This is a genomic window from Streptomyces sp. NPDC091271, assembly GCF_044757505.1.
GTDB lineage: Bacteria > Actinomycetota > Actinomycetes > Streptomycetales > Streptomycetaceae > Streptomyces.
This window is the reverse complement of the sequence record NZ_JBIVVD010000006.1, coordinates 419,792-532,604: the sequence shown is the minus strand read 5'-3', so window position 1 is coordinate 532,604 and position 112,813 is coordinate 419,792. Positions and strand designations below refer to the sequence as shown.

The window sequence follows — 112,813 nt, the reverse complement described above, 5'->3', positions numbered from 1 at the left end:
CAGTGGGCGGATGTCGCGCCGCGTCCGGTCCGCCTGGACCAGCTGGTGACCACCAAGGGCCAGCTGGACCTCGAGACCCTGCTCGCCGAGGACTCCACGTTCTACGGCGACCTGTTCGCCCACGTCGTGAAGTGGCAGGGCGACCTCTACCTCGAGGACGGGCTGCACCGCGCCGTGCGCGCCGCTCTGCAGCAGCGCCAGGTGCTCCACGCCCGCGTGCTCGAAATGGGCTGAGCCCGCCACTCCCACCCATGGCGCATTTCGGGCCTTTCGGGTGCTTTTATGCTCGTACGGGTGCCATAGGTTGATCGTTTAGTAGGCATCATCACCAGGTCGCACTACGCTGCGCCCATGAGCATGCTCACCCCTCCCGGCATGGGCGGAAAGTACCGCATCACGGGTAACACGTACCCCCGCATGCGCCGCCCCCGCCATCGCCGCAAGCTGGTCCTTTCGGTGACCGCCGCCGTGGTGGCCCTCGGCCTCGCCGGCTGGGGCACGCTCCAGGTCATCGACGTCTTCACCGGTGGCGACGGACAGGCCAACGCCGCCGACCGGCCGAAGGCCTGCCCCTCCCCGAGCGCCTCGACGCCCGCGAAGGTGCTCCCGAAGCCGGCCGCCATCAAGGTCAACATCTACAACGCGACGCCCCGCAGCGGACTGGCCAAGGCCGCCGCCGACGAGCTCAAGAAGCGCGGCTTCGCCATCGGCAAGGTGGACAACGCACCGGCCGCGTACGACAAGAAGGTTCCCGGCACCGGAATGCTGCTCGGCGGCCCGAAGGCCATGAACGGCTCGTTCCCGGTGCTCGCCACACAGTTGCCGGGGGCCGCGCAGAAGACCGACACCCGCAAGACGGCGGACATCGATCTGATCATCGGCACGAAGTTCAAGGCGTTCAGCACGCCCGCGGCGGCGGCGACGGCCCTCACGGCCCTCACCGCGCCCGCCCCGGCGCCCTCCCCCTGCTGAGGCGTCCGGCTCCGGACCGGCCGTCCGGAACCGGGCGGGTCAGCCCGCGGTGCCGTACATCCGGTCCCCGGCGTCGCCGAGGCCGGGCACGATGTAGCCGTGCTCGTTGAGCCGCTCGTCGACCGAGGCCGTGACCACGGTGACCGGCGTGCCGGCCAGCTCGCGCTCCATCACCTCGACGCCCTCGGGCGCCGCGAGCAGCACGACGGCGGTGACGTCGTCCGCACCGCGCTTGATGAGCTCCCGGATGGCCGCGACGAGCGTGCCGCCGGTGGCCAGCATCGGGTCCAGGACATAGACCTGACGGCCGGAGAGGTCCTCGGGCATCCGCGTGGCGTACGTCTCCGCCTGGAGCGTCTCCTCGTTGCGGATCATGCCCAGGAAGCCGACCTCGGCCGTCGGGAGCAGGCGCACCATGCCGTCCAGCATGCCGAGACCGGCGCGCAGGATCGGGACGACCAGAGGGCGCGGATGCGACAGCTTCACACCGGTCGTGGGCGTCACCGGGGTCTCGATGTCGACCTGCTCGGTCCGCACATCCCTGGTGGCCTCGTACGCGAGGAGGGTGACCAGCTCGTCGGCGAGCCGCCGGAAGGTCGGGGAGTCGGTGCGCTTGTCGCGCAGCGTGGTGAGTTTGTGCGCCACCAGCGGGTGGTCGACGACGTGGATCCGCATGCCGTCAACAGTAACCGGGCCCCGGACGGGCTCCCGCCGGTCCGCGCTGGCATCAAGCACCTGTTCGGGGGGAAGGTGGGGGCATACGGACCCAGGCTTGGGGTGGTGTGTCGATTGCCCGACGGGGAGCAGTGGAATCAGCGGCAGGCCGGACGCGACGCGCGCGACCTGCCCGACGCGCAGGAGAACGTGCCGGACGCGCAGGAGAGTGACGCGGCACGCCGGAGGCGCAGGGCGCAGTTCCTCCGCGAGCTCCACGAGGCGAAACAGCTCCGCGACCGGGTCCAGCCGCGCCGCGCCCGTGCGGCCCGTATGCGCCAACAGATGCGGATGCGTACGTTCCGCTGGTGAGGACGGTCGCCGGAGCGGCCGGACCGCACCCACAGGAGCCACGGGAGCACCGCCGGCGGACGCGCACTCGGAACAACTGATGGCCGACGCAACGGTCGAAGAGGTCTCGCATCGCGCTCGTTTCTGCCACGATGCCGATTGGGCGGGGCCCAGAGCAGCCGGATGACCGTCTGCCCTCCCGTCGGACCGATTCACCTATGACCAGTGGGAGAGTCACGGTGTACTTCGCCGCACTGCTCGCGCGCACCGAAGACGGGTGGGAAGCGAGCGATACAGAGCTCGACGATGTGGAAACCCTGTCCGACCTGACGGATCTGGCCCGTGAGGCCTCGGTGGACGAGGACACGGTCCTCGTCTACATCGAGCAGGAGGACGCCTGGTTCGGCGTCGTCCGGGTGGACGGTGAGGAGGACCCCCGTATCTACATCTCGGACGCGTCCGCCGCCGCCCGCTCCTCGTACGGGGAGATCCTGCTCACCGATGAACTGCTCGGCCGTGAACCGGGGGCCGAGGACGAGATCGCCGCACTCGAGGAGCTCGTCGACCTCGACGGTACGGAGGACGGCGAGCCGGACGACCCCCTGTCCGACGCCGACGGCACCGGCAGCGCCGTCACCGAACCCGACCTGGACCAGGAGGACCCCGACGCCGTACCGGCGGGTCCGCTCGGCGATCTCGGAATCCTCGCCGACCTGGGCCTGTCCGAGAAGGATCTGCTGACCCTGCGCACCGACGCGCTGGCCGAGATCGCCGACGCGCTGGGAGCGTCCGACGTCCTGGAGGCCGTCCGTTAGGGTCCGCGGGTGAACGCACCACCACCCACCCCCTCCTCACCGCCTCCCCCCGATCCCGTGAGGGGTCCGTGGCAGGCATCCATGCGCCAAGCCCTGGACGAGGCCGCGCAGGCGGCGTCGGCCGGCGATGTGCCGGTCGGCGCCGTTCTCCTGGGTCCGGACGGCGCCCTGCTCGCCACCGGCCACAACGAGCGCGAGGCGGCCGTCGACCCGACGGCGCACGCCGAGGTGCTCGCCCTGCGCCGGGGCGCCACCGCTCTCGGCTCCTGGCGGCTCACCGGCTGCACGCTGGTCGTCACCCTGGAGCCCTGCACGATGTGCGCGGGCGCGCTCGTCCAGTCCCGCATCGCCCGCGTGGTCTACGGGGCGCGGGACGAGAAGGCCGGCGCCGTGGGTTCGCTCTGGGACGTCGTACGCGACCGCAGGCTCAACCACCGCCCCGAGGTGATCCACGGTGTCCTGGAGGACCGCTGCGCGGACCTGCTGACAGCGTTCTTCCGGGAGCGCTGAGGCCGCCTCCCGGGCGCTCCGGCCCGTCGCCCGGGAATCGGATTTCGAACCAGGCCCCGGCATGGTCTAAGCTCTCTCTCGGTAGCGTGTCCGAGCGGCCGAAGGAGCTCGCCTCGAAAGCGAGTGTGGGGAAACTCACCGAGGGTTCAAATCCCTCCGCTACCGCAGGTAGATGAAGGGACCGGCCCGTCTGGGTCGGTCCCTTCACTGCGTTCCGTGCCGGTCGGCCGCGTCAGCCGGCCCGTCGTGTCCTGACTCCGCCGGTCTCGAAGTCGTAGATGTTCTGGTTGACGCGGAGGCCGTCGACCGCGCCGATCCACATGTGGTCGCGCCCCTTGCCCACCGCGGCCGTGTGGATGGTCGCTCCCGCGCCGCCGTCGTCGAGCGCGTCCTTCAGCTCCTCGAGGGAACACTCCGCGGCCTGGTTGCAGGCGGGGACCTCGTTGCCCGTGAGGTACCAGTAGCCGGTCGAGGTGGCGTCGATGAAGCCGCTCCACCGGTTCGTCACCGGGGCGGCCTCCGGCACCCACACCATCGTGGAGTAGTTGTCGTTCGGGAGCGCGGCCAGGTTCGGATCGATCTCGAACCTGATGTTCGGCATGTTCTCGGGGCCTCCGTAGGACACGTTCTCCCCGGTCTGGAAGACGTGGAAGCCGGCCCTCCGCAAGCCCTGCACCGGATCGCCGAAGAAGTCGACCTCGTTGCCGAAGTCGATCTTCTCGCTGGAGGGGGTCAGAGAGGTGGAATCGTCCGCCACCTCGATCCCCAGGCTGCCCCGTCCGTAGGGCGGACTGGCGGAGGGGCCCGTCACACCGAACGAGCCGAACGGGCCGTTCCGCAGATCGGCGACGGGGGAGCCGATCGTGTTGCGGGTGATCACGCCCCAGTGATCCGAGCCGCGCTCGCGGTCCCCGCCGTTCCCGTCCGCGACAGCGGATGCTCCCGAGAGGGTCGAGGCGACGATCGCGGCCAGTGCTGTGACCGTGAGGGCTTTCCTCCGGGTCACGCCAAAGCGAGTGCTCACACTCACTCCTTCTGAGTAGTTGAAGGGCACCCGGCGTGTGCCGGATGCCCGACCGACGCGACGCACACCACCGGCAAGTAACCCTCGGTGGCGGCGTAATCACCATATGTAGGCATATTCATCTCTTACGCAACGCACGATCCGCGTCGCCCCCTGCCCTCCGCCCGGCTCCGGGGCCGTGGAGGCGGCGAACGCCCTTGCCCCATCGGGGGAACGGGCCTGGCACCCGGGCGCCCATTCGGGGCCGACCGGCAACCGGGCGGGCGGGAGCCCTTACTCGGCACATCGACGGGGCTCCGGAATCACTCCGCAAATAATTTTGCAGGATGTGCATCTTTGCCTACTATGCACGTTGTGCCGAAGACGACGACATCCGGACCCGGGCTGCGGGAGCGCAAGAAGCAGGCCACGCGCAGGGCCATCGCCGAGGCTGCCGTGCGACTCGCCGCGGAGCACGGCGTCGAGAACGTCACCGTCGAGGCCATCAGCGAGGCCGCCGGCGTCTCACCCAGGACGTTCTTCAACTACTTCCCCAGCCACGACGACGCGTTCGTCCTGGTCGACGACGAGGTGGGTGAGCGCATCAGGGAGTCCGTGCGCCGCGCCCCCGCCGAAAGGCCCCCGCTCGACGTCGTACGCGACGCCCTCGTCGCCGAACTCGACGGGTTCGAGGCCAGCCAGGAGCTGTGGGCCCTCCAGTCCAAGGTGCTCCAGCGGTCGCCCCACCTCATCCACCGCGGCCTGAAGGCCCACGTGGCGGAGGAGAAGGCCCTCGCCGCCGCCATCGCGGACTGGCTCGACGCCACCCGCGGCGGCGCGGGCGGGCCGCCCGGGCCCACCGTCTTCCCCCGGCTCCTCGCAGCCGTCACCCAGACCGCCTTGCGCGTCGCCATCGAGGACTGGTGCGACCACCCCGGCGAGACCGTCTTGGCCGAGATCTTCCAGGACGTCTTCGCCCAGCTGGCGCAGGGCCTCCCCCGTCCCTCGGCGTAGCCCCGCACGCCGCGGCCGAAGTCCCGCGCACCACCGACCTGTTCTGCTCAAGTACCGAAGAAGGACACCGTGACCGCAACCGAGGCGCCTGAGCAGGCGCCCACCTCCATGACCAACAAGCAGATACTGCAGGCGATGTCCGGCCTGATGGCGGGCATGTTCGTCGCCATCCTCGCGGGCACGGTCGTCGCCAACGCCCTGCCTCGGATCATCGCCGACCTCGGTGCGAGCCAGTCCTCGTACACCTGGGTCGTGACCTCCGAGCTGCTCGCCATGACGGCCACCGTGCCGCTGTGGGGCAAGCTCGCCGACCTGTTCAACCAGAAGCTGCTGCTCCAGCTCTCGCTCGGCCTGTTCGTGGTCGGCTCCCTGGTGGCCGGCTTCTCGCAGGACGTCGTCACCCTGATCATCAGCCGCGTCATCCAGGGCATCGGCGCCGGTGGTCTGACGGCGCTGGCCCAGATCGTCATGGCCGCCGTCATCCCGCCGCGCCGGCTCGGCAAGTACGCGGGCATCTTCGGCGCGGTCTTCGCCGTGGGCACGGTCGCGGGCCCGCTGATCGGCGGGGTCCTCGTGGACACCTCGTGGCTCGGCTGGCGCTGGTGCTTCTTCATCGGTGTGCCGTTCGCACTGGCCGGGATCGTGCTGCTCCAGCGCACCCTGAAGCTGCCGACCGTACGCCGCAAGGTCCGCATCGACTGGCTGGGCGCCTTCCTGATCGTGGCCGGCGTCTGCGCGCTGCTGATCTGGACGTCCCTCGCGGGCAACAGCTTCGACTGGGCGTCCTGGCAGACGGCCGCGCTGGTGATCACCGGCGTGGTGCTCCTGGTGGCGGCGGTCTTCGTAGAGCGGAGGGCCGCGGAGCCGGTCATCCCGCTGGACATCTTCCGCAACCGCACGGTGTCACTCACGACCCTGGCGAGCTTCTTCGTCGGTGTCGCGATGTTCGCCGGGACCGTCTTCCTGTCCCAGTACTTCCAGATCTCGCTGGGCAAGTCCCCGACCGTGGCGGGGCTCATGAGCCTCCCGATGATCGGTGGTCTGCTGGTCTCCTCGACCGTCGCCGGACAGATCATCTCCGCGACCGGCAAGTGGAAGATCTACCTCGTCTCGGGCTCCGTCGTCATGATGGCCGGCCTCGGACTGCTCTCGACCATCGACGCCGACACGCACTTCGGCCTGCTCAGCCTCTACATGGCGCTCATGGGAATCGGCGTCGGCATGCTGATGCAGAACCTCGTGCTCGCCGCGCAGAACGACGTGCCCGCGCACGAACTGGGCGCCGCGACCTCCGTGCTCTCCTTCTTCCGCAGCCTCGGCGGCACCATCGGCACCAGCGTGCTCGGCGCGATCCTCGCCAACCGGGTGGCCGGCGAGATGACCAAGGGCCTCGCGGACAGCGGGCTCCCCGCGACCGGCGGCGGACACAGCAGCGCCGTGCCCGACATGACCACGCTGCCCGAGCCGATCAAGCAGATCGTCGAGCACGCGTACGGCGTCGCGACCGGTGACCTCTTCCTCATCGCCACCCCGTTCGCCTTCCTCGCCCTGCTCTCGGTGCTCTTCATCAAGGAGAAGCCCCTCAAGACGACGAGCGGTATGGAACGCCTCGCCGCCGAGGAGGCCGCCGCGACCACCGTCCCGGCTCCCCGGGACGGTGCGGACTCCGGCGTCCAGGACACCGCCCCCGGCTCGGTCGGTCTGAAGAAGGACTGACCTCTACGGCGGACGACACGAAGGGCCCGGCGCGATGCGCCGGGCCCTTCGGGCGTCAGGTCGGGGGAAGCGGCATCGGGGGGACAAGCCGCTTCCCCCGGTGAGAACGGGGACCGTAGGCCCTCGCCGCGGTCGGGGGGAAGTCACGCGGTGGGGACCTCGTGGAGGTCCCGTTCCTCGGCCCGCGCATTCCTGCAGGTGCTGCGGGCCCACACCCCATCCTCCTCCCTGCCGTAAGCCGCGCCCGCCGACAAAGGGCCCGAATCGACGGGTCCTTCGACCCTAAAAGCCTCATCAGTGATCGGAAACGGCCAGCGGATTCGCCCGGACGTGCGGCTAGACTCACGCGACTGCACAGGTGATCGAAGGGGAGGGGCGGGACTGTGGTGCAAGCGAGGAAGATCGCGCTCTACATGATTGTGGTCTTCGTGCTGTACACGATCATCACCTCTCCCGAGCGGAGCGCCGACCTCGTTCAAATAGGGTTCGAGGGCATTTCCAGCGCCGCGCAGAGCGTCGGAGACTTCATGTCCGAGCTCGTGAAGTAGGAGAGCCACCATGATCCGCCACCTGGTCCTGTTCAAGCTGAACGACGGCGTCGAGCGGGACGACCCGCGGGTCGTCGCCGGTGCGGAGGCCTTCCGGGAGCTCGGCGGGAAGATCCCCGAGCTGCAGTTCTGGGAGTGCGCCTGGAACATCACCGACCGGCCGATCGCGTACGACTTCGCCATCAATTCGGCGGTCGCTGACGAGGACGCACTCAAGCGGTACGTCGAGCACCCCGAGCACCAGGCCGCGGCCGGCCAGTGGCGCGCTTTCGCCACTTGGGTGATCGCCGACTACCCCTTCTGACCCTTTCGGATCTCCGGTCCCGCCGGCCCCTCCCCTACAGGAGAGGGGCTTTTCGGCATGTTTAAACCAAAACACCCTCAACACGACTCTATGCGGTGCTTGCACACAGTGGACATGTCTTGTGATGCTATGACCGCTTTTGACGGATGAGTTGACCGTAGTTGACCGCAAAGGGGTGGCGACACCGTGCCGGCCAGTACAGCGCCTCAAGTCCCGCCCCAGAACGTCCAGACGGACGACATCCAGACCGAGACCCCCGACCCCACCACACCCGCGAGAACCCGGGGCGCGGACACCAGAGCGCTGACCCAGGTGCTGTTCGGGCGGCTCAAGGACCTCGAACCCGGCACCCCGGAGCACCACAGGGTGCGCACCGCGCTGATCGAGGCGAACCTGCCTCTGGTGCGGTACGCGGCGGCCCGCTTCCGCAGCCGCAACGAGCCGATGGAGGACGTCGTCCAGGTCGGCACCATCGGCCTGATCAACGCCATCGACCGCTTCGACCCGGAACGCGGCGTCCAGTTCCCCACGTTCGCCATGCCCACCGTGGTCGGCGAGATCAAGCGCTACTTCAGGGACAACGTGCGGACCGTGCACGTGCCCCGGCGACTGCACGAGCTCTGGGTCCAGGTCACCGGCGCGACGGAGGACCTGACGACCGCTCACGGCCGCTCACCGACCACCGCCGAGATCGCCGAGCACCTGAAGATCTCCGAGGACGAGGTCCTCGCCTGCATCGAGGCGGGCCGCTCCTACCACGCGACCTCACTGGAGGCCGCCCAGGAAGGTGACGGGCTGCCCGGGCTCCTGGACCGCCTCGGCTACGAGGACCCGGCGCTGGCCGGGGTCGAACACCGCGACCTGGTCCGGCACCTGCTCGTCCAGCTGCCCGAGCGCGAACAACGGATCCTGCTGCTGCGCTACTACAACAACCTGACGCAGTCACAGATCAGCGCCGAACTGGGAGTCTCCCAGATGCATGTGTCAAGGCTTCTGGCCAGAAGTTTCGCCCGACTGCGATCCGCAAACAGGATCGAAGCGTAACCGGAACGGGTAGACCCCTGGAGGGCCGTATCCGGGGGCGTAAAAGCCGCACACCCCCTGTTTCCTGCGCAGTTTCGGCGCTGACTTGTCGACAAGTCACTACAGCGTGTTGCCGACATGTGACATTCTGCTGGAACCGCGTTTGCCGCAGCCCTACCTCCGGTATTCAGGTGGAGGCTGCGTTCCTCCGATGGTCGTGGCCACCGCGACCGTCCGCGACCTCAAGGGGGTGGCATGTCCGCAGAACAGGGCAGCTCGAAGGTGCTCACGCTCACGAAGAGCGTGCCGGCACCAGCCGTGCTCACCAGCTCGCCGGAAGCCATCGACACCCGCACCCTGTCCCGCTCCCTGTTCCTGCGGCTAGCCGCGCTGGGTCCCGCCTCGGGCCCCGACGGAACCGACAGCCCTGAGCGGGCCTATGTGCGGGACACACTCATCGAGCTCAACCTCCCGCTCGTGCGGTACGCGGCGGCACGGTTCCGGAGCCGTAACGAACCCATGGAGGACATCGTCCAGGTCGGGACGATCGGCCTGATCAAGGCGATCGACCGCTTCGACTGCGAACGGGGCGTGGAATTCCCCACATTCGCGATGCCGACCGTCGTGGGGGAGATCAAGCGCTTCTTCCGCGACACCTCGTGGTCGGTGCGGGTGCCGCGCCGGCTCCAGGAGCTGCGGCTCGCCCTCACCAAGACCAGCGACGAGCTCGCCCAGAAGCTCGACCGCTCGCCGACGGTGCCGGAGCTGGCCAAGGCGCTCGGGGTCTCCGAGGAGGACGTGGTCGACGGCCTGGCCGTGGGCAACGCCTACACGGCCTCCTCCCTGGACTCACCGTCACCCGAGGACGACGGCGGCGAGGGCTCGCTGGCGGACCGCCTCGGATACGAGGACGCGGCGCTGGAGGGCGTCGAGTACCGCGAGTCCCTGAAGCCGCTGCTGGCCAAGCTCGCCCCGCGCGAGCGGCAGATCATCATGCTGCGCTTCTTCGCCAACATGACCCAGTCGCAGATCGGCGAGGAGGTCGGCATCTCGCAGATGCACGTCTCCCGGCTGCTGACCCGGACGCTCACCCAGCTCAGGGAGGGGCTCATCGCCGACTGACCCCTGACGGGTCCGTACGGAGCGGCTCACCGGCCGCCGGGGCACCACGCACGCCGCCCCGGCGGCCTCGCCGTGTCCGGGCCTCCCGCGCCGCGGGCATCTCGGACGTTCCCCGGGCCGCACCGGCAACGCAGACGCTCCCGCGCCGACGTGCGGAGCGGGAGCGGTGCGGAAGGACGGCGGGGACGCCTGGCCGGCGCATGGGCCCCGGAGAGGGGCGACGGGCCGGATGAAGGGGACGGGTGGTCAGCCGAGCGCGAGCCAGGCGACCGCGCCGAGGACGACGATGACCGCGACGACGGCCACGATCACCCCGGTCTTCGAGCCGGACGAGGTCGCTGCGGGCTGCGGCCCGCGCTGCGGCTCGCCCTCGTCGACGAAGGCGCGGAACATCTGCGTGCTGCCCGCCGGGTCGTGAGTGCCCTCGGGGCCCGGCTGCGGGGCGTGCGGGTTGTGTGCCATGGCCCAGGACCCTAGCGAACGCAGGCCTTCCGCCCAACCCCCGGGTCCACGGGGGACGATGCTCTCCCTCCGTCCACACGACCCCTTCACCCGTCCGCCGGAGCGCTCCGCACCGCCTCCACGCGCCCCCTCCCGGCCCCGGGGCAGTGACGAGGGACACATCCGGCGCGGCCCACCCCCTGTGCGCTGCACGCTTGACCGGGCCCCTACGCAGCCTTTTGCGTTCCTTTACTTCTGCAAGGCCCATTTCGTTTGCCTGCGGCAACCAACTGCTTCTATCGTTGCCCTAAGCAACAAGATGTTCCCGCAAGACGCCTGGAGGGCCGGTGGCAGCACGGAGCCAGTACGAAGAACTGGCCCGGCAGCTCAGCGCCGTAGGAGCCGTCAAGCGGGGCGTCGCCCGCATCCTGCCCGCGGAGTGTCCCGGTGGCGCGGCCGCCGTGCTGACACTGCTGGCCCAGTACGGCGAGATGCGGATCTCCCGGCTTGCCGAGCTCCTGGCCGTGAACATGTCGGTGACCAGCCGACATGTGACTCACACGGTGGAGAACGGCTGGGTCGAACGGTTTCCGGACCCGGCGGACAAGCGGTCCCGCATCCTGCGGCTGACCCCCGCGGGCGACGAACTGATCGACGAGCTGGGCCGGCGGACAACTGAGATGTTCGCCCACAACCTCATCGACTGGTCCGACGAAGAGGTCGGTCAGCTGAACACGTTGTTGTCCCGGCTGCGCGACAGCTTCTCCTGCCGCGGCTCCGGAGGGTGCGCCCCCGGACGGCACAGCGGCGACTGCCGCACCGGGCACTCCGACGATTCGCATACCCGTACACCCGTGTAACAGAAGCAAAGACAAGGAATTCAATGGCTACGACCACACCACCCGGTGTGCGGGGCGGCCACGCCAAGCACGGGGCTGCAGAAGCCCCCGCTGGCACGCCGATGACACACCGGCAGATCATGGAAGCGCTGACCGGGCTGCTGCTCGGCATGTTCGTCGCGATTCTGTCGTCGACGGTCGTTTCCAACGCCCTGCCCGAGATCATCTCCGACCTCGGTGGCGGCCAGAGCGCCTACACCTGGGTCGTGACGGCCTCGCTGCTGGCCATGACGGCCACCACCCCGCTGTGGGGCAAGCTCGCGGACCTGTTCAGCAAGAAGCTGCTGGTCCAGATCGCCCTGCTCATCTACGTGGGCGGCTCCATAGTCGCCGGTCTGTCGACCAGCAGCGGCATGCTCATCACCTGCCGCGTGGTGCAGGGCATCGGCGTCGGCGGTCTCTCCGCCCTCGCCCAGATCGTGATGGCCGCGATGATCTCCCCGCGCGAGCGTGGGCGCTACAGCGGCTACCTCGGCGCGGTCTTCGCCGTCGCCACCGTCGGTGGCCCGCTCCTCGGCGGTGTCATCACCGACACCAGCTGGATGGGCTGGCGCTGGTGCTTCTACGTGGGTGTGCCGTTCGCGGTCATCGCCCTGATCGTGCTCCAGAAGACCCTGAAGCTCCCCGTGATCAAGCGCGAGGGCGTCAAGATCGACTGGTCCGGCGCGTTCTTCATCAGCGCCGCGGTCTCGCTGCTGCTGCTCTGGGTGACCTTCGCGGGCGACAAGTACGACTGGGTCTCCTGGCAGACCTGGACGATGCTGGGCGGCACCGTCGTCCTCATCGCGCTGTTCCTGTTCATCGAGTCCAAGGCCCGCGAGCCGATCATCCCGCTGCGCCTCTTCCGTAACCGCACCATCACGCTGGCCTCCGCGGCCTCGCTGTTCGTCGGTATCGGGATGTTCGCGGGCACCGTCTTCTTCAGCCAGTACTTCCAGCTGGCACGGGACAAGTCGCCGACGATGTCCGGTGTCATGACGATCCCGATGATCGCCGGGCTCTTCCTCTCCTCGACCCTGTCGGGCCAGATCATCACCAAGACCGGCCGCTGGAAGGCCTGGCTGGTCACCGGTGGCTTCCTGCTCACCGCGGGTCTCGGGCTGCTGGGCACCATCCGGTACGACACCGAGTACTGGCAGATCGCGATCTTCATGTTCGTCATGGGTCTCGGCATCGGCATGATGATGCAGAACCTGGTGCTCGCCACGCAGAACCAGGTGGCCCCCGCCGACCTGGGCGCGGCCAGCTCCGTCGTGACGTTCTTCCGTTCCCTCGGTGGTGCGATCGGCGTCTCGGCGCTGGGTGCCGTCCTGGGCAACCGCGTCACCCACTACGTCAAGGACGGCCTCGCCGACCTCGGCCCCGAGGGCGCCGCACTGGGCCACGGCGGAACCGGCGGCGGGGGCATCCCCGACCTGGACGCGCTCCCCGCCCCGCTCCGTACGGTCATGGAGGTCGCCTACGGCCACGGTGTCGCCGACGTCTTCCTGTTCGCCGCGCCCGCCGCGCTGGTCGCCTTCCTCCTGACCCTCTTCATCAAGGAGGTCGCCCTGAAGACCAGGGCGGGCAACGACACCCCCGCCGACGGGGCCGCCGCGACGGAGTCCGTCGAGACCCCCACCACCGACACCAAGCTGATCGCCGAGGGAACGGCCGGGGGCACCTCGGTCGACGTTCTGGAGGAGACGGCTGCCACGAAGGAGCTGACCATTCAGGGAACGCCCGTACGCGGTGTGGTGCGGGGCGCCGAGGGCGCACCCGTGGCCCGTGCCGCCGTCACACTGATCTCGCTGGGCGGCCGGCAGCTGGGGCGCTCCGTCGCCCAGGCCGACGGCGGCTACGTCCTGGACGCTCCGGCCTCCGGCTCGTACGTCCTGATCGCCTCCGCCGACGGCTTCCAGCCGCAGGCCTCCACCGTGGTCGTCGGCGAGGAGCCGCTGGCCTACGACATCCTGCTCGCCGGGACGAGCGGTCTCTCCGGGACCGTACGGACCGCCGAGGGCGGTACCCCGGTCAACGGCGCCATGGTCGTCGTCACCGACGTGCGCGGCGACGTGCTGGCCACGGGCATCTCGGGCGACGCGGGTGAGTTCACCTTCGGTGAGCTGATCCCCGGCTCGGTGACCGTCGCCGTCACGGCCGCGGGCTTCCGTCCGCTGGCCCTGCCGGTGGAGGTCGGTGGCCAGGGTGTCACCCGGGTCGACGTGGCCCTGCGGTCCGGCGCGCTGGTGCGAGGTGTCGTCAAGGCCGGCTCCCGCCGGGCACCGCTGAACGACGCCCGGGTCACGCTGGTCGACGCGGCCGGCAACGTGGTCGCCACCTCGACGACCGGGGAGGACGGCGTGTACGCCTTCACCGACCTGGACGCCGGTGAGTACTCCGTGATCGCGACCGGCTACCCGCCGGTGGCGGGCTCGCTGACCGTGAGCGGCAGCGGAGTCGACGGTCACGACATCGAGCTCGCCCACCCGGGCGAGTAAGAAGGAAAGATCCGCAAAGACCCCTGGCGGGACAGCACTTCGAGCGGAGAGGCTGTGGCCGCCGGTGGAAATGGGCCCCGTGGCGGGAACGGCAGGCAGGGGACGGCCTGCTGATCCCGCCCCGGGGCCCGACTCATTGAGTCGCTGCTTCACGAGTGATTTGAGCAAGGAGAGAACACGGGATGGGACTTCGCGCACAGGTACGTACGCGGGACGGCTGGGCGGTCCAGCACGCGGTCGTGACGGTGACCGACATGACGGGCACCCAGGTGCTCCGGGCCGCCGCCGACGAGAACGGGGCCGTCCGCACCGACGATCTCCTCCAGGCAGGCGCGTACACGGTGATCGTCACGGCGGTGGGTTACGCCCCCGCCGCGTCCACCGCGCTCGTCACGGCCAGCGGCCGCGTCGAGGCCGGCACCGTGGTGCTGGCCCGGCAGGGCGGCGTGGAACTGCCGCCTCCGGGCATCTGGTCCCTGGACCCGGTGCACTCCTCGGTGGCCGCGGTCGCACAGCACCTGGGGATCTCCAGCGTGCACGGCCGGTTCACCGAGTTCGGCGGCCGTATCGAGATCAGCGAGAACGTCCAGAACTCCCGGGTGGAGGCCTTCATCGCCTCCAGCAGCATCGACACGGGCAACGCCATGCGGGACAAGCACCTGCGTTCGGCGGACTTCCTGGACGTGGAGACGTTCCCGGAGCTCACCTACCGCTCCCGTGCGCTGACCCCGGCCGGGCCCGACCGCTGGACGGTCCACGGTCTGCTCACGATGCACGGCATCGCGCGCGACGTGGACCTCGACCTCAGCTACCTGGGCACCGGGCCCGACCCGTGGGGCGGGGTGCGGGCGGCCTTCCACGCCACGGCGGAGCTGCGCCGCGACGACTTCGCCATGAACTACAACCAGGTGCTGCAGGCGGGCATCTCCGCGATCGGCACGACCCTGCGCGTGGAGCTCGACATCCAGGCGGTCCAGGGTGACTCCCTCCCGGGATAAGACGGCCCGAAGGCCCTAGGGTTGGCCGTATGGCACCCAACATCGCGACCAACACCGCCGTGGAACTCGAGGAACTGCTGGACTTCGTGCGGCCCCGGCACCGGGCGATCCTGCTGACCACCCGGTCCGACGGCCGCCCCCAGGGCTCCCCGCTCACCTGCGGCGTGGACGACGCGGGGCGGATCGTCGTCTCGACCTACCCCGAACGGGCCAAGACCCGTAACGCCAAGCGGGACGAGCGGGTCAGCGTGATCGTCCTGTCGGACGAGTGGAACGGACCCTGGGTCCAGGTCGACGGCTCGGCCGAGGTGATCGACTCACCGGAATCGGTCGAGCCCCTCGTCGAGTACTTCCGCAACATCTCCGGCGAGCATCCGGACTGGGACGAGTACCGGGCGGCGATGATCAAGCAGGGGAAGTCCATCATCCGGATCACTCCGGAGCGCTGGAGCCCGGTCGCCACCGGCGGCTTCCCCGCACACCTGGCCGGCGGCGGCTGACCGATGCCCCCGCCCCACCCGGACCCGCTCGCGCGGGCACGGCTGCTGACCTCCCCGTCCGTCGGACCGGCCGTGGTCCGTGAGCTGGAACGGATCACCGGCCGGCCGGCCGTGCCGGTGTACGCCACCGCGCCCGACGTCCCCTTCGTGTACGTGGGGGACGTGCTGCCCGAGGCGCTGCGGGTCCCCGGCCTGTTGTGGTTCCACAGCGTCAACGCCGGTACGGACGCGCTGCTCGCCGCCGGGCCCTGGCCCGAAGGGGCCCTGCTGACACGGACGGTGGGACGGATGGGCGAGCGGATCGCCCAGTACACGCTGGCCTGGGTGCTCGCCGAGTGCCAGTCCGTCCCGGAGCACACCGCGCAGCACTCCAGGTCCGAGTGGCGCCGCCTCCCGTCCGAGCTCGCCGCCGGGCGGACCGCCGTCATCCACGGCACCGGTCGCATCGGCTCCGCCGTCGCCGGCCTGCTGCGCGCCTGCTCCGTACGCACGGTGGGCGTGGGCCGCACCCCCCGAGCCGCCCCCGCGGGCTTCGACCGGGTGGTCCTGGCCGGCTCGGAGGAGGAGACGGCGGCGCTCGCGGAGGCCAGGTGGGTGGTGTCGGCCCTGCCCCTGACCGATGCCACCGAGCGCTTCTTCGACGCCGCCAGGTTCACCGCGATGCGGGGCGCCACCTTCGTCAACGTGGGCCGGGGCGCGACGGTCGACATGGCGGCGCTGGAGGCCGCGCTGCACGGCGGGGAGGTCGGCCGCGCCGTACTCGACGTGCTGCCCGACGAGCCCGCGGCTCCCGGCGACCGCGCCTGGCGGCTGCCGCGCACGGTGATCACGTCGCACTCGGCCGGCATCACGGCCGACGAGGACGTCGTCGCCGACTTCGGGACCTGCTGGCAGGCGGTCGCCGAGGGGCGCACACCGGCCCTGGCCGTGGACACCCGCCGCGGCTACTGAGGGCCGGGCCCGTCCTACGGGTGGCGGGCCGCCCGTTCGCACGTCGCCTCGATGCCCGCGATCAGGAGGTCCAGCGCGAACGTGAAGTCCCGCTCGCGCATCTCCTCCACCGTCGCCCCGCCACGCGCGTCCATGAGGTTCTCCGAGGGCCGCATCGCCTGGTGGATCTCCGGGTCCGCGCGGATCGTTCCCATCGCCCGCTCGAAGTACTCGTCCTGAGTGAGTCCCGCCTCCACCGTGCGCTGCACGAAGTGCCCCTCGGTGGTGCCGAATCCGTAGACGAACTGGAAGACGGCCGCCATCGCGCCCGTCCGCCGCTCCAGGGGCAGCCCGGTGGCCCGGACGACGTCCTGGACGGCGTACGAGAACAGCATCGAGTGCGGGCCGATGTTCAGGAAGCTGCCGATGAGGGCCGACACCCAGGGGTGCCGGACGAACATCCTCCGGTAGCTGGTGGCCAGTTCACGCAGGCGGTCGCGCCAGTCGATGTCCTCCGCCGTGGCCGGGATCTCGCCGAAGACGGTGTCCAGGGCGAGTTCCAGCAGGTCGTCCTTGGTGTCGACGTACCAGTAGAGGGACATCGCCGTGACGTCGAGCTCGGCGGCGAGGCGCCGCATGGAGAACTTCGCGAGGCCGTCGGCGTCCAGCAGCCGGACGCTCGCCGCCGTGATCCTGTCCCGGTCGAGGCCGGCCGGCTGATCCGCCTTGCGGGTGCGCGACGGTGTCCGCCGGTCCAGCCACACACTGACCCTGGAAGGGTTCTTCACACGGTCTGCCGCGGACCCCATGGCGCACACTCCTCGTCTCGCGGTGGCTCTCCTGCGTACCGGCGCCCCCGTCCGATGCTATGCCCGTCACCTGGGGTTCTCAGTCGGCCTCCGTACGCTCCGCCCGCCTCAGCAGGACCGCGGCCACCAGACCACCGGCCAGGACCGCCGCCGCTCCGACCAGTTGGCTGGTCTCCAGGCCCGAGGCGAAGGCGTCCGTGATGCGCTCGCGGTCCTTTGCCCCGTCGGCTGCGGCGAGCGCCGCGGGCAGTGAGGCCGCCCCGGCGACACCCGGTACGAGCGCGGCGAAGCGGGAGTTGAGCACGGCTCCGAGCACGGCGACCCCGAGCCCGTTGCCGAACTCGGCGAGCGTGCCGTTCACCCCGGCGCCCACGCCCGCCTTCTCCGGCGGGATGGCGCTCATGATCGCGTTGGCCATCGCGGGCATGGCAAGCGCGACTCCCGCCCCCATCACGAGCAGGCCGAGCAGCATGCCGCCGTAGTCCCGCCCGCCCAGCAGCGCGATCGCCCCGAGCCCGGCGGCCAGCAGACTCATCCCCGCGGCGATGACGGCGGGCGTGCCCAGCTTCCCCACGAGCCGGGCGCCGAGGCCGGTGAGGTTGAGCGCGACGACGGTGAGGGCGAGCGGAGCCGTCCGCAGTCCGGCCTCCAGCGGCTCGTAGCCGAGGACGAACTGCAGGTGCTGGGTCAGCAGGAAGAGTGAACCCGTCATCCCGAAGGCGACGAGGATCGCGCCCGCGACCGCGCCGGTGAACCTCTGGTTGCGGAAGAAGCGCATGTCCAGCATCGGGTGCGGGACATGGAGCTCCCACAGGACGAATCCGGTGAGGACGGCGGCCCCGGCGAAGGCGGTCAGCAGGACCGGGCCGGAGCCCCAGCCGTGCTCCGGGCCGGAGATGATCGCGTACACGACGGAGGCCATGCCGAGGGTGGAGAGCACCGCCCCGACCAGGTCCGGGCGGTCACCGTGGGGGTTCCTCGACTCGGGGACGAGCCGGACGGCCGCGACGAGGCCGATGACCGCCACGGGGATGTTGATCAGGAAGATCGCGCCCCACCAGAAGTGGTCGAGCATCGCCCCGCCGATCAGCGGACCGGCGGCGAAGCCCAGCGAGCTGACGGTGGACCAGATGCCGATCGCCTTGACGCGCTCGGTGTCGTCGAAGATCTGCACCACGACGGCGAGGGTGGTCGTCATCAGCAGCGCGCCTCCGACGCCCATCCCGGCGCGGGCGGCGATCAGCTGTCCGGAGGACTGCGCGAGCCCTGCGGCCAGCGAGCCGACGCCGAAGAGCGCGAGCCCGGCGACCAGCATCTTCTTGCGGCCGTAGCGGTCGGCGGCGCTGCCCGCGGTGAGGACGAGCCCCGACTGGACGAGCGCGTAGGCGTTGATCATCCACTGCACGTCGGCGGTGGAGGCGTGCAGATCCGCGGTGAGCGAGGGGATCGCGACGTTCAGGACGGTGTTGTCGAGCAGCACGGTGAGCTGGGCGAGGCAGATGACCCCGAGGATCACCCAGCGCCGCGCGTGGCCGCTCCGGGGGGTGAGGTCGTTCTGCTCGGCGGCGGTCGCCGTCATGCGGGCTCCTGGTTCCGGTGCACTTGTACGGTGTATGGGAGGTGCTCCTGTACACCGTATGGCATTCCCTCTACGGCGTACAACACTTAGATGTACAGCCTCCGGATCCGCACCGGTCACGCCACAGGGCGGTGGCCCCGGAGCCTGTGCTCCGGGCCCACCGCCCTGTTACCGGGGTCTCAGCTCTTCGGCTGGGTGAGGTCGTAGAAGGTCGCGCTCCCCGCGGTGACCTCCTCGAAGTTCTCCTCCACCCACGTCGAGATCTGGGAGGAGGCACCTTCGCCGCCGCCCATTCCGCCGCCACCCGTGCCACCCGAGATCAGGTAGTGGATTCTGCCGTCCTCCACGTACTGCTTGAACTGGGCGAGCGTCGGGGACGGGTCGCTGCCGTTGAAGCCGCCGATCGCCATCACCGGGTCACCGGTGGCGAGCTGGTAGCTCGCGGCGTTCTGCGACCCGATGGCCGCGGCGGTCCAGGTGTAGGCGTCGGCGTTCTGCTTCAGGAGCGTCTTGGCCTCGGAGTCGACGGTGGCGCCGTTGAGCAGACCGCCCATGCCTCCGCCGCCTTCACCCATGCCGCCGCCGGGCATCCCGCCCTGCTGACCGCCGGGAGCCTGGCCCTGCTTGCCCTGGCCCTGGCCGGGAGTGGAGCCCCCGGGCATGCCGCCTGCCGGCACGTTGCCGGGAGCCTGTCCGCCCTGCGCGTTGCCCTGCGCCTGGCCCCCCGGCTGTGTGCCCTGGCCGGGGGGTTGCATGCCGCCGCCCTCGCCACCACCGGGACCGCCGCCCCGGCCGCCACCGGGACCGCCCATGCTCGCGCCCGCCGGACCCGCCGTGACGATCGAGCCCTGGTGCCCGGTGCCGAGCGTGCTGATGGTGTACGCCGTCGGCCCGGCCAGCGACGCCGCCAGACCCAGACCCGCCACGCCCAGCACGAGCGTCCGGCCGAGCCGCGCGGCGAACAGCAGCCCAACGGCGCCCACGAGACCACCGATCAGGACGGCCCAGCGCAGCCACGGAAAGTAGTCCGGGGTACGCCCCAGCAGGACGTACGCCCAGACGGCCGTCGCCGCGACGGTCACGCCGAGCGCGGAGCCCGCCCACCACTTGCTCCGTTCCTCCCAGAGGACCGTGGCGCCCATGCCGGTCAGCGCAGCGATGTAGGGCGCCAGGGCCACCGTGTAGTACTGGTGGAAGATGCCGGCCATGAAGCTGAAGACGAAGGCCGTCATCAGCAGCGAGCCGCCCCAGGCGAGGAAGGCCGCACGGGCCGTGTCGGTCCGCTTCGCCCGCCAGGTCAGCCAGACACCCGCGGCCAGCAGGATCAGCGCGGCGGGCAGCAGCCAGGAGATCTGGCCGCCGATCTCGGAGTTGAACATGCGGCCGATGCCGGTCTCGCCCCAGCCGCCGCCCTGGCCGCCACCGCCGCCGCCACCGCCGACGCTGCCGGTTTCCTCGCCGTTGATACGGCCGAGTCCGTTGTAGCCGAAGGTGAGTTCGAGGAAGGAGTTGTTCTGCGAGCCGCCGATGTACGGGCGTGAGGAGGCGGGCCACAGCTCGACGATCGCCACCCACCAACCGCCGGACACGATCGTCGCCAGCGCCGCCAGGCCGAGCTGCCCGAACCGCTTCCGGACGGACACCGGCGCGAACACCGCGTACAGCACGGCGAGCGGCGGCAGGATCAGGAAGGCCTGCAGCGTCTTCGACAGGAACGCGAGACCCACCGCGACGCCCGCCCAGACCAGCCACTTCGTCCGGCCGCCCTCCATCGCGCGCAGCACGCAGTAGACGGTGACGGTCATCAGGAGCGCGAGCAGCGCGTCCGGGTTGTTGAAGCGGAACATCAGCGCGGCGACCGGCGTCAGCGCGAAGACGACCATGGTGATCAGCCCGGCGGCGGCGCTGAAGCGGCGGCGCACGGCCCCGTAGAGGACACCGGCCGTGGCGACGGCCATCAGCACCTGGGGCGCGAGGATCGCCCAGGAGCTCAGGCCGAAGATCCGGACCGAGAGGGCCATCGGCCAGAGCGTGGCCGGGGGCTTGTCGACGGTGATCGCGTTCGCCGAGTCCAGCGAGCCGAAGAAGAAGGCCTTCCAGCTCTGGCTGCCGGCCTGCACGGCCGCGGAGTAGAAGGAGTTGGCGTAGCCGGACGCACTCAGATTCCACAGGTACGCGAGCGCGACGACCAGCAGCACTCCGAGGAAGGCGGGCCTCGCCCAGCGCGGGTCCTCGGGCCTGCCCCGGAGGATGCGCCGTGACAGCGGCTCCCGCCTGCCCGCGGCGTGCGTGGGCGCCCCTGGGGTGTCGGGCGGGACCTGGAGGCGGTCGGAGTGGGTGGCGGCGGTCATCGGGCGTTCCTCAGTTCGTGTGCGGCACCCTGGCGGGCGTCCTGGTGGTCGGTGCGCCGGTCGGGGAAGACCCAGGCACGGAAGAGCAGAAACCGCAGCACCGTTGCCGCGAGGTTGGCCGCGATCAGCACGGCGAGTTCCGTGCCGTGCGACGCCGATCCGGACGCCGTCCCCAGGGCGGCGAGGGAACCGCTGGTGAGGGCGAGCCCGATCGCGAAGACGACGAGTCCCTGCGCCTGGTGGCGCACGGCACCGCCCCGGCCGCGTACGCCGAAGGTGAGTCTCCGGTTCGCCGCCGTGTTGGCGACGGCGGACACCAGAAGGGCGGCCGCGTTGGCGAACTGCGGGCCGACTCCCAGCCGGAAGAGGGAGTACAGGACGAGGTAGACCAGGGTGGACAGCGCGCCCACGACGCAGAACCCGACCAGTTGCCTGGCGAGTCCGCGCGGGACCCCCGGCACGGCCCGGTCGCGCGGGTCGTCCCCGAAGGGCCGCGCCAGGCGGTCCAGCGGAAGAGCCCCGGTGGCCAGGGCCCGGCCCACCCGCCAGACCCCCTTGAGGTCGTCGGTCGCGGTCCTCACGATGTGCACGGTGGAGTCCGGGTCGTCGACCCAGTCGACCGGCACCTCGTGGATGCGCAGCCCGGCCCGCTCGGCGAGGACCAGCATCTCGGTGTCGAAGAACCATCCGGTGTCCTCGACCATCGGCAGCAGCCGCTGCGCGACCTCGCGCCGTATGGCCTTGAAGCCGCACTGGGCGTCGCTGAACCTGGCGGCCAGCGAGGAGCGCAGGATGAGGTTGTAGGCCCGCGAGATGAACTCACGCTTCGATCCCCGCACCACCCGCGAACTGCGGGCGAGGCGCGAGCCGATGGCCAGGTCGGAGTGGCCGGAGATCAGCGGGGCGACCAGCGGGAGCAGGGCGTTGAGGTCGGTCGAGAGGTCGACGTCCATGTAGGCGAGGACAGGGGAGTCCGAGTGGGACCAGACGGTCCGCAGCGCCCGGCCCCGGCCCTTCTCCTCCAGCCGGCACGACCGCACCTCGGGGATGAGGGCCGCGAGCCGGGCCGCCACCTCGGGCGTACGGTCGGTGCTCGCGTTGTCCGCCACGGTGATCCGGAATCCGTAGGGGAACGTCCGCGCCAGATGGTCGTGGAGGCGCAGCACGCACGTTTCGAGGTCCTTCTCCTCGTTGTACACGGGGATCACCACGTCGAGTACGGGAGCGCCGACCGCCGCGGCCAGGAGGTGTTCCCGGGCCGGCAGGGTGCTCCACGGAGTGTCGGTTCGCATGACACAGACACTCGCCAACCGCGCTGTCACATCCGTGTGCTGAGCCTGTGGTCCGTCTGTGAGTGCGCCACGGGGGCGCCGACCGTGCTGTTTTCCCAGGTCACAGCCTCGCCGCCGGACCCGTCCGGCCGGGGCGCAGAGTCATGGGCGGAGCCGTCCGCGCCTCCCCCGTACACCGCGTCGGCCGGCAGATGGACCGCGAACACCGTGTCGCCCGGCACCGACCGCACCTCGGCCAGCCCGCCGTGCGCGGCGACGACGGCCTGCACGATGGCGAGGCCGAGACCCGTCGACCCGGCGTGCCGGGAGCGCGAGGCGTCACCCCGCGCGAACCGTTCGAAGACACGCGGCTGCAACTCGGGTGGGATGCCGGGCCCGTTGTCCTGGACCTCCAAGGTCACCCAGGGCAGCTCCCTGCGCGCCTGCCGCAGGCGGACCGTGACCGTGGTCCCCGGCGGTGTGTGCGTGCGCGCGTTCGCGAGCAGATTGACCAGCACCTGCTGGATCCTCGTCGGGTCGGCCGAGACCGTCGTGGGCACCTCGGGCAGGTCGAGCCGCCAGTGGTGGGTGGCTCCGGAGGAGCCGCCGGGGGCCCGGTCCGCGACGCGGGCGTCGCTCACCGCGTCGATGACGAGCGGCGAGAGATCGGTGCTCTCGTACGAGAGCGGCCGTCCGGCGTCGAGACGTGCCAGGAGCAGCAGGTCCTCGACCATGCCCGTCATCCGTTCCGCCTCGGACTCGATCCGCCCCAGGGCGTGCCGGGTGTCGGGCCCGGTGCTCTCCCTCCCGCGGCGCGTCAGTTCGGCGTACCCGCGGATCGAGGCGAGCGGTGTCCGCAGCTCGTGACTGGCGTCCGCGACGAACTGACGTACCCGCGTCTCGCTCTTCTGCCGGGCCTCCAGGGCCGAACCGACGTGCCCCAGCGTCCTGTTGAGGGCCGCGCCGACCTGACCCACCTCGGTGCGCGGATCGGCCTCGGTGTCCGGTACCCGTTCGAGGAGGGCGACCTCGCCGCTGTGCAGCGGGAGTTCGGAGACCCGGGTCGCCGTGGCGGCCACCCTGCGCAGCGGGCGCAGGGCGACACCGACCATCGCGGCACCAGCGATACCGGCGGCGATGAGCCCGGCACAGGTGACACAGACCTCGACGACGATCAAGGTGTTGACGGCCTTGTCCACCTCGGCCGTGGGGATGCCGACCACGACGGACGCGCCGGCGCCCGACGGGACGACCTGCACGCGGTAGCCTCCCAGCCCGGGAAGCTCGACGTCATGGGCTCGGCCGTCCGGGGCCACGTCGGCGGCTTCGAGGGCGTCCTCCTGCGCGTCGGTCAGCTCCTCGGCGCTCTCCCGGGCGTCCGGACCCTTGATCACCTTCGAGGCGGTGACGGAACCGCCGGAGACCACGGCACCGAACGTGTCGGGCGTACCCCTGCCGATGAAGGCCAGCGGCTCCTCGTCGCTCGTGGGGCCGCCCCGGTCGATCTTGCCGCTGCCCGGCGGAGGCTGCTGGGCCACTCGGGCGATGTCGCGCAGCTGGCCGTCCAGCTTCCCGGCCATGTAGCTCTGGAAGGCGATCGCGGTGACCGAACCGATCACGGCGGCGACCACCGCGATGAGCGTCACCGCGTACACGACGAGACGGGTGCGGAGCGTCCAGGGGCGGCGCGTGCTCTTCCCGCTCACGGAGTCAGTCACCCGGCTTGATGAGGTATCCAGCCCCGCGCCGGGTATGGATCATCGACGTGCGCCCCGCGTCGATCTTCTTGCGCAGGTACGAGATGTACAGCTCGACGACGTTGGCCTGGCCGCCGAAGTCGTAGTTCCAGACCCGGTCGAGGATCTGTGCCTTGCTCAGCACCCGGCGCGGATTGCGCATCAGGAAGCGCAGCAGCTCGAACTCGGTCGCCGTGAGATGGATCGAGTCGTCGCCCCGGCTCACCTCGTGGCTGTCCTCGTCCAGCACCAGGTCACCCACGACGAGCGTCGAATCACTGCGGGCCGAGGCCGTACCGGAGCGGCGGATCAGCCCACGCAGCCGTGCCACGACCTCCTCCAGGCTGAACGGCTTGGTGACGTAGTCGTCGCCTCCCGCCGTGAGGCCCGCGATCCGGTCCTCCACCGAGTCCCGCGCGGTCAGGAACAGCACGGGCACATCGGAGAGTTCGCGCCGCAGCCGGCCGAGCACCGCCAGCCCGTCCATGTCGGGGAGCATCACATCGAGGATCACCGCGTCGGGGCGGAAGTCGCGCGCCGTGCGGACGGCACCCGCACCGTCCCCGGCGCTGCGCACCTCCCACCCCTCGTAACGCAGGGCCATGGAGAGCAGCTCGGCGAGCGGGGCCTCGTCGTCCACGACCAGCACGCGGATGGGATTGCGGTCGGGCCTGAGCAGTTCTGTACGCCCCTGGGGCGAGGTCGTCGTCATGGCTCAAGCCTGTGAGACGGCCGTGAGAGAGACCTTTCGCCTACCTGTGATTTCCCTGAGAAACGCGCCGGCCGCCGCCCGGCCCTACCGGAACAGCTCGCTCGCGTTCCCGTGGCAGACCGCCCGCAGCCAGGCGTCGCCCAGCCCCAGCCGCTCCAGGGCGTGCAGCTGGTGCGCGTACGGGTACGGGATGTTCGGGAAGTCCGTGCCGAGCAGGATCCGGTCCCCCAGATCGGCGAGACGCCCGCGCTCCGAAGGCGGGAACGGCGTGAAGTCCTCGGTGAAGTCCGTGAACGCCATGGTCGTGTCGAGCCGCACCCCGGGGTACGCCGCCGCCAGCGCCATGAACTCCGCGTACTCGGGCATCCCCATGTGCGCCACCACCAGCTTCAGCCGGGGGTGGCGGGACAGCAGACGGCCGATCGGCCCGGGGCCCGTGTACGCGCCGGGCGCCGGCCCGGAGCCGCAGTGCGTCACCACCGGGATCCCGGCCTCGGCCAGCAGCCCCCACACGGGCTCCAGCAGCGGATCGTTCGGATCGTAGGCCCCGACCTGGAGGTGCGACTTGAAGACGCGTGCCCCCGCCTCGACCGCCTCGCGCACGTAGACCCCCGCGCCCTCCTCCGGGAAGAACGTGGCGGTGTGCAGGCAGTCCGGCACCCGCGCGGCGAAGTCCGCCGCCCAGCCGTTCAGCCAGGACGCCATGCCGGCCTTGTGCGGGTAGAGCATCGAGGTGAACCGGAGCACTCCGAACGAGCGCAGCAGCGCGAGGCGTTCGTCCTCGTCCCGCCGGTAGGTGATCGGCCACTCCAGCCCGGTCAGCGGGCCCGCCGAGTCGAAGTAGGCCCACACCTTGCTGAGCACCCGCTCCGGCATGAAGTGCGTGTGGACGTCGATGATCCCGGGCAGCCCGAGCCGCTGCCAGAACCGCACGACATCCTCACGGTCACGGTCGTCGTCGCTCATCCGCCCCACCTGCCTCGACACGTCACCGGGAACGATCTCCGGCGACGATCTCAGAACAGCCCGTCCTGCACGCCACCGCCCCCCAGGGCCACGGTCGGCACGCCGGTACCCGCCCGCGCGTCTGCGCCCACCAGGTCCCAGCCGGTGACGAGCCGCGTGTCCAGCACGACGATCCCCTCGTCCACCGTCTCCAGGTGCAGATCGGGTCCGGCCGCGGCCACCAGCCTGCCGGCCACCACCCCGTCGTCCACCAGCCCGGTCACCACGCGCGCCGCCGCCCCCGCGCCGTCGAGCCCGAACGCCCCGGCGTGGTCCACGGCCACGAACGGCAGCCGCTCCAGCGCCTCCGGCCAGCCGGCGCCCTCCAGGGCGGCGGCCCGCCCGTACAACTCCTCGATCTCGGCGGCCCGTTCCGCCGCCGCAGGCAGCTCGCCCCGCACCGCACGCTTGCGCGCGTACGGGATCCGGTCGGGCACCCCGAGCGCCGAGCGCAGCAGCTCCTCCGTACGCCGGGCGGCCATCAGCGGCCCGCGCCCCAGCCAGCTGAACACCACGGCCCCCTGCTCCCGCAGCCGCGCGGCGTCCCGCGACTCCCCCGTGATCCCGACCTTGACCATGCCCGGCCCGAACCAGGCCAGATAGACGCGGTACGTGCGCGGGTCGTCGGCGATCGTGTCGGCGGCCACCGAGTGCGCCCGGTCCAGCCGTGCGCACTCCGCGCACCGCGCCCCCGTGCTCCGTACGGGCACCACGGCCCCGACCGGACACGGGTTGCCGCGCGCCCCCACGCAGTGCCGCTCCCCCTCGGCCCGGAACGCGAGCTCCTTCCCGTACGCCAGGACGCTCTCCCGCCCCCGCCCGGACCCGTCACTCCGCGCCCACCCGAGCACGGGCTCGCCGTGGGGCCAGCGCAGGCCGGTGCACCGCCAGCCGCTCATGCCACGCCCTCTCCACCCGCACCCAGGGTGTGGACGGACGCGCGGAAGGCCTCGGCGGACCCAAACGCCCGGGCGAGGCCGGCGCCATCGCCCGGCGAGGCCGCGAGGTGGTGGGCCACCAGGTCCGGCAGACCGGACGCAAGAGGACCGGACAGAAGAGGCGCGCCCTCGATGCGTGGGGCCATGTCGGTCTCCTCAGGACGGCCGGCGTCGACCGGGAGACCCTAACGGACAGAGCTTCCGACGGAGGCCGCGCCGGCACGTCCGGCAGCCGCTCGTGCGCCCCCTCGGCAGGGACGCCCCTCGACGCATACGGCTGCTGCCCGACCGGCATCGGTCCTTACGCCCGCCCAGAGCGGTTGCGGCGCTAGGATCCGAGCCATGGCTCTGACCGTGGACGACGTGGACCGGTTCGAGGCCTTCATGCCCCGCCTCGAAGCCATCGCCTACCGCCTCCTCGGCTCCGCGAGCGACGCCGAGGACGCCGTGCAGGACACGTTCCTGCGCTGGCAGGCCGCCGACACGGACCGCATCGAGGTCCCCGAGGCCTGGCTGACGAAGGTCCTCACCAACCTGTGCCTCAACCAGCTCACCTCGGCCCGCGCCCGGCGCGAGACCTACGTGGGCCAGTGGCTGCCGGAGCCTCTGCTCCCGGGGGACCCGATGCTCGGCCCCGCCGACACCGCCGAGCAGCGCGAATCCGTCTCGTACGCCGTCCTCGCCCTCATGGAGCGTCTCTCCCCCAACGAGCGGGTGGTGTACGTGCTGCGGGAGGCCTTCGGCTACCCGCACCGGAAGATCGCGGAGATCCTCGACATCACCGAGTCCGCCGCACAGCAGATCCTCCACCGCGCCAGGAAGCACGTCGCGGAGGGCAAGGCCCGCACCGAGGTCGACGAGGCCGCCGCCCGGCGGATCGTCGAGGAGTTCATCGAGGCCGCCACCAGTGGCCGTACCGAGCCGCTCGTACGGCTGCTCACCGCGGACGCCGTCTCGATCGGTGACGGCGGCGGAAAGGTGCCGGCCCGCACCAAGCCGTTCGAGGGCGCTGTCGCGGTCGCGAAGTTCCTGCGGGGCCTGTTCAAGCCCGGCAAGGCCAAGCGCGCCATCACGGGTGGCTCACCCGGGGTCTACGTCACGACCGCCAACAACGGCCCCGCCCTCGTCGCGGTCGTGGACGGCCGGGTCATCGGCGTCATGTGCCTGGAGATCACCTCCGAGGGCATCGCGGCGATCCGTGCCCAGGCCAACCCCGACAAGCTCGAACGCGCGACCCAGCGGTGGGCGGCCTCCGACCACGGAGAACCCCTGCTCAACCTCTACTGATCCCGGTGTGACCTGCTTCACACCGTGGTCCTGTCAGGAAACGGCGGGCTGCCCGGTTCAAGGGGCAGACCCGCGCGAGACAGGAGCAGGGAAATGAAGCAGCGCATCATCGTTCTCGGAGCCGGATACACCGGAGCCGTCGCCGCCGGCCGCCTCGCCAGGCGACTGCGCCGCGAGGACGTCGCCATCACCCTCGTCACCGCCGAGCCCGACTTCGTCGAGCGCGTCCGGATGCACCAGCTGGCGGTCGGCCAGGAGCTCAGGCCCCGGCCCTTCAGCGAGATGTTCGCGGGCACCGGCGTCGAGCTGAAGCTCGCGAAGGTCACCGGTGTCGACGTCGACCGGGGGACCGTGGCCGTCGTCGACGCGAACGGCGCCGAGGAGCTGGAGTACGACAGCCTCGTGTACGCCCTCGGCAGCGGCTGGAACACCCAAGGCGTCCCCGGCACGGCCGAGCACGCCCACGAGATCGCCGGCCGCCCCGGGGCGCTCCGGCTGCGTGAGCGCCTGGCCGGCCTCGACGCCGGACAGTCCGTGGTCGTCATCGGAGGCGGCCTCACCGGCCTGGAGGCCGCGACCGAGATCGCCGAGGCCCGCCCGGACCTCGACGTCGCGCTCGCCGCCAGGGGCGGGCTCGGCGACACGCTCTCACCCAAGGGCCGGCAGCACCTGCGGAAGGTCTTCGACAAGCTCGGCATCACGGTGCACGAGCACACCGCCGTCACCGGCGTCGAGGCCGACCGCGTCACCACCGCCGACGGCACGTCCGTCCCGGCCGCGGTCACCGTGTGGACCGCCGGCTTCGCGGTCCACCCGATCGCGCAGGCCTCCGCCCTGAAGGTCTCCGACACGGGCCAGATCGTGGTCGACGGAGCCATGCGCTCGGTCTCGCACCCGGACGTGTACGCCATCGGGGACGCGGCCCTGGTGAAGGGCCCCGGCGACAACCCACTGCGGATGTCGTGCGCCTCGGGCGTCCCCACGGCGTGGCAGGCCGCCGACACGATCGCCGCACGCCTCACCGGCGGGAAGCTCCCGAACACGACCCCCCGCTACTTCAACCAGTGCATCTCCCTGGGCCGCAGGGAAGGCCTGATCCAGTACGTCACCGCCGACGACCGGGCGGTCCGGGCGGCCCTCACCGGCCGGCTCGCCGCGTTCTACAAGGAGCTGGTCTGCAAGGGCGCGGCCTGGGGCGTCGCCAACCCGACCCTCGGACTGCCGACCCGGCGCCGCCCCGTGGTGCGGACCGGGGCCAGGGCAGCGGCGCCCGTCACGGAATCGGCCTGACCCGCTCGGAGCCGCCGTCGGGACGAAGGGGCAGGGTGCCCTCAGGATTTTCCTCAGGGCACCCGGCCTGCTGCCACTGCGCGCACCCCGGTGAACTCGTACAACAGCACCTCGTCCACGAGCCGGTTCGTGTACAGACGGCGGGTGTCCCTCTCGCCGAGGTTCTCCAGGGCCGCGAGCACCAGACCCGGGTCCGTCGCGGCGGCCGACCGTAACTGGACGACCTCCCCACGCGTCAGCCCGTCAACACCGTCCGCCGGTCCGTCGCCACTCACCGACCCCACGCCGCCGGCCGACTCCACCGACTCGGCCGACGACTCCCGCACATCGGCCACGGCACGCCGGAACACCTCCGGCGGCTCTGCGCCCCCGTGCCCCCTCGGCACCTCCCGGTCACGTGCCAGGGCCACGGTGATCCAGGCCGCCGGGCGGACCGGCCGCCACCCGACGGCCGAGCCGCAGAGCTCAGCCGCGATGTCCCGGGCATCAAGGCCCCGGTCGATGAGCGGGCGCAGCGCGAAAGCGAGGCGGCGCAGCCCCTCGTGCTGGGTCCAGTCGACGAGCGGACGCACCCGTCGGGCGACGGCGATGTCACGGGCCACCTGGAGCGGAGACCGCCGCCGCCCATGGCCGGACATCGCGCGCCCGCGCGAGGTGTAGTTCGACTTCCCACTCACATCAGCTGTGCGTACGTCGTGGTGGGGCCCGGAAGAATGGGGCTCACACCCGCCTGAACTGCGCTTTCCCGCAGGCGAGTTATCCACAGGCCGAGGCCTCTCCTGTGCGGCTCCCACCGCGCGGTCCCGGCCCGCATCCGTCACGCCGCACACCCGCGCCCCGTATCCGCCACCCTCCAGACGATGGCCCATCGCCGAGTCGTACACGGCCGGGATCGTCGCGGCGTAGATCGTCGCCATGCCCGCGTACCGGCGACCGGACAGGTGCAGGTTCCGCTTGGTCCCGTGCCGCTGCCACACCAGTGCGCCCAGCTCCCGCAACACCCGGACGTGCCGCTTCACCGTCGCCACCGACACCCCGCATCGGTCAGCGGTGCCTTCCAGGTCGTACAGCACGAAGCCCAGCAGGTAGTCCATCCGCCCGGCCAGATCGCGCGCGACGGCCAGCGTCGTCGCCCCGGCACGTCGGTGCAGCCCGGCCTCCACGAGCCACACCACCGCCCGCAGCCACGCACCCGGCCGGGCGCGCCGGGAGGCCGTCGCATCGAGCTCTTGGAGGAGGCGGGGGACGGGGACCCATTCCGGATCCGGGCATGACGGAGAAGCGCAGCACGAAGCCGCGCCGGTGGGGTGGCGCATCACAGTCCGTGAGGTGAGGGGCGGCCGGCGGGGCCGCAGGGATTACGGGAGCGGGGCCGTCAGGGGCGGCTCGCGGGCATGGGAGTGGTCACCACGCGGGCACTGGCTGTCCTACGATCGAAACGCGAATCCTTCTCTTCACATGGGTGGATTCCGGATCGGCGGGGTGATGACCCGCTGGTCACACGGCCGGGCGGTGGTCTCCACACCGCCCGGCCGTTCACTACTCAGCCGGAGCCTCGGTGCTCTTCTTGGGGCGGTTCTTCCCGGACCCGGAGTAGCCCCGCTCGATGTCCTGCACGGTTCCGATCGAGACCCCCAGGCTTTCGGCGATCTCTCGGTACGTCACCTTCTGCGACCGCAGGTGCAGCACGATCCTCCGGCGGTGCTCCTTCAACCGCTTGGTGCGCTCGGTCTGATCTCTGAGCAGGCGGCTGATGATCTGCGCCTTCTCTAGCGAGTCCTCCATCGACTCGATGGCGTCCAGGCCATCGAAGACACGTTGCACCTCCTCCCTCTCGGCCAGCCTTTCGCCTTCTGTCTCGGCCATCCCGTTCCTTCGAATCGGGCGTGCCGCTTGACTTGCATTATGGGGCTCCCATAAATTGGCCGTCAAGTGGCGTCGCCACCCAGCAACAGAAAGGCCCCGGCCCGGAGTTCGTACCTCCATATGGCCGGGGCCAGTCAGAACCCTGAGTTCACCAGGAGACCGACCATGCGCCATCCTTCCACCCCGGACTCCCCGCCCGACAGGCGGCTCGTCGCGCTGCCGCCGATCGCGGAGCTGTCCGCACAGCAGCAGCGGGGCGTGCACTGCGTGTTCTGCGGCACGACCCTGCGCACCGGGGCGGTGCGCGACCTGGGCCCGCAACTGCTCGAGGCGCACGGATCGGTGGTCCGCTGGTTTCCTCGCAGCTGTCCGTCCTGCCCGAAGGAAACAGACACGGCACTGAGCTGCGACCGCTGCGGCAAGCCGATCGCCGCCGGAGAGGGAGAGCGCGTAGTGATCCACGGCGCATCGGGGGCGGGCGGCGCGGTCACCGTTCACAAGGCGTCCTGCGGTTCTCCCGCCTCCGCCCGGAACGGGAGGCGCTGAACCGGCCCGCGCCTGGGACTCCTGAGCGGGTTCCGGGCGCGCCGATGTCAGAGAGTGGTGCCGTGGTTGCTGTACTTCGCCACTGGGCGGTCCGGGGATGTCGAGAACGTGCCCCCCCGCCCCGTCCCAGGGACATGAGCGGCCACCACCGGCCGCACGAGGAAGCAGGGAGAGGCCAGCATGGCGATTCAGCGGATGGACAACGTCGGCATCGTCGTCGAGGACATGGATGCCGCCATCGCGTTCTTCGTGGAGCTCGGTATGGAGCTGGAGGGCAGGGCGGAGGTCGAGGGCCCGGTCGCAGATCAATGCACCGGACTCGACGGCGTGCACTGTGACATCGCGATGGTCCGGACCCCGGACGGCAACAGCAGGCTCGAGCTGTCGAAGTACCGCAGCCCCGCGGCGATCAGCACCGAGCCGCGCGACAAGCCGCACAACATCCTGGGCACGCACCGCGTCATGTTCGCCGTCGACGACCTGGAGGACACCGTGGCCCGCCTGCGCCCCCACGGCGCCGAACTCGTCGGCGAGATCGCCCGGTTCGAGGACAGCTATCTGCTCTGCTACCTCCGCGGCCCGGAGGGCATCATCGTCGGACTGGCCGAGCAACTGCACTGAGAAGGTGGAGCCGGCTGCGTACGGGCAACGCGAGAGGCCCCCGGGATTTCTCCTGGGGGCCTCTGGCCTGCTGTGCACTCGGCAGGATTCGAACCTGCAACCTTCTGATCCGTAGTCAGATGCTCTATCCGTTAAGCTACGAGTGCTTGTCCTCGGCCTGAGCCTCGGTCCCGCTTCCCGGGCTTTTTTTCTGCCCCGTCGGCGTTGCGAGAACAACATTACATGACCTGCGCCGTGACGCGAAATCCATTAGCCATACCGCCTCTGAGCTGCGGAAACGATCTTCTGAAGCAGGTTTCCACGGCCCGGGTACGACCGAAGCCCCACGCCTGGGGCGTGGGGCTTCGGGTTCCTGCGGAGGCGGAGGGATTTGAACCCTCGATGGGCTTTAAGACCCAAACCGCATTAGCAGTGCGGCGCCATAGACCGGACTAGGCGACGCCTCCAGCACACCCCGCGCGAGCGCGAGTGGTGCGTGCAGATGATGACACAGTCGAGCGCGCTGTCACCAATCGCCGCCCACGGTACTAGGCAGGTGGGCGGCGAGGCAAAGCGCCCTGCGGCGGGAGTTCCGGACCGGCGTTCCAGCCGCGCGCCCGACCCGGGAGTCTCCGCCGTGCGACCGGTCGGGTGTTCGAGCGGGTGCGGCTGTTCCGGTCGGCCCCCCATGAGTTGCGCAACGTGCGGGCGTAAGGAGCGTTAGAGAGGACGAGGGCTCCGCCCTCCGTCCGTCACCCCCGTGTGCCCGGCGCGCGCCTCCACCCGGCGCGCGTACCGGAGCAGGCAGGCGCGCTCCTGGGCGCGCCAGAACAACAGGAGCCCCGCATGCTGCGCCGTCTCACCCTCACCGCCGTCGCGTCCCTCGCCGTGCTGTCCGCCGCCGCGCCCGCCGCCACAGCGGTGTCCCCCCTTGTACCGCTCCCTCCGCTCCCCGTACTCCAGGGAGACTGGCCGACGGCGCAGGACACGGGGACCCGGCTCACCGTGACCGTCTCGGAGTCCGGCAACCCGGCTGCCGACGGAGTCTTCGAGCTGGAGTGCGGCCCGGCGGGCGGCAGCCACCCGGAGGCGCAGCGCGCCTGCGACCTGCTGGACGAGGCCGCCGAGTCGGGGGACAACCCCTTCGTGGCCACGGACCGCAACGCCATGTGCACCCAGCAGGCCGGCGGGCCGGCCGCCGCCCGAGTGCAGGGAACCTGGCAGGGCGAGGACGTCGACGCGCGCTTCACCCGGGCCAACGGCTGCGAGATCTCGCGCTGGAACAACCTCGTGCCGGTGCTCCCCTCCGCGAGGTAGCCGGTTCGGCGGGGCGTGCGCCGGGGACTTCGGCCGGGCCTGACGGCGCACACCGGGGCGCGCGCAGGCCGCCCCGGAAGCCTTGCAGGCCCCGTTCCGGGGGCGTTCCGGGCAGCCTCCAGGCGCACCCCGGAACGCATAGGCGCACGTCAGAGGGGGCGCTCGTCGTCACACCCTGGGCCACCGGCGTACACCGTGTGCACAGAACCTTGGTGAGAGCTCCCCCTCATCCGCCGCCCGCCACGCGCTCCCTGCCTTTAGACTCCTCCAGTGACAGCCTGAGGCCCGAGGGGCAGGATGGGGCCCGCTGTCGGCAAGGTGCGGTATTCAGGGAGGAAGCGTCTCGTGAGCAGCAGGCCATCCCGAGGCGCTGCTCGCCTCGCAGCCATACTCGACGCCCTCCCGGACGGGCTCCTGCTCGTCAACTGCAACGGCACGGTCGTCAACGCCAACACCATCGCCCTCGAAATGTTCGAGACCCCGGGCACCGCGCTCGTGGGCCGCGGACTGCTCGATCTGCTTCCGGAGTTCGACTCCAGGCTGATCCCGGGGTCGATGCGCAGGCCGGACGCTGCGGACGAGCAGGGCAGGACCAAGCCGACGCGGATGATCGCGCGCCGGACCGACGGCACCGAATATCCGGTCGAGGTCACCAGCGCCTCCCTGGACAGCGGCCAGGCCGGCTACAACGACATCCACTCCAGCTACACCGGCGACGAGCTCCTCATGCTCGTCGTGCGGGACCTCTCCGGCACCGTCGACACCGAGGCCGAGCTGGCCCGTTCGCAGCGCCAGACCGAGATGATCCTGCGGGCCGCCTCCGAGGGCGTCGTCGGCACGGACACGGACGGCCGGGTCGTCCTGGTCAACCCCGCCGCAGCCCAGATCCTCGGCTTCCGGGCCAGCGACCTCGGCGGCAAGGAGCTCCACCCGCTGATCCTGCACTCGCGCGCGGAGGGCGGCCCGTTCCCGTACGAGGAGTCGCCGCTCGCCGACACCCTGCGGTCCGGTCGCAAGCACCGCGTACGCGGGCAGGTGCTCTGGTCCAAGAGCGGCGGCCAGGTCCCGGTGGATCTGACGACCGCCCCCGTGCGCGACGGGGACCAGCTGGTCGGCGCCGTGATGACGTTCACCGACCGCAGGCCCTACGAGGAACTGTCTCAGCAGCACACCGACGAGGTCACCGGCCTGACCGACCGCCACGCGGCCGAGATCGCCCGGCTCACCGAGAGCCACCGGGCCGAGATCGCCGAGCTCACCGAACGGCACACGGCGGAGTCCGCCGACCGGACCGAGCGGTACGCCTCCGAGCTGGAGGAGCAGGCGGAGCGTCTCACCGGGCTCGAGGCGCGGCACACGCAGCTGACCGCCGTGCTGGGCGAGTCCCTGCGGGGTCCGCTGGAGGAGCTGCGCGGCGAGCTCTCGGCCCTCGCCGCCGACCCGGCCGGCCAGCTCTGGCCCGAGGCCAACCAGATCCTGCACCACCTCGCCGCGGGCTACGCGCGCATGACGACGCTCGTCGACAACGTGCTGAGCTACCAGCGCCTGGACACCGGTGCCGAGGAGCTCGTCAAGCAGACCGTGCTGCTCGACGCCGTGGTGACCGCGGGCATCGACGGCGCCGTCGAGCTGATCGGTCCCGGACGCGCCCAGTTCGCGGTGCACGCCCCGCCGATCGAGGCCGAGGTCGACGCGGGCCGGCTGGTCACGGCGCTCGCCCATCTCGTCGCCGACGTGGCCGGTGTCGACTCGACCGGCAAGGCCCGGCCGGTGCCGGGCGGCGGCTACGTCGACTCGACCGTCGTCGTGGCCGCGGCGCAGCGCGGTGAGGTCGTACGGATCGAGGTGCGCGGGCCGTTCGCCGGGGGCGACCCGGTGCACGTGCCGATCGTGCGCGGGATCGTGCGCGCGCACGGCGGTGTGCTCCAGACGCACGAGATGGCCGGGATGAGCGGCAGCGCGTACGTCCTCGAGGTGCCGCTCGGCACGGGCGCCGGGACCGTCGTGCCCGAGCCGCTCCCGGTGCCCGAGCCGGCCGCCGTACCGGAACCGGGCCCGGAGCCCGCCCCGGAGCCCGCCCCGCAGGGCGGTCGGCGCCGGGCGCGCAGGGCGTCGACGGACGCGTTCCTGGACAGCCCCGTGGACGCGGGTCCGGCCGGTGCGGAGTCCGGAGACACCGCGGCCGCGGAGCCGACCGGCCGGCGCAGGGCCCGCCGTGAGTCCCCGGCCCCGCAGGAGCAGCAGCGGGAACAGGACCTGACCCCGCATCGGCTGAACGAGGGCTCCGGTCGCAGGCGCGGCCGTCCCAGCCCCGCGGAGACGGTTGGGGAGCCCCGGCAGGCGCTGGCGCTGCCCGCAGCGGCCTCCGCCCCCTCGGAGGGGTCCGTGGTCACGGCGGCCGAGGGGGCGCAGGGCGGTGGCGGCCGCCCGCAGCGGGGGCAGACGGTGCCGCCCCAGGGAGTGCCGCAGAACGCCGCCGGGCGCCAGGGCGGCGGCCGGGCGGCGCTGCCCGCGCTCGCCTCACCCGAGGCCCCCGCACAGCAGGACCGCTCGCGGCCGGAACAGCCGGCGCAGCAGCCCGGAGGGCGACGGGCCCGCCGGGCTCTCGCCGCGGCGCAGGAACGCGCCGCCGCGGCCGAACCCTCGGGGCCGCGTACCGCGTTCGCCCTGCCGCCCGCCGCGGCGGACCGGATCCCGCCGGTGGCTCCGGGCTCGCCGGTCGTGGCACCGCCTTCCGCCGCCCCGGCCTCGCCCGCCCCGCAGCCGGTCCCGGCCGGTGCTCAGCCGGTCCCTGCCGGTGCTCAGCCGCTCCCGGCCGGGGAGGGCCCGCTGCCCGAGCGCCACGACGCCGTACAGAACACCCCGGACGCGGACCACACCCCGCCGCAGCCGCACCCCGTCCCGTCCGGCCGCCGGAGGGCACGGCCGTCCGAGGCGCCGGAGACGCAGGCCCGGCCGGGCCATCCCGTTCCCGGGCAGCCGCTGCCCGCCGTTCCTCCGCAGCCCGACTGGGAGCAGAGCGGCGCCTCCGTGCAGGGCCCGGTCGCATCGGCGCACGAGGACGACGTGAACCCGCACGGGGACGAGTCCTGGGCGGGCTCCGGCAGCACCACCCACACCACGGGCACCGTCGCCGCCCCGGCCGTCCCCGCGCCGGAACCCGCGCCCGAGCCGGAGCCGCATCCGGCCGACGGTGATGCGCACGCCCCCGTACCGGACGCGCGGCGCCAGCCGCTGCCCGCCGAGGCGCCCATGCCGGGATCCTCGGACTCGACCCAGGGCCGCGCCTTCAGCGTGCGGACGCTGGGGCAGGGCGTGCCCTTCGCGCAGCACCTCGCGCACCAGCAGAACCAGACGCTCGGCGGGGCGGGGCGGCGCCGTAAGCTCGCCGCCCCGCCGGAGGCGGAGCGGCCTGCCCTGCCCGCCGTGGCTCCCGTACCGCCTCAGCCCGCCCCTGCCCCCGTGCCGCCACCGCCCGCCGGCGCACAGGGCAGCACCGTGCAGGGCTCCGGCTCCGGCCGGCTGCTGTCCACCCCGGCGTCCGAGGGGCGCTCGTACGCGATAGGGGCCCCCGACGCGGGTGCGGAGGGGCCGGAGCCGCTGGACGGCCCCGGTGGCGCCGTCGAGGTGGCGAACCGCCCGCAACCGCAGCCCGTCGACGACGAACTGCCCCCGGAGCCGCTGGACAACCCGCGGCGGCTGCTCGTCTGGCCCGCCCCGGACGTCTCCACCCAGCAGGCCCTCAGCGACCGCGGCTACCGCCCGGTGATCGTGCACTCCCGCGAGGAGGTGGACGCCCAGATCGCGGCGTTCCCCGCGGCGCTGTTCGTCGACCCGCTGACCGGCCCGATCACCCGTACGGCGCTGCAGTCGCTGCGTCAGGCGGCTGTCGCGGCGGAGGTCCCGGTGCTGGTGACGGCCGGTCTGGGACAGGCGACCAGGGAAGCGGCGTACGGTGCCGACCCGGCCGTCCTCCTCAAGGCGCTCGCCCCGCGCGACAGCGACCAGCACCCGCCGAGGGTCCTGGTGATCGAGGAGCACGAGGAGATCGCGCTGGCGCTGACGGAGACGCTGGAGCGGCGCGGCATGCAGGTCGCCCGGGCGTCGGGCGACAGCGAGGCGGTCGACATCGCCACCCGGATGCGGCCGAATCTGGTGGTGATGGACCTGATGCAGGTACGCCGCCGGCGCGCCGGGATCATCGACTGGCTCCGCGCGAACGGCTCGCTGAACCACACCCCGCTGGTCGTCTACACCTCGGCCGGTATGGAGGAGGCGGACCTGCCGCGGCTCGCCTCCGGTGAGACGGTGCTGTTCCTCGCCGAGCGCTCCACCAGCGACGAGGTGCAGTCCAGGATCGTGGATCTGCTGGCGAAGATAGGGACGAACTGACGCCCGGAGGTCATCGGGCGCGTACGACGAGCACGGTTACGACGAGGGCGGTACGGGAAGATCCGTACCGCCCTCGTCGTACGCCGTGTTCCGGGCGGTCGGCCCGGATCAGAGCTGCGTGATGTCCAGCTCGCCGGCCGCGTACTGCCTTCGGATCACCTTCTTGTCGAACTTGCCCACGCTCGTCTTCGGCACCGCCGGGACGATCGTCCAGCGCTCGGGCAGCTGCCACTTGGCGACGGACTGGGCGAGGAAGGTCCTGAGCTCCGCGTAGTCGACGGTGGCACCCTCCTTGAGGACGACGGTCGCGAGGGGACGCTCGCCCCACTTCTCGTCGGGGACGGCGACGACCGCGGCCTCGGCCACATCCGGGTGCGCCATGATCGCGTTCTCCAGGTCGACGCTGGAGATCCACTCCCCGCCCGACTTGATGACGTCCTTGGCCCGGTCGGTCAGCGTGAGGTAGCCCTCGTCGCTGATCACGCCGACGTCTCCGGTCTTCAGCCAGCCGTCCTCGCTGAACTTGTCCTCGGGGCGCAGTTCCCCGCCGTCCGTGCCGCCGTAGTACGCGGCGGCGATCCAGGGACCGCGGACCTCCAGCTCACCCGCGGACTCCCCGTCCCACGGCAGGTGTTCCCCGCCGGGACCGGTCAGCCGCGCCTCGACTCCGGCCGGGAACCGGCCCTGGGTGATGCGGTACGGCCACTCCTGCTCGTCGGTCAGGCCGGCGGGCGGGTTGGACATGGTCCCGAGCGGCGAGGTCTCCGTCATGCCCCAGGCGTGGCAGAGGCGGACGCCGAGCTTGTCGTACGCCTCCATCAGGGAAGGCGGACACGCGGCGCCGCCGATGGTGACGCGGGCCATGGAGGAGAGGTCGCGCGGCTTGGCGGTGACCTCGGCCAGCAGCCCCTGCCAGATGGTGGGGACGGCCGCCGCGTGCGACGGACGCTCCTGCTCGATCATCTCGGCGAGCGGAGCCGGCTGCAGGAAGCGGTCGGGCATGAGCATGTTGACGCCGGTCATGAACGTCGCGTGCGGCAGCCCCCAGGCGTTCACGTGGAACTGCGGCACGACGACGAGCGTCGTGTCCTTGTCGGTCAGTCCCATCGACTCGGCCATGTTGATCTGCATGGAATGCAGATAGATGGAGCGGTGGGAGTAGACGACGCCCTTGGGGTCCCCCGTGGTGCCGGAGGTGTAGCACATGGCGGCGGCCTGGCGCTCGTCGAGCTCCGGCCAGTCGTAGGAGGTCGGACGGCCGGCGATCAGCTCCTCGTACTCGTGCACCCGGGGCGTGGCGCCGTCGAGCGCGGAGCGGTCGCCGGGCCCGGACACCACCACGTGCTCGATGGAGGGCAGGTGGGGGAGCAGCGGTGCGAGCAGCGGCAGCAGCGAGCCGTTGACGAGGACGACCTTGTCGTCGGCGTGCTCGACGACCCAGATCAGCTGCTCTGCGGGGAGCCGCAGGTTGAGTGTGTGCAGCACGGCGCCCATCGAGGGGATCGCCAGATACGCCTCGACATGCTCGGCGTTGTTCCACATCAGCGTCGCGACGCGCTGGTCGCCGTCGACGCCCAGCTCGTCGCGGAGGGCGTGCGCCAGTTGCGCGGCACGCCTGCCGATCTCGGCGAAACTCCGCCGGTGCGGCTCCGGGTCACCGGTCCAGGTCGTCACCTGCGACTTCCCGTGGATGGTCATCCCATGGGTCAGGATGCGGGTCACAGTCAGCGGTACGTCCTGCATGGTGCTCAGCACGGCGTCCTCCCGGTGGGCGCTACGCGGCGGTAAGGGTGCGCTGATTCTGCTCACATACCACGCGGTATGTCACTACTTCCGGGAGTACGAATCGGTGTCGGCCCGCAGAGACGGGCGCGCGAGGGCCTCGCGAAGGGCCCGGTCACCGGCGTGGGCCCCTCGGTCAGCGGACCGGGCTGAGCTCCGGATCCTCACGGAGCTTCCCGAGCGCCCGCGACACGGCACTCTTGACCGTACCGACGGACACGCCGAGCACCTCGGCCGTCTGGACCTCGCTGAGGTCCTCGTAGTACCTCAGCACGACCATGGCGCGCTGACGGTCCGGCAGCTTGAGCACGGCACGCCACATCGCGTCGTGCAGCGACTGCTGCTCGGCGGGGTCCGGCGCGGGCGCGGCCTCCTTCTCGGGCAGCTCCTCGCAGGCGAACTCGTCGACCTTGCGCTTGCGCCACTGCGAGGTCCGGGTGTTCACCAGGGCGCGGCGGACGTATCCGTCGAGGGCCCGGTGGTCCTCGATCCGCTCCCAGGCGACGTACGTCTTGGTGAGGGCGGTCTGCAGCAGGTCCTCGGCATCGCTCGGGTTCGCGGTGAGGGAGCGTGCGGTGCGCAGCAGCACGGGGCCCCTGGCCCGCACGTACGACGAGAACGACGGATAGCGGCGGTGTCCGGCGGAGGCGGCGACCGCCCTGGAGGCCCCGGTGCAGACTGGCGTGGTCATGACTCCACGCTAGGAGCGGACGCGGTCGAGGGGATCGGCCCCAGGTCCCGAAGCCACGTCCGCCTCAGGTTGTAGGGGCCGGGCGGGCTCCACCTCCTGAAGGTGGAGGGCGGCTTCACCCGCGTCAGGGTCCTCACCCCCCGGGGCGGGCCCCTGCGGCGCAGGCGGCCCGTGCGGCGTCGCCGCCGCACGGGCCGCCCGGGCTCAGTTCGCCCAGAGCGGCGGGAAGATCACATAGAAGTTGTACGTGGACTGGTCGATGTACGTGAAGGGCGACCCACTCACCTGGACCGTGTTGTTGTGGTTGGAGGCACCGGTGCCTACGGCCTGCTGCTGCGAGGTGGACGAGTTGCCGGAGTTGTCGCCACCGACACCGCCCGACCCGATGGTCGCCACCCCCGCGTTCGATCCGTCGCTCGCGAACGCACCGTTGTCCGCTGCGGCGACCCCTCCGAACAGGGCGACGGCCATAGGCACGGCGGCGACGGCGGCGAGGGCGCGAGCAGTGCGGATACGTGCCATGTCAATTTCCTCCAGGAACCGAAAACGCGGCTGTTCCGAAGCGGCCGGCCGACCACTCCGATGCTGTTCACGACGTCGCGGAGCAGAACTGCCCACCGCGCCCCCGGCGAACCGCCCCCGGCCCACGATTCCCCCGCACGTATGACGAACGCCCGGTAAACCTCCCGCACCAGGGCGAGCGTTCCGCCCGGAGCGCACCGCCCCCTCTTCCCTTCTTCGAACGGTTGTACGAAAATGGCTTCATGGCCACCACCGACCGGCAGACCGCCACCCTGGCCCTGGCCCACGCGCTCTCCGCCGCCGAGCGTGGGCTACCCGTCTTCCCGCTGTCCGCCACCAAGCTCCCCGCACTGCGCTCACCGCACCGCGACGAGGACCCTCCCGTGCACTGCCGGGGCGCCTGCGGGCTGCCCGGACACGGAGTGCACGACGCCACCACCGACCCGGCCACCGTCCGCGCCCTCTTCGCCGCGGCGCCCAGGGCCACCGGCTACGGCATCGCCTGCGGGCGGGCGCCGCACCGGCTCATCGGCATCGACCTCGACATCGACACCACCCACGGAAACCACTCCGTCGCCGCGCTCCAGCAGCTGGCCCTCCAGCACCTGTTCACCCTCCCGGCCACCGTCACGGTGCTCACGCCCAGCGGCGGCCGGCACCTCTGGCTGACGGGCCCGTCCGGCGTCTCCGTACCCAACTCCGCCGGCCGCCTCGCTCCCGGCATCGACGTACGCGGAGCGGGCGGTTACCTGGTCGGCCCGGGCTCGGTCACGACCCACGGCAGATACCGGCTCGCCCCCGGCACGGCCCACCTCGCCCCCGCCCCCTGCCCCCGCGCCCTCCTGCGCCTGCTCACACCCCCGCCGCGCCCCCACCACACGACCGGCCGGACCTCACCCGCCCGCCAGGGGCAGGGCCTGGTCCAGTTCGTACGCGCCGCGCACGAGGGCCAGCGCAACACCCGGCTGTTCTGGGCGGCCTGCCGCGCGTACGAACACGGCTTCGGCGACGACCTCGCGGACGCCCTCACCGACGCGGCGATCGGCACCGGCCTCACCGAACAGGAGGCCCGCGCCGCGATCGCCTCGGCCGCACGCCTGACCACCCCTCGGCGGAGCCTCTGATGGTTCTGCGTCACCCCCGGGGAAACGCCTCGGCGGGACGGGCCCCTCGCATACGGCCGGCGACCACCCGCCGTGCGACGGGCCCCGCTCCGAGAAGGAGCCAGGCGGGCGTCGTCGCCGGTCACGTCAGCTGACTCACCATGAACACGGCCCCCGGCCGACGCACTTGAGCTCTTCCGGTCGTCGCGGCGCCCGAGCCGGGAAGCAGCCGGAGCGAGCAGTGGACGGGCCGCGCGCATGAGAAGGGCCCCTGACCGATTCGCCTGGTCAGGGGCCTCTCGCCTGCGGTGGGTGTGGGATTTGAACCCACGGTGACTCGCGCCACGACGGTTTTCAAGACCGTTCCCTTAGGCCGCTCGGGCAACCCACCCCGCGTCGTCGCCGGTCCCGGTGGCCCGGAGCCGGCTCGATGCGTGGAACAGCCTAGCCGGTCAGCTGTCGCCCTTGCGCTCGCCCAGGGTGAGTTCGGCCGTGGACGTCTTGCCGTCGCGCTTGTAGGTGAGCGTGACCTTGTCGCCCGGCTGGTGGGTCCAGATCTCGCCGATCAGCGTCGGGCCGCTCTCGACCGCCGTGTCGTTGAACTTGGTGATCACATCGCCGGCCTTCAGACCCGCCTGGGCCGCCGGGCCGTCCGGGGTGACGGCGGGGGTGCCGCCCGCGCCCTCGTCCGAGATGACGGCGCCCCCGGTCTTCTCCTCCATCGTCACCGTCGCGCCGATCACCGGGTAGACCGGCTGGCCCGTCTTGATCAGCTGTTCGGCGACGTTCTTGGCCTGGTTGACCGGGATGGCGAAGCCGAGCCCGATGGAGCCCGCCTGGGACTGGCCGACGCCGCCGCCGCTGGTGGACTGGATGGCCGAGTTGATGCCGATGACCGCGCCACCCGCGTCCAGGAGCGGCCCGCCCGAGTTCCCCGGGTTGATCGAGGCGTCCGTCTGAAGGGCGCTCATGTACGAGTTCTTGTTGCTGGAACCGTCACCGGAGGCGACCGGGCGGTTCTTCGCGCTGATGATGCCCGTGGTGACGGTGTTGGAGAGGCCGAAGGGCGCGCCGATCGCGATGGTGGAATCGCCCACCGCGACCTTGTCGGAGTCCCCCAGGGCGAGCGGGGTCAGTCCGTCCGGGGCGTTCTTCAGCTTGAGCACGGCCACGTCGTAGCCCTGGGCCCGGCCGACGACCTCCGCGTCGTACTTCTTGCCGTTGGAGAACGTCGCGGTCAGCTGGCCGCTGTCCGCCGCGGAGGCCACCACGTGGTTGTTCGTGAGGATGTGGCCCTCCTTGTCGTACACGAAGCCGGTGCCCGTGCCGCCCTCGCCGTCGCCGGACTGCGCGTCGATGGTGACCACGCTGGGCAGCGCGCCCGCCGCGACGCCCGCGACCGTCCCCGCGTCGCGCTTGAAGTCCTTCGGACTGTTGGAGGCGGCGACCGTGGTCGAGCCGGAGGAGGAGCTGGAGTCGTTGCTGTCCGCGGCCCAGTAACCGAGAGCTCCGCCGACGCCCCCGGCGACCAGCGCGGCCACCGCCACGGCGGCGACCAGGCCGCTCGCACGGCGCTTGCGCGGGCGCTCGGGCTCCGAGGTCTCCGGGGCTCCCCAGGCCGGGGGGCTGCCGCCGTCGGCGTACGAGGGGATGGCGGGAGGGGGCGGCGGCCAGGCGGCCGAGCCGGCCGGAGGCTGCTGCGGTGACGGCGGCGCGTACGGGTGCTGCTCGTGCCCGGCGGCGGGCGCCTCGGCGCCTCCCTGGTGCGTCACGGCCGGAATATGGGCCGTCGGCGCGTCCGAAGGAGCGGCAGGCGGGGCCTCCGGGGCGGGCGGACCGCCCTGCGGGGTGCCCTCAGGAGCGGCGGCCGGCACGGGAGGTGCGGACGGAACAGACGGTACGGACGGAACCGTGTTGCCCTCGTTGCCCTCGTTCTCGGTGCTCACAGCTCTTTACTCCTCGGTTCCACTCGGCATTCGGCAAGAGATCCGCTGTGCACGTGTCTGCAGTCAGCTTTTCCCACAGCACGTCAGGCCACTGTAAGCAGGACCTGTGCATCCGCACACCAATCTTTACATCAGGCAAAACGGTCCTACACAACAAGGTGTCAGCACCTGACGCGTCTCGGTGACACCATGACGCGGTGACCCACGCACGCCTACCCTCACGACAGCCTCCCATCCAGGTGATCGCCCACCGCGGCGCCTCGGACGACGCCCCTGAGCACACCCTGGCCGCGTACCGGAAGGCCGTCGAGGACGGAGCGGACGCTCTGGAGTGCGATGTCCGTCTCACCGCGGACGGGCAGCTCGTCTGTGTGCACGACCGCAGGGTGAACCGCACGTCGAACGGCCGGGGTGCAGTCTCCGCCCTGGAACTGGCCGATCTCGCCGCCCTCGACTTCGGCTCCTGGAAGGACCACGAGGAGTCCCCGGACTGGGACCCGGTGCCGGGTGAGCTCACGTCCGTACTCACCCTGGAACGTCTCCTCGAGCTGGCCCATGACGTCCGGGCGTCCGGGCGTCCGCTCCAGCTGGCCATCGAGACCAAGCACCCCACGCGCTGGGCCGGGCAGGTCGAGGAGCGGCTGCTCCATCTGCTCAAGCGGTTCGGCCTGGACGCCCCGCCGGCGGACGGGCCGGCCCCGGTACGCGTCATGAGCTTCTCCGCGCGGTCCCTGTACCGCATCCGGGCCGCGGCCCCCACCCTGCCCACCGTCTTCCTGATGCAGTTCGTCTCACCGAGGCTGCGCGACGGGCGGCTCCCCGCGGGAGCCCGGATCGCCGGCCCGGGGATGCGGATCGTACGCAATCACCCCGGGTACATCGAACGGCTGCACAGGGCGGGGCACCGGGTGCACGTGTGGACCGTGAACGAGCCGGAGGACGTCGAGCTCTGCGTGCGCCTGGGGGTGGAGGCAATCATCACGAACCGCCCGAAACAGGTTCTTTCGCAACTTGGCCGCTCTTAACATCAGTTACGGGGGGTGCACCGGCGCATTCGCTCCGCAATCGATCGTTACGAGTGCATCACTGACAGGGCTTTGGCCGGTTTCCGGCGCAGCCCAGGGGGGCATCCAATCCGTGGCGTGGGGCAAAGGAGGTCTCGGGGGTGGCGTTTGTGGTGGCACAGGAAGTGCCCGCGTCGTCGAGCATGGCCGTACCCCATGGCCCTGCGGGCGTGGGGCAGGCGAGGCACTGTATGCGCGAGCAACTGCGCAGCAACGGGGTCTCGGACACCGTGGTCGACGACGCTGTACTGATCCTTTCCGAACTCCTCAGCAACGCCTGCCGGCACGGCAGGCCGCTGGGGCAGCACTCAGAGGTGGGGGACGGCGACATCCGCGCCGCTTGGCGCGTGGAGAGAACGGGTGACCTGACCGTCGAGGTCACGGACGGCGGCGGGCCGACCAGGCCGGTCCCGGCCACACCGTCGGTCACCGCGCGCGGTGGACGCGGGCTCAACATCATCAGCGCCCTCGCCCAGGAGTGGGGCGTACGGGACGACACGGTCGGTGAGGTCACCGTCTGGGCGCTCGTCTCCGCGGGCCCCGGCACGAGCGGCTTCACGACGGCGGCTCCGGGCCCCGGGAGGCCCGCACGCCGCGAACGGTCCGGTCTGGACGGTCTGGACGGACTGGGCGCGATGAGTGGATTCGGTTCGCTCGACGGGCTGGAACTCGCCGACGTACTCGAAGCCTTCGACGACGCAGGCTGAGAGCGGTCCGGCGCGCGGCACGGCGGACGGGCCGCGAGGGTGCCACGGCGGGTGTGCCCCGGTAATCACAGGGACGGCTAGGCTCGCGCCCGAGACCGCACTGTCGCAATCGGGAGAACGCCCACCATGGCCAAGAAGCGCCCTCAGTCCAAGGCCGGGAAGCCGCAGCTCAAGGACGGTGAAATCCCGGTCGTAGGGGCCCGTGAGCCCTGCCCGTGCGGTTCGGGCCGCCGTTACAAGGCGTGTCACGGCCGCGCCGCCGCCCACGCCGTGACCGAGCTGGTCCAGCGCCCCTTCGAGGGAATCTCCGGCGAGTGCGACTGGATCGCTCTGCGCGAGCTGGTCCCGGCCGCCACCGTCGAGCTGACGCTGAAGGGCGGGCTTCCCGAGGGCGTACCGTCCGTGTCGCTCGCTACCGTGCTGCCGATGGCCTGGCCGGCGCTGCGCCGCGACGACGGCTCCGTCCTTCTCGCCCTGCAGAACGACACCTCGTCCGGCGACCTCAGCCGCGATCTCGCGGACACCCTGCAGCGTGCACTGGAGGCCGAGCCCGGTTCCCCGGTCACCGCCCGCCGGGTGCCTGCCGACGGCCCGCGCCTGCAGGACGTCCTCGACCCCGACGCCGCGTTCGAGCCGGTCGTCCACTCCGGATTCGAATTCTGGGTCCCGGACGCCTCGAACGCCACGGCGGAGGTGTCGGCATCGCTGGAGCGTGCCAACGCCGCCGCCATCCCCACCACCCGGCTCTCCGGCGTGGACGCGGCCTACTGGTGCGAGACTCCGGAGAAGAACCACCTGCGCTGGGTCATGCCGCACTCCGAGGAGCAGCTCCTCGACGCCCTCGCCCGGCTGCACGCGGCGGGCCAGTCCTCGCTCGGGGAAGAGACCCGTCTGGTGGGCTCGTTCCGTGCGCACGGGCTCATGGTCCCGGTCTGGGACCTGCCGAGCGCGATGGGGGCCGAGGAGTGCGAGAAGCCCGCGGCCCGGTTCGCGGAGCGGCTCGCCGGGGCGCTCGCCTCGGACGCTCCACTGACGGCCGATGAGCGCCGCGCACGCGGGGGGCTCACCAACCGCCAAGTGACGCTCAGCTGACAGTGACGAGAGCGGGGACGCGGCGGTGACTCCCGTCACAACTCCCCGTACCCGTCGGTAAATCGGTGTCCGAATAGGCGAGATCGAATTTGCTAACGGCAGATCTCTTGTTACGGTTCTGGAAGTCCGGTCGCTGGTGCATCCCCCGTCGCCAGCGGCCGGGCGTCTTCGTTTCCAGGCCCGGACGGCCGGGGCGCACGCCGGAGCACTCGGCTCATCGGCAGCCTGCGGCGACTACCTGGCACCCACCCGCATCCTGTCCCTGCGGAGCGGCCCCCTCCACAGGCCCGCGCCCGTCAACTCCTGTGTACGGGGCCGGGCCCGGCGCAATGCCGGAGCGGCGCGCGCCCCAGGGCCACTGGCGCACCGGGCGTTCGCTTTCGGACAGAAAATCCACGATGCCGCCGGGTACCGGGAAAGAACCCACGGCACCTGGGAAACATTCACACCGGCACCACCGCGCGCACCGTTTCCGCAATCTGCGAAAAGACCGCCAGAAAGCCTGCGGGCACCGGCTTTTGCCCGGATGCAATTACATCATCCTTGTGCGGGCCGCCCGTCGGACCACGGAAACCGGGCGGCCCCACACCCCTGAACGAGTGAGCCGCCCGCTGTTCCCGCGTCAGTCGGTCAACCGCCGCCCGCTCAGTAGGCGAGCCGGCTCCCGCCGTCCGGAGCACTGTTGCTCGCCTCGACGAGCGCGTCCAGGACGGATTCCACATCCGGGAGCCACGGCGCGGCGTTCCCGGCCTCCGGCGCGCGCTCCCAGCGCACCTGCCCCGCGCCCACCTCGGACGGGGGCAGGATGAGATAGCCGCCCTCCCCGTGGAACCGCAGGGAACTGGGCACCCGGTCCTTGGCGTGCAGCAGTTCGCCGAGCCGTTCCAGGGTGTAGGGCTCGACCAGCAGCGACCACCTGGTGGGTGTCGCCACCACAGGACCGAGCCGCAGCCCCATGCCGTCGAGCGCGGTCAGGGCCCGGGCGCCGGCGACGGCCGGCAGGCTCAGCGCGCAGGGCGCCTGGCCGCCGGTGGCCAGGACGACGGGTGCGGTGGGCCTGTTGGTCCACCACCAGCGCACCATGCGCGCGTCGGTGGTCGCCGCGAGCAGGCCCGGGTCGAAGGGGTGTGCGCCTGGTACGGCGCACTCGGGGTCGGGACAGGCGCAGCCGCGGCCGCGTTCACCGCGTACGGCTCCCGTCGCCAGCCCTGCTCCGGGGAGCACGGGCCACTTCCGGACGGTGGCACAGGTCAGCGCCGCGTCGAGCTGGGCGGAACTTTCCTTGCGCCGGGGCCGGTGCCTGCGTCGCCTTCCGAGGATCTCGCGCATGAGCGCTCGTTCCTTTCCGTTGAACGCCGAGGTCCACATCACACCACGTGCTCGTTACACCACGTGTGCGTCTCTTCGCTGTGCGTGCTTGCTCATCGGGTCTGCGGTACGGACGTTTCAGTCGGTGCCGAGCGTGAGCCGAGCCGAGCAGAGTGGAACCGAACAGAATGGAGCTGAGCCGAGTCGAACCGAGTTGAACCGAGCCGAGTCCAGTCAAAACATCGCGCGGTCGGCGTGCGCAACGCGCGTGCCGTCCCTTGTGCAATCCCGCCACTCGGGGCGGTGGGCGGGCGGCCGTCACCTGTAAGGACGCCCGGGCTCGCTGTCGGGTTCCGGGGCGGTCACAACTGCCCCCGGCCATCCACGATTACGTACCCCGCATGACCGGGATGACGCTCCCTCCGGCATTTCACCCCGAGGGCTCTCCCTGTCGAGCACGCCCAGTCGATCGCAAAAAACCGCCCGGGGGTGCATTTTTCGGCCAAGTTGGTTGCCACACGGACACCATAAATACCGTAAGGACAATGCTGGACATCACCTCAGTTGTGCGTGTACATGTGGGTGCGTGTACATGTGGTTGCACCGATAGCGGCGCAGAACGACATGGGGGTTTGCGATGCTATTCGACACAACGCACCAGTCGGAAAGCCGATTGCCATGAGCGCCCCCCACCCCTCGAAAGTGGCTGGAATCGATCCCATGGTTCCTGTTTCAACGCACACTGCCGCGCCCACGGAAGACATGCCCGCCGCGCCGGGAGCCTTCATCCAGGACCGGCTGGCCGGCTGGGTCTCCGACCTCACCACGCTGCACGAACTCACCGAACGGCTGGCCGGGACCAGCACCCTGGACGCCGCTCTCCATGAGCTCCTGGCCGCCGGGGCGGCACTCGTCGGCGCAGGCCGGGGGCTTCTCGTCCTCGAACCCGCCGACGGCCGCGGGCCGTCCCGCACGATCGGCCTCGGCCTCGCCCACGCCGACCTGGGACACATCGAGACGGTGCCCCGCAGCGCCACCGCGTACGGCCGCTTCCTCGACGGCCTCCCGGATACCGACACCCCCCTGGCCAGCCCCGACATCCTCGGCGACACCGGCCTCGACCCCCGCTGCCGCGAGGTCGCCGCCCGGCTCGGCTACGCCGCCAGCTACGCACAGCCCCTCGCGACCGAAACCGCCGGCCGGCTCGGCGCGGCGGTCTGGCTGTACGACGAACCGGCGGAACCACTGGAACGCCAGTGCCATCTCGTCGGGGTGTACGCCCGCTACGCCGCGGAACACCTCGCCCGCCTCCTCGAACTCGAACGCGCCAGGGCGGATGCCGCAGTCGTCACCGAGGAGCTCCTCCCCAGCAGGCTGCCCCGGGTCCCCGGAGTACGGCTGGCCGCCCGCCGCCGTGCAGGCCCCGCGGGCGGCGGCGACTGGTACGACGCACTGCCTCTCCCGGACAACGCCCTCGGCCTGGCCGTCGGCTCGGTCGGCGGAACCGGGCCTGCCTCCCTGGCCGCCATGGGCCGGCTCCGCGCCGGCCTGCGGGCCTACGCCGTGATGGAGGGCGAGGACCCCGTCGCCGTACTCTCCGACCTCGAACTGCTGCTGCGGCTCACCGAACCGGCCTCCGCGGCGACGGCCCTCTACGCGTACTGCGAACCCGACCTGCGCACGATCGTGTTCGCCGGCGCCGGACACACCCCGCCGCTGGTGACCGGCGAGCGGCGCACCGAATTCATGGAGACGACCCTCTCCGCACCGCTGGGAATGCTGTCCTGCTGGGAGGCGCCGAGCGTGGAGTTCACGCCCCGGGCCGGCGAAACCGTGCTGTTCTACACCGACGCGCTGCTGCGCCGCACCGGTGACACCAGGGACCGGGCGTTCGCACGGCTGCACTCGGCGGCGGCCGGCGTGCCGAAGGTCCTGCGCCAGGATCCCGGAGCCGTCGCGGACCACATCCTGCGGACCGTCCTGCCCGGCGGCACGGACCGGAGCGACGGCGCCGAGGACGTCGCCCTGCTGGCCGCACGCTTCGACTGAGACCCCGGCCGCCGGACCCCTGAGGGCCGCCGGGGGCGGCTCCGGACGTGTAAGAGGTCTTCCGGCACTGGGCCCCCTTCCGTACGCCCGTACGATGGAGAGGGCCCAGTGTCGTACAAGGAGGACAAAACGTGTCTGAGGAGCTCGCCCCGGAGACCCCGGAAACAGCAGAAGCAGAGCCGATCAAGCAGCGGAAGAACGGCCTGTACCCGGGCATCTCCGATGAGCTCGCCGAGAACATGAAGTCCGGCTGGGCCGACACGGAGCTGCACGGCCTGGAGCCGATCGCCCAGGCCTCGCACACCGCCGCCCGCCGCGCCGCGCTCTCCGCGCGCTTCCCCGGCGAGCGGCTCGTCGTTCCCGCGGGCAACCTGAAGACCCGCTCCAACGACACCGAGTACGCCTTCCGGGCCTCCACCGAGTACGCGTACCTCACCGGTGACCTGACCCAGGACGGCGTCCTGGTCCTCGAACCCTCCGAGGGCGGGCACGAGGCGACGGTCTACCTGCTTCCCCGCTCCGACCGGGAGAACGGCGAGTTCTGGCTCGACGGCCAGGGTGAGCTCTGGGTCGGCCGCCGCAACTCCCTCACCGAGGCCGAGCAGCTGCTCGGCATCCCGGCGAAGGACGTCCGCGAGCTACCGGCCGCGCTGGCCGAGGCCACCGGCCCGGTGCGCAACGTCCGCGGGCACGACGCGGGCATCGAGGCCGCCCTCACCGACAAGGTCACCGCGGAGCGCGACGAAGAACTGCGCGTCTTCCTCTCGGAGGCCCGTGTGGTCAAGGACGCCTTCGAGATCGCCGAGCTGCAGAAGGCCTGCGACGCCACGGCGCGCGGTTTCGAGGACGTCGTCAAGGTCCTCGACAAGGCCGAGGCGACGAGCGAGCGCTACATCGAGGGCACCTTCTTCCTGCGCGCCCGCGTCGACGGCAACGACATCGGCTACGGCTCGATCTGCGCCGCCGGCCCGCACGCCACCACGCTGCACTGGGTCCGCAACGACGGCGCGGTCCGCTCGGGCGAGCTCCTGCTGCTCGACGCGGGCGTGGAGACCAACGAGCTCTACACCGCAGACGTGACCCGGACGCTGCCCGTCAACGGCACGTTCTCGCCGCTGCAGCGGAAGATCTACGACGCGGTGTACGAGGCCCAGGAGGCGGGCATCGCGGCCGTGAAGCCCGGCGCCGCCTTCCGCGACTTCCACGACGCCGCGCAGCAGGTCCTCGCCCGGAAACTGGTCGAGTGGGGCCTGCTGGGTGACCTGTCCGCGGAGAAGGTCCTGGAGCTGGGCCTCCAGCGCCGCTGGACGCTCCACGGCACCGGGCACATGCTCGGCATGGACGTGCACGACTGCGCCGTCGCGCGCACGGAGTCCTACGTCAACGGCACCCTGGAGCCCGGCGTCTGCCTCACGGTCGAGCCCGGACTGTACTTCCAGGCCGACGACCTGACCGTGCCCGAGGAGTACCGCGGGATCGGCGTCCGGATCGAGGACGACATCCTCGTGACCGAGGACGGCAACCGGAACCTGTCGGCCTCGCTGCCGCGCCGGGCCGACGAGGTCGAGGCATGGATGGCCCGGCTCAAGGGCTGACACGGCCGGCGCGGAGGTCCGCGTCCCGTGTGACGGAGGGCGCGCTGCTCAGGACACCATGAGCAGCGCGCCCTCCCGCCATTTCAGGACCTTGTCGAAGCTCACCACCGCGCCGTGACCCGGCCGGTTGCCGAAGTGGACGTGATCGGCGAGCTCCTCGATCAGGCAGAGCCCGCGCCCGCTCTCGGCCGTGACCGGGGGGTGCACCGCGGTGCGCGCGTACGAGGGGTCGCCCGTCGGCCGGGAGGCGGGCGACTGTGCGGCGGTGCGAAGCGTGCGCCGTGAGGGGAAACCGGGCCCCGAGTCGGCGACTTCGATACGGCACTTCTCGCCGTCCAGATACGCGGTGACCCGGTACTGCCCGCAGGCGCGTCCGGGCTGCCCACCGCCGAGGGCGGCCGGACCCGCGTCTCCGGCCTCAGCCGCGTCCCGTAGACCGCCGCCGTGCTCGACGGCGTTCGCACAGGCTTCGCTGAGCGCGACGGAGAGGTCGTAGGAGATGTCGGGATCCACCCCCGCGGTCTCCATGGTGCCGAGCAGAAAACGACGGGCGAGCGGAACGCTCGCAGCTTCGCGCCGCAAATGGAGTGACCACCACATGCTCATGCTCCAGCCTCCTGGCTGCGGCTCGACATACCGATACGTATTGCCGCGATCGGTGCTTCGTAAGCACGGATCGGCCACCAGGGCGCTCATTCGGCGGATGCGGAAATTCCGTCCACCGGTGTATGCCCGGCCCGGACCACCGCCTCGGAGAGACCACGAACCACCCATGAACAGGTGCAACACCCCCTGATCACTCCCTGATGGGGACGGATGCCGACCTTCCGGACCTGCCGTACGGAGACGGGGGGCTCAGTGGGATGATGACCCGGCCATGTCTATGCCTGTCGCACGCGCCGGAGCCGGTATGCGGCTTTTGAGGACCGCGGTGTTCACCGCGGTCTGCGTCGTGCTCGCAGCCGCCGGACACGGCTTCGCCGCAGGCGTGGGGGTGCCCGGCTGGAGTCTGCTGGCAGGCTTCGCCGGAGTCTTCGCCGTCGCGACGGCGCTCGCCGGACGTGAGCGGACCCTTCTCTCGATCACCGCCGCCCTCGCGGCCGGGCAGATCGCCCTGCACATCGTCTTCGGCCTCGGGCGGCACGCGCCGGCCGCAGCGGCGGGGTCCGGGGACGACTCGCTGATCCGTTTCGCCGCGGGGCTGGTGTGCGGCGCCGGACCGGCCCAGCTGAGCGCCGGCGAGGCCCACCGCATCGTGACCACCGCGGGACTGGACCCCGCGACCGTCGCCCAGGGGCACACACACCTGGCGTCCGGAGCGGCAGCCGCCCCGGATGCCGCTCCGACGCTCCTGGACACCGTGATGTCCGGCCTGCCCAGCCTCCCCATGCTCCTTGGGCACCTGCTCGCCGCACTCGCCACCGGCTGGCTGCTGCGCCGCGGCGAGATCGCTCTCTTCCGGCTGGCCAGGCTCTCGGCGCACGGCGGCCGACAGCTCGCGGCCGCGGCCAGGCTGCGCGCACTGCGGGCCGCGATGGCACTCGTACGCGCACTGCGTGCGGGACTCCCCGGCCGGCCCACGACCGGGCCGCGCCCTCTCCGCAGCGCCGTCGACGCTCCCGCGCCGGCCACCGGGGACCCCCTGCAGCACATGGTGATCAGGCGCGGGCCGCCGCCCGTATACGTACGCGCAGCCTGACGCGACCCCCTCGGCCGGGACTCCGGTGAAGAGGTGGTCGTGATGCCGTCGCGCCTCCGCGCGCCGGACCACCTTTTCCTCATGACCTGTGGAGTGATCCCTGCCATGAACGTTTCCCGCATCGCCTTCGCCGGCGGCGTCGCCGCGTCCACCGTCCTGCTGCTCGCCGGCACCGCCTCCGCGCACGTGAGCGTGCAGCCGCAGGGCGAGGCCGCCAAGGGCGGTTACGCCACCGTCAACTTCAAGGTCCCCAACGAGCGCGACAACGCCTCCACCGTCAAGCTCGAGGTCAACTTCCCGACGGACCACCCGCTGGCGTCCGTCAGCCCGCAGCCGGTGGCCGGCTGGAAGATCGAGGTCACCAAGAGCAAGCTGGCCAAGCCGCTCGAGGTGCACGGCAAGAAGATCAACGAGGCGGTCTCCAAGGTCACCTGGACCGCGGACGACAGCGGTATCGAGCCCGGCTTCTTCCAGCAGTTCCCGCTCTCGGTCGGGCAGCTCCCCGAGGACGCCGACCAGCTCGTCTTCAAGGCGCTCCAGACGTACAGCAACAAGGAAGTCGTCCGCTGGATCGAGGAGCCCACCGAGGGCGGCGAAGAGCCCGAGAGCCCTGCTCCCGTCCTCGCGCTGACCGCCCCGGCGGCCGACGCCCACGGCGCCACCGCCGCCGATGACAAGAGCGGCGAGACGGAGAAGGCGAAGGAGACGACCGCGTCGTCAGACGACGCCTCCTCGTCGGGCACCGACAGCACCGCCCGCGTCCTGGGCATCGTCGGCATCGTCGTCGGCGTCGCGGGCGTCGCCTTCGGCGTCCTCGCCGGCCGCCGCCGCAGCGCCTGATCCCCGTCTGCCCCACCACCCGTATTCACAGATCAGGAATCAGCTCTCCATGCACAGCAAGAAGACGGTGCTGGCCGCGGCGTTCGCCGCCGCGGCCGCACTGACCCTGTCGGCCTGCGGCAGCGGAGGGGACTCGGCGGACAATTCCGTCGCCGACGTCTCCTCCTCGGCCGGGTCCGAGCCCGCGACCGTGCTCGATCAGCCGTTCACCAAGCCCGACCTCGTACTCACCGACACCCATGGCAAGAAGTACGACCTGCGCGAGAAGACCAAGGGCAAGCCGACTCTCATCTACTTCGGCTACACCAACTGCCCCGACGTGTGCCCGCTGACCATGAGCAACATCGCCGTCGCCAAGCGGGCCCTGCCCAAGGCCGAACAGGACAAGCTCCAGGTCGTCTTCGTCACGACGGACCCCGAGCGTGACACCCCGGCATCCCTGGGCAGCTGGCTCAAGGCTCAGGACCCCGACTTCACCGGGCTCACCGGCGACTTCCCGGCCATCCAGGCGGGAGCGCGGCAGATCGGCATCGGCATCGACCCGCCGAAGAAGGAGAAGGACGGCACGGTCGTCTCGATGCACGGCGCCCAGGTCATCGCGTTCTCCCCGAAGACCGACAAGGGGTACGTCCTCTACAGCGAGGACACCACGGCCGAGGACTACACCGAGGACCTCCCGGAGCTCGTCAAGGGGGAGACCCCGTGAAGCGCCGCACGGCCGCCGCCGGCGCACTGGCCCTCACCACCGGGCTCGCGCTGACGGCGTGTTCCTCCGACAGCGTGCCGCGGCTGGAGGTGACCGGTGCCTTCATGCCACAGCCCGTCAGCGACATGGCGGCCGGTTTCCTCCTCGTGAAGAACAGCGGCGACGCCACCGACCGGCTCACCTCGGTGACGAGTTCCCTCTCGGACCACGTCTCCATCCACGAGACGAAGAACCGGACGATGCGGATGGTCACGTCGTTCGAAGTGCCCGCCGGCGGCGAGCTCGATCTCGAACGCGGTGGGAACCACATCATGTTCACGGAGCTGAAGCAGCAGCCCAAGCGCGGAGAAACAGTCTCCGTGGAACTGCACTTCGAGAAGGCCGACCCCATCAAGGTCGACATCCCCGTGCGGGAGACCACCTACAACCCGAAGAAGCAGTGAGGTACTGACACCCCATGACGGCTACCGCCCCGCCCCTCGGGCCCTCCCCGATACGACGGCCGCTCGCCGCGGCCGCGCTCCTCGCCATGCTGATCAGCCTGCTGCTCGGCCTGGTGCTGGCCGGCGCGAGCCCCGCGTCGGCGCACGCCGCTCTCACGGGGAGCGACCCGCAGGACGGGGCGGTGGTCGCCACCGCGCCCGAGGACGTCACACTCACGTTCTCCGAGCAGATCGCCATGGACGACGACTCGATCCGGGTCCTCGACCCGAACGGCGAGCGCGCCGACGAGGGCGCGCCCCGGGATCTGACGAGTGGCGGCGCCGTGCGGTACGCCGTCCAGCTCCACAGCGGTCTGCCCGACGGCACATACACCGTGGCCTGGCAGGCGGTCTCCGCGGACAGCCATCCGGTCTCGGGAGCCTTCACCTTCTCCGTCGGCGCCCCCTCGGAGACCACCGTGGCGCTGCCCTCGGGCGGAGCCGGCGGCGGTCTCGTGGGTGCGCTCTACGGCATCGCACGCTACGCCGCGTACGCCGGGTTCATCCTGCTCGCGGGCGGATCGGCCTTCGTGCTCGCCTGCTGGCAGCGCGGGGCGGGCGCGCGCCCGCTGCAGCGGCTCGTCGTACGCGGCTGGATCACACTCACCGCGGCCACCCTGGCCATGCTGCTCCTGCGCAATCCGTACACCGGCTCCGGCAAGCTCGCGGACGCCTTCGACCTCGACGGCCTCCAGTCCGTCCTCGACACCAAGCCGGGGGCCGCGCTGGTATCCCGGCTGCTGCTCCTGGGCGCCTCCGCGCTCTTCATCGCCGTCCTCTTCGGTGCGTACGCCAAGCGCGAGGACGAGAAGGAGAAGCAGGACCTCACCTTCGGACTCGCGACGGGCGGCGCGGTCATCGCCATCGGGATCGCCGGCACGTGGGCCCTGGCCGAGCACGCCTCGACCGGGATCCAGCCGGGCATCGCCATGCCGGTCGACGTGCTGCACCTCCTCGCCGTCGCCGCCTGGCTGGGCGGACTCACCGCGCTGCTGGTCGCCCTGTACCGGACACCGGACATCACGAGCGGCGCCGTACGCCGGTTCTCGCGCGTGGCGTTCGGCAGCGTGATCGTCCTCGCCGCGACCGGGCTCTACCAGTCCTGGCGTCAGGTCGGATCGTGGTCCGCGCTGACCGGCACCCGCTACGGGCAGCTGCTGCTCGTGAAGGTGGCACTCGTCGCCGTGCTTCTCGGAGTCGCGTGGATATCGCGGCGTTGGACGGGGCGGCTGACCGAGCGCACCGCATCCGTGTCCGCCATCGACGACACCGCTGCGGCCGCTGCTTCGGAATCGTCGGAACCCGTCGCCACGTCCGACGAAGAGGTCGACCCGGAGCGCGCCGCCCAGCTCTCCCGGCAGCGGGCCGCTCTGACGGCGACGAAGGAGAAGCGCGCACGCGACGCCGATCCGGACCGCTCCGGGCTGCGGCGTTCCGTCATGGTGGAGACGGGCATCGCCGTGGTGCTGCTGGTCGTCACGACGATCCTCACGTCCACCGAGCCCGGCCGCACCGAGGAGGAGGCCGCGCGAGGCAACACCACGACGGCTCCGGCGCCGGTCACCGGTGGGCAGCTGAACCTGAGCCTGCCCTTCGACACCGGCGGCCAGAACGGCAAGGGGACGGTGCGCCTGGACCTCTCGCCCGGCGGGACCGGCTCGAACAGCGTCCACCTCTGGGTCGACACGCCCGACGGACGCCCGCTGGACGTCCCCGAGGTGAAGCTCGCCTTCACCCTGGAGTCCAAGGACATCGGCCCGCTTCCGGTCGTCCCCGACCGCCTCACCGAGGGGCACTGGACCGCGAGCGGGGTGCAGATCCCGATGGCGGGCGACTGGAAGGTCGCCGTGACGGTACGCACCTCGGACATCGACCAGACCACCATCGACAAGAACGTGAAGATCGGCTGAGCAGGGTGAGCAAGAAGAAGGACGACCCCACGGAGAACGGCGCCTCCGCCCGCCGCGACGCATCCGGTTCCGGCGGCGCGAGCGTCGTCTCCCGGCGCCGGCTGATCGGCGGCGCGGGCGCGGCCGGCGCGGCGGGCCTTGTCCTGGGCGCGGCCGGCGGTGCGGGCGGCTATGCGGCGACGCGAGGGGATGCGCCGGCACCGCTGACCACGGTCGGCTCGACCCAGGCGATGTTTCACGGGGAACATCAAGCGGGGATCACCACTCCGCTTCAGGCCCGCGGGCACCTGGTCGCCTTCGATCTGACACCCGGCGCGGGGCGCAAGGAGGCAGCCGCCCTGATGCGCCGCTGGTCGGCCGTGGCGGAACGCCTGATGGCCGGCGAGCCGGCGGATGACGGCCGGGCCCACGACACCGGGGTGTCCCTGGACGCCGGGCCGTCCTCCCTGACCGTCACCTTCGGATTCGGACGGACCTTCTTCACCCGCACGGGCCTGACCGACCGCCGGCCCGCTGCCCTGGATCCGCTGCCGGCCTTCTCCTCCGACCACCTCGACGCCAAGCGGTCGGACGGCGACCTCTGGGTGCAGATCGGCGCCGACGACGGGCTCGTCGCCTTCCACGCGCTGCGCGCCCTTCAGAAGGAGGCCGGCTCGACGGCCCGGGTGCGCTGGCAGATGAACGGCTTCAACCGCACCCCGGGCGCCACGGAGCGTCCGATGACCACGCGCAATCTGATGGGCCAGGTCGACGGCACCAACAACCCGAAACCGGCCGAGAGCGACTTCGAGAAGCGGATCTTCGTGCCGTCCGGTGGCGCGTCGGCGTACGCCTGGATGGCAGGCGGCTCGTACGCCGTCGTCCGGCGGATCAGGATGCTCCTGGACGACTGGGAGGAGCTCACGGTCAAGCGTCAGGAACAGGTCATCGGGCGGCGCAAGGCGGACGGTGCCCCGCTCAGCGGCGGCTCGGAGGACACCGAGATGGACCTGGACAAGGCGGGGGCGGACGGCAAGCTGCTGATCCCCGACAACGCACACGCCCGGATCTCCTCCCCCGAGAAGAACGGGGGCGCCGCGATGCTGCGCCGCCCGTTCTCGTACCACGACGGCATCTCCGACGACGGCACCCCGGACGCCGGTCTGCTCTTCATCTGCTGGCAGGCCGATCCGTTCAAGGGGTTCATTCCGGTCCAGCGCAAGCTCGACCGGGGAGACGCGCTCTCACCGTTCATCCGGCACGAGGCGAGCGGTCTCTTCGCCGTACCCGGGGGCGCCGCGTCCGGGGAGTACGTGGGGCAGCGGCTGCTGGAGGCGTGAGGCGCGCGGCCGCACGCCCGTAGTACGGGGCCGGGCCCACGGCGCCGTACGCCGCCGGCGCGAGGCGCACGGCGCCGTCCGGCGGCCCATTAGGGTGACCGTATGTCAGCCACGCGCTACGCCTACCTCGGCCCCGAAGGCACCTTCACCGAGGTGGCCCTCCGTACGCTCCCCGAAGCCGCCACCCGCGAACTCGTCCCGATGGTCTCGGTGCCGGCGGCACTGGACGCGGTGCGGAACGGGGAGGCGGCGGCGGCACTCGTCCCCATCGAGAACTCCGTGGAGGGCGGGATCAGCGCGACCCTCGACGAGCTGACCACGGGCGATCCGCTGATGATCTACCGCGAAGTGCTGCTCTCCATCACGTTCGCGCTGCTGGTGCGCCCCGGGACGAAGCTGTCGGACATCAAGACCGTCAGCGCCCACCCGGCCGCGCAGCCCCAGGTACGCAACTGGATGGCGGCCCATCTGCCCGACGCGGTGTGGGAGTCGTCGGCCTCGAACGCGGACGCTGCCCGGCTGGTTCAGGAGGGTCGCTACGACGCCGCCTTCGCCGGTGAGTTCGCCGCGGCCACCTACGGCCTGGAACCGCTGGTGACCGAGATCCACGACGCGGAGAACGCCCAGACCCGCTTCGTCCTGGTGGGGCGCCCCGCGAGGCCGTCCGCGCCCACGGGAGCCGACAAGACCTCCGTGGTCATCTGGCTCGGCGACGACCGTCCGGGCGCCCTCCTGGAACTGCTCCAGGAGTTCACCGTCCGAGGCGTCAACCTGATGCTGATCCAGTCCCGGCCCACCGGGGAAGGCATCGGGAACTACTGCTTCGCCGTGGATGCCGAGGGGCACATCGCGGACCGGCGCGTCGGCGAGGCGCTGATGGGGCTGAAGCGGATCTGCCCGAAGGTCCGGTTCCTGGGTTCGTATCCGCGCGCGGGGGTGACGCCCGAAGAGGTGAGCCCTCTGCGGATCGGGACGTCGGACACCGATTTCACCGAGGCCTCCGACTGGTTGGCCCGCAGCCAGGACGGCCGCGTCTGAAGCCTGTGGGAAGGGGCCGGCCCGAACCCTGCCGGTCCTACCTGCAGATTTTCATTTCACGCAGGAAGTTATCCACAGGCCACCCCTCCAACCTGGGGACAAGTCGACACCGCAATACGACATGGTCGACAAATCGCCCCAGCGCCCCGGGATCACCCATGGGGTCACAGCTCCCCCCGTGTCCCTCCAATTCCGTTGATCAACTCATTGGAACGAGGAATACCCACCCGAATGAGTGCACGGATGAGGTTTGAGTTGCAGATCCCTGTCCCGTCATGCCGCTTTCGGAACGATCTCTTCCGGCATCCACAGATCTTCTTCACAGCCTGTGGATAACTAATTGGATCGACAGGGACCTGTGGACAACACGCCCGCCCGTCGCCCCCAACTCACCGCCCAGGCACCGGTGATGCGTCAAGCGGCAGGATGCCTTGTTCCCTTTGCGTGGCAATGCGTCCCTTTTATTGACGACCCCACCCCGCTGTCGGCCCATGACTCCCCCAGGATTATTGATTCCGGCAATTCGGGCAAAGCGCCACGCTCGTCGATATCGGTTCGAGCGGCGGATCCCCGCACCGGTAGCCTTGAGGGGTGATTGACCTTCGCCTGCTCCGTGAGGACCCCGACCGTGTTCGCGCCTCCCAGCGCGCCCGTGGAGAGGACGTCGCGCTCGTCGACGCCCTGCTCTCCGCCGACGAGCTGCGCAGGTCGTCCGGCATCCGCTTCGACGAACTCCGCTCCGAGCAGAAGGCGCTCGGGAAGCTGATCCCCAAGGCCACCCCCGAGGAGCGTGCAGAGCTCCTCAAGAAGGCCGATCAGCTGAAGTCCGAGGTGAAGGCGGCCGACGCCGCACAGGACGAGGCCGACGCCGAGGCCAAGCGGCTGCTCCTGCTGCTCGGCAACATCGTCCACGAGGACGTACCGGTCGGCGGCGAGGAGGACTTCGTCGTCCTGGAGACGCACGGCACGATCCGTGACTTCGGCGCCGAGGGCTTCGAGCCCAAGGACCACCTGGAGCTCGGCGAGGCGCTGGGCGCCATCGACATGGAGCGCGGCGCCAAGGTGTCCGGATCGCGCTTCTACTACCTGACCGGCATCGGCGCGCTGCTCGAGCTGGCCCTGGTCAACGCGGCGATCGCCCAGGCCACCGAGGCCGGCTTCGTCCCCATGCTGACCCCCGCGCTGGTCCGCCCGCGCGCCATGGAGGGCACGGGCTTCCTCGGCCAGGCCGCGGAGAACGTGTACCACCTGGAGAAGGACGACTACTACCTGGTCGGCACGTCGGAGGTCCCCCTCGCGGCGTACCACATGGACGAGATCCTCGACGCCGACAAGCTGCCGCTGCGGTACGCGGGCTTCTCGCCCTGCTTCCGCCGTGAGGCGGGCACGTACGGCAAGGACACCCGGGGCATCTTCCGCGTCCACCAGTTCGACAAGGTCGAGATGTTCTCGTACGTCGACCCGGCGGACGCCGAGGCGGAGCACCGCAGGCTCCTGGACTGGGAGAAGCAGTGGCTCACCGGTCTCGAGCTGCCGTTCCAGGTGATCGACGTCGCGACCGGTGACCTCGGGTCCTCGGCCTCGCGGAAGTTCGACTGCGAGGCGTGGATCCCGACCCAGGGCAAGTACCGCGAACTGACCTCCGCGTCCAACTGCGACGGCTTCCAGGCCCGCCGGCTCTCCGTCCGTATGCGCGACGGGAAGAAGGTCCAGCCGCTGGCCACGCTGAACGGCACGCTCTGCGCCGTACCGCGCACGATCGTGGCGCTCCTGGAGAACCACCAGCTGCCCGACGGTTCGGTGCGTGTGCCGGAGGCCCTCCGTCCGTACCTGGGCGGGCGCGAGCTTCTGGAGCCGGTCTCCAAGTGACCTTCGCGTACAAGCTCGTAGCGACCGATCTCGACGGCACCCTGCTGCGCGACGACCACACGGTCTCCGACCGCACCCGGGAGGCGCTGGCCGCGGTGACCGCGGCCGGCGCCGCGCACATCGTCGTCACCGGACGCGCGGTGCCGTGGACCCGGCACATCCTGGACGACCTGGGTTACAAGGGCCTGGCGGTGTGCGGTCAGGGCGCGCAGGTCTACCACGCGGGCGAGCACAAGCTACTGACCTCCCTCACCCTTGACCGGCAGCTCGCGGGGCTCGCGCTGTCCAAGATCGAGGCGGAGGTCGGCCCGCTGGCGCTCGCGGCGAGCCGTGACGGACTCGAGGGCGAGGTGCTGGTCGGGCCCGGTTATCAGGTACAGGAGGGGCCGCTGCCCGCCGTCTTCATGGCCGACCCCGCCGAGATGTGGACCGCTCCGCTGAACAAGGTCTACATACAGCACCCCGAGCTCGACGACGACGCGCTGGCACAAGCCGCCCGGCAGGCCGTCGGCAGCCTGGTGAACGTCGTCATGGCGGGCCCGGGGGTCGTGGAGATCCTGCCCCTGGGGCTGAGCAAGGCGACCGGTCTCTCGCTCGCCGCCCGCCGTCTGGGGCTCAAGGCGGCGGACACCGTGGCGTTCGGTGACATGCCGAACGACATCCCCATGTTCGGCTGGGCGCAGCACGGTGTGGCCATGGCCAACGCGCACGACGACCTGAAGGCCGTGGCGCACGAGATCACCGCGTCGAACGAGCACGACGGCATCGCGGTGGTGCTGGAGGAGCTGCTCCGGACGACCACGCGCGCGTAGCTTCGAACTCCAGGGCCCCGGTCTGCGGGCCCCGGTCTGCGGGCGCCGGTCTGCGTGCTTCCGTCTTCCAGCTCCGGCGGAGGATGCGCGGATCGAACGCGCGCGGGGGTCACGCCCCGACGACGGCTTAGCAAGCCGCTGCCTTACCACTCGGCCAATCCTCCGGGGGGTGGCCGCGCGCGACGCGCAGCGGGGGCCACCCGGGGGTCCTGCTGCGGGCGCCCGCGGGCAGCTGATGAAGCTACCGCGGTGCCGGCTGCGGACCGCCCTGTCGGGAACACGACGGACTCGGACTCCTGGTCATCGCCGCGCTCCTCTCCCGGTCCTCATGGACGGCGCCTCCCCGCGCCGTCCCCCTCACTGTGCCGGAGACCGGGGCCCGGGGGCCACCCGTTTTCCGGTGGCCCCCGGACGTACGTCAGCCGCTCGTGCGGCGGCCCAGATCCCTCAGCCGGTGCGCGAGGTCGTCCATGCGGGCGTCGAGGCGGATGACGTCGTGCGAAACGTCGGTGAGCCGGATGCTGATGGCACCGACGACCTGATGCGTGACATCGAGCTTCCGGTCCAGGGAGTCGAGCCGCTGCGACATCCGGCCCAGCACCGGCCCGAGCTCCTGGAGCGCGCTTCCCACGTCGGCGAGGCAGCCCTCGATGCGGGTGACGCGCCGGTCGAGCGAGGCGTAGGAGGCCTTGAGGTCCTCCTCCACGTCGAGCAGGTGAGTCCGGATGCTGCGCGCGATGTCGCTGTCGCGAAGAAGCATGGCGATGTCGAGCACGGTCCTGCGGGTGTACAGCGTGAGCTGCGTGGCCGCCTGTGGATAACTCTCCGCCCCCTCACCACCCCATAGGGACACGATGTCCCTATGGAAGATGCGCAGCTCAGCGCCGCGCAGCAGCGTGAGGCCGTTCTCCTCCACCTCGGCACGATGGCGTTGGGTCAGCTTCTTGACGACCTCTGTGGACACTTCGAAATAGCGAGCCACGTCCTCTGTGCGAAGGTGAATTCCATCAGGGAGCATGACAAGGCTCTTGACCTTGTCGAGGACTTCGACGCGCCCCATCTGCTCGACCCGGAGGGCTTGGGATTCGAGCAGGGCGACCTCTGTGGGCATCGGTGTGCCTCTCGTGCGTGGGAACGGCAAGGAGAGCCCTGTCCCCGGGCTGCGAGGGCGGAGGTCGCTCACGGTTGCCACTCACTCGATGACCGGCCGGGTGGGCGCTCGCCTCACCGCTGCCGGCATTCCTCGAATTCACGAAAGCTCGACGCCACAGATTCCAGTTGCCTCCACGCACCCAGTACAACGAGCCGACAACCGTACAGTCACGCGACCCGACCGCCCCGCACACGGAACAACCCCCGCCCGGTGGGCGGGGGTTGCAGGGCATGCGTGGTGGCCGGTCTCACTCCTCGCCGGCGAGCTTCAGCGCCCGCAGCTTCTGACCCGCGTACCACGTGGCCACGACCGTCACGCCGACCAGCAGGACGGTCGCCAGCGGCAGGCCGACGTCCGAGGTGACCGCGCCCTCCCCGGCGACCTTCTCGGCGACCGAGAGGGACCACTGCTGCACGCTGAGCGTCCTGGCCCCCGGCACCAGGCTGCCGAAGAGCGCCTCCCACACCAGCGCGTACACGAGGCCGAAGACGACCGCGTGCCGGCTGACCGTGCCGAGCAGCAGGAAGAGCGCGCTGTACGCGATCGAGGCGACCAGCGCCGCGATCGTGTAGGCCACGGCGATCTGCCCCCCGTTGCCGTTGAGGATCAACCCCGCGACGAACGTGGGCAGCGCGGAGAACAGCATCGTCACGGCGACGGCGACGATCAGCTTCGTGAAGACGATCGTGGGCCGCTTCACGGGCTTGGCGAGCAGATAGACGATCGAGCCGTCGTCGATCTCCGGCCCGATGGCACCGGTACCCGCGATGACACCGATGAGGGGGACCATCGTGGCGATGGCGAATCCGCCCAGCACCCCGGAGGCCACACCGTCATCGGCACCGGCGAACGCCCGTACCGCCACGGCGATGGCCACCAGCAGGACCGGGAGGACGAACAGGATGGCGGCCCGGCGCCGGCCGAGCAGGGCCCGGTAGGTGAGCCGGGCGACTGTGGGGTCGTACATGACGCTTCACAGCTCCTTTCAGGCCACTACTCAGGCCGCTACGAGATAGGAAAAGACCGATTCGAGGGACTCGTCGGACGGGGAGACGGTGAGCAGCCGGATGCCGTGTTCGCGCGCGACCTTCGGCAGCAGCGTCGTGAACCGCCCGAAGTCGACCGCCTGGATGCGCAGGGCCTTCTCCGTGACGTCGACCTCGATCCCCGCCGTCGAGGGGTCCGCGATGAGCGCGGCCGCGAGGGCGCGGTCGTCACTGGACCGGACGAGATAGCGGTGCGGCCGGTCCGTCATCAGCCGACGGATCTTCCGGAAGTCGCCCGACGCCGCGTGGCGGCCGGCCACGATCACCTCGATGTGCGAGGCGAGCTGCTCGACCTCCTCGAGGATGTGGGAGGAGAAGAGCACCGTGCGGCCCTCCGCTCCCATACGGCGCAGCAGCTCCATGAGCTGCATCCGCTGGCGCGGGTCCATGCCGTTGAACGGCTCGTCGAGGAGCAGCACCGAGGGGTCGTGGACCAGCGCGGACGCCATCTTCACGCGCTGGCGCATGCCCTTGCTGTACGTCGAGATCTTGCGGTCCTGCGCGTACTCCATCTCGACCGTGGCCAGCGCCTTGTGCGCGGCCGCGTCGCCCAGCCCGTGCAGCTCGGCGTTGGCGACGACGAACTCGCGGCCGGTCAGGAAGTCGTACATGCCCTCCCGCTCCGGCACGATCCCGATCGCCTTGTAGACCGCCTCGTTGCGCCAGATCTGTGTGCCGTCGAGCGTGACCTTGCCGGTCGACGGCGCGAGGAACCCGGCCATCATGTTGATCAGGGTGGACTTCCCGGCTCCGTTGGGCCCGAGCAGCCCGGTGACTCCGGGCCCCACGGTCATGCTCACGTCGTTGACGGCGACCACGTTGCCGAACCAGCGGGAGGTGTGGTCGATCTCGATGGTGGTCACAGGCCGACCCTCCGGTAGCGGCGCATCAGTACGGCGTACGAGCCGGCGACGAGCGCGAGAACAACGATCAGATAGACCACACCGGCGGCGGCTCCGGGTCCTTCACCGCCGGGGAAGGCGGAGGAGGCGCCGAGGAACGCGGTCTGCACCCCGTCGATCAGCGTGATGGGCGAGAACAGCCCGAGCCAGGTGATGGCACCGGCCGAACCCGTCTCCCAGGCGATCGCCTGGACCGTGGAGACCGCACCGTAGGTGATGGTCAGTACGGCGATCACGGCGGCGACCCCGAAGCCCCTGCGCGGCGTAAGCGCGGCGACCACCAGTCCGAGCCCGGCGAACAGCACGGAGAGCAGTGCCACCGAGACCATCCCCTGCCCGAATCCCTTGGCCTGGTCGGCGAAGTCGAACTTGGCCAGCAGCGAGCCCACGAACAGGATGACGAGGGGCAGACCGGTGAGGATCAGCAGGGCCGACGTCATGGCCGCGAACTTGGCGACCACGTAGTCGACGCGTTCGATCGGCCGCGAGAAGTACAACGGCACGCTCTTGAAGCGCAGGTCCCTCGACACCGACTGCGGCGCCTGGGAGGCGATGAAGAGTCCGATCACGGCCTGCAGGTAGATCGCGAAGTCCGTGTACCTGATGGGGAGTTTCGTCATGCCGGGCGTGGCGATGGCGACCGCGACAAGGATCAGAGCCACCAGGCACATCACCCCGCACAGAAGCATCGGCAGCACCTTGGACTTGGCGGACCTGCCCAGTCCGAACGAGCCCCGCAGGGACTGCGAGTACAGCGATCGGCGGGCATAGCCCCGGCCGAGCCGTGCGCCGTCGTAGGAGCGGTATCCGATGTTGTGGATCCGGGAGGTGTCGCTCCCGGCCGCGGTCCCGGTCTCAGTGCTCATCGCGACCGCTCCCCTTCTGCTGTCCGGCACCCGCTGTCGCGGCCACGGCCGCCCGCGGTGCCTCTTCGGTACGGAAGACCTCCGCGATGTGGTGGCGCCGCTGTTCCATCCGGATGAGACCCAGCCCGAGGCCGGCGACACTGTCGCGGACCACGTCGTACGTCTCCTCGCCCGTCGCCTCCACCAGGAGGATGTGTCCTGCGCCCGGCAGCCCTTCGGCGTCCAGGCCGTCGTGCCCGACGAGCTTGATCCCGGCCCCGGTGAGGGCGCGGCGCAGCGCGTCCGTACCGTCCGGGTGGGTGTCGCTGTCGGTGACCTCGACGGCCAGCGTCGTGGTCGTCTGGGTGAAGTCGCTGGTGGAGCTGGAGCGCAGCAGCGCGCCGCCATCGATGACGACGACGTGGTCGCAGGTCCTCTCGAGCTCTCCGAGGAGGTGCGAGGTGACCAGCACCGAGATGCCGAAGTCGGTGTGGACACGGCGGATCAGACCGAGCATCTCGTCCCGGCCGACGGGGTCCAGGCCGTTGGTCGGCTCGTCGAGAAGGACCAGCTTCGGGTCGTGGACCAGCGCCTGGGCCAGCTTCACCCGCTGCTTCATACCGGTCGAGTAGCCGCCGATGGGGCGGTAGCGCTCCTCGTACAGCCCGACGTGGCGCAGGGTGTCCGCGGTGCGTTCACGTGCCGCGGTGGGCGGCAGCCCGGACATCCGCGCCATGTGGACGACGAATTCGGTCGCCGAGACATCGGGGGGCAGGCAGTCGTGCTCGGGCATGTATCCGACCCGCTCCCGGATGGCGGCGCCCTCGGTGGCGACGTCGAGCCCGAGCACCGCGGCCCGGCCTTCGGTGGCGGGGGACAGACCCAGCAGGATCTTGATCAGTGTGGACTTGCCGGCCCCGTTGGAACCCACCAGGCCGGTTACACCCGGTCCGATGTCCAAGGAGAGCCGGTCAAGCGCGGTCACCCTCGGGAACCGCTTGCTCAGGCTTTCGGTTGCGATCACAGTCACGTCATCGACGGTAGTGGCGCCGGCCACAGGAGTCGTCAGACCAGGCGGCTGGATCCGCGTCAGACTCCAGGCGTACGGACCCGTAAGGGGCCCGTACGCGAGGACCCCCGGGCCGGGTCGTCCACACGGTGTCGTCCACAGGTTCGGGGCATCCCTTGACGGGGCCGTCCGCCGGTTGCCACATTCAGCGGTGTCACGTTACGGGCGCGTACCGCAACGCCGGCACTGGACGAGGAGGCGGCGTGGATCTGCGAGGCGCGCGTGAGCGCTGGGTGCGTACGGGCGGGATCGAGCTGTGTGTGGCTGAGCTGGGCGATCCCGCGCTGCCGACGATCGTGCTGGTGCACGGCTATCCGGACAGCAAGGAGGTCTGGTCCGAGGTCGCGGGGCGGCTGGCGGAGCGGTGGCACGTGGTGCTCTACGACGTGCGGGGCCACGGCAGGTCGACGGCGCCCGAACCTCTGCGCGGCGGCTTCACGCTGGAGAAGCTGACCGACGACTTCCTGGCCGTCGTGGATGCCGTCAGCCCGGACCGGCCGGTCCATGTCGTCGGCCACGACTGGGGTTCGGTCCAGTCCTGGGAATTCGCCACGGTGGAGCGGACCAAGGGCCGTATCGCCTCGTTCACCTCGATGTCCGGCCCTTCTCTCGACCACTTCGGGCACTGGATCAAGCGGCGGATGTCCCACCCGTACCCGCGCGGGCTCGGGCAGTTGCTCGGCCAGGGCGCCAAGTCCTGGTACGTGTACGCGCTGCACACACCGGTCCTGCCCGAGATGGCCTGGCGCGGGACGCTGGGCAGGCAGTGGCCGCGAATTCTGCAGCGGATGGAGAAGGTGCCCGCGGACGGCTATCCGACTGCGTCGCTCCCACGGGACGCGGCGCACGGGGCCTGGCTCTACCGTGACAACATCCGGGCCCGCCTGCGCCGGCCGCGCCCTGACGCGTACGCACATGTGCCGGTGCAGCTGATCACGCCGACCGGGGACGCCTTCCTCTCGCCGTCGCTCTACGACGAACTGGACTCCTGGGTACCCCGGTTGGTACGGCGCACCCTGCCGGCGAAGCACTGGGTACCGCGCACCAGGCCGGATCAGCTGGCCTCCTGGATCAGCGATTTCGTCGGCGTGGAGTCCGGCGGGGAGTCCGGCGGGGAGTCCGGCGGGGAGTCCGGCGGGGAACCCGGCGGGGAACCCGGCGGCCAGGTCACTCCCACTGGGTCCGGCGCTCCGAGGACGACGGCCACGGGAGCCCATGCCGACCGGTTCGGAGGGCAGTTGGTCCTGGTGACAGGCGCCGCCTCGGGGATCGGGCGCGCCACAGCCCTGTCCTTCGCCGCGGCGGGGGCGCGGGTGGTCGCCGTGGACCGGGACGCGGAGGGCGTCGCGCGGACAGCGGAGAAGGCCCGGTTGACCGGCGCGGCCGCCGCCTGGGGCGAGGTGGTGGATGTCGGGGACGAGCAGGCGATGGAGAAGCTCGCTGAGAAGGTGGCGTCCGAACTCGGCGTCGTGGACGTCCTGGTGAACAACGCGGGCATCGGGCTGTCAGGTTCCTTCCTCGACACGACGAGCGATGACTGGAGGAGGGTTCTCGACGTCAATCTGTGGGGAGTCATCCACGGCTGCCGGATCTTCGGCCGTCAGATGGCCGACCGAGGGCAGGGCGGCCACATCGTCAACGTCGCGTCGGCAGCGGCCTATCAGCCGTCGCGCGCACTGCCCGCGTACAGCACGTCCAAAGCGGCGGTGCTGATGCTCAGCGAGTGCTTGCGCGCCGAACTGGCCGAGCGGTCGATCGGCGTCAGCGCCATCTGTCCGGGAATCGTGGACACCGGCATCACCGGTACCGCACGCTTCGCGGGAGCCGACGAGGCCGAGGAGGCGCGGCTCCGGAAGCGGACGGCTCGGCTGTACTCGATCCGCAACTACCCTGCGGAGAAAGTGGCTCAGGCAATTCTCGGGGCCGTGGTGCACAACCGGGCCGTGGTGCCGGTGACGCCTGAGGCACGCGGCGCACGGCTGCTGTCACGATTCAGCCCTCGCCTACTGCGAGGCGTTGCCCGGATGAAGCCACCCTTGTAGTCCTGGCAGGCGGTTCGGGTTGCGAGCGCCGCAACGCCCGTGCGCAGCACGACGGTTCTGCCGATGCCCGGCCTGCTCGCACCAACTCCACTGCGCTGTAGGGAACTTGACCATACTGCCTGTCATGGACGGCAGTTACGGCGCACTCAGCGCCCGACCATCACCAAAGGGCGTAACGCAAACCATACTTGGCCAAATGCCGCATACGGAAGGCCACTTGTCCACAGAACTGCCAAAACCCCTGTGGATAACTCGAGTTGGCTGTGGATCAAACCTGTTCACACCCATGAGTGCTGCGAACGCCGGGTGAAATCGAGGTGCGCCGGAAGAAGGGGCGCGGGCACTCTGTCGGGATGGACGAACGACGCACCGTCAAGGTGTCCAAGTACCTGTCGAAGCATCTGCGGCATGAGCCGGACCGGATCGGAATCAGTCTTGATCCCAACGGCTGGGTGGCTGTGGACGAGCTGCTGCGGGCCTGCGCCGAGCACGGCGTCACGATCACCCGGGAGGACCTCGACCACGTCGTCGCGGTCAATGACAAGCAGCGGTTCACCGTGGACGGCGATCGCATCCGCGCGAACCAGGGCCACTCCGTCACCGTCGACCTGGGCCTGCCCCCGGCCGAACCACCCGCGTACCTCTACCACGGCACAGTGGCACGGACGCTCGACGCCATCCGTACCGAAGGGCTCCGGCCCATGAACCGCCACCACGTCCATCTGTCGCCCGACCGCGAGACGGCGGTCCGTGTCGGCGCCCGGCGCGGCACCCCGGTCGTCCTCGCCGTGGACGCCGGCGCCATGCACCGCGCGGGCCACCTCTTCCACGTCAGCGCCAACGGGGTCTGGCTCACCGACTCCGTACCGCCGGGCTACCTGCGCATGCGTGAATAACGCCTCCGGGCTCAGCGCTCAGCGCTCCATGCCGCCGAGGCCCGCATGCAGATCGCCGAGATTCATGACGGGCTGCAGAGCGATCTTGGAACCCGCGTGGAACAAGGGCTCCATGAGCGGCGGCATCTGGGCGGAGTCCTGCATGTCGAAGACCATCAGGCAGGTGCGCTGACCGTTCTGGATGGTGAAGTACGCCGCTTCGGGCTTGAGCTGCTCGACGACCTCCTCGATGACCTTCGGCATGGTTCCGTCGGATACCGAGCGGTTAGCGGTCTCGGTGTCCATCTGCGCGGTGAGCAGCATCCTCATGACGACTCATTCCTTCCGGCGAACCGCACCCGGTGCCGTGCACACGCGCGGGCAGGCCGACTGCGGGTTCCCCTCCAGCGTCGCCCCCACCCCGGAGCCCGGCAACCACAGCCACCCGCCCGTGGCAGCGTTCCTCCCGCGCACCGTCCAGCTCCGGGCCGATCAGGCCAGTTGCCCCAGTGCCTCGGTGGCGATCATCTCGAAGACCTCCATGTCCGCGGCGAAGTCGGAGTCCGGGATCGGCCAGTGGAGCACGATCTCGGTGAAGCCCAGCGCCTGGTAGCGGCCGGCGAAGTCGACGAAGGCGCCGAGAGACTCAAGCGGACGGCTGCGGTCCGGGGTGAACCCGGTGAGCAGCACCTTGTCCAGCCCGCCCACGTCCCTGCCGATGCCGGCACATGCCGCGCCGAGCTTGTCGATCTGGCCGCGGACGGCTTCCACCGACTGTTCCGGAGTGCCCTCCTCGTACAGCTTCGGGTCACCCGTGGTCACCCACGCCTGCCCGTACCGCGCGGCAAGCTTCAAACCGCGCGGGCCGGTTGCGGCGACGGCGAAGGGGAGCCGGGGGCGCTGGACGCAGCCCGGGATGTTGCGGGCCTCGTCGGCGGAGTAGTGCGTGCCCTGCTCGCTCACGGCGTCCTCGGTGAGCAACCGGTCGAGCAGCGGCACGAACTCCCCGAACCGGTCCGCCCGCTCCTTCGGCGTCCACGCCTCCTGCCCCAGGGCGGTCGCGTCGAAGCCGTTGCCGCCTGCCCCGATGCCGAGCGTGATCCGGCCGCCGGAGATGTCGTCGAGCGAGATCAGCTCCTTGGCCAGCGTCACCGGATGCCTGAAATTCGGCGACGTGACGAGGGTGCCCAGGCGCAGCCGCTCGGTCGCCGTGGCCGCGGCGGTGAGAGTGGGGAGGGCCCCGAACCACGGGCCGTCGCGGAAGGCGCGCCAGGACAGGTGGTCGTAGGTGTAGGCAGCGTGGAAGCCGAGCTCCTCGGCCCGGCGCCAGGTCTTCTGGCCTTCGGCCCAGCGGTGGATAGGCAGGATGACAGTGCTCAGACGCATGCCGTGACCTTAATGCGTGTGGGCGGGCGCATTGCCTTGTGGCGGTCAGCCGAGCCGACGGACGTCGCGCACGAGCGCGTACGACCTTGACCCGACGGCGGCCGAGGCCGAGCAGGCCCTACGCGCCCTCGACCTCGAGCAGTACGAGACCGACGTCCGCCGCCGCCTGGAACTGGGCATGACCGACGCGGCCGAGACGATGGTCCGTAGCTGTCCGCCGGTCTCATCGATGCCGTCCTTCCCGTTGACGCCGGACGGCATCGACGCCTGTGACCCAGGTCTCAGTGCAGCCGTGCAGCAGATGAGGCGGTGTTCACGTCGAGGAGAGGTGACAGGAAGGGAGGAGCGTATGGAGACGGACTTTCAGGCTTTCGTCGCCGCGAGGTCGACCGCGCTGTTCCGGGGCGCCTTCGTCCTGACGGGCGACCGTGAGGCAGCGGAGGACCTGGTCCAGGAGACCCTGGAGCGGGCCTGCCGCAAATGGCGCACCATCGCGGGGAAGGACGCTCCGGACCTCTATGTGCGGCGGATCATGGTGAACCTGGCCAACGACCGCTGGCGCAGGTTCCGCCGTCTGGGCATGACCTCCGATCCGGAAAGCGGCGACAAAGCCGCCCCGGGAGACGAGTTCGGGCAGGTGGACAACCGGGACCAGTTGGTGCGCGCCCTGCAACAACTGCCCATGCGGATGCGCACGGTCGTGGTGCTGCGGTACTTCCACGACCTCTCCGACACCGAGATCGCAGCCGACATGAACATATCGCCCAGCACGGTGCGCTCCCAGCTTGCTCGGGGGATCGAGAAGCTCAGAGGTCAGATCCCCGTACTCTCCGCCCCTTCGCCACGGCAGCACACGGAAGGAATCCGATGAGCTCGTACGGCGACGCATGGCCTTCCGGCTGCACACCTTTCGAAGAGGAACTGATGAACGCCATGAACCGATTCGCGAACTCCGCCGAGGCCCCCGACTTCGACGCGCCCCAGATCCTGCGCCGCACCCGGCGCAGGCGCACGATCGGCATCGCCGCCGTCGCCGCCGCCCTCATCGCGGCGGGCGGGGGCACCGCCCTGGCCACCTCGGTCGCCGGCAGCAGCAGCTCGACCCCGGCGGCTGCCGGCGCGGCCACCGACAGCGACACCACCACCATGCTGTACCTCTTCCCCAACGGCCAGAGCGTCCCCATCGACTTCGCGGGCTGGAGCCTGGACGAGGCCACGGCGTACATGCAGAAGACGCAGACAAAGCTCGGCACCGTCACCAAGAAGGCCGTCAAGAGCTGCAAGCCGGGCTCGGTGCTCGGCGTGTCCCCGCACGCCCCGAAGACCGTCAAGAAGGGCGACACGGTCGACTTCACCGTCTGCGCCGGCTGACCAGGTCCTGAGCTGATACGACGCCCGCCCCTGCGTCGATCAGGGGCGGGCGCCCGTCACAGCATCACAGCAGACCAGACCCCCGCTCCGCCCAGGAGCGCCTCCCTGGAGGGGCGGGAGGCATCCCGCCCCTCCTCGGTACGAGCCCCTCGCGGCGAGCCCTGGGCATATGTCAAAGTCATGTTCCGCAGTTCAAGGACTCGCGCACTCAGATGTGCGCCCCTCTGCACGCCCGTGCGACTCCGTACGGGAGAATGGGCGGGTGACCTCAGCTACCGACTCGCCTCTGCCTGCCGTGACCCGGCTGATCGCCACCGATCTGGACGGCACTCTCCTACGCGACGACAAGACCCTGTCGGACCGTACGACCGCCGCCCTGGCAGCCGCCGAAGAGGCGGGGATCGAGGTCTTCTTCGTCACCGGAAGGCCGGCCCGCTGGATGGACGTCGTCAGCCCGTACGTGCAGGGCCACGGCATGGCCATCTGCGCGAACGGGGCCGCTGTCGCCGATCTCCACGACGGCCAGCTGATCAAGGTCTACCCCCTGGACCGCGAGATCGCCCTGACCGTGGTCGACATCCTGCGCGAGGCGGCACCCGGGGTCTCGTTCGCCGTCGAACTGGCCACCGGCATCCACTACGAGCCCGCCTACCCCCCGTTCCACATGGACCCGGGCGCCACGGTCGCGATCGCGGAGAAGCTGCTCCACGAGGAGGTTCCGGGCACCGGTACGCCGGTTCTGAAGATCCTCGCCCACCACCCCGAGATGGCCCCGGACGCCTTCCTCGCGCTGGCCCGTGAACTCGCGGGGGAGCGGGCCTCGTTCACCCGGTCCAGCCCCACCGCGCTGCTGGAGATCAGCGGTCTCGGGGTCTCCAAGGCCGCCACGCTCGCCGCATACTGTGCCGAGCGCGGTATCGCTCCGGCCGAAGTGGTCGCCTTCGGGGACATGCCGAACGACGTGGAGATGCTGAGCTGGGCCGGCGCCTCGTTCGCCATGGGCAACGCCCACCCTGCCGCCGTGGCTGCCGCGTCCGGTGTGACGCTCACGAACGACGAGGACGGTGTCGCGGTCGTCATCGAGCGGATCCTCGCCGCTCACTGAGCCCGTCGGCCGAGACGCCTGAGACTGCGGAGACGGCTGGGGCGGTTGGGGCGGCTGGGACGACTGGGACGACTGGGACGACTGTCAGAGCGGGACCTGCCAGGTGACCGTCGTGCCGCTGTCGCCCTCCCCGGCCCCCGGGGCGAACCAGCTCGCGCCGCCCAGGGACTCGGCGCGCCGTGCGAGATTACGCAGGCCGCTGCGCCGGCCGCCTTCCGGGATCCCCACCCCGTCGTCGGCGACCGTCAGCCGTACCGCGTCCCGCCCGTCCGGCAGCACCGCCGTCGCGTCCACCCTCACCTCGACGCGCGAGGCCCGCGCATGACGGAAGGTGTTGGACAGGGCCTCCCGCAGAGCAGCGATGAGGTTCTTGCCGGCGAGCTCCCCCACCAGCGAGTCGACGGGTCCCAGGAAACGGTGTGAGGGCATGAAGCCCAGGGGCACGGCGGCCATGTTGATCTCCCGCAGGACTCGGGTCCGCAGCCCCGACGGCGCCTCGGCGGGTTCCTGTTGCAGCGCGAAGATGGCGGTACGGATCTCCTGGATGGTCACATCCAGTTCGTCCACGGCCCGCCCGATGCCGGCCTGCACCGCGGGCACCGGTGAGCGCCGCTGAGCACCCTCCAGCATGATCCCAGTGGCGAACAGGCGCTGGATGACCAGGTCATGGAGGTCCCGGGCGATCCTGTCCCTGTCCTCGTAGACGGCGAGCCTCTCCCGGTCCCGCTGGGCCTCGGACAGCTTCAGAGCGAGTGCGGCCTGCGCGGCGAAGTGAGTGGCCAGCGTCCGCTCCGCACGGGTGAAGGGCCGGCCGCCCCGGACCCGCGGGATGGAGAGCGCCCCCAGCACCCGCCCACCGCTGCGCAGGGGGAGCAGCATGTGCGGGCCGAACCGATCGGCCAGTCTGGTCGTCATGCGGGGATCGGTCGCCGAATCGTCCAGGAACACCTCCTCGCCCCGCAGGAGCGCCGCCACCACAGGGCTCTGCGGCGGGATGATCACCCCGAGGGAAGCGGACGGCTTGTCCCCGGCGACGGCGACGATCTCCAGCCCTCCCCCCGCGGCCGGAAGCAGCACGATGCCGACCACGGCGTCGGCGAGACGCCGCGCCTGTTCGGCGACGACAGCGAGTGCCTCGTCGGCGTCCCCGGCCGAGAGCAGGGCGGTGGTGACGGCCACCGAGCCGTCGATCCACTGTTCGCGCTGTCGTGCGGCGTCGTACGTCCGCGCGTGGCCGATGGCGATCCCCGCCTCCGTGGCCAGCACGCGCAGCATGTGCAGTTCGTCGTCGCCGAACGCCTCCCCGCCGCGCTTCTCCATCACGTACAGGTTGCCGAAGATCTTGCCCTGGACCCGGATCGGGACTCCGAGGAACGTACGCATCTTCGGGTGGCCGGCCGGGAAGCCGGCGAAGCGGGGGTCCCCCTCCAGATCCTCCAGGCGAATCGGCACGCCCTCCTCGATCAGCGCGCCCAGCAGACCCGTATGCCCGTCGGGCGGCCGGCCGATAGCCCGGGCGACCTCCTTCGGCACCCCGTGGGTGATGAAGTCGCAGAGGCTTTCACCCGGCCTTTCGACGACGCCGATGGCGGCATAGCGGGCGTGGGCGAGTTCGGCGGCGGTCTCGCAGATGCGCTCCAGCGTGGAGTGGAGCTCGAGGCCCGTGCCGACGGACCTCGTCGCCTCCAGCAGCTGCGGAACACGAGCGGTCAGCTCCGCGGAGAGCCCTCTCAGGCTGCCGGTGTTCTGCTGCGCGGCTCCCGGCGGGTCATTCGGATCCTGCTCGGCCATGACCTGAGCCTAATAAGCACCGAATGGTCCGGAAAGTCGGCGTCGGCACCCGCTCGCCGCCCTCAGGAACGTACCGGCCCCCTCGCCGCCCTCAGACCCGTACCGGAAGCGGTCGCGTCCGCTCCGGCTCCGTACGCACCGACGCCTGTTCACGTTCGAGCATCCGGAGGAGCGGGCCGTCCTGCGCGGCCAGAGCGGCGTACGGCCCCCGCTGCACCACCCGCCCCCCGTCCAGCACGAGGACCTCGTCCACCGCGTCGAGCCCGGCCAGCCGATGGGTGATCAGCACGGTCGTACGCCCTTCGGTGGCAGCCAGCAGATCCGCGGTCAGCGCGTCCGCCGTCGCCAGGTCCAGGTGCTCGGCGGGCTCGTCGAGCACGAGTACGGGGAAGTCGGCGAGGAGCGCACGGGCCAGCGCCAGCCGCTGCCGCTGGCCGCCCGAGAGCCGGGCCCCGTGCTCGCCCACCAGCGTGTCGAGGCCGTCGGGCAGCGACCGGACCCAGTCCAGCAGCCGCGCCGCGGCGAGAGCCTCCCGCAGCCGTTGGTCCGTCGCGTCCGTGCGGGCGAGCCGCAGGTTCTCGCGGATGGAGCTGTCGAACACGTGGGCATCCTGGGCGCACAGTCCGACGAAGGCCCGGACCGTGTCGCCGTCCAGCGCGGACGCCTCGACGCCACCGAGGCGGTACGTCCCCTCCCGGGCGTCCAGGAACCGGAGCAGGACCTGGGCGAGCGTGGTCTTTCCCGAACCTGACGGTCCCACGACGGCGACCCGCTTGCCGGGGTGGAGCGTCAGGTCGACGGAGTGCAGCGCATCGCGCTCCGCGCCCTCGTACCGGGCCGACAGCCCTCGTACGTCGAGCGGGAAGGGCGAGGCGGGCGCCTCGGCGGGGTCCGCCGGCTCCTCGACCGGGACGGGAGCGTCCAGTACCTCGTAGACCCGCTCCGCACTCCGCTCGACCCGTTGGCGGTACTGCACCGCGAGCGGAAGTCCCGTCACGGCCTCGAACGCCGCCAGGGGCGTGAGGACGACCACGGCCAGTTCCACCCCGGCCAGCCGGCCGTCCGCCACGGCGGGCAGCGCGACGATCGCAGCGCCCACCACGGTGAGCCCGCAGAGCAGGGCGGAGAGGCCCCCGCCCAGCGCGGTCGCGCTCGCCGCGCGTGCGGCGATCCGCGTCAGGACGCTGTCCGCCGCACGCACCTGCTCCCTACGGGCGGGCAGCGCACCCGCGACGGTCAGTTCGGCCGTCCCGCCGAGGAGATCGGCGACCCGGACGGCCAGCGCCGCCCTGGCAGGCGCCAGTTGACGCTCCGCCCGCCGGGCGCACGCGCCGCTCAGCCACGGGACGCCCACGCCCGCGAGGAGCAGCCCGGCGGCCAGCACGGCCCCCGCCTCCGGCAGCAGCCAGCCGGTGAAGGCGACAGCCCCCGTCCCGACCAGCAGCGCGGTCGCCGCGGGCAGCAGCCAGCGCAGCCAGTAGTCCTGCAACGCGTCCACGTCGGAGACCAGCCGGGACAGCAGGTCACCCCGCCGCGTGGCCCGGAGACCGGCGGGCGCGATGCGTTCGAGCCCGCGGTACACCGCCACCCTGAGCTCGGCGAGCATCCTGAGCACGGCGTCGTGGGACACCAGCCGCTCCGCGTAGCGGAAGACGGCCCGGCCCATGCCGAAGGCCCGGGTCGCGGTCACCGCGACCATCAGATACAGCACCGGGGGCTGCTCGGAGGCGCGCGAGATCAACCATCCCGAGACGGCCATGAGGCCGACCGACGACCCCACGGCGAGGCTGCCCAGCAGCAGTGCAAGCCCCAGCTTCCCGTGCTGGGAACCCGCGGCCTCCCGCACCCGCGCCAGCACACGGCCCCCGGTCCGGGGGGCGGTGTCCCTGAGCAGCGCGGGCTCCCCCGCACCCAGGCGCTCGCCTCCGTCCGGCCGGCCCGGAGTGCGCTCGGCCTCGTCGGGCCCGCCCGAGGCGGCCGGAAGACCGGAAGCCTGCGGCTCCACCCCGAACTCCCCCGGTTCCAGCGCCACCACCCGGTCCGCGACCGTCAGCAGAGCCGGCCGGTGCACGACCAACAGCACCGTGCGTCCCGCTGCCAGCCTCCGCACCGCGTCGACGATGCCCGCCTCCGTCTCGCCGTCCAGACTCGCCGTCGGTTCGTCGAGCAGCAGCAGAGGCCGGTCGGCGAGGAAGGCCCGCGCCAGCGCGAGCCGCTGACGCTGCCCCGCGGAGAGTCCGGCGCCGTCCTCGCCCAGGGGCGTTCCCGCGCCGGCCGGCAGCGCGTCCACGAAGTCGTACGCCCCTGCGGCCCGCAGCGCGGCCGAGACCGCCGCGTCGTCCGCGTCCGGCCGGGCGAGGCGTACGTTCTCCGCGATCGTCCCGGCGAAGAGGTGAGGGTGCTGGGGCACCCAGGCGATCTGCTCGCGCCAGCGTTCGGGGGAGAGGGCGGAAAGATCGGTTCCGCCGACCCGGACCTGCCCCTCGTCGGGAGCCGTGAATCCCAGCACCACGCTGAGGAGCGTGGACTTGCCGACCCCGCTGGGACCGACCAGTGCGACGGTCTCCCCCTGCTCGACCACGAGGGAGGCGGCGTCCAGGGAGGGCTCGGCGCGGCCCTGGTGCCGGACGGTCACCCCCTCCAGCTCCAGCCGCAGGAAAGGCGGCACATCCTGGCTGCCGCCGGCCGCGGGCTCGGTCTCCAGCACGGCGAAGATCTCCTCCGCGGCCGAGAGCCCTTCCGCGGCGGCGTGGTACTGGGCGCCGACCTGGCGGATCGGCAGATAGGCCTCCGGCGCCAGAATGAGAACCACCAGCCCCGTGTAGAGGTCGAGTTCTCCATGGACCAGCCGCATCCCGATCGTCACCGCGACCAGCGCCACGGAGAGAGTCGCCAGCAGCTCCAGGGCGAAGGAGGAGAGAAACCCGATCCGGAGCGTCTTCAGCGTGGCCCGGCGGTACTGCGAGGTGATGCTGCGGATCGATTCGGCCTGCGCCTTGGCCCGGCCGAAGACCTTCAGCGTCGGCAGTCCGGCGACCACGTCGAGGAAGTGGCCGGAGAGCCGTGACAGCAGCCTCCACTGACGGTCCATCCGCGACTGGGTGGCCCATCCGATCAGCACCATGAAGAGCGGAATCAGGGGCAGCGTCACCACGATGATCGCCGCCGAGACCCAGTCCTCGGTGACGATCCGGGCAAGCACGGCCACCGGGACGACGACCGCGAGACCGAGCTGCGGAAGATAGCGCGAGAAGTAGTCGTCCAGGGCGTCGACGCCCCGGGTGGCCAGAGCGATCAGTGACCCGGTGCGCTGCCCGCTCAACCAGTCCGGCCCCAGACCGGAGGCGCGCTCCATGAGCCGGCCGCGCAGCTCGGACTTGACCGCCGAACTCGCCCGGTAGGCGGCCAGTTCGGTCAGCCACGCCACGAACGCCCGCCCCAGCGCGACGGCGGCGAGCAGGAGCAGTGGCGTGCGGAGCCCGGTGACGGTCAGCCCGTCCTCGAACCCGCCCACCACCACTTCGGCGACGAGCATCGCCTGGGCGATGACCAGGGCAGCTCCGACCAGACCCAGTGCCACCACGGCGGCGAGGAAGAACCGGGTGGCCCGGGCGTACCGGAGCAGACGCGGGTCGATCGGTTTCACGTGAAACAGCTCCCCAGTGAGCTCGTGTCGTTCGCTCGTTCAGTGCGCGTCGGCGATGTGGTGCGTGCCGATGCGCTTGCGGAACACCCAGTACGTCCAGCCCTGGTACAGCAGCACCACCGGAGTGGCGATACCGGCGCACCAGGTCATGATCTTGAGGGTGTAGGGGGTGGACGAGGCGTTGGAGACCGTCAGGTTCCAGGCGTCGTTCAGCGAGGACGGCATGACGTTCGGGAAGAGCGTCAGGAAGAGCATCGCGACCGCCGCCGTGATGGTCACCCCGGAGAACGCGAAGGACCAGCCCTCGCGTCCCGCCGCGATGGCACCGATGGCCGCGACCAGCGACACCACGGCGAGGATCATCGCCGCCAGGCTCCAGCCGTTACCGTTGTCCGCCTGGGTCCAGAGGAGGAAGCCAAGCGCGAGCACCGCGGTCACCAGGCCCAGCTTGAGGGCCAGTCCACGCGCCCGCGCCCTGATGTCCCCGATGGTCTTGAGCGCGGCGAACACCGCACCGTGGAAGGTGAAGAGGAACAACGTGACCAGCCCGCCGAGGACGGCGTACGGATTGAGCAGGTCCCAGAGGTTGCCGACGTACTCCATGTCGGCATCGATCTTCACGCCGCGGACGATGTTCCCGAAGGCCACGCCCCAGAGAACGGCCGGGATCAGCGAGGTCCAGAAGATCGCGTGCTCCCAGTTGGTCTGCCACCGCTCCTCCGGCCGCTTCGCCCGGTACTCGAAGGCCACCCCGCGCACGATCAGGCAGATCAGGATGAGCAGCAGGGGGAGGTAGAAGCCGGAGAACAGGGTGGCGTACCACTCGGGAAAGGCCGCGAAGGTCGCGCCGGCCGCGCTGAGCAGCCACACCTCGTTCCCGTCCCAGACCGGCCCGATCGTGTTGATCAGGACCCGACGCTCCTTGCGGTCCCGGGCCAGCAGCTTGGTGAGGACCCCGATGCCGAAGTCGAATCCCTCCAGGAAGAAGTAGCCGGTCCACAGGACGGCGATGAGCACGAACCAGACGTCGTGGAGTTCCATCTCTCAGCTCCGCTTGATCTCAGTAGGAGAAGGCCATCGGCCGGTCGGCGTCCTGGTCGTGGCCGCCGATCCGGGTGGGCGGGTTGAGGTCGGCCTCGGTGAGCTCGGGCGGTCCGGCCTTGACGTACTTCAGGAGGAGCTTGACCTCGATGACGGCGAGCACCGCGTAGAGCGCCGTGAAGCCGATCATGGAGGTGAGAATCTCCCCCTGAGAGACCCCCGGAGAGACGGCGTCCCGGGTCTGGAACACCCCGTAGACCACCCAGGGCTGGCGTCCCGTCTCAGTGAAGATCCAGCCCCAGGAATTGGCGATCAAGGGGAAGAGCATGGTCCACAGGGCCGTGATCCAGTAGAGCTTGGCGAGCTTCGGGCTCAGCGCCTTGTTCTTGAAGAGCACCAGATTCGGTACGTCGTCCTCACCGGTGCGCAGCGCCTCCGGAAGCATGAACTTCTTCCGGGTCAGCCAGAGCCCCAGCATTCCGAGGCTGAAGGAAGCCATGCCGAAGCCGATCATCCAGCGGAAGCTCCAGAACGCGACCGGAATGTTGGGCCGGTAGTCGCCCGGGCCGTACTTCTCCTGCTCGGCCTTGTTGATGTCGTTGATGCCCGGGATGTACGAGGTGAAGGTGTCATCCGCCAGGAAGGACAGCACGCCGGGGATCGAGATCTCCACGGTGTTGTGCCCCTCGGCGACGTCACCGACCGCGAAGAGCGAGAAGGGTGCCCCGTCCTCGCCCTCCCACAGCGCCTCGGCCGCGGCCATCTTCATGGGCTGCTGCTTGAACATCACCTTGCCGAGCACGTCACCGCTGACAGCGGTGAGCAGGCCGGCGACCACCACGGTGACCAGTCCGAGCCGCAACGAGGTCCGCATCACCCGGATGTGCTTCTTGCGCGCCAGGTGGAAGGCGGCGATGCCGACCATGAAGGCGCCGCCCACGAGGAACGCGGCGGTGATCGTGTGGAAGAACTGGGCGAGCGCCGTGTTCTGGGTGAGCACATGCCAGAAGTCCGTGAGCTCGGCACGCCCGCGTTCCTCGTTGATCCGGTAGCCGACCGGGTGCTGCATCCAGGAGTTGGCGGCCAGGATGAAGAACGTCGAGAGGATCGTGCCTATGGACACCATCCATATACAGGCGAGATGGATCTTCTTCGGCAGCTTGTCCCAGCCGAAGATCCACAGGCCGATGAAGGTGGACTCGAAGAAGAACGCGATCAGCGCCTCGAAGGCGAGGGGAGCTCCGAAGACGTCACCGACGAACCGCGAGTAGTCCGACCAGTTCATGCCGAACTGGAACTCCTGGACGATGCCGGTGACCACGCCCATGGCGATGTTGATCAGGAAAAGCTTGCCCCAGAACTTGGTCGCCCTGAGGTACTTCTCGTTGTCCGTGCGCACCCAGGCGGTCTGCAGGCCGGCGGTGAGCGCGGCAAGAGAGATCGTCAGGGGGACGAACAGGAAGTGGTAGACGGTGGTGATGCCGAACTGCCAGCGCGCCAGGGTCTCTGGTGCCAGAGCCAGGTCCACGACTCTTCTCCTTACGTCGCCGCGATCACGCCCCCAGGCCGCCTGCCGAACCACCCGATCATGGGAGGAAACGGGACGCGCTTGTGAACGCGTTCACATTCACAAGCAATTATGGCGCACTTGTATTCGAAGCCGTCGGGTGGGGGGTGGTTTCCGGCCGACCGGTGCGAGCCGCCCGAACCGGACAGGCTCCGGCCCGTCCACCGAGGGCCTCCGGGGCCACAGAAAACAGTGGCCCCGGACCTCGGTGATCGAGGTCCGGGGCCACCGGAGGTGCGGGCGGCAGCCGCGCCGCTAGAGCTCCCGGCCGAAGGACTCCGCAACCTTCAGGAACACGTCATTGGCCTCGGCCTCCCCGATCGTGACCCTCACACCCTCACCGGCGAAGGGCCGCACGACCACACCGGCCCGCTCGCAGACCCCGGCGAACTCGAGCGTTCGCTCACCGAGCCGCAGCCAGACGAAGTTCGCCTGTGACTCCGGAACGGTCCAGCCCTGCCGCACCAGCCCCTCGTACACCCGGGAACGCTCTCCGACCAGCGATCCGACCCTGCCCAGCAGCTCGTCCTCGGCGCGCAGGGAGGCGACCGCGGCGTCCTGGGCGACCTGGCTGACACCGAACGGGACGGCCGTCTTGCGCAGAGCCGCCGCCACAGGCTCGTGCGCCACCGCGAAACCGACCCGCAGGCCGGCGAGACCGTACGCCTTGGAGAAGGTGCGGAGCACCGCGACGTTGGGCCGGTCCCGGTAGATCTCGATCCCGTCCGGCACCTCGGCGTCCCGGATGAACTCCTTGTACGCCTCGTCGAGCACGACCAGGACATCGTCCGGGACACGGTCGAGGAACCGCTCCAGCTCCGCCCGGCGCACCACCGTGCCGGTCGGGTTGTTCGGATTGCAGACGAAGATCATCCGCGTCCGGTCCGTGACCGCATCAGCCATGGCGTCGAGATCGTGCACCTCACCGTCCGTCAGCGGCACCTTTACCGACGTCGCGCCGCTGACCTGCGTGATGATCGGGTAGGCCTCGAACGAGCGCCAGGCGTAGATGACCTCGTCCCCCGGCCCCGAAGTGGCCTGGAGGAGCTGCTGAGCGACACCGACCGAGCCCGTGCCGGTGGCCAGGTGGGAGACCGGCACACCGAATCTGTCGGCCAGCTCGTTCATCAGGCCGGTGCAGGCCATGTCCGGATACCTGTTGAAGTCCGCGGCCGCGGCGAGCACCGACTCCATCACACCGGGCAACGGGGGGTACGGGTTCTCGTTGGAGGACAGCTTGAAGGCAACCGGCCCCTCCGCGGACGCCGGCTTGCCCGGCACATACGCAGGGACGCCGTCCAGCTCGGCGCGCAGCTTCGGACTCGTCTCGCTCACCGCAGGTCCTCCTCGACCATCCGTACACATCAATACTGCTCACCTTATGAGGATTGGGCACCTGTGCGAATGGCCAGGCTCCGAAATCGCCCTCCCGGACGGAATTCGCCTGCCTTGCACCCCTCCGACGGGCCCCGAGAAGGGGGAGCGCCGCGCATTCCGGCGCACGCCGGTCGCGCACTCCGTGGCGCGCATCCCTCGAACAGGTGAGTTGAGACCTCTTCGAGACATGGACCATTCAGCAGGTTCCCGCGCACCGATGCATGACACATCGACACGGATGGCCTCAACTCCCTTGCTTTGCAAGGCATTTACACCTTAATGATCATGCAGAAACGTGCCTGTCAACGTGTGCATATGCGACCGGCCTGACCCGGCTCCGGAGCCCTACTATCGGCTCGCCATGACAGCAGCAGGGAAGCACCAGGTGAGCCGGACAGAGACGCCCCGGCGCAGCGGCCGGCAAGGACGTGCGGGGATCCGGGACGTAGCCGCGGCGGCCGGCGTCTCCATCACGACCGTGTCCGACGCGCTCAACGGCAAGGGCAGGCTCCCGGACGCCACCCGCCACCATGTCCGCGAGGTCGCCGAACGGCTGGGCTACCGCCCGTCAGCGGCTGCCCGAACCCTCCGTACCGGCAAGTCGGGTCTCATCGGCCTGACCGTGACCACGTACGGGGATGAACCTTTCACCTTCACCGAATTCGCGTACTTCGCCGAGATGGCGAGAGCGGCCACATCGGCCGCGCTCGCCCGTGGCTACGCCCTCGTGATCCTCCCCGCCACCTCGCGCCACGACGTGTGGTCGAACGTCGCGCTCGACGGCACGGTCGTCATCGACCCCTCCGACCAGGACCCGGTGGTCACCGAACTCGTGCGCCAAGGGCTTCCCGTTGTCTCCGACGGCCGCCCGGCGGGCACGCTCCCGGTCACCGCCTGGGTCGACAACGACCACCGGGCAGCCGTCCTCGACCTCCTGGACCACCTCGCGGCCGCGGGAGCCCGCCGCATCGGGCTGCTGACCGGCACCACCACCGACACGTACACCCGGCTCTCCACCACCGCCTATCTGCACTGGTGCGAGCGGGTCGGCCAGGATCCGGTCTACGAGTCCTACCCGGCCCACGACCCCTGCGCCGGCGCCGTCGCCGCGGACCGCCTCCTCGCCCGTCCCGACCGCCCCGACGCCGTCTACGGGCTCTTCGACCCCAACGGCACCGATCTGCTGGCCGCCGCGCGCCGCTACGGCCTGCGGGTCCCCGAGGACCTCCTGCTGGTCTGCTGCAGCGAATCCACGGTGTACGCGTCCACCGAGCCCCCCATCACCACGCTCTCGCTGAAGCCCCGCAGGATCGGCACGGCTGTCGTCCAGCTCCTCATCGACGCCATCGAAGGGGTCGAACACGACGGCCCGGTGGAGCAGGTGATACCGACGGAGCTCATCGTCCGGACGTCCTCGCAACGGCGTCCGCCGCGCACCACCGTCAGCCCTCCGCGATCACCTGCCGGGGACTGAACGGATTAATCCGGACCAAACGGCCGATGAACCGGATGCTCGCACGGATTCAACACCCCTGGTGCGTCACACAGCACGATCCGCATTCCTATGATGGGCGCACGACACCGCGGACCACCTCTACCAGGCAGGGCCCGTCAGGTGTACGGAGGCGCGACGGTGGTGGAGGGGTCGATGACTCAGGGGGCCGGTCAGGAACCCGTGGTGCGGACAGCGACGTTGCGTGACTTCCGCGTACCGCCGTATGCGCAGGTGCCCATGCCCGCGCCCATGCCGCACCCCGGCAACGCCATGGTGGGCGACGAACCGCCGGAGGGGTACACCCCCACCGAGCGCGATCTTCCCGTGATCAACCGCGGCGACACCGTCCAGGTGGAGACCGTGCCGGAGGCCCGGCTCGCCGCCGACTCCGGCCGCGGTCCGCTGTACGTCGTCGGCGACGTCCACGGCTACCTGGACGAGCTCATGGCCGCCCTGCATGAGCAGGGTCTCGTGGACGCCGACGGCCGGTGGGCGGCCGGCAACGCCAGGCTCTGGTTCCTCGGCGACTTCACCGACCGCGGACCGGACGGCATCGGCGTCATCGATCTCGTCATGCGCCTCTCCGCGGAGGCAGCGGCCGCCGGCGGGTACTGCAAGGCGCTCATGGGCAACCACGAACTGCTGCTGCTCGGTGCGAAGAGGTTCGGCGACACCCCGGTGAACTCCGGCGCGGGAACGGCGACCTTCCAGGCCGCCTGGCTGCTCAACGGCGGCCAGAAGACGGACATGGAGCGGCTCCAGGACGTCCACCTCCAGTGGATGTCCCGGCTCGACGCGGTGGTCGAGGAGGACGGGCATCTGCTGATGCACTCCGACACGACCGCCTACCTCGACTACGGATCCACCATCGAGGACGTCAACGACACGGTGCACGCCATTCTCACGCGGAACGACGCCGATGAGTGCTGGGACCTCTTCCGCAAACTCACCAAGCGGTTCGCCTTCCGTGACGAGGGCGGCGCCCAGGCCGTTCGCGAACTGATGTCGACGTACGGCGGGCACCGCGTCGTCCATGGCCACAGCCCCATTCCGTATCTCCTCGGAGAGGTCGGAACGGAGGAGGGCGAGGACGTGGCACGGCCCGTGGTGGACGGCCCGCACGTCTACGCGGAAGGGCTCGCCATCGCCATGGACGGTGGAGTGACCATGGCCGGAAAGCTGTTGGTCGTCCAACTTCCCCTGCATGACTGACGGTCGTCGGGGAAGACGCATGACGACCCGACACCGTCAGCCGCTGGGCCAATTTCCGGAAACACCCTGTCACCCCGTGCCGTAGGCGCTCTACCATCGGCGTACCAGTCGCAGGCTCTCCTCCGTTTCCGCCCGATCGCCCGGCCCTTACGGTCGGTCAGGCCCTACGGAGCATCGGGGGATGCACATGAAAAGCGCTCCGCACCTGCTGGCCGAGGACCGCCCCGAGTACGAGCGGATCCTTGCCGACGCGCTGCGCCATGCTCACGAACGACCGGATCTGGACGGGATCGGCGACCGTCTCAACACGGAACAGCTGCGGACGATGGCGCTCAACGCCACGCCCCTGATCACCGCTGCGGCGGCCACCGAGTACGACCACTACGTGAAGGTCCGCGGTGAGCTGCGCGGCCCCGGGGAACCGGACGCCCACGCATCCGTCCTCAGCTCCGCCACGGAGGAAACCGACCCCACGGGCGCCGGCACCCTCGCGATGATCGCCGTGCTGGCACCGGTCCTCGCGGGTACGGCCGCGGTGATATTCCTTGCCGTCGGCTACCCCTTGAAGGCGCTCAGCCCCGCCCCGGCCTTCGCCGGAACCATGGTCGCCGCCGGGTGGTTCTTCGCCGCTGTCGCCGCCGCGGCCATCCTCGTCGCCGCGGTGGGTCTCCTCGTCACCGCCCTGCGCAACGGCGCCACCGCGCTGCCGGCCGTGGACGAGGAGGAGGAACTGCCGGAGGACGTGGCGCGTGCCCGGGAGGCATGGCGCCACGCTCTGCTGGAACGCGGCATCCTGCCCTTCCTCCGGGACGCGCTGGCAGATCCGACCGCGGGGCCCGCCTCGCGCACACCGCACCGCTCGGCCAACCGGATCCCGAAGATCGGCTACAGCAGGCCGGACTTCTCCGGACCGGAGAACGGCCCCTCAGCCGGTCCGCGCCCCACCTTCACCAGCCCGGACTTCACAAGCCCGGACTACGGCGGCCCGGAGCACCAGCCGGAGTGATCCGGCGGGGCCCGGCACGGCAGAGGCCGGAACGGCGTGCTGCCGCTCCGGCCTCTTCAGACATCACACCCGGTGAGGAGCTCAGATCCCCTGCGGGGCGAGCTTCGGGTTCGGGCCGTACTCGTTGACCTCGCGCGCACCCTCGGTGCACATGAAGACGAGCAGGATGATGCCGCCCACGAGCGGGACGAACGAGATCAGGATCCACCAGCCGGACCGGCTGGTGTCGTGCAGGCGGCGCACGACGACGGCTATCGTCGGGATGATCACGGCCAGCAGGTAGATGATGTAAGGGATCTGCGAGTCGATGGCCAGGCCGAGCAGGCTCAGGACGACCGCGATGATGAAGTTGAAGAGTACGAACATCCAGTACTCCTTGCGGCGCGCCCGCCCGCCGAAGCCCGCGTAATTCTTGAGTACAGCCAGGTACCAGTTCACTGTGCTTCCCTCCCCTGGCGCCCCTGTCGGGGGCGCACACCAATTTCGGCCAAGCACAGCGGAAGGTAAAGCACAGATAAGGAACCGGTCAACAGCGTTTGGGCTGCCGCGGAAACTTACATCGACCTGCAGCACGGCTGTGTCCATACTGACGCCGAAAGTCCCTCGAGGGAGCGACAGGTCGGTGCTGAACGGCCTGAACCAGCCATTGTGGGCACTCTTCATGCTCTAACGACGCAATCTGACGATCAGACAAACGCCTGCTCTCTTCCCAGCGCTACGCCGCCCCGCGAGCGCACCCGGGAAAATCCGATGGCCCGTCGGCTCGGCCACGTGACAGCCTTCGGGGCATGGATGCGGGCATCTGGAACACCCAGGTAGCGCAGAGCTACGACGAGTCCTCCGCCCACATGTACGCGCCCGACGTACTGGGCCCCACGGTCGACTTCCTCGAGCGCCGTGCGGGTCAGGGCCCCGCGCTGGAGTTCGCCGTGGGGACGGGACGGGTCGCGCTTCCGCTGAGCGCGCGGGGTGTCCGTGTGGCGGGAATCGAGAAGTCCGGGCCCATGGCCCGGGAGCTCCGCGGGAAGCGCGGTGGCAGCGACATCGCCGTGACCGCCGGAGACATGACCACCGCCCGGGCTCCGGGCACCTTCAGCCTGGTCTACGTCGTCTACAACGCCATCACCTGCCTGCTCTCCCAGAGCGAGCAGGTCGCGTGCTTCCGCAACGCCGCGGAGCACCTGGAACCGGGCGGCCGCTTCGTGGCCGAGGTGTTCATCCCCGAACTGCAGCGGCTGCCACCGGGCGAGACCGCCCGCCCGATCCACGTCGGCGAGCGGCACGTCGGCTTCGACACGTACGACTTGGTGAAGCAGCAAGTGGTCTCGCACCACTACTCGATCGCCGAGGGCCGGGCCTCCACGTTCCTCTCGCCCCACCGCTACGTCTGGCCCGCCGAACTCGACCTGATGGCCGAGCTCGCGGGCCTGGAGCCGTCCGAGCGGTGGGCCGACTGGACCGAGTCCCCGTTCACGGCGTCCAGCAGGTCGCACGTCTCCGTGTGGCAGAAGCCGCCCGCGGCGTGACAACCGGACGACCGACAGCGGCTGTGCGCCGCCGGACCGTGGCGGGACCCTCCAGGTCCCCGCCACGGTCAGCAGGTCAGTCCGCCAACGGCAGGTACACGCGGTTGCCACTCGCCGCGAACTCCCTGGACTTCTCCGCCATCCCCTCCTCGATCACGGCCTGCTCGTCGCCGTGCTCCCGCCGGATGTCGTGGGAGATCTTCATCGAGCAGAACTTGGGACCGCACATCGAGCAGAAGTGGGCCGTCTTCGCCGGCTCGGCCGGCAGCGTCTCGTCGTGGAACTCCCGCGCGGTGTCGGGGTCGAGCGCCAGGTTGAACTGGTCCTCCCAGCGGAACTCGAACCGGGCGTCCGACAGGGCGTCGTCCCACTCCTGCGCTCCGGGGTGTCCCTTGGCCAGGTCAGCCGCATGAGCGGCGATCTTGTACGTGATGACACCGGTCTTCACGTCGTCGCGGTTGGGCAGCCCCAGGTGCTCCTTGGGCGTGACGTAACAGAGCATCGCCGTCCCCCACCAGGCGATCATCGCCGCGCCGATGCCCGAGGTGATGTGGTCGTACGCCGGTGCGACGTCCGTGGTGAGGGGGCCCAGCGTGTAGAAGGGCGCCTCCTCGCAGATCTCCTGCTGGAGGTCGATGTTCTCCTTGATCTTGTGCATGGGGACGTGCCCCGGGCCCTCGATCATGGTCTGCACGCCGAACCGCTTGGCGACGGTGTTGAGCTCGCCGAGTGTCCGGAGTTCGGCGAACTGGGCCTCGTCGTTGGCGTCGGCGATGGAGCCGGGACGCAGCCCGTCACCGAGCGAGTACGTCACGTCGTACGCCGCGAGGATCTCGCACAGCTCCTCGAAGTGCTCGTACAGGAACGACTCCTTGTGGTGTGCCAGGCACCAGGCGGCCATGATGGACCCGCCGCGCGAGACGATCCCGGTCTTGCGACGGGCCGTCAACGGAACGTACGGCAGCCGCACGCCGGCGTGCACCGTCATGTAGTCGACGCCCTGCTCCGCCTGCTCGATGACGGTGTCCTTGTAGATCTCCCACGTCAGCTCCTCGGCCCGGCAGTCGACCTTCTCAAGTGCCTGGTAGAGGGGGACGGTGCCGATCGGCACGGGGGAGTTGCGCAGGACCCACTCGCGGGTGGTGTGGATGTTGCGGCCGGTGGAGAGGTCCATGACCGTGTCGGCGCCCCACTTGGTGGCCCAGGTCATCTTGTCCACCTCCTCCTCGATCGAGGAGGTGACCGCGGAGTTGCCGATGTTGGCGTTGACCTTCACCAGGAAACGCTTGCCGATGATCATCGGTTCGATCTCCGGGTGGTTGACGTTGGCCGGCAGGACCGCCCGGCCCGCCGCGATCTCCTCGCGCACGACCTCGGGTCCGACGTTCTCCCGGATCGCGACGTACTCCATCTCCGGGGTGATCTCGCCCCGGCGGGCGTACGCGAGCTGTGTGACGGGCCGGCCGTCGCGACTGCGGCGGGGCTGGCGCGGGCGGCCCGGGAAGACCGCGCCGAGGTTGCGCAGACCGCCCCTCGGCGAGGTGTGCTTCAGCCCGTCGTCCTCGGGACGCGCGGGCCGTCCCGCGTACTCCTCGGTGTCCCCCCGGGCGATGATCCAGTTCTCCCGGAGGGGGGCGAGCCCCCGGCGTACGTCGGTGTCGGTGGTGGGGTCGGTGTACGGCCCGGACGTGTCGTACAGCGTCACGTCCTGGCCGTTGGTGAGGTGCACCTGACGGACCGGCACCCGGAGATCCGGGCGTGAGCCCTGGACGTAACCCTTGTGCCAGCCGATGGACTTCCTGGCCTCGTCGCCCTCCGCATGCTGGGCGTTCTGCTTCGAGGCAGGCGTGCGTGCGTCCGCTGTGGTCATGAGACCTACTCCCTACGCCGGCATTACCCGGTAACAGGTTCGGCGGTCGGCGCAGCGTGTCCCGTATCGATATACGGAGGTCAGCGCCCTCTCAGCCCGGTGCTCCGAGCTCCCGCGTGTACAGATGTGCCCCCACGCTAACCTCCGTTCTGGCGTGCTGGCCAGAGGGCCTCCCCGGTTCTTGGGATGATCGCCGGGTGACGTCCCCCGGAAGCGCCCCCGAACCCCACGGCCCCGCATCAGGCAGCGCACAGAGTCATGCGCACGGCCACACCCACAGCCACGGGCCTGCCGCACCCGTGTCCAAGCATCTGCGCAAGGTCATCGCGGCCGTACTGATCCCCTTCGCCACCGCGGTCCTGGTCGGCCTCGTGGCCTTCTGGCCCGGCGGGGCACCCGCCCATGAGCGCACGGGGGTCGGCTTCGACCGTCAGACCCAGGACGGGCAGGTCACGAAGGTCGTCCCGGTCGACTGCGCGGACGTCAACGCCTCGCAGGTGCCGCCGACCGGAGACACCTCCACCCCGTCGGGACGCGAAGCCGTCAACGAGCAGTCGGGGGAGTGCAAGAAGGCCACCGTCGAGGTGACCACCGGCAAGGACGAGGGCCGTACGTTCGTCGAGGTCATCCAGCCCGACGCACCCCGTCAACTGCGCGAGGGCCAGGGGGTGGTCGTCGCGTACGCACCCGACGCGCCCCGGGACCTGCAGTACTCGGTGACCGATGTCGACCGCTCGTTCCCCATGGCCCTGCTCGCCGGGATCTTCGCCCTCGTGGTGGTCGCGGTGGGCAGGCTGCGCGGTCTGATGGCCCTGATCGCTCTCGCCGTCTCGTTCGCCGTGCTGACCCTGTTCATCCTTCCGGCGATCCTGCAGGGCTCGAACCCCCTGGTCGTCGCGGTGATCGGGGCCAGCGCCATCATGCTGATCGCCCTCTACACCTGCCACGGGCTGACGGCCCGCACCTCCGTGGCCGTCATCGGCACGCTCATCTCGCTGCTGCTGATCGGGCTGCTGGGCTCGCTCTTCATCGGCTGGGCCAGCCTGTCCGGGAACACGGATGACAACACCGGCCTCATCCACGGGCTGTACCCGGAGATCGACATGAGCGGCCTGCTTCTGGCCGGTGTGATCATCGGCTCGCTCGGTGTGCTCGACGACGTGACTGTGACCCAGACGTCGGCGGTCTGGGAGCTGCACCAGGCGGACCCGACGATGGGCGTGCGCCGGCTCTACCGGGCGGGTATCCGGATCGGGCGCGACCACATCGCCTCGGTCGTCAACACGCTCGTCCTCGCCTACGCGGGCGCGGCGCTTCCCTTGCTGCTGCTGTTCTCGATCGCACAGAGCAGCGTGGGCACGGTGGCCAACAGCGAGCTGGTCGCCGAGGAGATCGTCCGCACGCTGATCGGATCGATCGGGCTGGTCGCCTCGGTGCCGGTGACGACGGTGCTCGCGGCCCTGGTGGTCTCCGCGGACCGCACGGGGCTCGGCGCGGAAGCCGGAGCTCCTGCACCCGCACGGACCGGGAGGGGACGACGCCGCAAGGCGTGAGCCGGGACACCGGACGCATGGACCCGGGCCACCGGAGCTCGGTGGTCAGCCGGATCTTCCTTCTTCAGCCCGCGTTCTGTTCCTTGGCGAGGATGCGGCCCAGCGCCTCTTCCAGATTGCCGTCGAAGTCACCCAGCGTGTGCTCCTGTCCCAACGGCACCAGCTTGTCCGTCCGGTCGAGAAATGCCACAAGAGGAGCCGTGCCGGCTCTGAAGAGCGCACGGTCCGCGCCGACCTGAAGGCGGATGTGTACATCCGACAGCCCTTCGGGTTCGGTCGGGCCGATGTGCACATCGCCGTCACCACTGGGGCTGTTGAGACCGTCGAGCAGCAGCTCACGGCCGAATGCCCAGGTGACGGGGGCGTCACCTGGCAGGTGGAAGGTCATCCGGATCGCATACGGATCACTGACCTCGTACCGGAGCTCCACCGGAATACGGAAGGAGAGCTCCTCGGAGACGAGGAAGCTCATCATGACCTCTGCTTGAACCGACTCGCGCATCGTTCAACCCCGCAGTAGATGAATCTGGCCAGGAATGATCCCCCATGGCCCTATTGACGCCATCGTGGTGCACGCGATAGCAGATCACAAGGAGTGATTTTTCAGATACTGATAGAGAACACGAACGAGCGCAAGAGGGTGGTCACTTCGCAGCGTAGTTGTTCGACTGCGGGGAGCAACCGTTCTTCTTGGTGCAGGGGGAGAGAAACAGCCATGGCCGCCACGGCGGAACCGACAGTGATCGGAATGGCCGCACAGACTGTCCCCATGGCGTACTCCTGCCGTTCGATGACTGGTTCCGTACGTTTCATCGACCTCAGCCGCTGCAGGAACGCCTGACGGTCCCTCACGGAGTAACGCGTCAACGGCCGGACCGGGTGCCGGTCCAGATGATCCTCACGCGCCCGCTCGTCCAGCTGCCCGAGGAGGCACTGCCCAAGGGCGTGGGCATGGCCCGTCTCGCGGAACGAGGCCCACTCGCGCACCGCGGGAGCGGCGGGGGTCTCGGCCACGGCGACCATCTCGATCTCGCCGTCCTTGTACAGGGCGCAGTACACAGGGGCGCCGATGACATCCGCCCAGTGAGCGAGGGACTCGACGATCACACCGGGGCGCGGAGTCGCGGGGCCTCCGCCGAGCCGCTCGGCCGCCGCCCCGAACAGGAAGACGCCGTTCTCCCTGCGGAGATATCCCTCATGGGTCAGGGTTCGCAGCAGGTGGTAGGCGGTGGGGAGGGGAAGCCCGGCCTCCCTGGCGAGCTGCTTCGCCGGCGCCCCGTCCCGATGGGTGCCCACAGCCTCCATAAGTCTCAACGCCCGTTGAACCGAACCGATCAACGTCGGCACAGCGGTACTCGATGCCGTGGTCACAGGTCACCCCCAGGCATGGTGACGGGCTCTCAGCCCTCCCGAGGGGGCCGCCCCCACGGGCCCGCCGCGAGCCTGGGGTCCGGAGACCGGACGGTCGCACAAACCACTGGGCAGGATGGTGACGGACCGTCATTTCCCAGCTGGCGGCAGCGGTACGTCACTGTATCCGTACGTTCAGTCACGAGTGAGGTTTCGACCGTGACTTAGCTCAGCTGGGCTAATCGCCGGATCCCGTGGCGCGTCACGGGATCCGGAACACCGTGTGACCGGGCGTCCGGCCGCGGCTCCTACCAGTCGCTGCGCTCGGACGAGGACATGAACTTCCGCACGACGAAGATCAGACCGCCCACGAGGACGACGAATACCAGCGCCTTGAACAGCAGTCCGATGACGAACCCGACCACGCTGGCGATCAGCCCGCCGAACACGACGATCGCGACGAGAGGCACCGCGACCCACTTCACCCACCAGGGCATCCCCGCGAAAATCTCCCGCACCGCCATCGCCGCTACCTCGTCTCTGTGAGTTCCTGCTTCGATGCTAGAGGCGCGGGGGTGGCCGGCGGGGCCCGGGAGCCCTTGAAGTCCCCTGAGCGATCCCCTAGGGAACATCGGGACGCCAGGGGCCCGGCCCCCGGGAAGCCCGGGTCAGCCCTCGGGCGGGGAGAAGATCACCATCACCCTGAGGTCCTCGGTGATGTGGTGGAACTTGTGAGCGGCGCCCGCCGGTACGTACACGACGCTCCCCCGCGCCACCTGCGTGGTCTCCGTACCGACCGTGATCGAGGCGCGGCCGCTCATGACGAGGTAGACCTCGTCCTGCTTGTGCGGCTGCTGGGGGTCGAGGGCGCCGGCGTCCAGGGCGTACAGGCCCACGGACATGTTGCGTTCCCGGATGAACTGCAGATAAGCGCCTTCGTTGGCGGCGCGTTCCGCCTCCAGCTCGTCCAGTCTGAATGCCTTCATCGTCCGTCCGCCCCTCGCACCTGTGCTGGTCTGTCCCGGTGGTGCCCGCCACAGATCATGTCTGCCACGATCAGACACATGAAGAATTTCGTAGTCAAGACGATCGCCAACGCGGGTGCGCTGGCCGTGGCCATCTGGCTGCTCCAGGACATCACGCTGACCGGTGACAACACCGGACGCAAGGTGCTCACCCTGATCGTGGTGGCCTTGCTGTTCGGTCTGGTGAACTTCCTCGTCAAGCCGGTGGTGAAGCTGCTCACCCTGCCCCTGTTCATCCTGACGCTCGGGCTGATCACGCTGGTGGTCAATGCCCTCATGCTGATGCTGACCTCGTGGCTGGCCGGCGTCATCGACGTGAACTTCCATGTCGAAGGCTTCTGGACCGCGGTCCTGGGCGGGCTCATCATCTCGGTCGTGTCCTGGGCGCTCAACGTGGTGCTCCCCGACGAGGACTGATCCACCTCTTGATGACACAGTGCAGGACGGACCGGTGGACGCCGGGGAGAGATGAGGTAGTGACATGAGCACCACGGGCGACGGGACACGGGCCGTACGAGCGGGCCTGCCAGAACCGGAGCAGTACGAGCCCACCCTTCCCGGACCGGTCTTCGCCGCGCACTTCCATCTGTCCGGCGAGCCGGTCGGCCCCTACACCTACGGCCGGGAGACGAATCCGACCTGGACCCACCTGGAGCGCGCCATCGGCGAGCTGGAGGCGCCGGGGGAGCAGGTCGAGACCACGGTCTTCGCCTCCGGGATGGCCGCCATCTCGTCCGTGCTGCTCTCCCAGGCGCGTACGGGTGACGTCGTGGTCCTGCCGAACGACGGTTATCAGGCGCTCCCCCTGGTCCGGGAACAGCTGGAGGCGTACGGCATCGAGGTGCGGACCGCGCCGACCGGCGGCGACGCCCAGCTGGAACTGCTCGACGGGGCGAAGCTGCTGTGGATCGAGACCCCCTCCAACCCCGGCCTCGACGTCTGTGACGTGCGCAGGCTGGTGGAGGCCGCGCACGCCGCGGGTGTTCTGGTGGCGGTGGACAACACGCTGGCCACCCCTCTCGGCCAGCGTCCCCTCGAACTGGGGGCGGACTTCTCGGTGGCCAGTGACACCAAGGGCATGACCGGGCACGGGGACATTCTGCTCGGCCATGTGAGCTGCCTGGACCCGGAGCTCGCGGCCGGAGTGCGGCGCTGGCGCAAGGTGGTCGGCGCCATTCCCGGCCCCATGGAGGCCTGGCTCGCGCACCGTTCGCTGGCCACGCTGCAGCTGCGGACCGACCGCCAGTGCGCGACCGCCCTGACACTGGCCGAGGCCCTGTCCAAGCGGGCGGACGTGGCGGGACTCCGGTACCCGGGGCTGCCCGGGGACCCTTCGTACCCCACCGCCGTCCGGCAGATGCGGCGCTTCGGGTCCGTCGTCTCGTTCGTGCTGGCGGACAAGGGCACCGCGGAGCGTTTCCTGGCCGGGCTGCGTCTGGTCGACGACGCGACGAGCTTCGGCGGCGTACGCTCCACCGCCGAGCGCCGGGCCCGCTGGGGCGGGGACACGGTGCCGGAGGGCTTCATCCGGTTCTCGGTCGGTGCCGAGGACCCCGAGGATCTGCTGGCGGACGTGGAACGCGCGCTGGACGCCTCCGTGCGCTGACTTTCCCTCGGGTCCCTCGGGTCCCTCGGGTCCCGGCAGGACCGGTCCAGGACGGGCGTCCCCGTCAACCGGACCGGTCCTGCTCCGGACGAGTGGTCCGAGCCTCCCCCCTCGTGACTCGGACCACCCCGGTTCCTGCGCCGAGAACCGCTTGGACAAGGCTAGTTGACTGTGCGTCAGTGTCCAATCACAGTAGCGACAGCGGCCTATCGACATATTTATAGTTGGGCCGTCGTGAGGGACGGTGCGGGACGGCGCAGTGTCCGCGAGGGTGGAGGGGGCGGACCGTGGACCTGGCCCTGCTGCGCACATTCGTCACGGTGCACCGGGCCGGATCGTTCACCCGGGCCGCCGCCCTGCTCGGGCTGTCCCAGCCGGCCGTCACCTCGCAGATACGCGCGCTGGAGCGCCAGCTGGGCCGCCCGCTCTTCGTGCGCAGGGCCCGTGGGGTGACCCCGACCACCGTCGGCGACGAGCTGGCCCACCGGGCCGCCCCTCACCTGGACGCTTTGGTCGACATCGTCGAGGTGGAGCTCGACGCGGAGTCGGGGTCGCGCACACTGCACCTGGCGGGCCCCCCGGAGTTCACCTCCGTGCGGGCCCTGCCCGCCCTCACCCCGCTGATCTCCCAGGGGCTCGCGCTGCGCAGCACCTTCGTCGCCAACCCCGAGGACACCTTGGAAGGGCTGGCGGCCGGACGTCATGACCTGGCCATCACCACCGCCCGTCCGCGCGGTGGACTGCTGACGTCGACCACCCTCTGCGACGAGGAGCACGTCCTGGTCGCCGCGCCGCGCTGGGCAGGGCGCCTGGGGCCCGGCGCGCTACGCCACAAGGGCTCCGTACTCCTGGAGCAGTTGCCGGTGGTCGAGGTGCACGAGAGCCTCCCCCTGGTCTCCCGCTACTGGGCGACGGTCTTCGACAGCCGCCCCGCGGCCGCCGCCGCTGTGATCGCGCCGGACCTCCGTGCGGTTCTGGAGTGCGCGGCAGCGGGCGCCGGCCTCGCCGTACTGCCGCGCTATCTGTGCGAGGACGCACTCGAGCGGGGGGCGGTCGTGGCGCTCCTGGACCCTCCGATTCCACCGCTGCGCACGTACTTCCTCATCGCGAGGACCGGCACACTCGGCCTCCCGCACATCGCGCGGGCGCACGAGTGGCTGGTGCGTGCTGCCGTGGACTGGTGACCGGTCGGCCGACGGGAGTTTCAGATCGGGTTTCTGGGGCCACTCTCTTGCCATGACCGAACGTCCAGTGGTCAAGCGCACAGCACGCGCCGTCCTCCTCGACGGCGATGACCTCATCCTGATCAAGCGCACCAAGCCCGGTGTCGACCCGTACTGGCTCACGCCGGGCGGCGGAGTCGAGCCGGAGGACGCCACCGTCGTCGACGCGCTGCACCGCGAGGTCGACGAAGAGCTCGGCGCCAAGATCGTCGACGTCGTGCCCTGTTTCGTGGACACCGTCGAACATATCGCCGGCGGCGGCGTCAAAGGCGTGAAGGTGCAGCACTTCTTCGTCTGCCGCCTGGCCTCGATGGACCTGTCGCGTCGCCATGGGCCGGAAATCGACGAGCCATGCGGCGAGTACGAGATCGTCCGGGTCCCCTTCAGCCGCATCGGCATCGCGGCCGTACATCTCGTGCCCCTGTCATTGCGGCACTATCTGGACGGCAACATCGAGGGCGTGCGGGCGATGCACGCACCCGACCTGGGCTGAGCCGGGCGGTGAGAGGCTACGGCGCAGGCGGGACACTCCCGTGTACGCCGAGGCCAGTAGCCGGGGATACTCCCGCTGTCAGATGACCGCGCACTCCGCGCTTGGCACCGTGTTTCACGTGAAACCACTCAAGCGTTCTGTGCGCCGCAGCGTCCTCGTCGCCCATGTAGCGGTCTCCGTGGGCTGGCTGGGCCTCACCGTGGGGCTGCTGGCTCTCGGCCTCACCGCGTTCCTCACCCACGATCCCACGATGGCTCAGGCCGCCACCCGCGCCATGAAGGTCTTCGGTGACTGGCTCGTCGTCCCGGTCGCCCTGCTGTCGCTTCTCAGTGGGCTGCTGCTGGCGCTCGGCACCCAGTGGGGCCTGGCTCGGCACCGTTGGGTCTGGACGAAGTTCTGGCTGACTCTGATCACCGCGGGATTGTCGATCTTCTCGCTCCGCCCGGGCATCGACGAGGCCGCGGCCCGGGGTGCGACAGACATCGATCTGGTGATCGCACCCTCGGTGGCCACGGCCACGTATCTCTTCGTCACCGCGATATCGGTACTGAAGCCGTGGGGGCCGACTCGCCGCGGCCGACGGCTGCGGCAGGCTCAGGAGCATGCGCGGCAAGCTGCCGGCCGGGAGTGACCGAGCGCCGTTCGAGCACACCGGAGAGCACCGCCAGAAGCAGCGCGGCCGCTGCGAGGGCGGCGCCGACCCAGTTGGGTGCGGTGTAACCGAACCCGGCCGCGATCACGATTCCGCCGAGCCACGCCGAGAGCGCGTTCCCGAGGTTGAAGGCCCCGATGTTGACGGCAGAGGCCAGGGTGGGCGCACCGGCAGCCTGGTCGAGGACGCGCTTCTGGAGCGGCGGAACGGTGGCGAAGCCGAGAGCCCCGATGAGGACGATCGTCACCGCGGCGGCGATCTTGTTGTGTGCGGTCAGCGTGAACAGGGCCAGGACCGCGGCCAGCGCACCGAGCGACACGTACAGCATCGGCATCAGATGGCGGTCGGCGAACTTCCCGCCGAGCAGATTCCCGCCGACCATGCCCAGCCCGAAGAGGACCAGCAGCCAGGTGACGGAGGACGTCGCGAAGCCGGCGGTCTCCGTCATCATCGGGGTGATGTAGGTGATCGCCGCGAAGACCCCGCCGAAGCCCAGGACCGTCATCGCCATGGCGAGCAGCACCTGGACATTGCGGAACGCGGCCAGCTCGTGGCGGATCCGCACCCCCTGAGGCTTCGGCTGTTCAGGAACGAGCTTCGCCACGCCGAGGAGACCCAGGACGCCGAGCCCCGCGACGACGAAGAACGTGACGCGCCAGCCGAGGGTCTGACCGATGAAGGTCCCCAGCGGGACCCCTACGACGTTGGCGACAGTGAGCCCGGTGAACATCATGGCGATGGCACCGGCCTTCTTCTCCGGGGCGACCAGATCCGCCGCGACGACCGATCCGATACCGAAGAACGCTCCATGGGCGAGTGAGGCGATCACCCGTCCGGTGAGCATCACACCGAACGTCGGGGCGAGTGCGGACACCACGTTCCCCACGACGAAGAGCCCCATCAGGAGCATCAGCATCCGCTTTCGGGTCACCCGGGTGCCCAGAGCGGTCATCAGCGGAGCGCCGAGGACCACGCCCAGGGCGTAGCCCGTGACCAGGAAGCCTGCGGTGGGGATCGAGACCTTGAAGTCCGCCGCGACATCGGGAAGCAACCCCATGATCACGAACTCGGTGGTACCGATACCGAATGCCCCGATGGCGAGGGCGAGGAGCGCGAGCGGCATGGGAGGGACCTTCCTGAAAGATTGCGTCTGCGCCTTACGAGCGCCCACAATAATTGCAGACGCCGCTTAATTGCAAGCGCGGGCTATTGCGTATGTGCCCTATCCTGGACGGAAGCAGCTGAGGGAAGCAGCTCCCGTACGGAGGAGAGACCATGACAGCGACAGATCCCGCACTGACGGCCCTCGCCCAGAGCTGGTGCGCCCTCTCCCTGCTCCACGGGAAGATCGAGGCCCGCATCGAACGTGCCCTGCAGACCCGCCACAGCCTCAGCGCGCGTGAGTTCTCCCTGCTCGACGTCCTGAGCCGCCAGCACAGCGGTACCGGCGGACACCTGCAGATGAAGCAGGTGGCGGACGCCGTGGTGCTGAGCCAGAGCGCCACCACCCGGCTGGTCACCCGCCTCGAGGACCGGGGACTCCTCACCCGCTACCTCTGTGACACGGACCGGCGGGGCATCTACACGGACGTCACCGAAGCGGGTCTCACGCTGCTGAGCGAGGCGAGGCCGACCAACGACACCGCGCTCCGCGCCGCTCTCGACGAGGCGGCCGAGATTCCGGAGCTCGCCCCGCTGGTCCGGACGGTCGAGGCGCTGAAGGTCCCCGCCTGAACGGGCCGGTTTGCGTAGTCTGCCGATCATGAGCGATCTCGACATACGCCCCGCGGTACTCGCGGACATCCCCGCCATCGTGGCCATGCTCGCTGACGACCCGCTGGGCGCGCAGCGCGAGTCCCTGGACGACCTCACGCCGTACCACGCCGCGTTCCGGCGGCTCGCCGACGACCCGAACCAGCATCTGACCGTGGCTGTGCGCCAGGGCCGCGTCGTGGGAACCCTCCAGCTCACGATCGTTCCCGGGCTGTCCCGGCGTGGTGCGACCCGCTCCGTCATCGAGGCCGTCCGCGTCCACGCGGACGAGCGCGGCAGCGGCCTGGGCACGCAGCTGATCCAGTGGGCCGTCGATGAATCCAGGCGTAACGACTGCCAGTTGGTGCAGCTGACCTCGGACGCCTCCCGTACGGACGCCCACCGTTTCTACGAGCGGCTCGGCTTCACCGCGAGCCACGTGGGCTTCAAACTCACCCTCTGAACCGCAGAGTTCCGGACAGCTCGGCAGGCAGGGAGATCACGTGCACCGCATCGATGACGAGCAGCGCAGGATCAGGCTCGGCCGTCGGCATCTGCTGGCCCCGTCCGCGCGGACCGCGTCCGCCGTCGCAGTGGCGGACGCCGTCGTCGCCCTGCACGCGACCGATGCCGCCACGGTCTTCCTCTCCGTCTGCGCGCGGCTGACCGCCCCCGGGGTCGGGGCGGTGGAGCGGGCGCTCTACGACGACGTCTCACTGGTGCGGCTGCTCTCCATGCGCAACACGTTGTTCGCCGTGTCCGCGGCGGCCGCACCGGCCGTCGACGCGTCGAGCGCACGCGCCGTGGCCATCAAGGAGCGCCGGCGGCTTCTCAAGCAGTTGCGGGAGGACGGTCAGGGGCTGGACGAACGGTGGCTTGCCGATACCGAACTCCAGACGCTCGCCGCTCTGACCGCTCGGGGTCACGCCACGGGGAGCGAGCTGTCGGCGGCCGTACCGGCTCTGCGCACGAAGATCACCGTCTTCCCCGGGACGAGGCAGGAGACGGTGCAGGGAGCCGCCACCCGGGTGATCCGGTTGCTGGCCGCCGACGGGCGCATCCGGCGGGACCGGCCACGCGGTTCATGGACCTCAAGCCAGTTCCGCTGGACGGCAGCCGAGCCATGGCCCGCTTCGGATCCCGCCGAGGCCCGGGCGGAAGTGGCCAGGCGCTGGCTCCTCTCCTACGGTCCCGCGACCGAAGGAGATCTGAAGTGGTGGACCGGCTGGGGCGTCCGTGAGACGCGCACGGCCCTGGCTGCCGTCGGCGCCGAGGAGGTCCAGCTCGACAGCGGGGCCATCGGCTGGGTCGCTCCCGGGGATCTCACCACCGAATCCTCCCCTGAGCCCTGGGCGGCCCTGCTGCCCGGTCTGGATCCGAGCGCGATGGGCTGGGCCGACCGCGGCTTCCACCTGTCAACCGCCCATCGAGCCGCGCTCTTCGACCGCGCCGGCAACATCGGCCCGACGGTGTGGTGCAACGGCGAAATCGTGGGTGGCTGGGCCCAGCGCGCGGACGGCGAGCCGGTGTGGCGCCTGCTGTCCGACGTGGGGCGGGAGGCTTCACAGCTCATCGAGGCAGAGGCGGACCGGCTCTCGGCGTGGACGGGCGCCGCCCGGGTCACCCCACGCTTCCGTACCCCTCTGGAACGCGAACTGACGGCGTGATCAGCTCACCAAGGCGTTTCACGTGAAACACCGACCCGGTCCGCTCAGATGGCGAGCCCTCGCCAGCCGCCCTCGTCCACCCCACCGGGAACAGCCGCACTTCGCTCGTACGGCTCCCGGGTGAAGACGAACGATCCCAGGTCGAGATGGTCCACCGTGCCGTCATCGGCGCGTACGACCCTGAGCGTCTCCCCCGCGTAGTAGCCGTTGAGGCCCGTCCAGGTCCCGTCGGGGCGCGCCCGGAACCGGGCCGCGCGACCGGCGCCCCGCAACGGTTGAAACTCGAGGCCCCCGTCCGCGAGCAGCTTCAGGGCATGGACCTGGGTGCCCCAGTACCAGGGCCCCGTCAGCGCCAGCAGCTCTTCGTCGACCTCGGGCAGCGGGCGCCAGGGCTCCGGGATCCTCGGCTCCGCGTCGGCGACGATCTGCACGAGATCTGCGGCCACCACACCGGTCAGGGGGCCCGAGGTGGCGTTCGAGAGCACCACGGCCGCCACGTCGTCCTCGACGCTGAACAACAGCGTGGCCAGGAAGCCGGGGAGCGAACCCGAATGGCCGAGGAGCGTGCGGTTCCCGCGCCGTACGGCCTGAAGACCGAGGCCGTACGTCCCGGCCCAGTCACCCGCTTCGGGCGGAGCGGCGGGAGTCCGCATCTCCGCGACCGAGGACGCACGGAGCACCCGTTCGTCGCCTTGGGCCAGGAAGGCCGCGAAGCGGAGCAGATCCGTGGTGGTCGACCAGAGCTGACCGGCCGGTGCCATCAGTCCGAGGTCCTCGGCCGGCTCGGGCAGCATGACGTCGGCCCATGGGTGGACGGCCCAGCCACCTGCATGCGGGGCATGCGCCTCCGGGGTCGTACGGTCCATCCCCAGCGGTTCCAGAATCTCGCGGCGCAGCACCTCCGCCCAGGCCTCCCCGCGAAGCCTCTCCACGAGCGAGCCGAGCAGCGTGTAACCCGGGTTGGAGTAGTGGTGCCCGTGGCCGGACGGGTGAATCACCGGCCCCTCGCCGAGCACATCCACCAGCTCCGGCCGCAGGGAGCCCGGGGTCCTCTCCCACCACGGGGCGGGCGTCTCGGCCGCCAGGCCCCCGCTGTGGCCCAGCAGTTGGAAGACGGTCAGGTATCCGACATCCGTGCCCGGCAGGTGCTTGTCCAGGGGATCGTCCAGATCCAGCAACCCCTCGTCGCGTAGGCGCATCACCAGCACAGCGGTGAACGTCTTGGTGATGGAGCCGATTCTGAACTGAGTGTCGCCATCGGGCTCGTGGCCGTCCACACAGCTACGGGCACCGCTCCAGGCGATCTCCCCCTCCCTCTGCACCGCGGCGACGAGGGAAGGGGTCCGGCCTTCGGACTGCGCGGTGGCGACACGGTGCAGCAGAGCACGCCGGGTGCTGGGAAGCAGGGCTTCGGAAGAGGTCATGCCCAAGCATGACCCGCGCCTCATCAGCTTGACGAACTTATTTGACGGCCGGGGGGCCGACGCCGGAGCCGCCCTGCGTCGCCACGGGCGAACCGCCTGATCAGCGTGGGCGGCTGTATGTCCTGACGATCACCCCGTTGTCGAAGACGCGCACGTTCTCCAAGGTGAATTGGATGGCCGAGAAGTCGGAGCCGAACAGGGGCATGCCCGATCCGTAGACCTCCGGGTAGGTCTTGACGACGAGCTCGTCGACCTCGTCACCGACAGTGCTTCAGGCACGGTGGTCGCGCAAGCGTCCTTCCTCAGTCCCGCTCGGCGTCGCCCGTCGTGTGGGGCAGCAGGGGGAACAGCCGGGTGATGAGGGCCACCGGCCTGGCCCCGTCGGGCCTCGCCAGGGGGCGTTGTTCGCGGTCCTGGTAGGGCGCGAGTGCCCGTCGCACCACCTTCGCGACCTGGCTCATCTCTTCGGGGGTCAGGTAGGCAACCGCGCTGAAGGCTTCGTCGCGGCGCCACTCGGGCGGTGCCCCGTCCCGCTGGGACAGCCACCGCTGCCAGCTCTCGTCCTCCAGCCCTCGGGCCAGGGCGCCGAACTGGTCCTCCGTGGACCCGCCGGCAGCTGGGTCCTTTCGCCGCAGACGCCACGGACGTGCGCGGCCCCCGTCGTGGGGTGCCTCCTCGATGTACCCATGGCGTGCGAGCTGGCGCAGGTGGAACGAGCAGAGGCCGGAGCTGTAGCCCAGCCGGGCGGCCGCTTCGGTCGCCGTGACCGTACCGACTTCGGTGAGCAGTTCAAGGAGGGCTGTGCGGACCTCGTGCACACGCAGCTCGTCTCCGGTGCCGCTTGTCCGACCGGGCGGGGTGTTGAGGTCATCTTCAGTCACTTTGCAAATTCTGCTACTTTGCAAAGCACTTGGCAAGCAGCAGTCCTTGACGGAGACATGAGGCGTCAGCGGCGCCACGGCGTCCGTGGCCTGCGCAGACAGGAGATGACTATGTCCGTTCGTCACGAAGGGCCCGGTCCCGTCGACCGGCGAGTCCGTGTGCAGGGCCGGCCCACCGACTCGTATCCGGGTCTGCCACCGGAGGCCGAACGGGGTTCGGTGCGTCGGATCACCATGGTGGGCGAGGAGGTACTGAGCCGTCCGTGCCGGGAGGTGACCGAGTTCGGCTCCCCCGAGTTGTCCGCGTTGATCGACGACATGTTCCGGACCATGCACGTGGCAGAGGGTGCCGGCCTGGCCGCCAATCAAGTCGGGGTCGGCCTGAGACTGTTCGTGTACGACTGTCCGGACGACTACGGGGTCCGGCACGTAGGTCACATCGTCAACCCGGTCCTGGACCGGATCGACCCGGGCAGTCGCCGACTCGCCGACGAGCACGAGGGCTGCCTGTCCGTGCCCGGCGCCGTCATGCCGGTGCCCCGCCCCGATCACGTCGTCGCCCGCGGCTTCGACATGGGCGGCAACCCTCTCGTCATCGAGGGGCAGGGCTACTTCGCCCGGTGCCTCCAGCACGAAGTCGATCACCTCATCGGCCACCTGTACCTGGACCGTCTCTCCAGGCGGGACCGCAAGGACGCGTTGCGGCAGATGGAGGACCGCCGCGAGGACGTCCTCGCCCGGCGCACGCTCAAGGCCGCCGACCTGGATCGATCTGCCTCGCCCCACTGCCACGACGGCGCAGAGCGGCAGTGACGCGATGCACCGTCCGACCGGCGCTCTCCCTCGCTGTCGGCGAACCTGTACCGGCAGAGCGTCCTGTACCGGCAGAGCGTCCTGCACCGTTCTGCCCGGGGCTAAGACCGGCCCGGCCGGGCTCGGCCGTCACTACAGTCCCGTCTCATGACGACAGTCACCACGCGCACGGTCCGCTACCCCGCCGACGGCTTGACGATGATCGGGCACCTCGCGCTCCCCGCCGGTGCCGGCCGCCGGCCCGCGGTCCTGATCGGTCCGGAAGGGCCGGGCCTGAACGACTTCCAGCGCCGCCGGGCGGACGCCCTCGCCGAACTGGGTTACGTGGCGCTGGCCTTCGACCTCCACGGCGGGCGCTGGTTCACCGACCCGCAGGAGATGCTGGCGCGCGTGACCCCTCTGCTCGCCGATCCCGCCCGGATGCGGGGCATCGGCCACGCGGCCCTGGACGTGCTGCGCGCCGAACCACGGACCGACCCCGACCGGATCGCCGCGGTCGGCTACGGCACCGGGGGCGCGATCGCGCTGGAACTCGGGCGTGACGGCGTCGGCCTGCGCGCGATCGGGACGGTCAACGCCCTGACCACGGGCCGCCCGGGCGAGGCGGCGGGCATTCGTTGCCCCGTGTGGGCGGGGGTCGGATCGGAGGACCCGATCATGCCCCCTGAGCAACGGGACGCTTTCGCCGCCGAGATGCAGGCCGCGGGCGTCGACTGGCGACTCGTGGTCTACGGCGGGGCCCTGCACGCCTTCCACCACCCGCCGGTGGACCAGACCGTGCTCCCCGGCGTCGGCTACCACCCGCAGCACGCGCAGCGAGCCTGGCGCGACATCGTCGGCCTGCTCGCCGAGTGCCTTCCCGTGACGGAGTGAACTGGACCGTCAGGTCTGGGCCATGTCCACGAAGCGGGAGTAGTGCCCCTGGAAGGCCACGGTGATCGTCGCCGTCGGGCCGTTACGGTGCTTCGCCACGATCAGGTCCGCCTCGCCCGCGCGCGGTGACTCCTTCTCGTACGCGTCCTCGCGGTGCAGCAGGATCACCATGTCGGCGTCCTGCTCGATGGAGCCGGACTCACGCAGGTCGGAGACCATCGGCTTCTTGTCCGTGCGCTGTTCCGGTCCACGGTTCAGCTGGGACAGGGCGATGACGGGAACCTCGAGCTCCTTGGCGAGGAGCTTGAGGTTCCGGGACATGTCCGACACCTCCTGCTGACGGCTCTCCGCCCGTTTGGCACCACCGGACTGCATCAGCTGCAGATAGTCGATGACCACGAGCTTGAGGTCGTTGCGCTGCTTGAGACGACGGCACTTCGCGCGGATCTCCATCATCGAGAGGTTCGGCGAATCGTCGATGTAGAGCGGCGCGGCCGACACGTCCGGCATTCGACGGGCGAGCCGCGTCCAGTCCTCGTCGGTCATCGTCCCGGAGCGCATGTGGTGGAGCGCCACCCGGGCCTCGGCGGACAGCAGACGCATCGCGATCTCGTTGCGCCCCATCTCCAGGGAGAAGATCACGCTCGGCAGGTTGCTCCTGATCGAGCAGGCCCGGGCGAAGTCCAGGGCGAGGGTGGACTTACCCATGGCGGGGCGGGCAGCGATGACGATCATCTGGCCGGGGTGCAGGCCGTTGGTCAGGGAGTCGAGATCGGTGAACCCGGTCGGAACACCTGTCATCTCGCCGCTGCGGGAACCGATGGCCTCGATCTCGTCGAGGGCACCTTCCATGATGTCGCCGAGCGGCAGGTAGTCCTCGCTGGTGCGCTGCTCCGTGACGGCGTAGATCTCGGCCTGTGCGGAGTTGACGATCTCGTCGACGTCGCCGTCGGCCGCGTATCCCATCTGGGTGATCTTGGTGCCGGCCTCGACGAGACGCCGGAGCACAGCCCGCTCGTGGACGATCTCCGCGTAGTACGACGCGTTGGCCGCGGTCGGCACGGACTGCACCAGCGTGTGCAGATACGGGGCTCCGCCGACCTTGGTGATCTCGCCGCGCCTGACCAGCTCGGCCGCCACCGTGATCGGGTCGGCAGGCTCCCCCTTGGCGTAGAGGTCGAGGATCGCCGTATAGACGGTCTCGTGGGCCGGTCGGTAGAAGTCATGGCCCTTGATGATCTCCACGACGTCCGCGATGGCGTCCTTGGAGAGCAGCATGCCGCCGAGGACGGACTGCTCGGCGTCGAGATCCTGCGGAGGCACCCGCTCGAAGCCGGACGAACCGCCGTCCCAGCCGCTCTCCCGGCCCCGCTCGTGCTGCTCGTCGCGCCCCTTACCCTCTCCGCGGCGCTGACGGGAAACGGGCAGACGGTCACTGGGACCGACATCGGCCCAGGGATCGTCCAAAGGCTCGGGAATGCTCACCGGGCCACCTCCTCCCGTCCGCTTCGCGGACCTAGCCGTGCCACTCTTTCTTACGGCACGGCACCGACAAACAAGACGCCCGACTCCGGTTCCGGCGCGTCAAGTTCTGCGGATTTCCATGCCGGAACGGAGTGCGGGCGCCGCACCACGGTAGGCCGGTCCGCACCGTCAGCCAATCTGGTTATCCACAGGGCATGTGGATGACGGACCAGATGCTGTGGAGAACCCATCCGATCCTGTGCACGGACCGGGGGACAGCACTGTGGACAAACTCATACCCGTCCACCAAAGAGGCCCTTGACCTGCCGTTTTTCAATCCACCGGCTGTGGGGGAGAAAAACTTTTGCCCTCAGCTCAAGATCATGGGAAGCGGTCTTCCAGCCAACCAAGAAACCAAGGCAAGGTAAGGATCTCAACTGCATTGCATCTCTTACCTGTGGAAGATTAGATTTACCCCATGACCCAGGCGCACACGGCACAGCCGCCCTCCCGCCGTCGGCACGACCGCGAGATCATCGCACTAGCCGTCCCGGCCTTCGGCGCGCTCGTTGCCGAGCCCCTCTTCGTCATGGTCGACAGCGCCATCGTCGGCCATCTCGGCACCCCGCAACTGGCCGGCCTGGCGGTCGCCGCTGCCCTTCTGACGACCGCGGTGAGCGTCTTCGTCTTCCTCGCCTACGCCACCACAGCCGCGGTAGCCCGCCAGGTCGGCGCAGGAGATCTGGCGTCCGCCATCCGCCAAGGCATGGACGGCATCTGGCTCGCCCTGCTGATCGGTGCCGCTGTCGTCGCCGTCACCCTCCCGCTGGCACCGTGGATGGTCGACATCTTCGGCGCCTCCGACACCGCGACCCCGTACGCCACCACGTATCTGCGGATCTCCAGTCTCGGCATCCCCGCCATGCTCGTGGTGCTCGCGGCGACGGGCGTCCTGCGCGGACTGCAGGACACCCGGACACCGCTCTACGTCGCCATCGGCGGGTTCGCGGCCAATGGAGCCCTCAACGCCGGGCTCGTCTACGGGGCCGGGCTGGGGATCGCCGGATCCGCCTGGGGCACCGTCATCGCCCAGGTGGGCATGGCGCTCGTCTACCTGATCGTCGTCGTCCGTGGAGCGCGTCGCCACGGGGCATCGCTGCGCCCCGACGTGGCGGGCATCCGAGCGAGCGCCCAGGCAGGCGTACCTCTCCTGATCCGTACGCTTTCGCTGAGGGCGGTCCTGATGATCGCGACCGCTGTCGCCGCCCGCCTCGGCGACACGGATATCGCCGCGCACCAGATCATCCTGTCCCTCTGGAGCCTCACGGCCTTCGCGCTCGACGCCATCGCCATCGCAGGGCAGGCCATCATCGGCCGCTACCTAGGCGCGGACGACGCCAAGGGCGCCCGCGACGCCTGCCGCCGGATGGTCCAGTGGGGGATCGGCTCGGGAGTGGTCCTCGGGGTGGTCATCATGCTCGCCCGGCCTCTCTTCGTCCCGCTGTTCACGGGCGACACCTCCGTACAGGACACCCTGCTGCCGGCTCTGCTGGTCGTGGCTCTCTCCCAGCCGATCTCCGGGGTGGTCTTCGTTCTCGACGGCGTGCTCATGGGAGCAGGGGACGGCCGCTACCTCGCCTGGGCCATGGTCCTGACCCTCGCCGTCTTCGCTCCTGCCGCTCTCCTCGTCCCCAGCTTCGGGGGAGGCCTCACCGCTCTCTGGGGGGCAATGACACTGATGATGACCGTCCGGCTGGTGACACTGTGGATGCGTATGCGGTCCGGCCGCTGGATCGTGACCGGAGCCACGCGCTGAACCCGCGTCCAGCTGAGCAGGAACCGAGGTGCTCTGTTTCACGTGAAACCGCTCCGTCGCGTGAGACCGCAGCCGTCGTTTCACGTGAAACGACGAAGGGCCGCACCCAGGGGTGCGGCCCTTCACCTAGCTCTGCTGAGCTGTGCCCTTAGGCAGCAACGACCTCGATACCGAGCTTCGCGGCAACCTCGGGGTGCAGACGGACGGACACCTGGTATCCGCCGAGCGTCTTGATCGGCGAGCCGAGCTCGACGCGACGCTTGTCGACGTCCGGACCACCGGCGGACTTGATCGCCGAGGCGATGTCAGCCGGGGTGACGGAACCGAAGAGGCGGCCGGCGTCGCCGGAGCGAACAGCCAGACGGACCTTCACGGTCTCGAGCTTGGCCTTGATCTCGTTGGCCTGCTCGATCGTCGCGATCTCGTGGATCTTGCGGGCGCGGCGGATCTGCGCCACGTCCTTCTCGCCACCCTTGGTCCAGCGAATGGCAAAGCCACGCGGAACCAGGTAGTTACGGGCGTACCCGTCCTTGACGTCCACGACGTCACCGGCGGCACCGAGGCCAGTGACCTCGTGGGTGAGGATGATCTTCATGATTCGGTCACCCTTCCCTTATCGCGCGGTGGACGTGTAGGGCAGCAGCGCCATCTCACGGCTGTTCTTGACTGCCGTGGCGACGTCACGCTGGTGCTGCGTGCAGTTGCCGGTGACGCGGCGGGCACGGATCTTGCCGCGGTCGGAAATGAACTTCCGCAGCATGTTCGTGTCCTTGTAGTCCACGTACTGGGTCTTGTCCTTGCAGAACGCGCAGACCTTCTTCTTAGGCTTGCGCACAGGCGGCTTCGCCATGGTGTTTCTCCTGTGTGATCAAGAAGTGGGGTACGAGCAGCCCTAGAAGGGCGGCTCGTCCGAGTAGCCGCCGCCGGAACCGCCGGAGCCACCGGAGCTTCCGCCCCAGCCGCCCCCGCCGCCCTGCTGGCCCCCGCCCTGCTGGCCGCCGGCCGGTGCGTTGGTGGCCCACGGGTCGTCGGCGGGAGCACCGCCGCCGCCCTGCTGACCACCGCCACCGGGACCGCCGCCCCAGTTGCCGCCACCCTGCTGGCCGCCGCCGTATCCACCCTGACCGCCGCCCTGACCACCGCGACCTGTGGTCTTGGTGACCTTGGCCGTGGCGCTCTTCAGGCTGGGGCCGACTTCCTCGACATCCAGCTCGTAGACCGTGCGCTTGACGCCCTCACGGTCCTCGTAGGACCGCTGCTTGAGCCGGCCCTGCACGACGACGCGCATGCCTCGCGTAAGCGACTCCGCGACGTTCTCCGCCGCCTGACGCCAGACCGAGCAGGTGAGGAACAGGCCTTCGCCGTCCTTCCACTCATTGGTCTGACGGTCGAAGATGCGGGGAGTGGACGCGACACGGAACTTCGCGACCGCCGCACCGGACGGGGTGAAGCGCAGCTCGGGGTCGTCGACGAGATTGCCGACGACCGTGATGACGGTCTCGCCTGCCATGGGTGAACCTCTCGGCGGGGATTGCTTCTGGCTGCTTGCTACTCGAACCCGATGACCGCTGAGCTAGATGCTCAGTGGGTCTCGGGACGGAGGACCTTGGTCCGGAGGACCGACTCGTTCAGGTTCATCTGTCGGTCGAGCTCCTTGACGACCGCAGGCTCGGCCTGCAGGTCGATGACCGAGTAGATGCCCTCAGGCTTCTTCTTGATCTCGTAAGAGAGACGACGACGGCCCCAGGTGTCGACCTTCTCGACCTTTCCGTTGCCCTCACGGACGACGGAGAGGAAGTTCTCGATCAACGGGGAGACTGCTCGCTCCTCGAGATCGGGGTCGAGGATGACCATCACCTCGTAGTGACGCATGTGGAACCCACCTCCTTTGGACTCAGCGGCCACGGTCGTTCCGTGGCAGGAGGGTCGTGATGCGTAAGCATCAGTGTCTCCGAGTAAAACAGCCGCCACTGACAACGCCCGTCTTCAGAATTGAGGGGGGCCGCAGTGCTGGCTCAAGGCAGACACCGGTGCAGACCGTACAGACTACCCGCAGACCGGCTTCCGGTTGAAATCCGGTGTTCAGGGCGCACAATCAAGACAGATGCGGTGTGAGAGGCGCTACATCGCACCGCCCTTCCCGCCAGGAGGTACTCCATGGCACAGACAGTCCGACCTGCCGGCAGCCGGCCCGCACCGAGCCGGGTGGCCAATGCCCGTCCGTCCACCGGCTCCCTCTTCGCGACGGACGGCAAGCCGCACCCGCTCCAGGAAACGCTGATGGTGGTGACCGGGGTCCTCGGCGTCCTCGCGTTCGTGACGGCGATGTTCCACAGCCTCCACCTGCTGAGCTCGTGGGCGGGGCTGATCGGCATCCTGACCGGCGTCTACGGGCAGTACATCTCCAGGACCACCTGGGAGCGGTTCGGCCTGATCATGGGGATCGGCGCGTCCGCCGTCGGCTTCTACCTCGGTATGGCGCACGGCGGCCTCTTCGGCGGCGTCGTCACCTGACCGGCAGAGCCGGGGCCGGCCGTCCCACGCGGTGCGCGGCCGGGCAATCCCGCGGGGGTGGCGCCCGGTGCGGTCCTGACGGGCCGGACCGGGCGCCCCTCGGTCACAGTAGGCTTCGGCGCGAGAGCCGGAGCCCCTGACCGATGGGGACACACCTGCCGAGGAGCGCCCCGCATGAGCCTGACCCTGAGGACCATCAGCCGAGAGCAGCATCTGGCGTACATCCAGAGTCTGCCCTCGGCCAGTCACTGCCAGGTCCCGGCGTGGGCTGACGTGAAAACCGAATGGCGCTCGGAGAACCTGGGCTGGTTCGACAAGAACGGCGAGATGGTCGGTGCCGGGCTGGTGCTCTACCGCCAGCTGCCCAAGATCAAGCGCTACCTCGCGTACCTCCCCGAGGGCCCGGTCATCAACTGGTACGCCCCGAATCTGGACGAGTGGCTCCAGCCGATGCTCGCCCACCTGAAGCAGCAGGGTGCCTTCTCGGTCAAGATGGGCCCTCCCGTGGTCATCCGCCGCTGGGACTCGGCCGCCATCAAGTCCGGCATCCAGGACCCCGACGTGAAGCGGCTGCGTGACGTCGAGGCCAGCCACATCGAGCCGCGCGCCTTCGAGGTCTCGGACCGGCTGCGGAAGATGGGCTGGCAGCAGGGTGAGGACGGCGGCGCCGGCTTCGGCGACGTCCAGCCCCGCTACGTCTTCCAGGTGCCGCTGGCCAACCGCTCCCTCGAGGACGTGCTCAAGGGCTTCAACCAGCTCTGGCGGCGCAACATCAAGAAGGCCGACAAGGCCGGCGTCGAGGTGGTCCAGGGCGGCTACGAGGACCTCGCCGAATGGCAGCGGCTGTACGAGATCACCGCCGTGCGCGA

General features: G+C 70.3%; 106 protein-coding genes, 5 tRNA genes, 1 pseudogene and 1 riboswitch (2 of these 113 cut by a window edge). Of the genes and pseudogenes, 61 read left to right on the top strand and 51 right to left on the bottom strand.

Features of this window, described 5'->3' with window-relative positions; genetic code table 11:
- Positions 1-234 carry the 3' portion of a type II toxin-antitoxin system VapB family antitoxin gene (locus ACIQM3_RS26530; protein WP_014155093.1) on the top strand. 63 nt of this gene lie to the left of the window's left edge, so the window shows 234 of its 297 coding nt (coding positions 64-297); its start codon lies off the left edge, out of view; it ends in the stop codon at positions 232-234.
- A gap of 141 nt (positions 235-375) precedes the next feature.
- Positions 376-972, top strand: a complete 597-nt coding sequence (locus ACIQM3_RS26525; protein WP_401628392.1) for a LytR C-terminal domain-containing protein — start codon at positions 376-378, stop codon at positions 970-972.
- 39 nt (positions 973-1,011) lie between these two features.
- Here ACIQM3_RS26525 and upp read toward each other — a convergent pair whose 3' ends face one another.
- Positions 1,012-1,647, bottom strand: a complete 636-nt coding sequence (gene upp / locus ACIQM3_RS26520; RefSeq protein ID WP_325748007.1) for a uracil phosphoribosyltransferase — start codon at positions 1,645-1,647, stop codon at positions 1,012-1,014.
- Positions 1,648-1,761: 114 nt separating this feature from the next.
- Between upp and ACIQM3_RS26515 the strand changes: the two genes are divergently transcribed.
- From ACIQM3_RS26515 to ACIQM3_RS26500, 4 genes are all read left to right on the top strand, one after another.
- Positions 1,762-1,998: a hypothetical protein gene (locus ACIQM3_RS26515; RefSeq protein ID WP_401628150.1), complete on the top strand. Its 237-nt coding sequence runs from the start codon at positions 1,762-1,764 to the stop codon at positions 1,996-1,998.
- A gap of 218 nt (positions 1,999-2,216) precedes the next feature.
- A complete protein-coding gene (locus tag ACIQM3_RS26510; protein WP_401628390.1) occupies positions 2,217-2,792 on the top strand; it encodes a hypothetical protein in 576 nt (191 codons plus the stop codon).
- An 81-nt stretch (positions 2,793-2,873) separates the two neighbouring features.
- Positions 2,874-3,302, top strand: a complete 429-nt coding sequence (gene tadA / locus ACIQM3_RS26505; protein WP_401628148.1) for a tRNA adenosine(34) deaminase TadA — start codon at positions 2,874-2,876, stop codon at positions 3,300-3,302.
- An 80-nt stretch (positions 3,303-3,382) separates the two neighbouring features.
- Positions 3,383-3,467, top strand: a tRNA-Ser gene (locus tag ACIQM3_RS26500).
- 67 nt (positions 3,468-3,534) lie between these two features.
- Here ACIQM3_RS26500 and ACIQM3_RS26495 read toward each other — a convergent pair.
- A complete protein-coding gene (locus ACIQM3_RS26495) occupies positions 3,535-4,326 on the bottom strand; it encodes a hypothetical protein (RefSeq protein WP_401628147.1) in 792 nt (263 codons plus the stop codon).
- A gap of 345 nt (positions 4,327-4,671) precedes the next feature.
- Between ACIQM3_RS26495 and ACIQM3_RS26490 the strand changes: the two genes are divergently transcribed.
- From ACIQM3_RS26490 to ACIQM3_RS26465, 6 genes are all read left to right on the top strand, one after another.
- Entirely contained in the window at positions 4,672-5,319 is a 648-nt protein-coding gene (locus ACIQM3_RS26490) for a TetR family transcriptional regulator (protein ID WP_401628146.1), read from the top strand.
- 108 nt (positions 5,320-5,427) lie between these two features.
- Complete coding sequence (locus ACIQM3_RS26485; RefSeq protein WP_401628387.1) at positions 5,428-7,035, top strand: MDR family MFS transporter; 1,608 nt, start codon at positions 5,428-5,430, stop codon at positions 7,033-7,035.
- Positions 7,036-7,418: 383 nt separating this feature from the next.
- Positions 7,419-7,583 (top strand): hypothetical protein, encoded by a 165-nt coding sequence (locus ACIQM3_RS26480; protein WP_356708869.1) that lies wholly within the window; start codon positions 7,419-7,421, stop codon positions 7,581-7,583.
- Positions 7,584-7,593: 10 nt separating this feature from the next.
- Positions 7,594-7,887 (top strand): Dabb family protein, encoded by a 294-nt coding sequence (locus tag ACIQM3_RS26475; protein ID WP_104787561.1) that lies wholly within the window; start codon positions 7,594-7,596, stop codon positions 7,885-7,887.
- A gap of 186 nt (positions 7,888-8,073) precedes the next feature.
- On the top strand, positions 8,074-8,931 hold the full coding sequence (locus ACIQM3_RS26470) for an RNA polymerase sigma factor SigF (RefSeq protein ID WP_401628143.1): 858 nt from the start codon (positions 8,074-8,076) through the stop codon (positions 8,929-8,931).
- A gap of 234 nt (positions 8,932-9,165) precedes the next feature.
- Positions 9,166-10,032 (top strand): RNA polymerase sigma factor SigF, encoded by an 867-nt coding sequence (locus ACIQM3_RS26465; protein WP_073750853.1) that lies wholly within the window; start codon positions 9,166-9,168, stop codon positions 10,030-10,032.
- Between the two features lie 246 nt (positions 10,033-10,278).
- Here the strand turns inward: ACIQM3_RS26465 and ACIQM3_RS26460 are convergent, their stop codons facing one another.
- Entirely contained in the window at positions 10,279-10,494 is a 216-nt protein-coding gene (locus ACIQM3_RS26460; RefSeq protein ID WP_361579392.1) for a hypothetical protein, read from the bottom strand.
- 326 nt (positions 10,495-10,820) lie between these two features.
- Between ACIQM3_RS26460 and ACIQM3_RS26455 the strand changes: the two genes are divergently transcribed.
- The 5 genes from ACIQM3_RS26455 to ACIQM3_RS26435 all read left to right on the top strand — a co-directional run bounded on the left by ACIQM3_RS26455 (position 10,821) and on the right by ACIQM3_RS26435 (position 16,301).
- The gene (locus ACIQM3_RS26455) at positions 10,821-11,333 is read left to right on the top strand and encodes a MarR family winged helix-turn-helix transcriptional regulator (protein WP_401628141.1); all 513 of its coding nucleotides are present in this window, start codon (positions 10,821-10,823) and stop codon (positions 11,331-11,333) included.
- A gap of 23 nt (positions 11,334-11,356) precedes the next feature.
- On the top strand, positions 11,357-13,852 hold the full coding sequence (locus ACIQM3_RS26450; RefSeq protein ID WP_401628140.1) for an MFS transporter: 2,496 nt from the start codon (positions 11,357-11,359) through the stop codon (positions 13,850-13,852).
- A gap of 182 nt (positions 13,853-14,034) precedes the next feature.
- Complete coding sequence (locus ACIQM3_RS26445) at positions 14,035-14,850, top strand: YceI family protein (protein ID WP_401628139.1); 816 nt, start codon at positions 14,035-14,037, stop codon at positions 14,848-14,850.
- Positions 14,851-14,879: 29 nt separating this feature from the next.
- Complete coding sequence (locus ACIQM3_RS26440) at positions 14,880-15,350, top strand: PPOX class F420-dependent oxidoreductase (RefSeq protein ID WP_401628137.1); 471 nt, start codon at positions 14,880-14,882, stop codon at positions 15,348-15,350.
- Between the two features lie 3 nt (positions 15,351-15,353).
- Positions 15,354-16,301, top strand: coding sequence for an NAD(P)-dependent oxidoreductase (locus tag ACIQM3_RS26435; RefSeq protein ID WP_401628135.1), 948 nt, complete (start codon positions 15,354-15,356; stop codon positions 16,299-16,301).
- Positions 16,302-16,315: 14 nt separating this feature from the next.
- Here ACIQM3_RS26435 and ACIQM3_RS26430 read toward each other — a convergent pair whose 3' ends face one another.
- The 9 genes from ACIQM3_RS26430 to ACIQM3_RS26390 form a co-directional block, all read right to left on the bottom strand.
- The gene (locus ACIQM3_RS26430; protein WP_401628133.1) at positions 16,316-17,089 is read right to left on the bottom strand and encodes a TetR/AcrR family transcriptional regulator; all 774 of its coding nucleotides are present in this window, start codon (positions 17,087-17,089) and stop codon (positions 16,316-16,318) included.
- 79 nt (positions 17,090-17,168) lie between these two features.
- On the bottom strand, positions 17,169-18,668 hold the full coding sequence (locus ACIQM3_RS26425) for a DHA2 family efflux MFS transporter permease subunit (RefSeq protein ID WP_401628131.1): 1,500 nt from the start codon (positions 18,666-18,668) through the stop codon (positions 17,169-17,171).
- Positions 18,669-18,847: 179 nt separating this feature from the next.
- Positions 18,848-21,019, bottom strand: coding sequence for an ArnT family glycosyltransferase (locus tag ACIQM3_RS26420; RefSeq protein ID WP_401628129.1), 2,172 nt, complete (start codon positions 21,017-21,019; stop codon positions 18,848-18,850).
- Positions 21,016-22,311, bottom strand: coding sequence for a glycosyltransferase (locus ACIQM3_RS26415; protein ID WP_401628127.1), 1,296 nt, complete (start codon positions 22,309-22,311; stop codon positions 21,016-21,018). Before ACIQM3_RS26415 ends, ACIQM3_RS26420 begins: the two co-directional genes overlap by 4 nt.
- Positions 22,312-22,337: 26 nt before the next feature.
- The gene (locus tag ACIQM3_RS26410) at positions 22,338-23,996 is read right to left on the bottom strand and encodes a sensor histidine kinase (RefSeq protein ID WP_401628125.1); all 1,659 of its coding nucleotides are present in this window, start codon (positions 23,994-23,996) and stop codon (positions 22,338-22,340) included.
- A 4-nt stretch (positions 23,997-24,000) separates the two neighbouring features.
- Positions 24,001-24,738 (bottom strand): response regulator transcription factor, encoded by a 738-nt coding sequence (locus ACIQM3_RS26405; protein ID WP_401628123.1) that lies wholly within the window; start codon positions 24,736-24,738, stop codon positions 24,001-24,003.
- Positions 24,739-24,822: 84 nt separating this feature from the next.
- Positions 24,823-25,704: an amidohydrolase family protein gene (locus ACIQM3_RS26400; protein ID WP_401628121.1), complete on the bottom strand. Its 882-nt coding sequence runs from the start codon at positions 25,702-25,704 to the stop codon at positions 24,823-24,825.
- A gap of 50 nt (positions 25,705-25,754) precedes the next feature.
- Entirely contained in the window at positions 25,755-26,642 is an 888-nt protein-coding gene (locus ACIQM3_RS26395) for a DUF2797 domain-containing protein (protein ID WP_401628119.1), read from the bottom strand.
- The gene (locus tag ACIQM3_RS26390) at positions 26,639-26,827 is read right to left on the bottom strand and encodes a hypothetical protein (RefSeq protein WP_401628117.1); all 189 of its coding nucleotides are present in this window, start codon (positions 26,825-26,827) and stop codon (positions 26,639-26,641) included. Before ACIQM3_RS26390 ends, ACIQM3_RS26395 begins: the two co-directional genes overlap by 4 nt.
- A 196-nt stretch (positions 26,828-27,023) precedes the next feature.
- Between ACIQM3_RS26390 and ACIQM3_RS26385 the strand changes: the two genes are divergently transcribed.
- Positions 27,024-27,968 (top strand): RNA polymerase sigma-70 factor, encoded by a 945-nt coding sequence (locus ACIQM3_RS26385; protein ID WP_401628116.1) that lies wholly within the window; start codon positions 27,024-27,026, stop codon positions 27,966-27,968.
- Between the two features lie 93 nt (positions 27,969-28,061).
- Positions 28,062-29,258, top strand: coding sequence for an NAD(P)/FAD-dependent oxidoreductase (locus tag ACIQM3_RS26380; RefSeq protein ID WP_401628114.1), 1,197 nt, complete (start codon positions 28,062-28,064; stop codon positions 29,256-29,258).
- 53 nt (positions 29,259-29,311) lie between these two features.
- On the opposite strand, the gene ACIQM3_RS26375 is transcribed toward ACIQM3_RS26380, so the two are convergent.
- Entirely contained in the window at positions 29,312-30,433 is a 1,122-nt protein-coding gene (locus ACIQM3_RS26375; RefSeq protein WP_401628112.1) for a cell wall protein, read from the bottom strand.
- Positions 30,434-30,797: 364 nt separating this feature from the next.
- Entirely contained in the window at positions 30,798-31,124 is a 327-nt protein-coding gene (locus ACIQM3_RS26370) for a helix-turn-helix domain-containing protein (RefSeq protein ID WP_401628111.1), read from the bottom strand.
- Positions 31,125-31,289: 165 nt separating this feature from the next.
- Here ACIQM3_RS26370 and ACIQM3_RS26365 point away from each other — a divergent pair, with 165 nt between their 5' ends.
- Both ACIQM3_RS26365 and ACIQM3_RS26360 read left to right on the top strand, forming a co-directional pair.
- Complete coding sequence (locus ACIQM3_RS26365; RefSeq protein ID WP_401628110.1) at positions 31,290-31,670, top strand: hypothetical protein; 381 nt, start codon at positions 31,290-31,292, stop codon at positions 31,668-31,670.
- Between the two features lie 180 nt (positions 31,671-31,850).
- On the top strand, positions 31,851-32,291 hold the full coding sequence (locus tag ACIQM3_RS26360; protein WP_401628108.1) for a VOC family protein: 441 nt from the start codon (positions 31,851-31,853) through the stop codon (positions 32,289-32,291).
- A 73-nt stretch (positions 32,292-32,364) separates the two neighbouring features.
- On the opposite strand, the gene ACIQM3_RS26355 is transcribed toward ACIQM3_RS26360, so the two are convergent.
- A tRNA-Arg gene (locus tag ACIQM3_RS26355) sits at positions 32,365-32,437 on the bottom strand.
- A gap of 209 nt (positions 32,438-32,646) precedes the next feature.
- A tRNA-Ser gene (locus ACIQM3_RS26350) sits at positions 32,647-32,737 on the bottom strand.
- 379 nt (positions 32,738-33,116) lie between these two features.
- On the opposite strand from ACIQM3_RS26350, the gene ACIQM3_RS26345 reads away from it, so the two are divergent.
- Together ACIQM3_RS26345 and ACIQM3_RS26340 are read left to right on the top strand one after the other, a co-directional pair.
- Positions 33,117-33,587: an SSI family serine proteinase inhibitor gene (locus ACIQM3_RS26345; protein WP_401628106.1), complete on the top strand. Its 471-nt coding sequence runs from the start codon at positions 33,117-33,119 to the stop codon at positions 33,585-33,587.
- Positions 33,588-33,932: 345 nt separating this feature from the next.
- A complete protein-coding gene (locus ACIQM3_RS26340; RefSeq protein ID WP_401628104.1) occupies positions 33,933-37,979 on the top strand; it encodes a PAS domain-containing protein in 4,047 nt (1,348 codons plus the stop codon).
- Positions 37,980-38,087: 108 nt separating this feature from the next.
- On the opposite strand, the gene ACIQM3_RS26335 is transcribed toward ACIQM3_RS26340, so the two are convergent.
- The 3 genes from ACIQM3_RS26335 to ACIQM3_RS26325 all read right to left on the bottom strand — a co-directional run bounded on the left by ACIQM3_RS26335 (position 38,088) and on the right by ACIQM3_RS26325 (position 40,974).
- Positions 38,088-39,734 carry a long-chain fatty acid--CoA ligase gene (locus ACIQM3_RS26335; protein ID WP_401628102.1) on the bottom strand — a complete coding sequence of 549 codons (1,647 nt, stop codon included), beginning with the start codon at positions 39,732-39,734 and terminating at the stop codon, positions 38,088-38,090.
- 163 nt (positions 39,735-39,897) lie between these two features.
- Positions 39,898-40,452 (bottom strand): SigE family RNA polymerase sigma factor, encoded by a 555-nt coding sequence (locus tag ACIQM3_RS26330; protein ID WP_401523506.1) that lies wholly within the window; start codon positions 40,450-40,452, stop codon positions 39,898-39,900.
- A 204-nt stretch (positions 40,453-40,656) separates the two neighbouring features.
- Entirely contained in the window at positions 40,657-40,974 is a 318-nt protein-coding gene (locus tag ACIQM3_RS26325; RefSeq protein WP_401628099.1) for a hypothetical protein, read from the bottom strand.
- 242 nt (positions 40,975-41,216) lie between these two features.
- Here ACIQM3_RS26325 and ACIQM3_RS26320 point away from each other — a divergent pair, with 242 nt between their 5' ends.
- Entirely contained in the window at positions 41,217-42,098 is an 882-nt protein-coding gene (locus ACIQM3_RS26320) for a bifunctional DNA primase/polymerase (protein ID WP_401628098.1), read from the top strand.
- Positions 42,099-42,383: 285 nt separating this feature from the next.
- On the opposite strand, the gene ACIQM3_RS26315 is transcribed toward ACIQM3_RS26320, so the two are convergent.
- Both ACIQM3_RS26315 and ACIQM3_RS26310 read right to left on the bottom strand, forming a co-directional pair.
- A tRNA-Ser gene (locus ACIQM3_RS26315) sits at positions 42,384-42,468 on the bottom strand.
- A gap of 61 nt (positions 42,469-42,529) precedes the next feature.
- Positions 42,530-44,023, bottom strand: a complete 1,494-nt coding sequence (locus ACIQM3_RS26310; RefSeq protein WP_401628096.1) for a S1C family serine protease — start codon at positions 44,021-44,023, stop codon at positions 42,530-42,532.
- A 197-nt stretch (positions 44,024-44,220) separates the two neighbouring features.
- Here ACIQM3_RS26310 and ACIQM3_RS26305 point away from each other — a divergent pair, with 197 nt between their 5' ends.
- The 3 genes from ACIQM3_RS26305 to ACIQM3_RS26295 all read left to right on the top strand — a co-directional run bounded on the left by ACIQM3_RS26305 (position 44,221) and on the right by ACIQM3_RS26295 (position 46,886).
- Positions 44,221-45,048: a glycerophosphodiester phosphodiesterase gene (locus tag ACIQM3_RS26305; protein ID WP_401628094.1), complete on the top strand. Its 828-nt coding sequence runs from the start codon at positions 44,221-44,223 to the stop codon at positions 45,046-45,048.
- A 230-nt stretch (positions 45,049-45,278) separates the two neighbouring features.
- A complete protein-coding gene (locus ACIQM3_RS26300; protein ID WP_401628092.1) occupies positions 45,279-45,794 on the top strand; it encodes an ATP-binding protein in 516 nt (171 codons plus the stop codon).
- 126 nt (positions 45,795-45,920) lie between these two features.
- Positions 45,921-46,886 (top strand): DUF5926 family protein, encoded by a 966-nt coding sequence (locus tag ACIQM3_RS26295; protein WP_401628091.1) that lies wholly within the window; start codon positions 45,921-45,923, stop codon positions 46,884-46,886.
- A gap of 645 nt (positions 46,887-47,531) precedes the next feature.
- Here ACIQM3_RS26295 and ACIQM3_RS26290 read toward each other — a convergent pair.
- Positions 47,532-48,215 (bottom strand): bifunctional DNA primase/polymerase, encoded by a 684-nt coding sequence (locus ACIQM3_RS26290; protein WP_401628090.1) that lies wholly within the window; start codon positions 48,213-48,215, stop codon positions 47,532-47,534.
- 603 nt (positions 48,216-48,818) lie between these two features.
- Between ACIQM3_RS26290 and ACIQM3_RS26285 the strand changes: the two genes are divergently transcribed.
- The gene (locus ACIQM3_RS26285) at positions 48,819-50,243 is read left to right on the top strand and encodes a PP2C family protein-serine/threonine phosphatase (protein ID WP_401628385.1); all 1,425 of its coding nucleotides are present in this window, start codon (positions 48,819-48,821) and stop codon (positions 50,241-50,243) included.
- A gap of 131 nt (positions 50,244-50,374) precedes the next feature.
- The gene (locus ACIQM3_RS26280; protein ID WP_401628089.1) at positions 50,375-51,838 is read left to right on the top strand and encodes an aminopeptidase P family protein; all 1,464 of its coding nucleotides are present in this window, start codon (positions 50,375-50,377) and stop codon (positions 51,836-51,838) included.
- Positions 51,839-51,886: 48 nt separating this feature from the next.
- Here the strand turns inward: ACIQM3_RS26280 and ACIQM3_RS26275 are convergent, their stop codons facing one another.
- Entirely contained in the window at positions 51,887-52,444 is a 558-nt protein-coding gene (locus ACIQM3_RS26275; RefSeq protein ID WP_401628088.1) for an ATP-binding protein, read from the bottom strand.
- Positions 52,445-52,715: 271 nt separating this feature from the next.
- Between ACIQM3_RS26275 and ACIQM3_RS26270 the strand changes: the two genes are divergently transcribed.
- The 9 genes from ACIQM3_RS26270 (at position 52,716) to ACIQM3_RS26230 (ending at position 62,513) form a co-directional block, all read left to right on the top strand.
- A complete protein-coding gene (locus tag ACIQM3_RS26270) occupies positions 52,716-53,537 on the top strand; it encodes a hypothetical protein (RefSeq protein WP_401628086.1) in 822 nt (273 codons plus the stop codon).
- A 105-nt stretch (positions 53,538-53,642) separates the two neighbouring features.
- Positions 53,643-54,377, top strand: a complete 735-nt coding sequence (locus tag ACIQM3_RS26265; protein ID WP_401628085.1) for a YcnI family protein — start codon at positions 53,643-53,645, stop codon at positions 54,375-54,377.
- A 49-nt stretch (positions 54,378-54,426) separates the two neighbouring features.
- Entirely contained in the window at positions 54,427-55,083 is a 657-nt protein-coding gene (locus ACIQM3_RS26260; protein ID WP_401628083.1) for an SCO family protein, read from the top strand.
- Entirely contained in the window at positions 55,080-55,526 is a 447-nt protein-coding gene (locus ACIQM3_RS26255) for a copper chaperone PCu(A)C (protein ID WP_401628082.1), read from the top strand. The genes ACIQM3_RS26260 and ACIQM3_RS26255 overlap by 4 nt, the downstream gene beginning before the upstream one ends.
- A gap of 14 nt (positions 55,527-55,540) precedes the next feature.
- On the top strand, positions 55,541-57,475 hold the full coding sequence (locus ACIQM3_RS26250; protein ID WP_401628081.1) for a copper resistance CopC/CopD family protein: 1,935 nt from the start codon (positions 55,541-55,543) through the stop codon (positions 57,473-57,475).
- 5 nt (positions 57,476-57,480) lie between these two features.
- Positions 57,481-58,794, top strand: a complete 1,314-nt coding sequence (efeB, locus tag ACIQM3_RS26245) for an iron uptake transporter deferrochelatase/peroxidase subunit (RefSeq protein WP_401628079.1) — start codon at positions 57,481-57,483, stop codon at positions 58,792-58,794.
- A 102-nt stretch (positions 58,795-58,896) separates the two neighbouring features.
- Entirely contained in the window at positions 58,897-59,832 is a 936-nt protein-coding gene (gene pheA / locus ACIQM3_RS26240; RefSeq protein ID WP_401628077.1) for a prephenate dehydratase, read from the top strand.
- A gap of 591 nt (positions 59,833-60,423) precedes the next feature.
- Positions 60,424-61,701: a serine--tRNA ligase gene (serS, locus tag ACIQM3_RS26235; protein ID WP_401628075.1), complete on the top strand. Its 1,278-nt coding sequence runs from the start codon at positions 60,424-60,426 to the stop codon at positions 61,699-61,701.
- Complete coding sequence (locus tag ACIQM3_RS26230) at positions 61,698-62,513, top strand: HAD family hydrolase (protein WP_104787487.1); 816 nt, start codon at positions 61,698-61,700, stop codon at positions 62,511-62,513. Before serS ends, ACIQM3_RS26230 begins: the two co-directional genes overlap by 4 nt.
- Before the next feature lie 77 nt (positions 62,514-62,590).
- Here the strand turns inward: ACIQM3_RS26230 and ACIQM3_RS26225 are convergent.
- The 6 genes from ACIQM3_RS26225 to ACIQM3_RS26200 form a co-directional block, all read right to left on the bottom strand.
- Positions 62,591-62,677, bottom strand: a tRNA-Ser gene (locus tag ACIQM3_RS26225).
- A 254-nt stretch (positions 62,678-62,931) separates the two neighbouring features.
- A complete protein-coding gene (locus ACIQM3_RS26220; RefSeq protein ID WP_401628073.1) occupies positions 62,932-63,624 on the bottom strand; it encodes a hypothetical protein in 693 nt (230 codons plus the stop codon).
- A 289-nt stretch (positions 63,625-63,913) separates the two neighbouring features.
- Positions 63,914-64,633, bottom strand: a complete 720-nt coding sequence (locus ACIQM3_RS26215) for an ABC transporter permease (protein ID WP_401628071.1) — start codon at positions 64,631-64,633, stop codon at positions 63,914-63,916.
- Positions 64,634-64,663: 30 nt separating this feature from the next.
- Positions 64,664-65,575 (bottom strand): ABC transporter ATP-binding protein, encoded by a 912-nt coding sequence (locus tag ACIQM3_RS26210; RefSeq protein ID WP_401628069.1) that lies wholly within the window; start codon positions 65,573-65,575, stop codon positions 64,664-64,666.
- A complete protein-coding gene (locus tag ACIQM3_RS26205; RefSeq protein ID WP_362927582.1) occupies positions 65,572-66,480 on the bottom strand; it encodes an ABC transporter permease in 909 nt (302 codons plus the stop codon). Before ACIQM3_RS26205 ends, ACIQM3_RS26210 begins: the two co-directional genes overlap by 4 nt.
- A complete protein-coding gene (locus ACIQM3_RS26200) occupies positions 66,470-67,483 on the bottom strand; it encodes an ABC transporter ATP-binding protein (protein WP_393763809.1) in 1,014 nt (337 codons plus the stop codon). Before ACIQM3_RS26200 ends, ACIQM3_RS26205 begins: the two co-directional genes overlap by 11 nt.
- 248 nt (positions 67,484-67,731) lie before the next feature.
- On the opposite strand from ACIQM3_RS26200, the gene ACIQM3_RS26195 reads away from it, so the two are divergent.
- A complete protein-coding gene (locus ACIQM3_RS26195; RefSeq protein ID WP_401628067.1) occupies positions 67,732-69,570 on the top strand; it encodes an SDR family oxidoreductase in 1,839 nt (612 codons plus the stop codon).
- A 353-nt stretch (positions 69,571-69,923) separates the two neighbouring features.
- The gene (locus tag ACIQM3_RS26190; RefSeq protein ID WP_401628065.1) at positions 69,924-70,466 is read left to right on the top strand and encodes an RNA 2'-phosphotransferase; all 543 of its coding nucleotides are present in this window, start codon (positions 69,924-69,926) and stop codon (positions 70,464-70,466) included.
- An 18-nt stretch (positions 70,467-70,484) separates the two neighbouring features.
- On the opposite strand, the gene ACIQM3_RS26185 is transcribed toward ACIQM3_RS26190, so the two are convergent.
- On the bottom strand, positions 70,485-70,775 hold the full coding sequence (locus tag ACIQM3_RS26185; protein WP_401628064.1) for a hypothetical protein: 291 nt from the start codon (positions 70,773-70,775) through the stop codon (positions 70,485-70,487).
- Positions 70,776-70,937: 162 nt separating this feature from the next.
- Entirely contained in the window at positions 70,938-71,831 is an 894-nt protein-coding gene (locus ACIQM3_RS26180) for an LLM class flavin-dependent oxidoreductase (RefSeq protein ID WP_401628063.1), read from the bottom strand.
- Between the two features lie 349 nt (positions 71,832-72,180).
- Between ACIQM3_RS26180 and ACIQM3_RS26175 the strand changes: the two genes are divergently transcribed.
- The 3 genes from ACIQM3_RS26175 (at position 72,181) to ACIQM3_RS26165 (ending at position 74,307) form a co-directional block, all read left to right on the top strand.
- Positions 72,181-72,702: a SigE family RNA polymerase sigma factor gene (locus tag ACIQM3_RS26175; RefSeq protein WP_401628062.1), complete on the top strand. Its 522-nt coding sequence runs from the start codon at positions 72,181-72,183 to the stop codon at positions 72,700-72,702.
- Positions 72,703-72,764: 62 nt separating this feature from the next.
- Positions 72,765-73,202: a PASTA domain-containing protein gene (locus tag ACIQM3_RS26170; RefSeq protein WP_401628061.1), complete on the top strand. Its 438-nt coding sequence runs from the start codon at positions 72,765-72,767 to the stop codon at positions 73,200-73,202.
- A gap of 262 nt (positions 73,203-73,464) precedes the next feature.
- The gene (locus ACIQM3_RS26165) at positions 73,465-74,307 is read left to right on the top strand and encodes a Cof-type HAD-IIB family hydrolase (RefSeq protein WP_401628060.1); all 843 of its coding nucleotides are present in this window, start codon (positions 73,465-73,467) and stop codon (positions 74,305-74,307) included.
- Between the two features lie 84 nt (positions 74,308-74,391).
- Here the strand turns inward: ACIQM3_RS26165 and ACIQM3_RS26160 are convergent, their stop codons facing one another.
- The 5 genes from ACIQM3_RS26160 to hisC all read right to left on the bottom strand — a co-directional run bounded on the left by ACIQM3_RS26160 (position 74,392) and on the right by hisC (position 83,687).
- Positions 74,392-76,098, bottom strand: a complete 1,707-nt coding sequence (locus ACIQM3_RS26160) for a GAF domain-containing protein (RefSeq protein WP_401628058.1) — start codon at positions 76,096-76,098, stop codon at positions 74,392-74,394.
- A gap of 91 nt (positions 76,099-76,189) precedes the next feature.
- The gene (cydD, locus tag ACIQM3_RS26155; RefSeq protein ID WP_401628057.1) at positions 76,190-79,744 is read right to left on the bottom strand and encodes a thiol reductant ABC exporter subunit CydD; all 3,555 of its coding nucleotides are present in this window, start codon (positions 79,742-79,744) and stop codon (positions 76,190-76,192) included.
- A 39-nt stretch (positions 79,745-79,783) separates the two neighbouring features.
- Positions 79,784-80,785: a cytochrome d ubiquinol oxidase subunit II gene (gene cydB / locus ACIQM3_RS26150; RefSeq protein WP_401628055.1), complete on the bottom strand. Its 1,002-nt coding sequence runs from the start codon at positions 80,783-80,785 to the stop codon at positions 79,784-79,786.
- Positions 80,786-80,804: 19 nt separating this feature from the next.
- A complete protein-coding gene (locus ACIQM3_RS26145) occupies positions 80,805-82,313 on the bottom strand; it encodes a cytochrome ubiquinol oxidase subunit I (RefSeq protein WP_401628053.1) in 1,509 nt (502 codons plus the stop codon).
- Positions 82,314-82,607: 294 nt separating this feature from the next.
- Positions 82,608-83,687, bottom strand: coding sequence for a histidinol-phosphate transaminase (hisC, locus tag ACIQM3_RS26140; protein ID WP_401628051.1), 1,080 nt, complete (start codon positions 83,685-83,687; stop codon positions 82,608-82,610).
- A 403-nt stretch (positions 83,688-84,090) separates the two neighbouring features.
- Between hisC and ACIQM3_RS26135 the strand changes: the two genes are divergently transcribed.
- The 3 genes from ACIQM3_RS26135 to ACIQM3_RS26125 all read left to right on the top strand — a co-directional run bounded on the left by ACIQM3_RS26135 (position 84,091) and on the right by ACIQM3_RS26125 (position 87,442).
- Positions 84,091-85,203, top strand: a complete 1,113-nt coding sequence (locus tag ACIQM3_RS26135) for a LacI family DNA-binding transcriptional regulator (RefSeq protein WP_401628049.1) — start codon at positions 84,091-84,093, stop codon at positions 85,201-85,203.
- A 174-nt stretch (positions 85,204-85,377) separates the two neighbouring features.
- A complete protein-coding gene (locus ACIQM3_RS26130) occupies positions 85,378-86,436 on the top strand; it encodes a metallophosphoesterase (protein WP_401628048.1) in 1,059 nt (352 codons plus the stop codon).
- 181 nt (positions 86,437-86,617) lie between these two features.
- Entirely contained in the window at positions 86,618-87,442 is an 825-nt protein-coding gene (locus ACIQM3_RS26125) for a hypothetical protein (protein WP_401628046.1), read from the top strand.
- A gap of 81 nt (positions 87,443-87,523) precedes the next feature.
- Here the strand turns inward: ACIQM3_RS26125 and ACIQM3_RS26120 are convergent, their stop codons facing one another.
- Entirely contained in the window at positions 87,524-87,880 is a 357-nt protein-coding gene (locus tag ACIQM3_RS26120) for a DUF805 domain-containing protein (protein ID WP_401628044.1), read from the bottom strand.
- Positions 87,881-88,230: 350 nt separating this feature from the next.
- Here ACIQM3_RS26120 and ACIQM3_RS26115 point away from each other — a divergent pair, with 350 nt between their 5' ends.
- The gene (locus tag ACIQM3_RS26115) at positions 88,231-88,968 is read left to right on the top strand and encodes a methyltransferase domain-containing protein (RefSeq protein WP_401628042.1); all 738 of its coding nucleotides are present in this window, start codon (positions 88,231-88,233) and stop codon (positions 88,966-88,968) included.
- Positions 88,969-89,044: 76 nt separating this feature from the next.
- Here ACIQM3_RS26115 and thiC read toward each other — a convergent pair whose 3' ends face one another.
- A complete protein-coding gene (gene thiC, locus ACIQM3_RS26110) occupies positions 89,045-90,838 on the bottom strand; it encodes a phosphomethylpyrimidine synthase ThiC (RefSeq protein ID WP_401628040.1) in 1,794 nt (597 codons plus the stop codon).
- Positions 90,831-90,964: riboswitch (TPP riboswitch) on the bottom strand. (Overlaps the previous gene by 8 nt.)
- Positions 90,965-91,035: 71 nt before the next feature.
- On the opposite strand from thiC, the gene ACIQM3_RS26105 reads away from it, so the two are divergent.
- Positions 91,036-92,391: a YibE/F family protein gene (locus ACIQM3_RS26105; RefSeq protein WP_401628038.1), complete on the top strand. Its 1,356-nt coding sequence runs from the start codon at positions 91,036-91,038 to the stop codon at positions 92,389-92,391.
- A gap of 64 nt (positions 92,392-92,455) precedes the next feature.
- Here the strand turns inward: ACIQM3_RS26105 and ACIQM3_RS26100 are convergent, their stop codons facing one another.
- The 4 genes from ACIQM3_RS26100 to ACIQM3_RS26085 form a co-directional block, all read right to left on the bottom strand.
- On the bottom strand, positions 92,456-92,893 hold the full coding sequence (locus tag ACIQM3_RS26100) for an SsgA family sporulation/cell division regulator (protein ID WP_073750747.1): 438 nt from the start codon (positions 92,891-92,893) through the stop codon (positions 92,456-92,458).
- Between the two features lie 101 nt (positions 92,894-92,994).
- Positions 92,995-93,762 (bottom strand): IclR family transcriptional regulator, encoded by a 768-nt coding sequence (locus tag ACIQM3_RS26095; RefSeq protein ID WP_401628036.1) that lies wholly within the window; start codon positions 93,760-93,762, stop codon positions 92,995-92,997.
- Between the two features lie 287 nt (positions 93,763-94,049).
- On the bottom strand, positions 94,050-94,259 hold the full coding sequence (locus tag ACIQM3_RS26090; protein WP_401628382.1) for a DUF5326 family protein: 210 nt from the start codon (positions 94,257-94,259) through the stop codon (positions 94,050-94,052).
- A gap of 150 nt (positions 94,260-94,409) precedes the next feature.
- The gene (locus ACIQM3_RS26085; protein ID WP_401628035.1) at positions 94,410-94,727 is read right to left on the bottom strand and encodes a cupin domain-containing protein; all 318 of its coding nucleotides are present in this window, start codon (positions 94,725-94,727) and stop codon (positions 94,410-94,412) included.
- A gap of 78 nt (positions 94,728-94,805) precedes the next feature.
- Here ACIQM3_RS26085 and ACIQM3_RS26080 point away from each other — a divergent pair, with 78 nt between their 5' ends.
- From ACIQM3_RS26080 to ACIQM3_RS26060, 5 genes are all read left to right on the top strand, one after another.
- Complete coding sequence (locus ACIQM3_RS26080) at positions 94,806-95,183, top strand: phage holin family protein (RefSeq protein ID WP_401628033.1); 378 nt, start codon at positions 94,806-94,808, stop codon at positions 95,181-95,183.
- Between the two features lie 64 nt (positions 95,184-95,247).
- Positions 95,248-96,372: a cystathionine gamma-lyase gene (locus ACIQM3_RS26075; RefSeq protein ID WP_401628031.1), complete on the top strand. Its 1,125-nt coding sequence runs from the start codon at positions 95,248-95,250 to the stop codon at positions 96,370-96,372.
- Between the two features lie 287 nt (positions 96,373-96,659).
- Complete coding sequence (locus ACIQM3_RS26070; RefSeq protein WP_401628030.1) at positions 96,660-97,556, top strand: LysR family transcriptional regulator; 897 nt, start codon at positions 96,660-96,662, stop codon at positions 97,554-97,556.
- Between the two features lie 52 nt (positions 97,557-97,608).
- Entirely contained in the window at positions 97,609-98,088 is a 480-nt protein-coding gene (locus tag ACIQM3_RS26065) for an NUDIX hydrolase (RefSeq protein WP_356709014.1), read from the top strand.
- Positions 98,089-98,206: 118 nt separating this feature from the next.
- Positions 98,207-98,719 carry a DUF2269 domain-containing protein gene (locus tag ACIQM3_RS26060; RefSeq protein WP_401628027.1) on the top strand — a complete coding sequence of 171 codons (513 nt, stop codon included), beginning with the start codon at positions 98,207-98,209 and terminating at the stop codon, positions 98,717-98,719.
- Here the strand turns inward: ACIQM3_RS26060 and ACIQM3_RS26055 are convergent.
- Complete coding sequence (locus ACIQM3_RS26055) at positions 98,619-99,863, bottom strand: MFS transporter (RefSeq protein ID WP_401628025.1); 1,245 nt, start codon at positions 99,861-99,863, stop codon at positions 98,619-98,621. The two genes, ACIQM3_RS26060 and ACIQM3_RS26055, sit on opposite strands and share 101 nt — an antisense overlap.
- A 152-nt stretch (positions 99,864-100,015) precedes the next feature.
- On the opposite strand from ACIQM3_RS26055, the gene ACIQM3_RS26050 reads away from it, so the two are divergent.
- The 3 genes from ACIQM3_RS26050 to ACIQM3_RS26040 are packed head-to-tail and all read left to right on the top strand — an operon-like array spanning position 100,016 to position 102,159.
- Positions 100,016-100,474 carry a MarR family winged helix-turn-helix transcriptional regulator gene (locus ACIQM3_RS26050; protein WP_401628023.1) on the top strand — a complete coding sequence of 153 codons (459 nt, stop codon included), beginning with the start codon at positions 100,016-100,018 and terminating at the stop codon, positions 100,472-100,474.
- Positions 100,475-100,502: 28 nt separating this feature from the next.
- Positions 100,503-100,955, top strand: coding sequence for a GNAT family N-acetyltransferase (locus ACIQM3_RS26045; RefSeq protein WP_401628022.1), 453 nt, complete (start codon positions 100,503-100,505; stop codon positions 100,953-100,955).
- A 40-nt stretch (positions 100,956-100,995) separates the two neighbouring features.
- Positions 100,996-102,159 carry a winged helix DNA-binding domain-containing protein gene (locus tag ACIQM3_RS26040; RefSeq protein WP_401628020.1) on the top strand — a complete coding sequence of 388 codons (1,164 nt, stop codon included), beginning with the start codon at positions 100,996-100,998 and terminating at the stop codon, positions 102,157-102,159.
- A 44-nt stretch (positions 102,160-102,203) separates the two neighbouring features.
- Here the strand turns inward: ACIQM3_RS26040 and ACIQM3_RS26035 are convergent, their stop codons facing one another.
- From ACIQM3_RS26035 to ACIQM3_RS26025, 3 genes and pseudogenes are all read right to left on the bottom strand, one after another.
- Positions 102,204-103,583 (bottom strand): serine hydrolase domain-containing protein, encoded by a 1,380-nt coding sequence (locus tag ACIQM3_RS26035; RefSeq protein WP_401628018.1) that lies wholly within the window; start codon positions 103,581-103,583, stop codon positions 102,204-102,206.
- Between the two features lie 100 nt (positions 103,584-103,683).
- A pseudogene (locus tag ACIQM3_RS26030) lies at positions 103,684-103,842 on the bottom strand (dihydrofolate reductase); the annotation flags it as partial.
- A 43-nt stretch (positions 103,843-103,885) separates the two neighbouring features.
- Positions 103,886-104,464: a winged helix-turn-helix domain-containing protein gene (locus ACIQM3_RS26025; protein WP_401628016.1), complete on the bottom strand. Its 579-nt coding sequence runs from the start codon at positions 104,462-104,464 to the stop codon at positions 103,886-103,888.
- A gap of 111 nt (positions 104,465-104,575) precedes the next feature.
- Between ACIQM3_RS26025 and def the strand changes: the two genes are divergently transcribed.
- Together def and ACIQM3_RS26015 are read left to right on the top strand one after the other, a co-directional pair.
- Positions 104,576-105,277, top strand: a complete 702-nt coding sequence (gene def, locus ACIQM3_RS26020) for a peptide deformylase (RefSeq protein WP_401628014.1) — start codon at positions 104,576-104,578, stop codon at positions 105,275-105,277.
- Between the two features lie 147 nt (positions 105,278-105,424).
- Positions 105,425-106,150 carry a dienelactone hydrolase family protein gene (locus ACIQM3_RS26015; protein WP_401628013.1) on the top strand — a complete coding sequence of 242 codons (726 nt, stop codon included), beginning with the start codon at positions 105,425-105,427 and terminating at the stop codon, positions 106,148-106,150.
- Positions 106,151-106,159: 9 nt separating this feature from the next.
- On the opposite strand, the gene dnaB is transcribed toward ACIQM3_RS26015, so the two are convergent.
- Positions 106,160-107,617, bottom strand: a complete 1,458-nt coding sequence (gene dnaB, locus ACIQM3_RS26010) for a replicative DNA helicase (protein ID WP_401628379.1) — start codon at positions 107,615-107,617, stop codon at positions 106,160-106,162.
- A 475-nt stretch (positions 107,618-108,092) separates the two neighbouring features.
- Between dnaB and ACIQM3_RS26005 the strand changes: the two genes are divergently transcribed.
- On the top strand, positions 108,093-109,430 hold the full coding sequence (locus ACIQM3_RS26005; RefSeq protein WP_401628011.1) for an MATE family efflux transporter: 1,338 nt from the start codon (positions 108,093-108,095) through the stop codon (positions 109,428-109,430).
- A gap of 148 nt (positions 109,431-109,578) precedes the next feature.
- Here the strand turns inward: ACIQM3_RS26005 and rplI are convergent, their stop codons facing one another.
- The 4 genes from rplI to rpsF form a co-directional block, all read right to left on the bottom strand.
- Positions 109,579-110,025, bottom strand: a complete 447-nt coding sequence (gene rplI / locus ACIQM3_RS26000; RefSeq protein ID WP_362927550.1) for a 50S ribosomal protein L9 — start codon at positions 110,023-110,025, stop codon at positions 109,579-109,581.
- An 18-nt stretch (positions 110,026-110,043) separates the two neighbouring features.
- The gene (gene rpsR, locus ACIQM3_RS25995; protein WP_003967857.1) at positions 110,044-110,280 is read right to left on the bottom strand and encodes a 30S ribosomal protein S18; all 237 of its coding nucleotides are present in this window, start codon (positions 110,278-110,280) and stop codon (positions 110,044-110,046) included.
- 42 nt (positions 110,281-110,322) lie between these two features.
- Positions 110,323-110,940, bottom strand: coding sequence for a single-stranded DNA-binding protein (locus ACIQM3_RS25990; RefSeq protein WP_356709032.1), 618 nt, complete (start codon positions 110,938-110,940; stop codon positions 110,323-110,325).
- 71 nt (positions 110,941-111,011) lie between these two features.
- Positions 111,012-111,302, bottom strand: a complete 291-nt coding sequence (gene rpsF, locus ACIQM3_RS25985; RefSeq protein WP_006604399.1) for a 30S ribosomal protein S6 — start codon at positions 111,300-111,302, stop codon at positions 111,012-111,014.
- Positions 111,303-111,587: 285 nt separating this feature from the next.
- Here rpsF and ACIQM3_RS25980 point away from each other — a divergent pair, with 285 nt between their 5' ends.
- A complete protein-coding gene (locus tag ACIQM3_RS25980; protein WP_401628009.1) occupies positions 111,588-111,944 on the top strand; it encodes a hypothetical protein in 357 nt (118 codons plus the stop codon).
- A gap of 174 nt (positions 111,945-112,118) precedes the next feature.
- Positions 112,119-112,813: the 5' portion of a peptidoglycan bridge formation glycyltransferase FemA/FemB family protein gene (locus ACIQM3_RS25975; protein ID WP_033296787.1), read on the top strand. It continues 424 nt past the right edge of the window; 695 of the gene's 1,119 nt are visible here — the first part of the coding sequence; the start codon lies at positions 112,119-112,121; its stop codon lies beyond the right edge, outside the window.

Coding starts and splice junctions, on each gene's coding strand:
- ACIQM3_RS26525 (WP_401628392.1), top strand. CDS start 376: ATGGGCGGAAAGTACCGCATCACGGGTAACACGTACCCCCGCATGCGC.
- upp (WP_325748007.1), bottom strand. CDS start 1,647: ATGCGGATCCACGTCGTCGACCACCCGCTGGTGGCGCACAAACTCACC.
- tadA (WP_401628148.1), top strand. CDS start 2,874: ATGCGCCAAGCCCTGGACGAGGCCGCGCAGGCGGCGTCGGCCGGCGAT.
- ACIQM3_RS26490 (WP_401628146.1), top strand. CDS start 4,672: ATGCACGTTGTGCCGAAGACGACGACATCCGGACCCGGGCTGCGGGAG.
- ACIQM3_RS26485 (WP_401628387.1), top strand. CDS start 5,428: ATGACCAACAAGCAGATACTGCAGGCGATGTCCGGCCTGATGGCGGGC.
- ACIQM3_RS26475 (WP_104787561.1), top strand. CDS start 7,594: ATGATCCGCCACCTGGTCCTGTTCAAGCTGAACGACGGCGTCGAGCGG.
- ACIQM3_RS26465 (WP_073750853.1), top strand. CDS start 9,166: ATGTCCGCAGAACAGGGCAGCTCGAAGGTGCTCACGCTCACGAAGAGC.
- ACIQM3_RS26460 (WP_361579392.1), bottom strand. CDS start 10,494: ATGGCACACAACCCGCACGCCCCGCAGCCGGGCCCCGAGGGCACTCAC.
- ACIQM3_RS26450 (WP_401628140.1), top strand. CDS start 11,357: ATGGCTACGACCACACCACCCGGTGTGCGGGGCGGCCACGCCAAGCAC.
- ACIQM3_RS26445 (WP_401628139.1), top strand. CDS start 14,035: ATGGGACTTCGCGCACAGGTACGTACGCGGGACGGCTGGGCGGTCCAG.
- ACIQM3_RS26440 (WP_401628137.1), top strand. CDS start 14,880: ATGGCACCCAACATCGCGACCAACACCGCCGTGGAACTCGAGGAACTG.
- ACIQM3_RS26435 (WP_401628135.1), top strand. CDS start 15,354: ATGCCCCCGCCCCACCCGGACCCGCTCGCGCGGGCACGGCTGCTGACC.
- ACIQM3_RS26430 (WP_401628133.1), bottom strand. CDS start 17,089: ATGGGGTCCGCGGCAGACCGTGTGAAGAACCCTTCCAGGGTCAGTGTG.
- ACIQM3_RS26425 (WP_401628131.1), bottom strand. CDS start 18,668: ATGACGGCGACCGCCGCCGAGCAGAACGACCTCACCCCCCGGAGCGGC.
- ACIQM3_RS26420 (WP_401628129.1), bottom strand. CDS start 21,019: ATGACCGCCGCCACCCACTCCGACCGCCTCCAGGTCCCGCCCGACACC.
- ACIQM3_RS26415 (WP_401628127.1), bottom strand. CDS start 22,311: ATGCGAACCGACACTCCGTGGAGCACCCTGCCGGCCCGGGAACACCTC.
- ACIQM3_RS26405 (WP_401628123.1), bottom strand. CDS start 24,738: ATGACGACGACCTCGCCCCAGGGGCGTACAGAACTGCTCAGGCCCGAC.
- ACIQM3_RS26400 (WP_401628121.1), bottom strand. CDS start 25,704: ATGAGCGACGACGACCGTGACCGTGAGGATGTCGTGCGGTTCTGGCAG.
- ACIQM3_RS26395 (WP_401628119.1), bottom strand. CDS start 26,642: ATGAGCGGCTGGCGGTGCACCGGCCTGCGCTGGCCCCACGGCGAGCCC.
- ACIQM3_RS26390 (WP_401628117.1), bottom strand. CDS start 26,827: ATGGCCCCACGCATCGAGGGCGCGCCTCTTCTGTCCGGTCCTCTTGCG.
- ACIQM3_RS26385 (WP_401628116.1), top strand. CDS start 27,024: ATGGCTCTGACCGTGGACGACGTGGACCGGTTCGAGGCCTTCATGCCC.
- ACIQM3_RS26380 (WP_401628114.1), top strand. CDS start 28,062: ATGAAGCAGCGCATCATCGTTCTCGGAGCCGGATACACCGGAGCCGTC.
- ACIQM3_RS26370 (WP_401628111.1), bottom strand. CDS start 31,124: ATGGCCGAGACAGAAGGCGAAAGGCTGGCCGAGAGGGAGGAGGTGCAA.
- ACIQM3_RS26365 (WP_401628110.1), top strand. CDS start 31,290: ATGCGCCATCCTTCCACCCCGGACTCCCCGCCCGACAGGCGGCTCGTC.
- ACIQM3_RS26360 (WP_401628108.1), top strand. CDS start 31,851: ATGGCGATTCAGCGGATGGACAACGTCGGCATCGTCGTCGAGGACATG.
- ACIQM3_RS26345 (WP_401628106.1), top strand. CDS start 33,117: ATGCTGCGCCGTCTCACCCTCACCGCCGTCGCGTCCCTCGCCGTGCTG.
- ACIQM3_RS26330 (WP_401523506.1), bottom strand. CDS start 40,452: ATGACCACGCCAGTCTGCACCGGGGCCTCCAGGGCGGTCGCCGCCTCC.
- ACIQM3_RS26325 (WP_401628099.1), bottom strand. CDS start 40,974: ATGGCACGTATCCGCACTGCTCGCGCCCTCGCCGCCGTCGCCGCCGTG.
- ACIQM3_RS26320 (WP_401628098.1), top strand. CDS start 41,217: ATGGCCACCACCGACCGGCAGACCGCCACCCTGGCCCTGGCCCACGCG.
- ACIQM3_RS26300 (WP_401628092.1), top strand. CDS start 45,279: ATGCGCGAGCAACTGCGCAGCAACGGGGTCTCGGACACCGTGGTCGAC.
- ACIQM3_RS26295 (WP_401628091.1), top strand. CDS start 45,921: ATGGCCAAGAAGCGCCCTCAGTCCAAGGCCGGGAAGCCGCAGCTCAAG.
- ACIQM3_RS26290 (WP_401628090.1), bottom strand. CDS start 48,215: ATGCGCGAGATCCTCGGAAGGCGACGCAGGCACCGGCCCCGGCGCAAG.
- ACIQM3_RS26285 (WP_401628385.1), top strand. CDS start 48,819: ATGGGGGTTTGCGATGCTATTCGACACAACGCACCAGTCGGAAAGCCG.
- ACIQM3_RS26275 (WP_401628088.1), bottom strand. CDS start 52,444: ATGAGCATGTGGTGGTCACTCCATTTGCGGCGCGAAGCTGCGAGCGTT.
- ACIQM3_RS26270 (WP_401628086.1), top strand. CDS start 52,716: ATGTCTATGCCTGTCGCACGCGCCGGAGCCGGTATGCGGCTTTTGAGG.
- ACIQM3_RS26265 (WP_401628085.1), top strand. CDS start 53,643: ATGAACGTTTCCCGCATCGCCTTCGCCGGCGGCGTCGCCGCGTCCACC.
- ACIQM3_RS26260 (WP_401628083.1), top strand. CDS start 54,427: ATGCACAGCAAGAAGACGGTGCTGGCCGCGGCGTTCGCCGCCGCGGCC.
- ACIQM3_RS26250 (WP_401628081.1), top strand. CDS start 55,541: ATGACGGCTACCGCCCCGCCCCTCGGGCCCTCCCCGATACGACGGCCG.
- pheA (WP_401628077.1), top strand. CDS start 58,897: ATGTCAGCCACGCGCTACGCCTACCTCGGCCCCGAAGGCACCTTCACC.
- ACIQM3_RS26220 (WP_401628073.1), bottom strand. CDS start 63,624: ATGCCCACAGAGGTCGCCCTGCTCGAATCCCAAGCCCTCCGGGTCGAG.
- ACIQM3_RS26215 (WP_401628071.1), bottom strand. CDS start 64,633: ATGTACGACCCCACAGTCGCCCGGCTCACCTACCGGGCCCTGCTCGGC.
- ACIQM3_RS26205 (WP_362927582.1), bottom strand. CDS start 66,480: ATGAGCACTGAGACCGGGACCGCGGCCGGGAGCGACACCTCCCGGATC.
- ACIQM3_RS26190 (WP_401628065.1), top strand. CDS start 69,924: ATGGACGAACGACGCACCGTCAAGGTGTCCAAGTACCTGTCGAAGCAT.
- ACIQM3_RS26185 (WP_401628064.1), bottom strand. CDS start 70,775: ATGAGGATGCTGCTCACCGCGCAGATGGACACCGAGACCGCTAACCGC.
- ACIQM3_RS26180 (WP_401628063.1), bottom strand. CDS start 71,831: ATGCGTCTGAGCACTGTCATCCTGCCTATCCACCGCTGGGCCGAAGGC.
- ACIQM3_RS26175 (WP_401628062.1), top strand. CDS start 72,181: ATGGAGACGGACTTTCAGGCTTTCGTCGCCGCGAGGTCGACCGCGCTG.
- ACIQM3_RS26170 (WP_401628061.1), top strand. CDS start 72,765: ATGAACCGATTCGCGAACTCCGCCGAGGCCCCCGACTTCGACGCGCCC.
- ACIQM3_RS26160 (WP_401628058.1), bottom strand. CDS start 76,098: ATGGCCGAGCAGGATCCGAATGACCCGCCGGGAGCCGCGCAGCAGAAC.
- cydB (WP_401628055.1), bottom strand. CDS start 80,785: ATGGAACTCCACGACGTCTGGTTCGTGCTCATCGCCGTCCTGTGGACC.
- ACIQM3_RS26135 (WP_401628049.1), top strand. CDS start 84,091: ATGACAGCAGCAGGGAAGCACCAGGTGAGCCGGACAGAGACGCCCCGG.
- ACIQM3_RS26130 (WP_401628048.1), top strand. CDS start 85,378: ATGACTCAGGGGGCCGGTCAGGAACCCGTGGTGCGGACAGCGACGTTG.
- ACIQM3_RS26125 (WP_401628046.1), top strand. CDS start 86,618: ATGCACATGAAAAGCGCTCCGCACCTGCTGGCCGAGGACCGCCCCGAG.
- ACIQM3_RS26115 (WP_401628042.1), top strand. CDS start 88,231: ATGGATGCGGGCATCTGGAACACCCAGGTAGCGCAGAGCTACGACGAG.
- thiC (WP_401628040.1), bottom strand. CDS start 90,838: ATGACCACAGCGGACGCACGCACGCCTGCCTCGAAGCAGAACGCCCAG.
- ACIQM3_RS26100 (WP_073750747.1), bottom strand. CDS start 92,893: ATGCGCGAGTCGGTTCAAGCAGAGGTCATGATGAGCTTCCTCGTCTCC.
- ACIQM3_RS26085 (WP_401628035.1), bottom strand. CDS start 94,727: ATGAAGGCATTCAGACTGGACGAGCTGGAGGCGGAACGCGCCGCCAAC.
- ACIQM3_RS26080 (WP_401628033.1), top strand. CDS start 94,806: ATGAAGAATTTCGTAGTCAAGACGATCGCCAACGCGGGTGCGCTGGCC.
- ACIQM3_RS26075 (WP_401628031.1), top strand. CDS start 95,248: ATGAGCACCACGGGCGACGGGACACGGGCCGTACGAGCGGGCCTGCCA.
- ACIQM3_RS26065 (WP_356709014.1), top strand. CDS start 97,609: ATGACCGAACGTCCAGTGGTCAAGCGCACAGCACGCGCCGTCCTCCTC.
- ACIQM3_RS26055 (WP_401628025.1), bottom strand. CDS start 99,863: ATGCCGCTCGCGCTCCTCGCCCTCGCCATCGGGGCATTCGGTATCGGT.
- ACIQM3_RS26050 (WP_401628023.1), top strand. CDS start 100,016: ATGACAGCGACAGATCCCGCACTGACGGCCCTCGCCCAGAGCTGGTGC.
- ACIQM3_RS26045 (WP_401628022.1), top strand. CDS start 100,503: ATGAGCGATCTCGACATACGCCCCGCGGTACTCGCGGACATCCCCGCC.
- ACIQM3_RS26035 (WP_401628018.1), bottom strand. CDS start 103,583: ATGACCTCTTCCGAAGCCCTGCTTCCCAGCACCCGGCGTGCTCTGCTG.
- def (WP_401628014.1), top strand. CDS start 104,576: ATGTCCGTTCGTCACGAAGGGCCCGGTCCCGTCGACCGGCGAGTCCGT.
- ACIQM3_RS26015 (WP_401628013.1), top strand. CDS start 105,425: ATGACGACAGTCACCACGCGCACGGTCCGCTACCCCGCCGACGGCTTG.
- ACIQM3_RS26005 (WP_401628011.1), top strand. CDS start 108,093: ATGACCCAGGCGCACACGGCACAGCCGCCCTCCCGCCGTCGGCACGAC.
- rplI (WP_362927550.1), bottom strand. CDS start 110,025: ATGAAGATCATCCTCACCCACGAGGTCACTGGCCTCGGTGCCGCCGGT.
- rpsR (WP_003967857.1), bottom strand. CDS start 110,280: ATGGCGAAGCCGCCTGTGCGCAAGCCTAAGAAGAAGGTCTGCGCGTTC.
- ACIQM3_RS25990 (WP_356709032.1), bottom strand. CDS start 110,940: ATGGCAGGCGAGACCGTCATCACGGTCGTCGGCAATCTCGTCGACGAC.
- rpsF (WP_006604399.1), bottom strand. CDS start 111,302: ATGCGTCACTACGAGGTGATGGTCATCCTCGACCCCGATCTCGAGGAG.
- ACIQM3_RS25980 (WP_401628009.1), top strand. CDS start 111,588: ATGGCACAGACAGTCCGACCTGCCGGCAGCCGGCCCGCACCGAGCCGG.